The organism is Dokdonella sp., assembly GCF_019634775.1.
Taxonomy (GTDB): Bacteria; Pseudomonadota; Gammaproteobacteria; order Xanthomonadales; family Rhodanobacteraceae; genus Dokdonella.
In genome coordinates, this window is record NZ_JAHCAS010000001.1 from 172,045 (window position 1) to 287,387 (window position 115,343).

The window sequence follows — 115,343 nt, forward strand, 5'->3', positions numbered from 1 at the left end:
AGGCGCGGTGCGGCCACCTTCTGCTCGCCACGCTTGTACATCAGGCGACGGAAACTGAACTCGACGCCATCGAGCGGCGCCGCCACGGCATAGAGGTTTATCGCAGCGTCGGCACCACCGAGCTCCTTCCAGTTGTTGATGCGACCGAGGTAGATCTGGCGCAACTGTGCAAGCGTGAGGTTCGAAACCGGGTTGCGCGGGTGGGTGAGTGGCACGATCGCGTCGAGCGCCACCGGCTGGAACACGAGCTCCCGCTCCTCCTCGCGTTTCTCGTGCATCGGCCGCGCCACGCCGGCAATGTCCGCGGTGCCGGCACGCACGCCGTCGATGCCGGAGATCGTGCTGAACGTCTGTACGGTCAGCAGCCCTCTTTTCTCCTTGCGGAACTCGTTGACGAGGTCGTTGGTGAAACCGCGCGCCGAGACGATGTCGCCACGCCAGACGATCGTCGTCGCCGGCACGAAGGCCGTGGGCTTCTTCGCGACGGGCCTGGCAGCAGACCCCTGCGCCAAGGCGGAGCCCGCGATCACGAGCGTGGTTGCTACAAGGAACGTGAACAACGATTGCAAGCGGAAAACATGCATGGATGGATGGAAAAACCGGCTCGAAAACGAAGGCGCAACCTTACCACGCGGCCGGCGTGGCGCAGAGCAGCGGAGTCGGCAACACGAAGGCCCATACCCCTCTCGCCATTTTCGCAGAAGCCCCTTCAGGGGCGATGCTTTTCAGTACGAAAGCGGCAACGAGCATCGCCCGTGAACGGGCTCCTACAGGGGCTCACATTGCGTTCGCCGGGGCTACTGCAGCAGCAGATAGAACGCGCTCTGCCCGCGCACCACGGTCAGTAGAAGCTGGCGCGGACGACGCGCAAGCGCATCGGCGAGATTGTCCGTGTCCTCGACATCGCGCTGGTTGACGCCGACGATGATGTCGCCCGGGCGCAGGCCGCTGCTCCAGGCACGGCTGTCCTGGGCAACGTTCTTCACCGCGATGCCACCGGCCAGGCCACGCCGGCGCTGGTTGGCTGCGAGGTCGGCAAGCTGGACGCCGGCCAGGCGCGGATCGAGATCGGCGCCGCGTGCAGTGTTGACTTGCGCCGCCTTCAGCGCCACCGCCATCGTCAAAGGCTGGCCGTCACGACGCACGCCGAGGGTCAACACGCTGCCGATCGGGCTCAGCCCCTCGATATTGTGCAGGTCCTGGCGCGAGGCAATGGTCTTGCCGTTGACGCTGGTGACGACGTCGCCGGGCCGGAGGCCCGCCTCGGCTGCCGGCGAGCCGTTGCGTACCCGCGTCACCACCGCGCCACGCGCGGTGTCGAGCGCGAGCATGCGCAGCAGTTCCGGGGTGATGTCCTGGGTATCGATGCCGAGCGCGCCGCGCTTGACTTCACCGAAGGCGACCAGCTGGCGCATCACCTCGGCGGCAAGGTCACTCGGGATCGCAAAGCCGATGCCGACGTTGCCGCCCGACGGCGAGAAGATCATCGAGTTGATGCCGACCAGTTCGCCGCGCAGATTGACCAGTGCACCGCCGGAGTTGCCCGGGTTGATCGAGGCATCGGTCTGGATGAAGCTCTGGTAGCCACGGCCGACGCCAGTGCGCTCGAGTGCCGAAACGATGCCCGAAGTCACGGTCTGGCCAAGCCCGAACGGATTGCCGATGGCAACGACGAAGTCGCCGACGCGCAGGTTCCTCGATGCCGCCATGGGCACCGCCTCAAGGCGTTCGGCCGGGATCTGCAGCACGGTCAAGTCGGTGTCCGGATCCGAACCGATCACCTTCGCCTTCAGCGTGCGTTCGTCGTGCAGGGTCACGTCGATGTCGTCGGCCCCCTGCACCACGTGGTTGTTGGTCAGCACGTAGCCCTTGGCCGCATCGACGATGACGCCCGAACCCAGTGACTGCTGCACGCGTTCGCGCGGCACGTTCGGCATGTTGAAGAAATCGAAGAACGGGTCGCGCACCTGCACGCGCGTCTTCGTGTTGATGTTGACCACCGCCGGCGTCACCCGGTCGATCATCGGCGCCAGCGACGGCAGCGGCTGTCCCTCGACGGACTGCGGCAGGCTTGCCTGCACGCCGCTGGCGGCGAGCACAGCGACGGTGGCGACGATGAGCGAGACCAGGGACGGACGCATGCGGGACTCCGGCGGACGGACGGCGTTGTGACCACGGCGGGGCGCGGGGGTTCCGGTGGAGCGACCTCTCGTCCGGCTCCATCCCCCTCGACAGGGCAACTTTCCGTCGCATCCCTTTACAAGTCACCGGGCACCGGCGTACGGTACGGGTAGCCATGCCAGAACCACAAGATGTTGTGGTCCCGCAACAGGATGGAAACAAGAGTTTGGGGGCAGCAGTCGATCGACGGATCGGTATCCGCGTCCGCTCGGGGTGCTTGCATCCGTCCATGTGCGAGTGGCCAACGACATGGCTCAGCAACACGACACCGGGCGATCCGCCCGGAACAAGAACCAGCGGGAGGACACCCAGGCAATGAGTACGGTGCGTCTTGAAGGACTCGCGCGCGGCGCGGTCGCGATTCCACTGCAACCCGCCTCACACGACATCTGGGACAAGAAGTACCGGCTGAAGTCCAAGCAAGGGACCCCAGTCGACGCCAGCATCGACCACACCTACCAGCGCGTTGCACGAGCGCTGGCCGACGTCGAAGCCGATGCAGAAAAGCAGGCCTACTGGTACGAACGCTTCCTGTGGGCGTTGCGGCGCGGCGCGATCCCGGCCGGGCGCATCACCTCGAACGCGGGCGCCGCCGAGCACAAGCCGAAGACCTCGACGATCAATTGCACCGTGTCGGGCACGATCGAGGATTCGATGCACAACATCCTCGACAAGGTCCACGAGGCCGGGCTCACGCTGAAGGCCGGCTGCGGCATCGGCTATGAATTCTCCACGCTGCGCCCGCGCGGCGCGTACGTGTCCGGCGCCGGCGCCTACACCTCGGGCCCGCTGTCTTTCATGGACATCTACGACAAGATGTGTTTCACCGTGTCCTCCGCCGGCGGCCGCCGCGGCGCGCAGATGGGCACGTTCGACGTCTCGCACCCGGACGTGAAGGAATTCATCCGCGCCAAGCGCGAGGACGGGCGCCTGCGCCAGTTCAACCTCTCACTGCTGATCACCGACGGCTTCATGCAGGCGGTCAAGGACGATGCCGACTGGCCGCTGGTGTTCCCGGTGCACGTCAAGGAGCAGCACGAGATCGACTTCGCCGACGCCGGCAAGGTGACCTGGCGCGAATGGCCGACCACGAAGAACTACGTCGTGCGCGACGACGGCCTGGTCGCCTGCAAGATCTACGGCCACATTCGCGCACGCCACCTTTGGGACATGATCATGGTCTCGACGTACGACTACGCCGAGCCCGGTTTCATCCTGATCGACCGCGTCAACGAGATGAACAACAACTGGTGGTGCGAGCACATCCGCGCGACCAACCCCTGTGGCGAGCAGCCACTGCCACCCTATGGCTCCTGTCTGCTCGGTTCGGTCAACCTGACCACCTTCGTGCGCGATCCGTTCGGACCGAAGGCGCGCTTCGACTGGGAGGAATACAAGGAAGTCGTGCGCGTGTTCACGCGCATGCTCGACAACGTCGTCGAGATCAACGGCCTGCCGCTCGAGCAGCAGCGTGACGAAATCCTCGGCAAGCGCCGCCACGGCATGGGCTTCCTCGGCCTCGGCTCGACCCTGACGATGCTGAAGATGCGCTACGGTTCGAAGGAAGCCTGCGCGTTCACCGAGGATGTCGCCCGCGAAATGGCCGTGGCCGGCTGGGAGGTTGCCCTCGGCCTGGCCAAGGAGAAGGGCCCGGCGCCGATCCTCTCCCGCGAGTTCGCCGTAACCGGCGAGATGCTGCGCAAGCGTCCGGAGATGGCCGGCGATGGCTGGAAGGTCGGCGACATGATCCCCGGCCGCATCCTGCACGCGAAGTACAGCCGCTACATGCAGCGCGTGGCCGAGGTCGCCCCGGAACTGGTCGCCGAGCTGGCCGAGGTCGGCGCACGCTTCACCCACCATTCCTCGATCGCCCCGACCGGCACGATCAGCCTGTCCCTGGCCAACAACGCCTCCAACGGCATCGAGCCGAGCTTCGCCCACCACTACAGCCGCAACGTCATCCGCGAGGGCAAGAAGTCCAAGGAGAAGGTCGAGGTCTACAGCTACGAGCTGCTGGCCTATCGCGAGCTGATCAACGGCCGGGCGATGCCGTTCTCGGACAAGCCCGAGGAGAAGCTGCCGGATTACTTCGTCGCCGCCGACGACATCAGCCCGGTCGAGCACGTCGATATCCAGGCCGCAGCGCAGAAATGGGTCGATTCCTCGATTTCCAAGACCGCCAACGTCCCCACCTCGTACCCCTACGAGGACTTCAAGGACATCTATCGCTATGCCCACGAGCAGGGGCTGAAAGGGTGCACCACGTTCCGGTTCAACCCGGCGGCCTTCCAAGGAGTGCTCGTGAAGGAGCATGATCTGGAGAACACCCTCTACCGCTTCGAACTCGAAGACGGCACGACGGTGGAGGTCAAGGGCAACGAACAGATCGAGTACGACGGCGAAGTGCACACCGCGGCCAACCTGTTCGACGCCTTGAAGGAAGGCTATTACGGCAAGTTCTGAAGCGGCGGCAGACGTGGCGCACGCGCCGCGTCGCCACCGGAAACGTCGTCAAACCACGGGTACCAACCAGTAGCGGAGAGGGGAACATGAGCAACGAAAGCACCATCGACGAGATCAAGGAAGGCGCCAGCCAAATGGGCAGCGCGATCGCGGACGCGGCCAGCAGCGCAGCCGCTTTCGTCAGCAACGTCGCCAGCGACGCCAAGGATGCCGTCGTCGCCACCGGCAAGAAGGTCGCCACCGGCGTGCAGAAGGCGAAGAAGCAGGCGGCGCGCACGGTCAAGACCGTCGTCGCCAAGGTCAAGAAGACCGAGGAAAAGGCCGAGAAGAAGGTCGTCGCCGCTGCGAAGTCGGCGCAGAAGGCCGTGAAGAAGGCGGTCAAGAAGGTCAAGGCCAAGGTTGCCGCGAAGAAGGCCGCACCGAAGAAAGCCGCCAAGAAGGTCGCGAAGAAGGCCGCTCCGAAGAAGGCCACCAAGAAGGTCGCGAAGAAGGCCGCGCCGAAGAAGGCCGCCAAGAAGGTCGCGAAGAAGCCCGCACCGAAGAAGGCCGTCAAGAAGGTCGCGAAGAAGGCCGCACCGAAGAAGGCCGCCAAGAAGGTCGCGAAGAAGGCCGCACCAAAGAAGGCCACCAAAAAGGCCGGCAAGCGCAGGTAACTTCGCAGGCCGCGTACGCCATCGGCCGGCCCTGCGGCGCCGGCCGGTGACGTCCACGCCCCAGCCGCAACGGAGTCGTGCATGGCAACAAAACGCACCGTCCTGCGCAGCAGTGCAGGCAAGAAGCTCTATGCCGTCCGCAACGCCGACGGCACGTTCAAGGACATCCAGGACTACGCCCGCGCCCACCGCGCCGACCTTGCCCGCAAGAGCAAGGCCGAGAAGGAAGCCGACGCGAAGAAGGCAGCGAAGAAGGCCGCCAAGAAACCGGCTGCGAAAAAGGCTGCGAAGAAACCGGCCGCAAAGAAGGCCGCAAAGAAGGCCGTGAAGAAGACGGCCCGCAAGGTGGCGAAGAAAGCCGTGAAAAAGGCTGCGAAGAAGAAAGCCTGATCCTCATTTCCTTGCCCACCAGGGCGCCCACGTGGCGCCCTGGTTGTGGCATCCAACACACAGACACAGACACCACGATGAAGATCACCAAGAAGATCACGGGCTACAGCGTCGTCAAGCCGGACGAACCCGCCAAGGCCGCCCCGGCCTCCGACGAGAGCGCCACGCCGGTCACGCCGACCGCCGAAGTGATCCAGATGCACGAAAAGGTCGAGCGCCCCGAGACCCTGATCGGCGCCACCTACAAGATCAAATCGCCGCTGTTCGAGCACGCCCTCTACGTCACGATCAACGACATCGTGCTGAACCAGGGCACTGAACACGAACTGCGTCGCCCCTTCGAGGTATTCATCAACTCGAAGAACATGGACCACTTCCAGTGGATCGTGGCCCTCACCCGCATCATGTCCGCCGTGTTCCGCAAAGGCGGCGACGTCACCTTCCTCGTCGAGGAACTGAAGGCCGTGTTCGACCCACGCGGCGGCTACTTCAAGGCCGGCGGTGTGTACATGCCGAGCATCGTCGCCGAACTCGGAGCCGTCATCGAGCAGCACATGAAGATGATTGGCCTCCTGCACGACCCCGAACTCGACGAGGCGCAGAAGAAGCTCGTCGCCGAAAAGCGAGCCGCCTACGAAAACCGCACAAAAAAAAAACCTAGCGTGAGCGAGGGTGCCTCTGCGCCTTCAGCGGATGAAGCGTCAACCCGGCGCACGTCGGGGTCCAGGGTCTCGCCTTCCCCCGCGGAAGAAGGCTCCACCGCCTCGTTCCCCCCTGGCGCCACCCTCTGCCACAAATGCAACACCACGGCCATGATCATCATGGACGGCTGCGCGACCTGTCTTAACTGCGGGTACTCAAAGTGCGGGTAGGAACCCGCCGCACGCCTGAAGCGACTGGGGATGCTCTGGACAATCCCGCAATGGCGGCGCCGGAACCGGGACAGCGACACGCAGCACGGGTCCGCCGCACGCCTTGTGCCCCTCACTCCGGCGGCGGGAGGTCGAAGCCGTTGCGGTAGATGACGTCCCACGAGGGCACGCCGAACGGCGTGCCGAGATAGCCCGGACTGAGCGTGTCACCAGAGAGGTCGCGCAGTGGTACGGCGTTGTAGGCCGCGTCCTCATTGAAGACGATCACGCGGTGGTCGGCCGAACCGGTTGACGAGCTGCTGCTGACCATGATGCGGCGTTCGTACGGATCATGGCCGATGCCGATGAAGTAGTGGCCGGCTGGACGGTTGAGTTGGGTAAGCCCGCCGGCGATCGTGTAGAGCGGCACCGCATTGCCGCTGGCCGTGTCGGGGAATATGGCGACGCGACCGATCAGGCTGGAGTCGGCGAGCGTCGTTTTCGCGAGCACGTAGAGGAGATGGGTGCGTGGATCGTGGGCGATGCCGACGGCGCCGGCGACGCCGTTGCCGGTGATCGTGCGCGTCGGTGCCGTGTAGCCGCTGGCCGTTCGCGCGTGGAAGATGACGCGGCTCGCGTTGGTGCCGGGCTCGAAATCGATGACCACGTATTCGTCGCTGTCAGGCAGGTAGGTCAGTGAGGCGGGGCTGTTGAGTTGGGTGGTCTGATTCGAGCCACCGCCCCACAGGATCGTGCGGATAGGCGAAACCGTGTCGCCATTGCCGTGCAGCGGATACGTGGCGATGCAGCAGTTGGTGGTGATGACACCGAGTTCGTCGTGGGCGAATACCGGCGCGTTAGCACGCGTCTGCGAGAGCACCGGCGGATTGATGACGCGCAGCGGGGCGACGTTGCCGGTGGCGAACGCCGGATACACGCGGATCGCCCGACCGTAGAAGTCCGAAAGGTAGAGCAGGCGCTCGTTCGGCTCATAGGTTACCCATTGGGTGTCCTGGGCACCCATAGCCGGACCGCTCATCTCCCAGGACGCCGCACCCGTGCCGTTGACCTCGGGGCCGAAGATCCGCAGCGGCAGATTGACCTGCCCGGAACGCGCAATACCACCGATGCCCATGTCGGCACGAGCTGGCAGGGCGAACACGAGGGCGGCGAGTATCGCGGACAGAAGGCAGGCACGCACGGGAAAATCTCCGAATGTGGGTTACCTCACCCTACGCAATTCGGTGACCGCCCCCTTTAGGATGTTCTGATCAATCCCTCAACGGCGTCACCGTCCTGTGCGGGATTGATCAGAACATCCTCGAACGGAACCAGACCGATCGGCTTGTCGAAAGTGAACCTGACTCCGGGCTGGCCGCATGGAATCGGGCGGCCAAACCCGCATCGCCCGGCCGTCCAGCCCGCTATCCGGCCACTTCCGGAAAAAACGGATCGAGGTCGAAGATGCGTTCGCCGTCCGGGTCGGAACCCGCGATGATCGCGATACCAATACCATCGGCCTCGATGGCGTAGCGGCCATCAAAGCCTAGACGCACGTTGACGACGCCGGCCCTGCCGAGCGGGACATCGACGATCCTGAAATCCATCTCCTGGCCATCATCCCAGACCGAGAAACGCAGCCGGTCGACGCCGCCACCACGGTCGACGCGACCCTCGACCCGACCGCGGATCACGATCTCGACTCGCGAGTGCGCGCCGTCGGCGGTCCGCGTCTGGATGCCGGTGACGGTCCAACCGTCAGTGGCGGGGACTTGCACATGGTCGGGCATGGTCCTGGTCTCGCAAGGGAGGGCAGGCCCATTCTCCGCTCGAAACGCGCGCATGTCGCGCATGCGCTGGCCACGCATCGTCCGGGCCGTGGGCGGGCCATGGCGCCACAGGCAACACCGTCCTGCTGCGCCAGCGCTCCCTGCCAGTTCCGCAATGACGTGACGAGACGGACATTCAGGATGCTCGGATCCATTCCACAACGGCGTCACCGTCCCGTGCGGGCGCAGATCAAGGCGTGACGGCGATGGCAAACCGGCCATCTGTCGAGCCGGCGCAACGAACACCAGCCCGCACGCCGAGGCGCAAACGCCATACCCGCATCACGGGCGTAGAATCGCCAGCATGAAGGCGCTGGCGGTACCGGTGAAAACGGGGCGGCGCGCACGGGCGGGCGACCTCGCCGGCCTGCTCGCGGCAGTGCGTGCCTGTAGCGTCTGCGCTGCGCATCTCCCGCTCGGGCCACGCCCGGTCGTGCAGGCCGGTGCCGATGCCAGATTGCTCATCGTCGGCCAGGCGCCGGGCGCGAAAGTGCATGCGAGCGGGATACCGTGGAACGACGCCAGCGGCCTGCGCCTGCGCGAATGGCTCGGCCTCGATCTCGCGCGCTTCCACGATCCGGCACAGGTCGCGATCCTGCCGATGGGCTTCTGCTATCCGGGCCGCGGCGGCGGTGGCGACCTGCCGCCACGCCCCGAGTGCGCTCCGCTGTGGTTCGATGCCCTGCTGGCGCAACTGCCGAACATCGAACTCGTGCTGCTGATCGGCCAGTACGCGCAACGCCACTTCCTCGGAGCGCAACGCAAGTCGACGCTGGCCGAAACGGTCGCCGCTTTCGCCGACTACGGCCCGAAGTATTTCCCGCTGCCACATCCATCGCCACGTAACACCGCCTGGCGGCAGCGCCACCCGTGGTTCGAGCGCGACGTGCTGCCGCAACTGCGCGAACGCGTACGCACTGTGCTGTTTCCACCTCCCGGGAAATGACGATGACGAAGAAACCTGTGATTGCACTGCAACGCGCCTACGACGACCCGACCCCGCACGACGGCTATCGCGTACTGGTCGATCGGTTCTGGCCGCGCGGGCGCAGCAAGGACGTGCTCGCCCTCGATGCATGGGTGCGCGAGCTGGCGCCGAGTGCCGACCTGATCCGCTGGTACGGGCACATGCCGGAACGCTGGGACGAGTTTCGCAAGCGCTACCTTGCCGAACTCGCCACACCGCAGGCGCGCGCGCAGTTGCACGCCCTGCTCGACGCCGCCGGCCGGAAGCGCATTACCCTCGTCTATGGTGCGCGCTCGGCAACCGGCAACCAGGCGATCGTGCTGCGCGAGGCGCTCGAACACACCACTGGATGAATCCTCGACCGCTGCTACCCGGTGCATGCCGGCGCGCCTGTTGTGCTTGAATCACGCCTCTACCCGCCGCGGTCCGAGCGCCGATGTCGTCCAACGCCAGCCACCCGGTACGACTCCTGCCCGTCGCCGTCACCGTTTTCGTTGCCGTGTTCGTGGTGCAGGCACCGCTCGTCTTCAATCCTGGCTACTTCGCGGCGGACGAACTGCAATGGTGGGCGCGTGCCGATGTCACGCGCGCTGCTGACCTGCCATGGCTGGCCTGGGGTGACGTCTCGGCGTTCCAATATCGGCCCTTGACCTTCAATCTGTGGTTGCTGCTGGCGTGGGCGTTTGCGGCCACACCGTGGATCATGCACGCCGCGTTCGTCGCCCTCGGCGCCACGAATACCGCCCTGCTCGGTGCCGTCATGCTGCGATTCGGTGCATCGCAACGTGCAACGCTGGCCGCCTGTCTTGCCTTCGCTTCGAATCCCTATGTGGTCTACACGCACGGCTGGACGGCGACGCTTGCCGATCTGCTCGTCGTGCTGGCCGGCCTTGGCTCGGTGCTGCTGTCGCGAAGCATCGGACCGGATGCTTCGCCACGGCAATCGAACACTGCCCTGCTCGTGATCCTTGTCCTCGTCGCCCTGGCCTTGATGGCGAAGGAGTCGGCCGTCGTCCTGCCCGTGTTGCTCGCTGCCGCTGCATGGCGCACCCGCAATCCCCGATTCAGCGCGCTGGTCGTCGTCACCTCTGCAGTGCTCGTGCTCGCCTACCTCGGCCTACGTTGGCCGGTGCTCGCACAGGCGGGCAGCGCAGATCCAGCCTACGCCTGGTCGGCCGACCGCATGCCGCGACGTGTGCTTGAGTACCTGCTGTTTCCGGCGATGCCACCGCTGCTCGAAGCGGCGCCGGTGCTCGCCAAGAGCGCAGCCCGGATCGCTGCCGCGGGCGTCGTGTTGTGCGCCTTCCTCGCTGCGCTGGCCAGCGCAAATCGCTGGCTACCGGTGGCCTGGCTGGTGCTCCAGCTCGGCCTGCTCGCGCCGGTGCTCGTTCTCGGCATTGCGTACAACCACTATGCCTACATGGCCAGCACCGCTGCGATCGCCATTCCCGCACTCGCGTGGTCAAGCCTGCCTCGGCCGGCCCGCATCGTGGTTTGCGTCGCCGCTGCCATCACTGCCTTGCATGGCATGCAGGTGATGTTCGCGATGCACAGGGTCGGCGTCGCCGAGCAGGCATTCCACTCGGCACTCGCTGCGGCCGTACACGATGCGCAGGGCCAACCGCTGCGCATCACTGCCACCGATCCCTCCGCGGCATGGATGCTGCAACGCTTCGTCAACGCCGTTCCGGCCTGGCGCGGCACGTCCCTGCATGCCGTGTCCATCGCCGCGACGCCAGCACAGGCCACACACCGGATGGACGCCGACGGCCGCCTGCGGGCGGTGACGCCAGACGACGCCTTGTGACTCGCGCCGCAGCCCCGGTCACGTTTCCCCGCGACCACGGCCTGCGCTGTCCGCCCCCTGTCCGCGACAGCATTCGGACACTGTCCGCGGCACACGCCTCGAGAAAAACATCTTGGTCATCAATGTCTTGCGGATGGCACGCTAGTTGCTGAATCGAACCCGTGCGCCGCCGTCCGGCGCGGGAGAAACCGGATGATCCGCGATACCTCGGCACAAGACCGCGTGATGAAGGTCGAATCCCGGCGCGGCCGACGCTGGCTCGTGCCGGGCCTCGCCGCCGTCGGTGCGATCGCGGTGCTGGCCGTGCTCGTGCCGGTCGCGGCACGCCTGTTCTCGGCCGATTCGGCGGCGAGCATGAGCGGCCTGCGCATCGCCGAAGTCAAACGCGGCACGCTGGTGCGCGACGTCTCCGTCCAAGGTCGGGTCGTCGCTGCGGTCAGCCCGACCCTGTACGCGGCCAGCGCCGGCACAGTCACCCTTGCCGTACAGGCCGGCGACAAGGTCAAGAAGGGCGACGTGCTAGCCGAAATCGCCAGCCCCGAGCTGAGCAACCGCCTGCAGCAGGAGCAGGCGACGCGCGAAAGCCTCGAGATCGAAGTCCAGCGCGCCAGCCTGGATCATCGCAAGCAGCAGCTCGCAGCGAAGAAGCTGCTCGACCAGGCGCGGGTCGACCGCCAGACCGCGCAGCGCGAGGTCGAGCGCACCGAGAAGGCGTTCAAGGCCGGTGCGATGTCGGAGATCGAACTGCTGCGCCGGCAGGACGCCCTGGCCAAGGCCGAAATCGACGTCGCCAATGCCGAGGCCGACATGCAACTCGACATCGAGGCGCTCGCCTTCGAGCTGAAGAGCAAGCGCCTCGCCCTCGACCGCCAGCGCCTGCTCGCCGCCGATCTGGAGCGCCAGGTCGACGAACTGAAACTGCGTTCGCCGGTCGATGGCCAGGTTGGCCAGTTGATCGCGCAGCAACGCGCGGCGATCGCGCTCAACGCGCCGATCCTGACCGTGGTCGACCTGAGCGCGCTCGAGATCGAGGTGCAGGTGCCGGAAACCTTCGCCCACGACCTCGCGATCGGCATGCCGGCCGAGATCCAGGACAGTTCGGGCAAGTACCCAGGCGAGATCAGCGCGGTGTCGCCCGAAGTGATCGATGGCCAGGTCACCGGTCGCATCCGCCTTGGCGACAACAAGCCGGCCGGCCTGCGCCAGAACCAGCGCCTGACCACGCGCATCCTGATGGACGAACACCCCGACACCCTGATCGTCGAGCGTGGCCCGTTCGTCGATACGGGTGCCGGCCGCGTCGCCTATATCGTGCGCGGCGATGTCGCCGAGCGTACCCCGATCCAGATCGGCGCGACCAGCCTCAACGCCGTTGAGATCCTCGCCGGGGTCAAGGAAGGAGACCGCATCGTCATCTCCGGCACCGATCGCTTCAACGGGGTGCAGCGTGTCGCCCTGAACTGAACACCGGGAGTGAGTCCGGCATGCGGAGTGGGAACCGTAGCCGCACCGAAGCCCACCCGACTGCACATCGTGACTTTGCCGAACCCTGATCACCGTCTCCACCGATCCTCATCCCCAAATCCGAACTCCAGCGAGGCGCAGCCGATGCTCAAGATGACCCACCTGCAGAAGGTCTACCGCACCCATCTGATCGAGACGCATGCGTTGCGCGATTTCTCGATCCACGTGCGCGACGGCGAATTCGTTGCCGTCACCGGGCCGTCGGGTTCCGGCAAGACGACCTTCCTCAACATCGCCGGCCTGCTCGAGGAGTTCAGCGGTGGCGAATACACCCTCGACGGCGTCGACGTGCGCGGACTCGACGACAAGGCCCGCTCACGGCTGCGCAATGAGAAAATCGGCTTCATCTTCCAGAGCTTCAACCTGATTCCGGACCTCAACCTGTTCGACAACGTCGACGTGCCGTTGCGCTATCGCGGCTTCAGCGCCACCGACCGCCGGCGTCGCATCGAAGAGGCCCTGACCCACGTCGGCCTCGCCTCGCGCATGAAGCACTATCCGTCGGAGCTTTCCGGTGGCCAACAACAACGCGTGGCGATCGCGCGCGCGCTGGCCGGCTCGCCGCGCCTGCTCATGGCTGACGAGCCGACCGGAAATCTCGATTCGCTGATGGCGCGCGGCGTCATGGAACTGCTCGAGGAGGTCAACCGCCAGGGCACGACGATCGTCATGGTCACCCACGACCCCGAACTCGCCGCGCGCGCGCATCGCAACGTCCACGTCATCGACGGCCAGGTCACCGACTTCGAATCCGAACCGAGCCTGGTCGCGAGCGCCGAGGAACGGCGCGCGCGAACGCAGCAGCCGGCCCGCGCAACACTCGCCTGACTCGCGCGCATTCCGCACCCTCGCCCCTCACCTCCAATCCCTGGCCCGCATGTTCAACTACTACCTCCAGCTCGGCCTGCGCAGCCTGCGCAGGAATCCGGTCCTCACGGCGCTGATGGTCCTCGGTATCGCGCTCGGCATCGCCGCGAGCATGACCACACTGACCGTCATGCACCTCATGGGCAGCGATCCGATCCCTTGGAAGAGCGACAAGCTCCACTACGTCCAACTCGACAACTGGAGCGCGGATGAGCCGTTCGATGAGGACGGCAGCCCGCCCGACCAAGTGACCTATCGCGATGCGACCGCCCTGATGGAAGCCGGCAAGGCCGATCGCCAGGCGGCGATGTTCAAGCTGTCGCTGGCGGTGCAGCCGGAGAACCCCGAGGTCAAGCCATTCCAGTCGCTGGGCCGCGTGACCTGGTCCGATTTCTTCGCGATGTTCGAGCCGCCGTTCGCGTTCGGCGGACCGTGGGATCGCGGACAGGACGCCGAACACGCGCGTGTCGTCGTACTCGGCCGCGAACTCAACGAACGATTGTTCGGCGGCCAGAACAGCGTCGGTCGGACGGTGCGCATGGGCGCCAATGACTACACCGTGGTCGGCGTGCTCGGCGAATGGACGCTGCGTTCGAAGTACTACGACCTCACCAACGGCGCCTTCAACGAGCCGGACCAGTTCTTCATTCCCATGACCACCGGCATCGACCTCAAGCAACGCGCGAGCGGCAACAACCAGTGCTTCCGCTCACCCGGCGACGGCTGGGATTCGTACCTCGCCTCCGACTGCGTGTGGCTGCAGATGTGGGTGCAGCTCGATACCCCTGCCCGCCTCGCCGAATACAAGGATTTCCTCGACAGTTACGTCAACGAACAGAAGAAGCTCGGCCGCTTCGAGCGACCGCTCAACAACCGCCTGCCGAACGTGACCGAGTGGATGGCCAACCAGCGCGTCGTCCCCCGCGACGTCGAGGTGCAGACCGGCCTCGCCTTCGCCTTCCTCCTCGTCTGCCTGGTCAACACGATCGGCTTGCTGCTCGCCAAGTTCACGCGCAAGTCCGGAGAAATCGGCCTGCGCCGTGCGCTCGGCGCCAGCCGCCGCGACGTGTTCACCCAGTTCCTGGTCGAGTCCGGCGTGGTCGGCCTGAGCGGCGGCATCGTCGGCCTCGGCCTGACCGGACTCGGCCTGATCGCCGTGCGTGCGCTCTATCCGAACTACCGCACGGTCGCCCAGCTCGACTGGACGATGATCGCCGTGACCGTCGTTCTCGCCATCATCTCCGCGGTGCTCGCCGGTCTCTACCCGACCTGGCGCGCCTGTCGGGTGCAACCGGCGACGCAACTGAAGATGTGATTGAGCCGGGAATTGGGTATCGGGAACAGGGAATGGTTGAAGCAGTGGTTCGCTCTGCATTCCTGTTCCGACCATTCTCTATTCCCCATTCCCCGTTCTCCGACCTTGCCCATTCCCAAATCCCCATTCCCGGATACAGAGCCATGGAAATCCGCCCTATCCTCTCCGCGCTCATGCGCAGCAAGGTCGCGATGATCCTGATCGGCCTGCAAGTCGCGCTGACGCTGGCGATCACTTGCAATGCGCTGTTCATCATCAGCCAGCGCTTCGCACAGATGGATCGCCCAAGTGGCATGAACGAGGCCGACACGTTCTGGTTCAGCAGCAACGGCTTCACACCGGGTTTCGATGCGCGCGCGGTGCAGAAAGCCGACCTCGCCCTCCTGCGAAGCCTGCCCGGCGTCTTCGATGCGAGTACGACGAACTCGCTGCCGCTGACCGGCGGCGGCTGGAGCACGGGCGTGAACCTGGAACCGAACCAGCGCACCGGCACCACGATGATGGCGCTCTACATCGTGGACGACCACGGTCTCGATTCGTTCGGTGTAAACCTCGTCGCTGGACGCAACTTCAAGCCCGAGGAAGTCGATGAAGTCGCCTTCGGCGACCAGCTGCGTCCGAAGGTCGTCATCATCACGCGTGCATTGGCCGAGCGTGTGTTCCCCGAGGGTGACGCGATCGGCAAGCATCTCTACCTCACCGAAACCGAGCCAAGCACGATCATCGGCATCGTCGAGCGCCTGCAGCAGCCCTGGGCAGACAGCGACACGATCGAGTACTCGACCTTCGTGCCGGCGTACATGCCCTATGGCACGTTCTCGCCCTATGTCGTGCGCACCGAGCCGGGCCGTCGCGACGAAGTCATGAAGCTGGTCGAACACAAGCTCGCCGAGGCCAACACCGGCCGCATCATCGGCCGCATGCGATCGATGGGCGACATCCGCCGCGGCGCCTACGCGGGTGACCGTGCGATGGCGATCATCCTCGGCAGCGTCGTCGTCGCCCTGCTCGCGATCACCGCGCTCGGCATCGTCGGCATGGCCAGTTTCTGGGTCGCCCAGCGTACACGCCAGATCGGCACGCGACGCGCGCTCGGCGCAACGAAAGGGGATATCCTGCGCTACTTCCAGGCCGAAAACTTCATCATCACCACGTTTGGCCTCGTCCTCGGCGCAGTCCTCGCCTACGCCTTCAGCCTCTGGCTCATGCAGCAGTACCAGTCGCCTCGTCTGCCCTGGCACTACGTGCCGATCGGCTTCGCCTGCCTCTGGCTGCTCGGCCAGCTCGCGGTGCTCGGCCCCGCCCTGCGCGCCTCGCGCGTGCCACCGGCAGTGGCGACGAGGACGGTGTGATGAAGCCGGGATCCGTGCATGCGGCGTGGCCGGAACCCTGCCCTCGAAGTGACGCGGCGGGAACATGCCAGACCGCGCATTCTCCGTTCGCGCCACACGAAACCCTTCGCCGCCGGGCTGCATCCATGCAACCATGCGGCGAACCCAACGAAGCAATCCGGACATGCGCACCGTTCTGGTGATCGACGACAACCCTGCGGTCGGCACGGCACTCGATCTGCTGTTCGGTTTGCGCGACATCCGCACGCTGACGGCGACGACGCCGCGGCAGGGTCTCGACCTGTTGGCGCGCGAGCGCGTGGACCTGGTCGTGCAGGACATGAACTTCAGCGCCGACACGACCTCGGGCGAAGAAGGCGTCGCCCTGTACCGCGCGATCCGCGCCGACCATCCGGACCTGCCGATCATCCTGCTGACCGCGTGGACGCGCCTGGAAACGGCGGTCGAACTGGTCAAGGCCGGCGCAGCCGACTATCTCGGCAAGCCTTGGGACGACCACAAGCTGCTCGCCACGGTGGAAAACCTGCTGGAACTGTCCGAGGCGACGCGCGAAGTCGCACGCTTTCGCGATGAGCGCCGACGCCGGCGCCGTCAACTCGATGCCCGCTACGACCTGCGCGGCATCGTGTTCGCCTCGGGCGCAATGGAACGCGTGGTCGAGCTTGCCTGCCAGGTCGCACGCGCCGACGTACCGGTGCTCATCACCGGCCCGAACGGTGCCGGCAAGGAACGAATCGCAGAGATCGTGCAGGCCAACTCGTCGCGCGCGAAGGGGCCATTCGTCACGGTCAACTGTGGCGCCCTGCCTTCCGAGCTGATCGAGGCCGAACTGTTCGGTGCCGAGCCTGGCGCCTACACCGGCGCGCCGAACCGCGCACGTGAGGGTCGGTTCGAGGTTGCCGATGGCGGCACCCTGTTCCTCGACGAGATCGGCAACCTGCCGCTGGCCGGGCAGATGAAGCTGCTGCGCGTGCTCGAGACCGGCCAGTTCGAACGCCTTGGTTCGAGCCGCACACGCCACGCCGACGTTCGCGTCGTCAGCGCAACCAATGCCGACCTTGCCGCGGCGATCCGTGACGGACGTTTCCGCGAGGATCTGTACTACCGCCTCAACGTCATCGAACTGCGTCTGCCGCCACTGGCCGAGCGCAGCGACGACGTGCTGCCGCTGGCCGAGCATTTCCTGCAGGGACGCGCGACGCTCGATGCCTCGGCGCGCACCGCGCTGGCCACGCATGCCTGGCCCGGCAACGTGCGCGAGCTCAAGAACGCGATCGAACGTGCGAGCCTGCTGTGCAGCGACGGCGTGGTCACCGCACGCGACCTCGGCCTCTCCGGCGCACGTGCGCCCGGCACGCGCCTGCCGCTCGATGCCGAACCGGACCGTGCCTCGATCGAAGCCGCGATCCAGCGTACCCGCGGCGTCATCAGCCAGGCTGCCGCCGAGCTCGGCCTGTCGCGCCAGGCCCTGTACCGGCGCATGGAAAAGATGGGAATCGGAAGCTGAGGTGGCAGACACTCGGGCGGGGGAATCCTCGACCGCCCCCTTCGCGGCTGGAGCCGCCCCCACAGTTTCGTGCCTGTGTGGCCTTGGGATGTTCTGATCAGTCCCACAACGACGTCACCGTCCTGTACGGACGCAGATCAAGGCGCGACGGCGAAGGCAGGCTGGCCGTCCGTCGAGCCGGCTCAACGCCGAGCTGCGCACGCCGGGCTGCGGGCCTTGCGGATGTCATGACGCCATTGCGGGATTGATCAGAGCATCCCTTGAGATCCTGTCGGAGCGACATCAGCCGCAATCGACAGGAGCAAAGTCTCCCCAGGCACTCTGCGTCCTCTATCCTTCGCCCCCCATGCGCCCGTTCTCGCTCGAAGGTAAGCTCGCCGCCCTGCTGCTGCTGTGTTCCGCGCTGGCGATCGGCGTGGGAACACTGGCGGCACGGTGGTTGCCGCCGTGGTACGCGGTGGTCGCCACTCTCGCCGTGATGGTCCTGCCGTCGCTGTGGCTGGCACGGCGCTGCACCCGCCCCATCGGCGACCTCATGCGTACACTCGCCGGCAGCGTCAGCGCGTTTCGGGACGGCGACTTCAGTTTCTCGATCGCCAACCAACGCCGCGATGAACTCGGCGACCTCGTCGATGCGCACAACGAACTCGGCCGCGTGCTGCGCGAGCAGCGCCAGGGGCTGTTCCAACGCGAACTGCTGCTCGATTCGGTAGTGCAGAACACGCCCGATGCGCTGGTGCTGGTCGAGCCGGGTGGACATGTCGTCTACGCCAACCTCGCCGCGCGGGCCCTGCTCAACGGCGGCCGCGCGATGAACGGCGAGCGTCTCGAACGAATCGTCGATGATGCCGCGCCCGAATTCGCGCGCGCGCTCGAAACGGGCGGTGACGTGTTGTTCGGCGTGAGCCTGGGCGATGAGCACGAAACCTTCCATCTCTCGCAACGCCGCTTCAAACTGCAGGGGCGCACGCACCGCATGCTGCTGGTCAAGCGCCTGACCCGGGAACTGTCACGCCAGGAAGTGGCGACCTGGAAAAAGGTCATCCGCGTCATCAGCCACGAGCTCAACAACTCGCTCGCACCGATCCAGTCGCTGGCACATTCCGGGCGCGAACTGGCCCGACGCGGCGACCTCGCACGGCTCGGCGTCGTCTTCGACACGATCGGGGAGCGAACCCGCCACCTCGATGACTTCATCCAGGGCTATGCCGGCTTCGCGCGTCTGCCGCTGCCGCAGCCGGCGGCGGTCGAGTGGCAGTCCTTCCTCGACTCGCTCGCCCGCCATTCGGTCTTCCGCCTCGCCGGTGCGGTCCCGTCGACACCAGGTTGGTTCGACCCTGCGCAGGTCGAGCAGATGCTGATCAACCTCGTGAAGAACGCGCATGAATCCGGCAGCCCGCCCGGCGATGTCGAGCTCGCCGTGGAAAACCGCGGCCACGAACTGCGTATCGAGGTGCTCGACCGTGGCCCCGGCATGAGCGAAACCGTACTCGCCCACGCCCTGCTGCCGTTCTATTCGACCAAGCGCAGTGGCACCGGTCTCGGCCTCGCCCTCGCCCGCGAGATCAGCGAAGCCCACGGCGGCCGCGTCAGCCTGGCCAATCGAGCCGACGGCGGCCTCATCGTCGTGGTCAGCCTTCCGCAATAGACCGGGAATGGGGAACAGGGAATGGATCGACTGCGGTTGCTCGTCAGCCTGCTTCGAGCATTTCCCCTTCTCGATTCCCGGAACTTGCCCGCCCTGCTATCTTCAACCACCCGACAATCAGGGAGCGCCCAGTGGAACTCACCATCGCCATCATCATCGTCGGACTGGTCTTCCTCGCCCTGTCCAAGCTCGTGCGCATCGTGCCGCAGGGCTTTGAATGGACCGTGCAGCGCTGGGGCAAGTACACGCACACGCTGACGCCGGGCTTCCACCTGCTGGTGCCGTTCATCCAGAGCATCGGCCACAAGATGAACATGATGGAGCAGGTGCTCGACGTGCCCTCACAGGACGTCATCACCAAGGACAACGCGGTGGTACGTGTCGACGGCGTGGTGTTCTATCAGGTGCTCGATGCAGCCAAGGCGGCCTACGAGGTGGCCAACCTCGAGCAGGCCGCGCTCGCCCTGATCATGACCAACATCCGCACCGTGCTCGGCTCGATGGACCTCGACGAGAGCCTGTCCAAGCGCGACGAGATCAATGCCAAGCTGCTGGCGGTCGTCGACGAGGCGACCCATCCGTGGGGCGTCAAGGTCACCCGCATCGAGATCAAGGACATCTCGCCGCCGCGCGACCTGGTCGATTCGATGGCGCGGCAGATGAAGGCAGAGCGCGAGAAGCGCGCCAACGTGCTCGAAGCCGAAGGCCTGCGCCAGGCCGCGATCCTCAAGGCAGACGGCGAGAAGCAGGCCGCGATCCTCGAAGCCGAAGGCAAGCGCGAAGCCGCCTACCGCGAAGCCGAGGCGCGCGAGCGCCTGGCCGAGGCCGAAGCCAAGGCGACCACGATGGTGTCCGACGCGATCGCCGGTGGCGACATCAACGCGATCAACTATTTCGTCGCCAACAAATACGTCGAGGCGCTCAAGGCCATGGCCGATTCGCCTAACCAGAAGATGCTGCTGATGCCGTTCGAGGCAAGCGGCATCCTCGGCTCGTTGGCCGGCATCGCCGAGATCGCCAAGGCCTCGTTCGACGGCAAGTCCGGCACCTCGCCGCCCCCGCCGCCGCGCACACCGAACCTGCCGCCGGTATTGCGCTGACGCCGATGGAGAGCAACCTCATGGCCAACCTGCTGTCGAGTTATGGCTGGTGGATCCTCGCCCTGGTCCTGATCGGCGCCGAGCTGGTCGTTCCCGGCTACTTCCTGCTCTGGGTCGGCATTGCCGCCGGCATCATGGGGCTGGTCACGCTGTTCGTGCCCGACCTGCCCTTCATCGCCCAGGCGACCGCCTTCGGCGTGCTTTCCGTGATCGCCTGCATCATCTACTGGAAGTACATCCGCCCGGTGGCCGAGCAACGCGACGACCAGCCCCTGCTCAACCGCCGTGGTGATCGCATGCTTGGTCGCCGCGTGCTGGTCGCCGAGACCTTCGTCAACGGCCGTGGCAAGGTCCGCGTCGGCGACACCGTGTGGCTGGCTGAGGGCCCCGATGCCGCAGTTGGCGATGCCGTCGAAGTGGTCGGCGTGCATGGCGCAACGCTCAAGGTGACCCCGGTCGCCTGATTGCTTGGTTTGTCGTGCGTGGGCGCCGATAATCCCGTCCCTCCTTCCAGAGGGCTCCGCAATGACGAGCAAGACGATCCTCAACGAGACGCATCGCGCGCTCGGCGCGAAGATGGTCGATTTCGGCGGCTGGGACATGCCGATCAACTATGGATCGCAGATTGAGGAACATCATGCCGTGCGCCGCGACGCCGGCATGTTCGACGTCTCGCACATGACCGTGGTCGACCTGACCGGAGCGCGCACGCGCGAGTTCCTGCGCCACCTGCTCGCCAACAGCGTCGACAAGCTCAAGGTTCGCGGCAAGGCGTTGTACTCGTGCATGCTCGATGAGCGTGGCGGGGTGATCGACGACCTCATCGTCTACTACATGGATGAAAGCTTCTTCCGTCTCGTCGTCAACGCCGCCACGCGCACCAAGGATCTCGCCTGGATCGAACAGCAGACCCAGGCCTTCGACGTCAGCGTGCGCGAACGCCCTGAGTTGTCGATGATTGCAGTGCAGGGCCCGCAGTCGCGCGAGAAGGTCGCCCGCGTACTGACGCCGGACACCGCGGCGAAAGCGCTCGCACTCGGCAAGTTCGCCGCCTGCGAGGGCGATGGCCTGTTCATCGCACGCACCGGGTATACCGGTGAGGACGGTTTCGAAATCGTCGTGCCGGAAGGCGAGGCGATCGCCCTGTGGAACCGCCTGCTCGAAGCAGGCGTCGTCCCGGCCGGACTCGGCGCACGCGACACGCTGCGCCTCGAAGCCGGCATGAACCTCTACGGCCAGGACATGGACGAGTCGACCACGCCGTGGGAAGCGGGCTTGGCCTGGACCGTCTCGCTCGACGAGGGGCGGTGCTTCATCGGCCGCAGCGCCCTCGAGGCGCAGAAGTCGAACGGCGTGCCGCGCCGGCTGGTCGGCCTCGTCATGGACGAGAAGGGTGTATTGCGCCACGGCCAACGTGTCATCACCCCACTGGGTGACGGCGAGATCCTGTCGGGCACGTTCTCGCCGACGCTCGGCAAGTCGATTGCGTTCGCGCGCGTACCAGCCAGCGTCGAAGGCGATGTGCGTGTCGACATCCGCGGCCGCGAGGTACCGGTGCGCGTCGTCAGATACCCGTTCGTACGCGACAGCAAAGCCGCCCCCGGGGTGCTCTGATCCATCCCACAACGGCGTCAGCGTCCTGTGCGGGCGCAGTTCTGCGCCCGCACAGGACGGCCCCAACCTTCTGATTCCCAATGACGGGGTGACATCCGCGAGGCCCGCAGCGGGGCGGGCGCGGCTCGCCCCGGCAACCAGCCCGCACTTCGCCACGCCCACCCTGCTGCGAACCTTGCGGATGTCATGACGCCATTGCGGGAGGGATCAGAGCATCCCTAGAATCCACCGCGCACACTCTCCTACTTCACGACGCCACCTCAAGGCAGGGCTCCAGTCATGAAAGAAATCCCAGGCGATCTGCTGTTCCTGAAGTCCCATGAATGGGCCCGTGTCGAAGACAACGGCACGGTGACGGTCGGCATATCCGACCACGCGCAGGGCCTGCTCGGCGACCTCGTCTACGTCGAGCTGCCGAACGTCGGCGACACCGTGCAGGCTGGCAACGCCGCGGCCGTGGTCGAATCGGTGAAAGCCGCGTCCGACGTCTACTCGCCTGTCAGCGGCAGCATCGTCGCGGTCAACGAGTCGCTGCCGGACAAGCCCGAGACGATCAACGAGGATGCCTACGGCGACGGCTGGATCTTCGTGGTCAAGCTCGACAGCCGCGAAGAACTCGACGACCTGCTCGACCCGGATGCCTATGCCGAGCTCCTCGAGAACGAGGACGATTGATCCGGTGCGACGGAACGCGCATGGACACAAACGACGGGCCGGACTTCCGGCCCGTTTTTTTTGCCTCGCCGACACGCAACGCAGAACTGCCGATGTCACGCAGCGTCGATACCGCCGCCGCATTCGTGGACTTCACCGCACACCCATCGTGGGTCGACGCCAACGTCATCACGAACACCGTGATGCATGCACCCTGTTGACCACGACGGAGGCCGGGGGCCGACACCCACGCGACTGCGCCGAGCGACCTCGCGACCTCCGCGGAAGGCCTCCCGGACAAAATTTTTTTCTTCGCCGAACGGATCGAGCCCAACCCAGAAAGCCACATCCACCGCCGTGATGATGGCAGAGGACGCACCATCAGCCTCAAGTATCACGATCACGAGGAAGCAGGAAATGGAGATGCGCATGCTGCGCAAAATGGCTATTTTCAAGTGGTTTTCTGCATTCCAGTGCAGTTCTGAGTATGAACTTGTTTGGCCGTCCATACGTCCATTCCGTTCGTCATCAAACATGCACAGAATGCTCGCGGAGCAGCGATCTCAGGGCCTCGGAAGGGGTTTTGGAACTGCTTGTTTCCTATCAGAAATTTGTTGACACGCGCACGTGACAGGAATAATTTCCGCGACGGCGACACGAGGAAAACAAAAGGAATCATGGCTGCACCAAGATTCGTCGAACCGTATGTCGAACATGGCCGCAAATCGGGAGCGGTCAGGAAGATCACGGTTTCGATCCCACTTCACATCCTCAGACTCTTGTCCGATGAGCGGACACGGCGACAGGTCGCCAACCTGCGCCACGCCACAAACAGCAATCTGCTGTGCGAAGCATTCCTTCACGCTTTTACTGGGCAACCACTGCCAACTGACGAGGAGTTAAGACGCGATATGGCTACCAAGAAAGCACCTGCAAAGAAAGCTGCGAAGAAGCCCGCCGCCAAGAAGGCTGCGAAGAAGGCCGTGAAGAAGGCTGCCAAGAAGCCAGCCGCCAAGAAGGCCGCCAAGAAGCCGGCCGCCAAGAAGGCCGCCAAGAAGGCTGTCAAGAAGGCCGCCAAGAAGAAGTAAGTCAGCGACACCGGCCGGTCACCACGCGTGACCGGCCTTCGTCCCGCGTCCAGTGCTTCCTGCATTGACCACCGGGATATTGAAACGATCGCAACACCTGCTTCACCGTTCCAGCATCAGAAAAAGCTTCACTGGATCCAGCAAACGGACTGCTCTCCCTGCGGAATGCCCAGCGCAGGGAGAGATTTCCGCCAATGGATCTCAGGCGCGGACCTGGCAAGTCCGCGCGGAAGCGGCCCCCGCGATATCCGCGCTTCGACGCGCCCCCACCCTTCCGTGACATTCACCGCGCCGGCGATGGCGTGCGCCCTGCTCCGCCCATGGTCGCTGCCACGCGCAACCGTCGCGATCACACCACCGCCTGGTTATCCCGCCTGCCCGTGACTCAAGCGTCGCGTCGACGTCCGGACCATGCACGCATCGCCATCGCACCCATCGGCGAACGCGCAAGCGACGCAGCAGTGGCAACGATCGACAGACCTGTACGACGCCAGGCTCTGAGAGGCGTGTGGGCGAGGACGAAGCCGCCGATGAACCCGCCGGCGACGGCAAACACGCCGCGATGCACGTCCAACGAATCGCGCAGCCATCGCGTTTGCGTCCGATGCTGCAGGCGCAGGTGACCAAGACTCGCGGCGGCCGCGGCGACGGCGCGACGGACTCATGCGGATCTCCTCGAAGGTTGCGGGTGGGATTGCGCCCTGCGCGACGTTCAGGCTCGCATTCCATTCCCGAAGCCCGCACGGATGATCACAGCGAGGTATGACATGCCATGGACAAATGGGTTATCGTTCGGCCATCCGTGCGCAGAATGACATGGGGCGGTCCGGGGGCCGGTCATTTTCCACAGGGAATCCGTCAGGCTGGAAGCCGGGACACGATGCAGCGGCGCTGCCACTCCGGCAAGCGCCTCCTGCAGCCCACCGTATCCGTCGACGCGGCCGTCGGCCACGTCCAGTCATGCCTTTCCGTCGCATTCCGTCGTACCCGATGAGCGAGTGAAAGCAATGATGGCTTCGAAGGCAAACCCGGCAAACCAACGTGGCTCCGCGGCACCCAAGGTGGTCGCCGCAATCGTAGTCATTGCTCTCATCGCGGCTGCCATCGTGTGGTTCGCCACGCGCAGCGACGACACCACTCCATCCGTCGCCCGGCCGGCGGCACCAGGTTCAGCCGCGCCGACCGGACCAGCCGAACCAGCTCCGCTCATTTCGCCGGCGATCGAGGAACTGAGCATCGACCAGCTCTATCGCGAGGCACGCAAGGCCCTCGCCGAGCAGCGCATGGTTGCTCCCAGCGGCAACAACGCACTTGAGTATTACCTCGCCATTCTCGCCAAGGATCCCGGCAACAGCGGCGCGCAGGACGCGCTGCGTGAGCTGTTCCCGTTTGCCAGCGGCACCGCCGAGCAAGCCATCAATGTCGGCGAACTCGACGAAGCCACTCGCATCATTGAGCAACTTGCCAAGGCCGACCCCGACAACTACACGCTGACGATCCTGCGCAGCAAGCTCGACGCACGACGCAAGCTGGTCGAACGCGAACAGGCTGCTGCCGCAGCAGCCGCGGCAGCCGCGGCAGCGGCAGCCACGCGGCCAGTCCCCGAGCCCGCGACCACACCCGTGACATCCACGCCGGCGACCGCACCGGCAGCGACGCCGACTCCGGCCAGCGCCGAAGCAACGCCTGCCGCGCCTGCGGAGGAAACTCGACCGGCGCCAGTGGTGCCGGCAACGCCGCCGGCAGCACCGCCCACCGCACCGGTCGCAAGCGGCGAAACGCGCGACGCCGGCGTGATCGAAGCCGCCGCACCAACGTACCCGGCGCAGGCGGCGCGCTCGCGCACCGAAGGCTGGGTCGAAGTCGAGTTCACCGTCACCGCAGAAGGCCAAGTCGCCAATGCGCGCGTCGTGCGCTCCGATCCACCGCGCCTGTTCGATCGCGAGGCGATCCGCTCGATCGAACGCTCAACCTACCGGCCACGCCTCGAGAACGGCACACCGGTCAGCACTACGTTGCGCCGTCGCATCGAGTTCAAGCTCAACTGATATCGGCGCCGCAGGTGGTGTCTGCCACCTGCGGCGAAGACTTCCGCACATCAATCGAGCAATGCGCGCCGCATGGCACTGAGCAAGCGCGTATCGGCGCTGTCACCTCCGTACGTGCCCATCAGCATGTCGAGTCTCCGCATGGCGGCCTCGTGATGGCTGGCGTCGAGCAAGGTCGCGAGCCGGCCGGCGAGATCGACGAGCATGAGCAGACCGGTGCCGCGCAAGCTCGGACTCTCAGCCTCGGCAGCCTCGCGCACGTGAGCAATGACCTCGTTGCGCGCCTGCAGCGAACGCAATGGATAGCGACGCCCCGAGCCCGGCAACCAGGAAACGCGCACACGATGCAGGACGTCGCGGCGAAACAGGCTATCGAGCAGAGCGCCGCCAATCGGTGACAGCCGCGACACCAGCAGCTCGATGGCGGCATCGATGCGCATCGGGTGCCCGGTCAGTGCCTGCGATGCTGCCGTGAGCTGGGCGTGACTGGACGGCAGGTTCGTCTCGATGGCCACGTAGCCGGCGTTGAAGCGCAGTCGCTTCTGCTCGGCGAGATCGAGCAGCAGCGCCGCCGCCGCCAGCGTGTCGACATCGAGGTGGCTGCGCGAGCTCTCGAACACGCCCTTCACCGGTTCGATGCTGACCAGCATGAGTTGTTCGGCAATCAGCATGCCGGTCATCCCGCCCAGGGTTGCAGGTCGCCCGCCAATGGACAGGCATGCTACGTCATCGCCCCTGCCATGGGCAGGGGGCGATCACCCACCGGTACTGGCTCCGGCCTCGTCGCCCTGGTCGAGACCCGCCCAGTCGACGCGTGGCAGGCCAAGGTAGCGATCGAACAGCATCGGCAGCAGTCCATTCGGTGTCGCCGCCTCGCAGTTCCACAGCATCACCATGCCGAAGCGGTGCTTTGGAAGGAAGGCGATCACCGCTCGATAACCCTTGACCGCACCCGCGTGGAACACCATCGGCTCGCCGGCGTAGTCGAATACCCGCCAGCCGAGTGCATACCTGGCATCGAGCAGGCGCTCGCGCCGCCACGGCGTCAGGCTGGCGTCCTTCGGCGTCGCCACCTGCGGTGCATGCAGCTCGTCGAGCAGCTCCTGGGCCAGCACGTCGGTGCGCCCCCCCATCTGCGCAATGAGCCATTGCTCCATGTCGCGCAGACTGGCATTGGCGCCGGCAGCCGGCGGCAGGTGGTAGTAGTTCTGGTTCGGCTCGAACGCGACCCAGGTCTTGCGACTCCGCTTGTGCGGGCGCGCCCAAGAGGTCGAGGATCGCAACGCATCGAGACCGTAGGTCGCGGTTGTCATGCCTAGCGGATGGAACAGGCGCTTCTCGACAAGGTGGTAGAAGAAGTCTCCGGTGACGGCATAGGTGACGTCGCCGATCAGGCTGAAGGCGATGTTCTGGTAGCCGTAGCACTCACCAACAGCACAGGCCAGCGGCACCTCGCGCAACCGATCGACCAGCAACGGATACGGTTCGGCCTGCTCGAGCAGGCGATCGTAGGTGTTGTTGGGGAGGCCGACGCGATGGCTGAGGATATCGCGCACGGTCAACCGGCTGCTGCCCTCGAGATCGGCCAGGGCGAAGGTCGGCAGCACCCCTGCGACACGCGTGTCCCAGCTCATCACGCCATCGTCGACGACCAGTCCGGTCAGGGCCGCGGCGAAACCCTTCGACAGCGAGGCCAGGCGGAACACCGTGGTCGGCGTCACCGGTGTACGCGTCGACCAGTCGGCATGGCCGAGCGTGCGTTCGTAGATGACATCCGTGTCCTTGACCACGGCGACGGCGAGACCGGCCACCGCATCGCCTTGGGCGAGCTGCTCGACCCAGCGCGCGAAGTCGCCAGTGACCGGGACAAGGTCGGTCGCGACCGCGGCGGCATCGACACGCGCCAGAGGAGGGCGCGGCGTGCTTGCCGCGGGCCGCAATGGATCCAGCTTCTTCTTGCGCGTGGCAGCATCACTGTCGCCGGCAGCCGCCGCGACGAGGACGAGAAAAACCGTGGAAACGAGATGAAAAAGGTGTTTCGACATGGGATCCGTTGGCGTCCTGCGACGCATGCTATGCTCGAAATCATACGTCGTGCCGACGTCTTTCGGCACCATTGCGGAGGGGTGAAATGGGTCTGCTGATCGTCCTTGCCATCCTCGTCGTCGTCGCCTTCGTGGCGATCGGCATCTACAACGGCCTCGTCACCGCGCGCAACGGCTACAAGAACGCCTTCGCCCAGATCGACGTCCAGTTGACCCGGCGCTACGACCTCATCCCCAATCTGGTCGAGACGGCCAAGGCCTACATGAAACACGAGAGCGAAACGCTCGAGGCGGTCATCCAGGCACGCAACTCGGCCGTGTCCGGCCTGTCTGCGGCCAAGGCAAACCCGGGTGACGCTTCCGCTATGCAGAAGCTCGGCGGCGCCGAGAACATGCTGACGCAGACGCTCGGCCGCCTGTTCGCGCTGTCCGAGGCCTATCCGGACCTCAAGGCCAACCAGAACATGATGCAGCTCAGCGAGGAGCTGACCTCGACCGAGAACAAGGTTGCCTTCGCGCGCCAGGCCTACAACGATGCCGTCATGGGCTTCAACAATCGGCGCGAAGTCTTCCCGAACTCGATCATCGCCAACATGTTCAACTTCCAGCCCGCACAGCTCCTTGAGATCGATGCGCCGGAGAAGCGCGAGGCAGTGAAGGTCTCGTTCAGCTGAACACAATGGCGCAGCGACGCTGCCCTGCATCGTGGCGCCACCCTCCGCGGAGCCGTCGGCGATGAACTTCTTCGCCCATCAGGAGCTTGCGCGCCGACAAACACGGCGCATGCTCGTGCTGTTCACGATCGCGGTGATTGCCATCGTCACCGCGGTCGATGCCGTCGTCTTCCTCGCGCTCGGCCTTACCGGCGATATCGAAACCGGCTACCGGCTGCCGCACACCGCCGCGATCGTCGTCACCAGCCTCGTCGTCCTCGCCGTGATCGGCCTGTCCACGCTGTACCGCATTTCCTCGTTGCGCGGCGGCGGCAGCGCGGTGGCAACCGGCCTCGGCGCGACACCCGTGGCACCAGACACCACGAACCTTGCCTACCGGCGCCTGCGCAACATCGTCGAGGAGATCGCGATCGCCTCCGGCGTACCGATGCCCGAGGTGTTCGTGCTCGAGCAGGAAGCCGCGATCAATGCCTTCGCCTCCGGCTACACGCCAGCCGACGCTGCGATCACGGTCACGCGCGGTTGTCTGGACAAGCTCACCCGTGACGAGTTGCAAGGCGTCATCGCGCATGAGTTCAGCCACGTGCTCAATGGCGACATGCGCCTGAACATCCGCCTGCTCGGCGTCGCCTTCGGCATCCTCGTGATCGCCATGGTCGGACGCAAGATTGCCGAGAACATCGGCGGTCGGAGCCGCGGGGGTGCGGCGATCGCCGCGCTCGGCGTCGCCCTGGTCATCGTGGGCTACATCGGCGTGTTCTTCGCACGCCTCATCAAGGCCTCGATCTCGCGCCAGCGCGAGTACCTGGCCGATGCCTCGGCCGTGCAGTTCACCCGCCAGACCGATGGCATCGCCGGTGCGCTCAAGAAGATCGGCAGTCTCAGCGAGGGATCGAAGCTCGTCTCGACCGACGGCGAGGAAGTCGCCCACATGCTGTTCGGAGACGGCATGGGGTATTCCGCGCTGTTCGCCACCCACCCTGCCCTCGTCGATCGCATCCGGCGCCTGCAGCCACGCTTCGACGAGACCGAGTTCGCCGCCATCGCCGCAGACTGGACGCAACCGCGCCGTGTAGGGCCGAGCGACGATGCCGGAGTTTCGCTGAGTGGTTTCGCTCCGGCCCATGCGCACGCTCGCGCCATGCCGGCCGAGGTGGCCGCCCCCTTGCCTTCCGCACGCGCGGAAATCGCGATCACACCGAATCAGGTCGCCGCTCAGGTCGGCCAGCCCGACACCGCCGACTACGTCGCCGCCGCCGCGCTCCACATGACGATCCCGCCGGACCTCGCCGCGGCCGCGGCCTCGCACGAGCAGGCCATGGCGCTCGTGTTCGCCCTCGTGCTCGCCCGCGACGGCATCGTGCTCGAGCGCCAGCGTGCCGTGGTCCTGCACTACCACGACGCCGGCACGCTGACCATGGTAGACAACCTCGCCGCGCGCACGGCCCACCTGCATCCGATGCAGCGCCTGCCGCTGGCTGCGCTGGCGTTCCCGGCCCTGCGCCGGCGCCCGCGCCCGCAACTCGAGGTGTTCATCATCGTGCTGCGCCAGCTCATCGATGCCGATGGCCGGGTCAGCCTCGATGAATACTGCCTGGCCCGTCTCGTCAGCACCCAGGTCATCGATGCGTTGAATCCGGCGAAGACGCGCGCGATCGGCCGGGGCAAGCTCACCGAGGTCGAGGCCGAACTGCACGACCTGTTCGCGACCGTCGCCCGCCACGGCCACGACGGCGACGAAACGGCGCGACGTGCGTATGTGCTCGGCCTGCACGAAGTGTTGCCAGGCGCGCGCCCGGACTACGCACCACCGCAGGACTGGACGCGTGCGCTCGACCGCGCCCTGCCGCGCCTCGACCTGCTCGTGCCCGCCGGCAAGGAAAGCCTGGTGCGCGGCCTGACCCTGGCGATCAGCGCCGACGGTCGGGTCAGCGTCGCCGAGGCGGAACTGCTGCGCACGATCTGCGCCTCGCTGCACTGCCCGTTGCCGCCCCTGCTGACCACTTGATTGCCAAGCTGGCCGCGGTCGGGGAGCATAGCGCCCCCGTTGCTCCCTCCCCCCACATGACCGGACCCCATGACAGCGTCGATGCGCGCCTCGCCCAGGTGCTGCGCGAGTTCGGCAATCGCCTCGGCGCCCTGCTGCAGGGCTATCGGCTCGACCGCCATGGCATCGACCCGGCCGACATCGAGCAGGAGGTCCGCATCCGCCTGTGGCGGGCGATCGAGCGTGACCGGTCCGGGGCCTTCCATGCGTCTTACGTGCAGAAGGTGGTCGCGACCACCGTGATCGACGCGTTGCGCCGGGCCGAGGTCCGGGCAGCCGAGCCGCTTCCCGAGGACGACGACGAACCCGGCCAGTTGCCGGAGGAAGGCGCCGGACCCGAACAGCTCGCCAGCGACGGTGAACGCATGGGCGGCCTGCAACGCTGCCTCGGCGAGATCCCGGAACGGCGCCGCCTGCCGATCACGCTCCATCTGCAGGGCTTTTCCCTGCAGGAAATCGCCGATGTGGTCGGAACCTCGGCCGAAGCGGCACGAAAGCTCGTCTCGCGCGGCCTCGATGAACTGAAGTCGCGGTTGCGCGAACTGGGATACGGTGAATTCGATGACTGATCGCAGCCTTTCCAGCCTCTACCGTCGTCTCGCCGCGCAGTCGCGCGACGGCCTCGGTGACCTGCTCGACGCCGATACCCTCGTCGCCGCCGCCGCCGGCTCGCTGCGTGGCGATCGTCGCGACGAAGTCGCCATGCGCCTGGCCCGTTCCGAGGTCCAGACCGATCTCGTGCGCCTGCTGCGCGAACTGGCGCCGGCGGCACAGGCCCTCGCCGGCGAAGTGTCCGGCCGCAACGTCGCCGCCCATGCGCGTGAGGGACGCGGCCTGCGCCACGCCATCCGCCCGCGCCGGCACAACGGCCTGCGCTGGGCCGGCCTTGCGGCCTGCCTTGCTGTCACCCTGGGGGCCATCGGCTTGCACCAGCAGCGTGAACGCGCGCGTGAAGCCGAGATCGCGACGAAGCTGGAGGCCGCTGCACGCCCTGACCGCATCTTCACCAGTGTCGATCGCATCTTCAGCGCGCGAATCGATGCCGCGCAGGCGGTCGGAGACGGCCTGTTCCGCTCGGACTTCAACGGCAGCTGACCTCTGAGCGCCGCCGTCGGACCACCCTGACGCCCGGCCCTGACCGGGCGTTTTCATTGCGGCGCGCCCGATCAGGCTTCGACCGCACTCGCGTGTTCGCGCGTCGCAGCGAACACGATGTCAGGCCAGCGTTCGGTGGTGAGCTCCAGGTTTACCCGCGAAGGCGCGAGGTAGACCAGCTCACCAGCCGCGTCGACGGCGAGGTTCTGCGCGGCTTTCTCGCGGAATTCGTCGAGCTTCTTGGCATTCGAGCCGCCGACCCAGCGCGCGGTGCTGACCCCGACGTTCTCGAACACGCACTCGACGCCATACTCGTCCTTCAGACGATAGGCGACCACATCGAACTGCAGCACACCGACCGCACCGAGGATGAGGTCGTTCGACATGAGCGGACGGAAGAACTGGGTCGCCCCCTCTTCCGAGAGCTGGGCGAGGCCCTTCTGCAACTGCTTGATCTTGAGGGGGTCCTTCAAGCGCGCGCGGCGGAACAGTTCGGGAGCGAAGTTCGGAATGCCGGTGAAGGCGAGCACTTCGCCCTCGCTGAAGGTATCGCCGATGGAGATCGTGCCGTGGTTGTGGATGCCAATGACGTCGCCGGCGAAGGCCTGCTCGACGATCTCGCGATCCGAAGCCATGAAGGTCAGCGCATTGGCCAGCTTCATCTCCTTGCCACTGCGCACGTGGAAGGCCTTCATGCCGCCGTTGAACGTGCCCGAGCACACGCGCATGAAGGCGACGCGGTCGCGGTGCATCGGATCCATGTTCGCCTGGATCTTGAACACGAAGCCGGTCATGCGCGGCTCGTCGGCGGCCACCGTGCGTGTGGTCGTCGCATGCGCCTTCGGCGCGGGCGCGTGCTCGACGAAGAAGTCGAGCAACAACTGCACGCCGAAGTTGTTGACCGCCGAGCCGAAGAACACCGGCGTCTGCTTGCCGGCGAGATAGGCCTCGAGGTCGAACGGGTTCGACGCACCCTGCACGAGCTCGAGCTCGTCGCGCAGATCCTTCCAGGCTTCGTCGCCGATGCGCTCGCGCAGAGCCGGATCGTCGAGGCCCTTGAAGATCGTCGAGTCCTGGCGCGTGAAGTTGCGCCCCGGCTCGAAGATGTGCACCTCGTCGAGCAGCAGGTGGTAGACGCCCTTCAAGCGCGAGCCCATGCCGATCGGCCAGGTCACCGGCGCGCAGGCGATGCCGAGCACCGACTCGACCTCGTCGAGCAGTTCGATCGGCGAGCGGCCCTCGCGGTCGAGCTTGTTGATGAAGGTCATGATCGGCGTGTCGCGCAGGCGGCACACCTCCATCAGCTTGATCGTGCGCTCCTCGACGCCCTTCGCGCAGTCAATGACCATCAATGCCGAATCGACCGCGGTCAGTACCCGGTAGGTGTCTTCCGAGAAGTCGGCGTGGCCCGGCGTGTCGAGCAGGTTGACGATGCGTTCCTCGTACGGGAACTGCATGACCGAACTGGTCACCGAAATGCCGCGTTCCTTCTCCAGCGCCATCCAGTCCGAAGTCGCATGGCGCGCCGACTTGCGCGACTTCACCGAGCCGGCCATCTGGATCGCCCCACCGAACAGCAGCAGCTTCTCGGTCAGCGTGGTCTTGCCGGCGTCGGGATGGGAAATGATCGCGAACGTGCGCCGGCGGCGCATCTCGCGGACGTGGTCGCTCATGGTCGGTCGGGCTTCGTCGCGGCACGAGCGCGCCGCGGGGCGCGCATTGTACGCGAAGGCAACCGAAGACGATGCGCCGAAATGCGCTGAGCCACACACCGAAGCTGACGGTGCCCATCCGCTGCAAACCGCATTGGACGGGCACCCGGCATCAGTGACCCGATCACCCGCCGCCGACATTGATCTCGTCGAGCACGGGGACGCCGGCACGGTCCGCGTCGATTCCCGCCCCACCCTTCGGTGAGGCGAATTTCACCGGCACAATGACTTCACTCTCGACGGCCTTGCCGTCCTGCATCGAGGGCTGGAACTTCCACTTCAAAACAGCGGCGCTGCTCGCTTCCACCAGCTTCGCGAAATCACCCGAAACCGGCTCCGCCGATTCGGTCCGCACGTGCGAGACATTCAGCACGCTGCCGTCCGTACCGACGCGCACGCGCAGGAGGACCATGCCCTCGAGCGGGTTGCCGGATGCATCGACCGGATGCTGTGGCGGGCTGAGACGCGCGTACCCGGCAGGGCTCGCGCTCGATGCGGCCGGCTGCGCCGGTTGCGCGGCCCAGGCGACGCAGGCCGCGACACCGGCGAACACGGTAATGGCCAATACGCCGGCACGTTGCAGCGCTCGACTCGGCAGGGGGTGCTTGAGCATGGCGATTCTCTCCTTCAGGACATGGGTGCCGGTCCAGTGGCAGCCGGCCGGTGGGGTGGGAAATGCATTCGGCACGGCGGCGAGCTGGGTCTTCAGCATCGCCTCCGCATAGCGCCGCCGCGCCTGTGGAAATCGCGCGAGCACGGCCGCGTCGCAGGCGAGTTCCTGGTCGATGCGCATGCGGCCGGCGGCATAGTGGATCAGCGGGTTGAACCAGTTCAGGGCGCGCAAGAAGGTAGCGACCGCATTGACGCGAGTGTCGCCGCGTTCGAGATGCACCTGCTCGTGGGCGAGGACCAGTTCACGTTCGGCCGGCGACCAGCGCGCCTCGAAGTCGCGGGGCAAAACGATGCGCGGTTGCCAGAAACCGATCACGGCCGGTCCGCTCATGTCTGCTTCGCCGCGCAGAATGCCGGCCTTCGCATCAATGCACCGCGGCGGGCGCCCGAGGCGCCGTCCGTAGCGGAGCTGCTGGATGACGAAGAACGCGAGCACGCCGAGCACGCCGAGCAGCCAGACCGGAATCAGCACGAGACGCACGTCGAAGGCCTCGGCCGGAACGCCGGCAGCCGCCGCTGCACCCGCGTGCAGGGCCGCGACCGACACGGGCGGCGCGGCAGGCCCCGGCAGCAGCAGCGCCAGCGCGGCGAACGGTACGACCTGCCAGGCCAGGTAGGCGATGCGTGCGCCGAAACTCCGGCGCAGCGGCAGGCGCACGAGCAACAGGAGCGCAGCCAACGCACTGGTCGCCAATGACATTCCGAGCAACGCATCCCAGGCTTCAGCGATCATCGTCGAGTTCCTCGATCAGGGCGCGCAGTTCGGCGATGTCTTTCTTCGTCAGCTTGCGACGCTCGGAGAAGTGCGCCACGAGCGGCGCCACGCGGCCGTCGAACAAGCGGTCGAGCAGGCTCTTGCTGGTCGCATGCACGTAGTCGCCACGCCTGAGCAGCGGCCGGTAGAGGTAGCGCCGCCCGTCGCGCTCGGCGGCGATCGCCTTCTTCCCCAGCAGGCGGTTGAGCAGGGTCTTGACCGTGGCTTCCTGCCAGCCCTGCGCTTCTGCGGTGGCCGCCACTATGTCCTCGGCGGCGAGCGGGCTCGAGCGCCACAGGACATCCATCACGACACTTTCGGCTTCGCTGATCGGCATTTTCGTTTACGTCCGTAATCGATGGTTGATGATTACGCGTGTAAACGATGATGTCAAGGAGAGGGCGGATTGGGGATACGAACAATCAATAGAAACGTCCCTCGCGCCGACGCGCTCCGGACCTTAGGAAATCCCGATCCCGCTTCAACGCTCCACGAAGGCGCGCTCGATGACGTAATCGCCCGGCGTGCCGATGCGCGGCGAGACGGCGAACCCGCGTTCGTCCAGCAGGGAGCTCAGCGAGGCAAGCATGGCGGGGCTGCCGCAGATCATCGCGCGGTCGTGGGCCGGGTCGAGCGGCGGCAGGCCGATGTCGGCGTTGAGCTTGCCGCTGGCGAGCAACTGGTCGAGGCGGCCGCTGTTGCGGAAGGCCTCGCGCGTGACGGTCGGGTAGTAGACGAGCTTCTCGCGCACGGCCTCGCCGAAATATTCGTGGTTCGGCAATTCCTTTTCGAAAAAGTCGCGATAGGCGAGATCGGCGACTTCACGCACGCCGTGGGTGACGATGACCTTGTCGAATCGTTCCCAGGTTTCCGGATCGCGCGCAATCGACAGGAAAGGGGCAAGTCCCGTACCGGTCGAAAGCAGGTACAGATGCCTGCCGGGCTTGAGGTCCTGCAGCAGCAGCGTGCCCGTCGGCTTGGAGCCGATCAGGATCTCGTCGCCGACCTGAACGTGCTGGAGGCGCGAGGTCAACGGACCGTTCTGCACCTTGATGCTGAAGAACTCGAGGTGTTCCTCGTAGTTCGCGCTGGCGATGCTGTAGGCGCGCAGCAGCGGACGCCCGTCGACGAGGAGGCCGATCATGATGAACTGGCCGTTCTCGAAGCGCAGGCCGGCGTCGCGCGTGGTGATGAAACTGAAGAGGTGCGCGTTCCAGTGACGGATGGCGATCACTCGTTCGGTGTTGAAGGCAGCCACGGATTCACCTGTACACGGATTCAACGGCGCTCGGGCGCGTCAGCCCATTGTCGACGGCCGCGATCCGCGCGGTTTGGCGAGGATCAAGCCGGCGCCGCGCGAGCCGCGGCGCAAAGTCGCAGCACCGAGTCAACGCAACGCAAGGGCCGCGTCGGCGACCTGTTCGGCGGTAATGCCGAAATGGCGGTAGAGCGCATCGGCCGGCGCGGACGCACCGAACGAGTCGATGCCGATGATCGCGCCGTCGAGGCCGACGTACTTGCGCCAGAAATCGGTGATGCCGGCCTCGACGGCGACACGCTTGCGGCACCACGATGGCAATACGCCCTCGCGGTACTCGACCGGTTGTGCATCAAACACATTGGTCGAGGGCATCGAGACGACGCGTGCGGCGACGCCGCGATCGGCAAGGATGCGCATGGCCTGCATGGCGACTTCGACCTCGGAGCCGGTCGCCATCAGGATCACTTCGAACGTCGCACCGGGTGGATCGGACAGCACGTAGCCGCCGCGCGCGATGGTGGCGACCTGGTCGGCGTCGCGCGCCTGATGGACGAGATTCTGCCGCGAGAACACCAGGCACGATGGCCCGGTCGAGCGCTCGATCGCGGCCTTCCAGGCAACCGCCGATTCAACCGCGTCGCAGGGACGCCAGACGATGTTGTTCGGGATGTAGCGCAGGCTGGCTATGTGTTCGACCGGCTGGTGGGTTGGACCGTCCTCGCCGAGGCCGATCGAATCGTGGGTGTAGACGTGAATGGCGCGCGTCGGGATCAGCGCGCTCATGCGCACCGCGTTGCGCGCATAGTCGGAGAACACGAGGAAGGTCGCATCGTACGGGATGAAGCCGCCATGCAGGGCGAGGCCGTTGGCGATCGCGCTCATGCCGAACTCGCGCACGCCGTAGTAGACGTAGTTGGCCGAGGCGTCGCCGGAATTGACGTCCTTCGAGCCCTTCCAGATCGTCAGGTTCGAGCCGGCGAGATCAGCCGAGCCGCCGATCAGCTCGGGCAGCAGCGGTGCGTATGCATCGAGCGCCATCTGCGAGGCCTTGCGCGAGGCCACGACCGGGCCCTCGGCTTGCAACCTCGCGATCCATGCCTCGGCGGCGGCGGCGAAACCGGCCGGCAGTTCGCCACGCTGGCGACGCTCGAACTCATCGGCGAGTTCCGGATGCGCTGCGCGGTAGCGCTCAAACAACCCATTCCATGCCGCCTCTCGCGCGGCACCCTGCGCACGCGCGTTCCAGCCCGCGTAGATCTGCTCGGGCACCACGAAGGGCGCGTGCGCCCAGCCAAGGCGTTCGCGCGCACCGGCGATCTCGTCCTTGCCGAGCGGTGCGCCGTGGCAGGCTTCCTTGCCGGCCTTGGTTGGCGCACCGAAGCCGATCACGGTACGCGCACAAATCAGGGAGGGCTTGCCGCTGACGGCCTGCGCCTCGCGCAGCGCGGCCGCGATTGCCGCCGGATCGTGGCCATCGACGCCGCGCACGACATGCCAGCCATAGGCCTCGAAACGTGCCGGCGTGTCGTCGGTGAACCAGCCATGCACTTCGCCGTCGATCGAGATGCCGTTGTCGTCCCAGATCGCGGTGAGCTTGCCGAGGCCGAGCGTGCCGGCCAGCGAGGCAGCCTCGTGCGAAATGCCTTCCATCAGGCAGCCGTCACCCATGAACACGATGGTGTTGTGGTCGACGACAGCGAAGCCTTCACGGTTGAAGCGTGCAGCCAGCACCTTTTCCGCCAACGCCATGCCGACCGCGTTGGCGAGGCCCTGGCCGAGTGGACCGGTGGTCGTTTCCACTCCCGGCGTTTCGCTGGCTTCCGGATGACCGGCGGTCTTCGAGTGCAACTGACGGAAGCGCTTGAGCTCGTCGATCGACAGGTCGTAGCCGGACAGATGCAGCAACGCGTAGAGCAGCATCGACCCATGCCCGTTGGACAGCACGAAGCGGTCGCGATTCGCCCATTTCGGATTGGCCGGGTTGTGGCGCAGGAAGTCGTTCCAGACCACCTCGGCAATGTCGGCCATGCCCATCGGCATGCCCGGATGGCCTGATTTCGCGGCCTCGACCGCATCCATGGCCAGCGCGCGGATGGCGTTGGCGAGTTCTTGACGGCTCGTCATGGGCAGCACTCGACGGCAGGAGGGGATGCGGTCGGCCGGCGGGCGCCGCGGGGCGCGCATTGTCGCCGATACGCGCCGGCTTGTCTGCGCGCCCGTCCGGCTGCGGTGTTCTGCCCTATCGGGATGCCAGCCACCCCCGCGAGCCCCGCAGCCTCGCAAGCGGCCAGGCCACGCAGACGAAGACGCAGACGCCGAGCATCAGCGTGCCCGGCGACGGCCCCGCCGGCTCGACGACGAGTGTCGGCGCATTCGACAAGGCATGGATCGCCACCGCGATCAGCAGGTTGCGCGTGGCCGCATAGACCAGCGCGAGCACGATGCCGCTGGCGAACAGCATCAGCAGCATGCCGCCGAGGTCGGCGAAGACCGCGCCCTGGTAGACGCGGATCGGGATATGCATCAGCGCGAAGATCGCCTGCGAAGCGAACAGGGCGAGGATGGTCGCGCGGCGCGGCGGCATCACTGCGGCGAAGCGCAGACGCAGCTGCGGCCACAGGAAGGCCCGGTACAGGGTTTCCTCCATCAGCGCAGTACCGCCGAGTTGGGCGAGGACGGGGCCGAACACACGCCCCCAGCGTCCGTCCGCGACCGCCGTCGTCGGCACGGGTGGACCGCCGTGAGCCGAGATCGCGATGATCTGAAGCAGCAACCAGGCACCGACCAGGACGACCAGCGCCGGGGCGAGGTCGCGTACGCGCCAGCCGAGCGAGGCGAAATCCTGTCCGCCATGGCGCAGGGCGATCCAGACGCCGATGCCGCCGAATGTCGCCGATGCGAGCAGGGTGATCGCGATCCAGCCGCCGGTCGCCTGCTGGAGTGCGCCGAGCGCCTGCATCGGAAACCACGGCGAAACGAACAGGATCGTCAGCGCGAACTCGCAGACGAGGATGAAGGCAATGACGCCCGCGGCGGCGCGTGGTGGGCTTGTCAGATCGTGCACACATGCGCTCCCCGCGGCCGGATGCCGCATGCATGAGGACGAAGGAATGGCGCCAAACCGCTCACGGCGCCGTATCGACCACGCGTTCAGGCACCTGAGCATTAACTGAACCAATTGGTATTGAAAATATCCGGCTGAACCCCAGCTTGAGGGCCGTGCCGCAACGCGGGAACGACTTCCTTCGCGACGGCATCGAAACCCGGCGTCGGCCCCCTGACGTCGACCCACTACCCCGAAAGCTGGAGCAATTTCCCATCATGAAAACCGCAATCATCGCGCTCGCCCTCGCCACCGCCGGCCTCGTCGCCGTGCCGCTCTCCGCGCATGCACAAGGTCCGGACAAGGGCGGCTTCTTCCTCAACGGTTCGGTCGGCCAGGCCAATGTCGACGATGGTCTCTACGACGACGACGACACCGCCTTCGGCGCCAATTTCGGCTACCGCTGGTCGGTCGGCCCCGGCGCTGCCTTCGGCATCGAGGGTGGCTACCAGAACCTCGGCGAGTGGTCACCGAAGGCAAGCCGCGTCCCGTCCGGCACGCTGGCCGGCAAGGCCGAAGTGAAGGGCTGGACGGCCGGCGTGAACGGCCATTTCAATGTCAGCGACAACTGGTACATCAGCGGCCGCGCGGGCCTGTTCCGCGCCGACGTCACCGGTGACTACCTCGCCGCCGGCGTGCCTGCATACGTCAACGACACCAGCAACAAGTGGTACGCAGGCGCCGGCTTCGGCTACGACTTCAGCAACAACCTGAGCGTCGGCCTCGCCTGGGACCACTACGAAGTCGACCGGAAGAACCTCGACCTCAATACCGACGTGATCTCCGTCACCGGCGAAGTCCGCTTCTAAGCTTCATCCCTCCGTCCACCACAGGGCATGGAACGCCTTGCCACGCCGGCCCGGAAACGGGCCGGCTTTTTGTTGCGCGTCGCCTGGACGCCTGAACACGCTCACCGTAGCGGGCTCCTACCGCGAGATTCGTCAGCGCCAGGTGTCGAGCCTGCTGCGCAAGGGAGCGCCCTCGACGAAGGCGGCATCGGCGATCGGGCGGAGTTGCGCCACGAGTTCACGCGCCTCGTCGGCTTCGCCGCTGCGCGCGAGCGCGGTCGCGTAAAGCACGCCGGCTTCGACGATCAGCGGATGCGACTCGCCCCATTGCGCGCGGGAAAGCTCCCAAGCCTCGCGCGCCGCGTTGCGTGCGGCTGCGGTATCGCTGCGGGCCAGGGCCAGGCGCGCATCGGTGCGTGCCAGCAACAGGCGCCAGGTCCGGTGCTCCGAAGCCGGTTCGGCCATCGCCGCGCGCAATGCCTGCGCTTCACCGAGGCGTTGGCGTCCAAGCAGGCCTTCGATCGCTACCGCCTCGGCCTTGGCGGTCTGGAAGTTCGCCTCGCCGAAGCGGCGCCGATACTCCGCCAGCACGTGTTCAAGCGGACCGGCAGCCTCGTCGTGGCGGCCGGCCTTCGTCGCCGCGCGCGCGAGGTTGTACTCGGCACGCAGCACGATGGAACTGTCGGGATCCTGGGTGCGTAGACGCAGTGCGAGCGACTCGCGGAACAGCGGCAGGGCCGCGACCAGATCACCCATGTCCTCGTACGCGGAGGCGAGGTTGTTGAGCGGCAACGCGCGGCTTGCGTTGCGCTGGCCATCCCCCTCCATGCGCCCGTGCACGGCGAGCGCCTCGCGGTACTCGACCGCTGCATCGGCAAAACGGCCGAGGTCGTGCAGCTGCGAGCCAAGCTCGTTGTAACCGACCGCAAGATGTTCGCTCGCATCGCCATACAGCTCATGCGCAAGGGTGACGTTCTCACGCAGGATCGCAAGGGCTTCATCGTGTCGGCCGACCTGACCAAGCGCATTGGCGTAGTTGTCGAGCGAGCTCTGGTACTCGGGATGATGCTCGCCGACGCGCGCACGCTTGATCGCCAGCGCCTGTCGGTAAAGTTCGACCGCGCCGGCATTGTCACCCCGGGAAGAGGCGACGAGACCGAGATTGTGCAGCGTCGAGGCGACATTCAGGCTGTCCGCGCCGAGTTCGCGCGTGCGAATCGCCAACGAACGGCGCAGCAACGGCTCGGCCTGGTCGGCATGGCCACCCTGCTCGAGGATGATGCCCAGCGTGTTCAGCGCATCGGCCATGTCGAGCGAATCAGGCGCGGCATGCGCCTCGCGCAGGCGCAGTGACTCGCGCGCCGCAGCCTCGGCCTCGCTGGCCGGAAACTTGTTGTTCGAATAGACGACGGCGAGTTGGCTGAGCGTCGCCGCCGCCGCAAGCGGATCGTCCACGCGCGGATCGAGGTGCAGCGCGATTGCCTGGCGGAACAGCTCGACCGTGCGTGCAGGCTCGCCGATCGAGCGGTAGGCATTGCCGAGCACGTCGAGCAGGTGTGCCTTGACGCGTGGCGCGTCACCGAGTTCGTTCTCGATGCGTTTGGCACCCTCGTCGAGCACGTCGCGCGCACTGAGGTCGCGCCGCTGACGCAACTTGGGATTCGATACATTGAACACCGACACCAGGAACTCGCTGACCTGTGCCGCCGTGTTCGCCTGCACGGTCGCCTCGCGCTCGGCAACGAGCGCGCGGTCGCGTTCGGCGGCGAGCCGCCAGGTAAACATGCCGGCCAGGGCGATGAGCAGCATGGCCACCGCAGCCACGGGCCAGCGACGGCGCAGCAGGCGCGAAGCGCGGTAGGAAACGGTCTGCGGTCGTGCCAACACCGGGCGATGTGCGCGATGACGTTCGATGTCGTCGGCCAAGGCCCGTGCCGACACGTAACGAGCCTCTGCCGCATGTGCGGTCGCGCGCTGCACGATCGCATCGAGATCGCCGCGTAGCCGGCCTGCCCATGGCACATCGCGGGCGAGCGCACTCGGCCGCGCGATCGCCTGGCCGAGCAGGGTGATGGTGTGGTCGTCGGCATCGAGCCGTGCACGCCGGCAGGCAATCAGTTCGAACAGGATGAGGCCGAGCGAATAGACGTCGCTCGCAGTCGATACCGTCTCGCGGCGCAACTGCTCGGGACTCGCGTAGCGCGGCGTGACCCAGGCGCTCGCTGCACGCTGTTCCTCGACCGTGGCTCCGGCATCGAGGGCACGGGCAACCCCGAAGTCGAGGAGGATCGGAACGCCGTCCGCGCGCACGAGCACGTTCGACGGTTTCAGGTCACAATGCACGATGAAGCGCGAATGGGCGAACTCGACAGCCTTGCAGACATCGATGAACAGGGCCAGGCGCGCAGCGAGACCGAGTGCCTGCTCGCGGCAGTAACGGTCGATCGGCACGCCGTCGACGTGTTCCATGACGAAATAAGGCTGCCCACCGGGTGTCGCGCCACCATCGAGCAAGCGTGCGATGTTCGGATGCTGCAAGGTGGCGAGGATCTGCCGCTCGCGCGCGAAGTGCACGAACGTCTCCGGCGACGGGATGCCACGGATCAACTTGATCGCCGCGCGCTGGTCAAAGTGGCCGTCGGCACGTTCGGCGAGATAGACCGCACCCATGCCGCCGACGCCGAGCTCGTCGACGAGGCGCCAGGCGCCGAGCACGTCGCCGACACCGAGTTCGGACGACCCGATCCCGGCTCCCGGTACCGGCGACCCGAGCGCCGAGGTCGCTGCATCGGCGGCCAGCCAGGCATCGACCTCGGCGATCAGCAGCGGATCGGCGCCGAGTTCGAGCAGGCGCGCGTGGCGTGCCGTGGCCGGCAGGTCACGCACCGCGCCGAACAAGCGGCGCACGGTCGCCGCATGCGTGTCACGGCTCATTGCCAATGATGTCCCCTTCGAAACCATCCGCAAGCAGATGATCGGCCAGCACGGCTCGCAGCGTCCATGCCGATTCGCTCGACATCGCTGCGGTCGACGTCGGCAACGGCGCGATCTCGAACACCAGCGCACGCGGCGAGCTATCGGCATCGAGCAGGATTTCCTGTTCCTGCCAGCGTCGCAACGGGTTCGCCGCGACCGGCGGGAACACACCGACGACTTTTCCGTCGAGGCGCACCTCGGCAGCCGGCGCGCCGGCGATCTCGCCAGGCAAGCCTTCGCCGACGTCGATGCGGCGACGCAGGCGCAGCGGCCCCTCGTAGCCGCGCCCGAGATCGAAGCGGAAACGGCTGCTGCCACTCGCGTAGCGGCAGACATCGGCCGCAAGCACCGTCGGCGGTTCGTCGGCGAAACTCGCATCGAGCATCGCGCAGCTCGCACCAACCGGAAGTTCATAGTCATGGCCGGCAGCCGCGCCGGTATCGCCGACTTCGAAGCTGTCGACTTCGGCAACCAGCGGCTGTCCGCGCCGATAGGAAAAGGCGACGTGGCGCGTGCAGGCCGAGGTCGCCATGTTTGGCAAAGAACCGGCTTCCTGCTCGATGCGCACCGCGCTCGTCCAGGTCGGCGCGTCGCCAAGGAAGACGCGATACACCGCGGTCACGCCGGTCGGCATGGTCGCCACGCGCGGCGCCCCGGTCAGCGCCGCCACCCACGCGCCCTGGTCGAAATAGAAACCGCCATCGAAGAAATCCTCGACACCGGTGCCGTACCATGCCGGCGCCATCGCACCATCGATGACGATGCGTTCGTCGCCTTCGAGGACGTCGAGGCCGTTCAGCGCGTCACCCGCGTAGCGGGCGGACAGCGCGACGAGCTTGCCGGCTCCCACGTCGGCATGCACGAGGCGATCGCCGGCACCGCAGGCATCGCTCGCCCGCGCGTGGAAGCGCGCGGCGCCCGGTGCGGTCGCCAGGTCGAACGCGAGGCTGCCGGTCACGTCGAAAGGACCGGTTGCAGAGGCGTCGACGACGAGCTCGACTTTCGCCGCCTGCGCGAACGGCATCGGCCACCAGGCATACAGCACACCATCCGTACCGAGCCCCGCCAGGACGCCGCGCGCCGAGCCAGCCGCATCGGCTGCGAAGAAGTCGGCAACTGCCAGATCGACTGCGGTCTCGCCGTCAAAGTCGAAGCGGAGACGCAGATGCGGCCAGGCTGCCATCGGCACGCCGAGGCGCAGGCTACGCAGCCAGCCGCCACCGCCACGCTCGGCGAGTACCAACGTGGCCGGGCCGGTCACGCCGGTGTAGGCGAACGGTTCCGGCGCGAGAAACCCATGCCAGGGATCCTGACCGGGCGGCGTGTCGAGGAAACTGCGCAGACCACTTTCGTCGAACACAGGAAAGGCCACGACAGGCGCAGCGGATGGCAGACGCTGGAACTGCGCCTGGTACCACAGCAGGCCCCAGCCGCTCGGATCGCAGGCGAGGTTGCCCGCTTCGGCACCGGCAAGGCCGAGGCGCAGGGATTGCGTATAGGCGATCGGCACACGATGGACGTAACCACCACTCGCGGCAACGCGATCGGCCGCCAGCGGCGGCGTGAACGGCGCCAGCGAGCCATCGAACCATTGCGCCAGCGGCACGTCCATCACCAGCGCAGTGTCGATGCGCAAGCGGGCACGCACGGCCGGGTCGAAGCAGCGCGAGACGCCATCGCCCGTGGTCATCCACAGGCGCGTCATGGCACCGGCACCACGCTCGTCGAACAGCACCACCTCGTCGCCATCGCGGTACAGCCAGCGCAGCGGATACGGATTCGCCGCGGGCGGTTCTGGCCCGGCGTTGCTGCGGTCGTAGCGGCAGCCGTCGAGGCAGGTGCTGGAATGCGCAACAACGAGCTGACCGGCATCGACCTCGGCGAAGCGTGCCGGAGAACGCCAGCCTTCCCACGGCAGTTCCGCTCCGTCAGCATCAACATGCACGGAAACGACAACGAGGGCGGCGACGAAGCGCACGAGCAGCGGCATCGGCGCCATCGCATTCATCCTGACGCCGGATCTGCGCGGTCCTCGACACCGTTCGACACGACCACGGCGGCGGCGAGATCACCGGTGACGTTGAGCGTCGTACGGCACATGTCGAGGAAGCGGTCGACGCCGAGGATCAGGCCGATGCCTTCCGGCGGCACGCCGACCATGCCGCAGATCAGGGCGATGACCGGCAGCGAACCGGCCGGCACACCAGCCGTGCCGATGCCGCCGAGGATGCACACGAGCATGACCACGACCTGCTGGGTCAGGCTGAGCGGGATATCGAACAGCTGGGCGAGGAACAGCACGGTCACGCCCTCGAACAGGGCCGTGCCGTTCTGGTTCGCGGTTGCGCCGATGGTCAGCACGAAGCGCGAAACCTTGCGCGGCAGCTTGAGGTTCTCCTCGGCGACCTTGAGCGCGGTCGGCAGGGTGGCATTGCTCGACGCCGTCGAGAACGCCATGACGATCGCTTCCTGCGAGTTGCGGAAGAACGCCAGCGGCGACATGCCGCCGAACAGGCGCACGCTCAGCGAATAGACGACGAAGAAATGGATCGCCATGGCCAGCACGGCGACGCCGACATAGCCGGCGAGACGGAGCAGCAATGCCCAGCCAAACAGCGCGGCGAGGTTGAACACGAGGCAGGCGACCGCGTACGGGGCGAAGCGGATGACCAAGTGGATCAGGGTCATCGAAATCTCGAACACGCCCTCGATGACGTCCTTCGTGCGCTGCGCCAGCGGCGACTTCGTCAGCACGATGCCGACGCCGAACATCAGGGCGAAGAACATCACGGCAAGGATGTCGTTGTCGGCGGCGGCCTTGATGACGTTGGTCGGCACGATGTTGAGCAGCAGGGTCATCGCATTGCCCTGGGTTGCGCTGCCCGCAACGATGGCCTGCGCGCGCGAACCGGCGTCGGCGATCATCGAATCGGCCAGGGCCCTATCGAAGCCTTCGCCGGGCCGGAACAGGTTGACGAGGAGGATGCCGATGACGACTGCGATCGTCGACACGACCACGGTATAGCCGAGCGTCTTCCAGCCGACCCGCCCGAGCGAACGGATGTCACCCATCTCGGCCACGCCGATGACGAGGGCCGAGAACAGCAGCGGGATGACCAGCATGAACAGCAGGCGCAGGAACACCTGGCCAACCGGCTGGGTGATCCACGTGGTCAACCAGCGTACCCACTCGGCGTCACCACCGGCACCGACGTGAACGACGAGACCGGCGACGAGGCCGGTCACGAAACCGATGGCCATCTTCGTGTGCAGGGCCATGCCGGTGTGCGTGTTCATGCACAGGGCTCCGAGGCGAAGGCGATGCTCATGCGCGCACGGCGCATGGAATCACGGTGACTGTCTCGCTCGTTGCAACGAACTCCCGGCATCGACGACCCCCTTTGGGTGGCTGGAAAAGCCGGGGCTTTGGAATAGGAAATCGCATGAGGCAACGCCTTGGCTTCTTCCATTCCCTATTCCCCATTCCCCGCCCCCAAGTGTGCCGCATGCGCGCTGGCAACGGTATCGTGGCCCGGATCATGGCTCCGGATACAGCGGCGGCAATGCAGGGGCACTCTTTGCAACCACCGCATCCGGCTTCCAGCGAAATCCACCGCGGAATCCCGTGGCGAGGCGCGTGGCAAGGCCCTGACTGTCGGCACCGGCATAGCGCGCACGCTCGAGATCGGCAAGCACGGCGCATTGGTCGACATCGGCGAGCCGTTGCGCGACTTCGCCGAGATTGCGCACCTCGGCGCGTTCGCTGCGCGCCCAAGCCAGCAGGCCCTGGCCCGCGGTGACGAGATCGCCGATGGCGCAGGCACGCATGAAGCTGGCCCGCCCGGGTGGCTCGCTGGGCGGGCGCATGCCTCCAGCTGGGGCGACCCGCGGGCGTCGCCAATGCCACCACGCGACCAGGGTGACGAGCCAGAGCGCTGCAAACGCCAGTGCGGCAACGCGCCAGCGCCGGGCCTCGGCACCGGCATCGGCATCGGGCCATTGGATCGTCGACGTGGCAGCGGGTGCGGCGGCTGTCGCGACTGTCGCCGCGGCGCCGGTCACTTCGATCGCGTGCGCCGGCAGGATCGCACTCACACGCCGCTGCTGTGCGGTGTCCCACCAGTCGACGCGCAGCTCGGGCAGCACGAGGGTGCCCGGTCGAGAGGGAACGACCGCAAACTTGCGCGTGCGCTCGCCGAACAGCCAGGTGCCGTCGTCGCGCGTCTGCGTTTCGGTCTTGTCCGGATAGAGTTCTGCACCGGCGGGGGCCTCGAACATCAATTCGGGCAATTGTTCATAGCCCAGACCCTGGGCACGGATACGCAGCGTGCGCGTGACCGGCTCACCGACCGCGATACGGTCCGGCAACGTGCTTTCGTCGCTCAGTGCAAGCGATGCTGCCGGCAGCCAGGGCGCCGTACCCCAGTCCGCCGGCTTGGGCTGCACGTCGAGCGAGATCGCCTCGGACTGCGCCGATACGGCCCGTCCGCGCCGGAAGAAACCGGTCGGATCGGAACGGTCGAGCACGCTGCCACGGAAGGCGATCGGCGGAATCACTTGTGTGCCGCTGCGCTCGGGAATCAATGCGTAGTGGCGTTCGAGCACGTTGTAGCGGCGTCCGCCGACCGTCGCACCATACGGCCGGTCGCGACCGAGTTTCTGCACGACGATGCCATCGGCCACCGGTTCGCCGAGCGCGCCCTCGGTGAGATCTACCGCGTAGTACAACTTGACCACGAGCCGCACCTGCTGCTGCACCCAGGGCGCGGCGGGCTCTGCACTCGCCTCGACGAAAACCTCGTCGCCTGGACGACCTAGTGCACCAGCCGGCGCGGCGGCGACGACGAGCCTGAGCGGCTGGGTCTCCAGCGCACCGACCTTGATCGACGGGATCGTGAACGTGCCGGTGCGTTTCGGTTCGAGTCCGATCGCCCACAGGTTCTTCGTGGTGGAACGCCCATTGACGAGGCTGAACTGCTTGCTCGACTGCGTGCCGAGCAGGCCGAAGTCTCCACCAAGCGGCGTGAAATCCGGTTCACCGCCGGCATCACCCTCGACTTCGACGTTCAGCGTGACCGTTTCGCCCAGCTGCATCGCATCACGATCGAGCCAGGCGTGCGCGCCCGCAGCCAGAACCGGCGGCGACGCCAACACGATCACCAGCAGCACATACGCGATCCGTATCCATCGCCTCGCCATCATCCACCACCTCCGCGCTGCCGTCGTTCGTACTCGAGCTGGAACTTCCGCCGCAGAAGACCACCCGGATCGTCTGGCACGCGTTGCAACCATTGCTCGATCGCCTGCTTCTGCTCGCGCGCAGCCTCCTCCTCGCGCGACACGGCGAGCGGCGTTTCGCCTTGGTCGTGCGATTCCTCACCGAGCGCCTGATCGATCGCCTGCGACAAGGCCTGCCGGTCCTGCTCACGCTGCTCGGCCGGCTTTTCCGCGTCGACTTTTGCATCGCCCTGCGTATCGTTCTTGTCCTGGCCTTCGCGCGGGTCGCCCTCATTCTGCTGACCATCCTTCTGCTGGTCGCCCTTTTGTTGGCTGTCCTGCTGCTGGCCATCCTGCTCCTGACCATCCTGCGATTCGCCGCCCTGCGCCTGCTCGCCTTGCTGTTGATCGTCCTGCTGCCCACCGCCCTGCTGTTGGTCATCCTGCCGCTGGCCATCCTGTTGCTGGCCGTCCTGCTGCCGATCGCCGGACTGCTGCGAATCCTGATCCTTCTGCTGGCGCTCGAGCCATTCCTTGACCGCCGCATGATTCGCCTTGGCGTCGTCCATGTCGGGTGCCGCGGACAGCGCACGCTCGTAGGCGGCCAGCGCCTCCTCGTAGCGGCCGAGCCGGGCCAGCGCGTTGCCGCGGTTGTAGTCGGCATCGGCGCCCTGTGCGGCGGCGAAGGCTTCCTCCGCCGCGGCATGGTCGCCCTCGCGATAGGCGGCGCTGCCACGCAGGGCCGGATCGCTTGCGAGTTCGCGTGCGCGTGCGTTGTCGCCTTCGGCGAGTGCGGCGGCGGCCTGCTGGTCGCGGCGCAGCCACAGGTCGGCGAACTCGAAGGCCTCGGCATGCGGCAGCGGCAACACGACCAGCGCGAGCACGACCAGCCAGCCGCGACGGAATGCGAGCAAGGCCAGCGGCAACAGGGCCAGCGCGAACCATGGGCCACGATCGCGGAAACGTGCGCTGGCCGCTTCACTTTCGCCGCCGGAGGAGGCCGAACCGCGCAGGTCGCCAAGCAAGACCGCAAGATCGCCACGATCGGCAGCGAGCGTCGCGTAGCGTCCGCCGCCGGCATCGGCCAATGCGCGCAAACCGGCCTCGTCGAGTTTCGGCAGGACGATGTTGCCGGCCGAGTCCTGCAGGAATCCGCCTTGCGACAAGGGCACCGGCGCCCCCGCAATGCTGCCAATGCCCAGCACCGACACGGAGAAGCCGCGCGCGTGCGCGGCGCGCGCCGCCTCGATGCCGCCGCGGCCGGACGCATCGGCGATCACGATGATCTCGCCGCGGCTGAGCCCAGCCTGTTCGATGAGGCGCTGCGCCTGCGTGATCGCGCGCCCGGTGGCATTGCCGGTGACCGGCATGACGCCGGGATCGAGAGCAGCAACCAGGTTGCGTACCGTCTCGATGTCATCGGTCAATGGTGCTGCAACGAAGGCATCGCCGGCATAGCCGATCAAGGCCGTCTGCAGGTCACGGCTCGCATCGAGGATGTCGTTGATCTTGTATCGGGCTCGGGCGAGCCGGGTCGGCTTGACGTCGGCGGCAAGCATGGTCGGTGCGAGTTCGAGGGCGATGACGCGCGCGGCATCGTTGCGGTAGAGCGGCAGGTTCTCGCGCTCCCAGGCCGGGCCGGCGAGCGCGATGCAGGCCAGGGGCCACAGCACCGTCGCCAGCCATGGCGCGGTCGAGCGCGCCTGCATCGGTGCCGCTTCGAGCAGGTATGGCAGCAGATGCGCGTCGACCACGTGCCGCCACGCGCCGGCCTGGCCGCGCGCGCGCCGCACGAAGACCCAAGCCAGAGGCAGGGCGAGCAAGGCAAGCAGCCACCATGGCCGCAGGAAATGGAAATCGGCCAGCGCATTCATCGTGCCGGCTCCGCCACGCCGCGAATGCGCCGCCAGTCCGGCAGCAGTGCGGCCAACACCGTGAGCACGAGAGCCAGGCTCAATGGCCAGGTGTAGATCTCGGCGACTGGGCGCAAAGCTTCGGCCGCACCGAGCACCGGCTCCAGGCGATCGATGTCGTGGTAGATGCCCGCCAGTTCGGCCGTGTCACGGGCGCGGTAGAAACGTCCACCCGTTCGCTCGGCCATCTCGGTCAGCATGGACACATCGAGCTCTGCCGACGGGTTGTAGCGTTGCGTGCCGAACAGGGAATCGACCGCCATCGATTCGGCGCCGATACCGACTGTGTACACGCGCACCTTGCTGGCGACGGCGAGTTCTGTCGCCTTGCGCGGATCGAGTTCGCCGGCATTGCTGACGCCATCGGTCAGCAGGATCACCACACGCTGATTTTCCGGGCGGTCGAGCAAGCGCTTGACGGCGAGGCCCAGGGCGTCGCCGATCGCGGTCTCGCGCCCGGCCAGGCCAATCGTCGCCTCGTCGAGCTGACGCGCAACGGTAGCAAGGTCGAAGGTCAACGGCGTCAGCAGATAGGCGCGTGAGCCAAACAGGATGAGGCCGACGCGGTCGCCGTGACGGCGCTCGATGAAGTCGGTGGCGATCGCCTGTACGGTGGAGAAGCGATCGGCGGCTCGATTGCCGAGCTGCATGTCCTGGATGCCCATGCTGCCCGAGGTGTCGACGGCGAGCAGCAGATCGCGACCGCTGCGCGGCACGTCCTCGATTTCACCAAGCCATTGCGGGCGCGCGGCCGCGGCGACCAGACTGGTCCATGCCAACACAGCAAGCAGGCGACGCAAGCGCGGCACACTGTTTGCCGATGCCGTACCCGGCAGGACGAATCCGGCATGTGGCAGGCGCAATGCACTGGCTGCGGATGCACGGGCACGCGGCAGCAGCCACGCGGCGAGCAATGGCAACGGCAAGGCGGCGAAGGCGAGTGGCCAGGCGAACTCAAGCATGCACGGGCTCCCGCTCCACCACGCGTACGAGCCAGCGCCGTACCAGCGCGAGTACCGCATCGGTATCGAATGCAGCCGCACGCTGCCACGGAGCATCGGCAAGCACGTGCCCCGCTCCGCGCGTGAAGGCGTCGGTATCGAGCTGCGCATCGAGGAAGGCCAGCCAATCGTCGCCCTGCAGTGTTGTCGCGCGGGCATCGACGAGACGCGCCGCACGCCGCAGCAAGATCGAGAGCTCTGCGGCGAGGCGCGCCGCGTCACCGCCTTCGGCATGGCGGCGCGCGATGGCGTCGAGTTCGCCGATCACGGCATTGCGCCAACGCCGCCGACGTGTCGCGTGCACGATACGCCAAATGCCGAAGGCAATCACGGCCAGGCCGATCGCGGCCAACAGCCACCAGCCAGGTGCCGGCGGCCACCACGATGGATCGGCTGGCAGGTGGATGTCGCGCAGGACCGGACCGTTGGCATTCATGCCTGGCTGTCCTTCGGTGCGCCAGTGCGTGCCGTGAACGGCAGGATCGCGCGCCGCAGGTCGCCATCGGTGGCAAGTTCGACGACGCGCGCGCCAATGCGCGTGAGGCCCGCCCTCATTTCGTCACGCAAGGCACCGAAATGACGACTCCAGGCAGCGCGCAGTCCGCGGTCGGTGAAGTCGAGCACCTGACGACTGCCGCCGAAGCTCAGCGCATAGCGTCCTGGCGGCGGTGGCGCATACTCGATTGCATCGCCAACCATCAGGCAACCGAGTTCGTGGCGCGCGGCGAATCGCCCAAGCATCGGCCAGGCCGCCGCGTCCGCGCTGAAGCCATCGCTGACGATCACGAGGCGCATTCCAGGACGCAACAGGCGGCGTGCGCGCTCAAGCGCAGACGACAACGATTCTGTCTGCGCGATTGCCGCGGCATCCCAATCGCGCAACGCGCGCAGCACGCGCAGGCAGCCGCGGCGTCCACCCGCCGGCTTGACCTCGTCACGAATTCCTCCGCCGAAACCGAGTACACCGACGCGGTCGCCGCTGTCGGTCACGATCCACGCGAGCAGGGCCGCGGCACGCGCGGCCTGCACACTCTTGAAGCGCTCGCGTGTGCCGAAACGCATGCCTGGATTGAAATCGAGCATGAGCAGCAAGCCGTGCTCGCGCTCCTCTTCGAACAGTTTGGTGTGCGGGGTGCCGCTGCGCGCGGTAACGCGCCAGTCCATGTGGCGGATGTCGTCGCCAACCTGGTACACCCGCGACTCACGAAAATCGACGCCACGCCCACGCCAACGCGAAGCATGCCCGCCACCGCGCGCCGCCGCACTGCGACGCACCTCGGCCAACGCCGCACCACGTGCCAGCGGCGCGACGGCGAGCAGTTCCTCGAGGGTCACTTGGATGGCAGGGTTGGATGGCATGAAAAGGGACTGGAGTCTGGGGAGCGGGGCCCGGGGCAGGCCAAGCGTGCTCGGTCACATCCGCGAACACCGTACAGGCAAAAACCGTCGCAACATCGCATGCCTGTCTCGATCATCGATTCCTGCGCCTGGGCATCTGGCCAAAAACCCGACCACGCTTATCCGTTGCTACGGCAGCGGAACGCGCTCAAGCAGGAGCGCAACCGCCCGCCCGCTATCAATCCCCTCCGCCTCGGCCTCGTAGCTCATCAGCACGCGATGGCGCAGCACGTCGGCGGCGATGGCGTGTACGTCTTCCGGGGTGACGTAGTCGCGGCCGGCAAGCCAGGCATGCGCGCGGGCGCAGCGGTCGAGGGCGATGGTGCCGCGCGGGCTCGCGCCCCAGCTGATCCAGCGCGCGAGTTCATCGCCATAGCGGGCCGGTTCGCGCGTGGCGAGGACGAGCTGGACGAGGTAGTTCTCGAGGGCCGGGGCGAGATGCAGGTCAAGCACCTCGGCGCGAGCGGCGAACACGTCGGCCTGGCTGAGGATGCGTTGCGGCGGCGGCGCTGCGGTGGCGACTGCACCGCGCGCGCGATCGCGGGCGAGGCGCAGAATCTCGGCCTCGGCGCCGGCCTGCGGATAGTCGATGCGCACGTGCAGCAGGAAGCGGTCGAGTTGCGCTTCCGGCAGCGGATAGGTGCCTTCCTGTTCGATCGGGTTCTGCGTCGCCATGACGAGGAACAGCGGCGGCAATGCGAACGTCGCACGCCCGACCGTGACCTGCCGCTCGCCCATCGCTTCGAGCAGGGCCGACTGCACCTTGGCCGGGGCACGGTTGACCTCGTCGGCGAGGATCAGGTTGTGGAACAGCGGACCGCGCTGGAACTCGAACTGCGCTGTCTGCGGCCGGTAGATCTCAGTGCCGGTGAGGTCGGCAGGCAACAGGTCCGGGGTGAATTGCACGCGATGGAAGTCGGCCTCGATGCGTGCGGCGAGTTCCTTGATCGCGGTGGTCTTGGCCAGACCGGGCGCGCCTTCGACGAGCAGGTGGCCGTCGGCGAGCAGGGCGATCAGCAGGCGCTCGACGAGGGCCTGCTGGCCGATGATGCAGCGAGAGAGTTCGTCGTGCAGGCGGGCGAACGCGCCGGCGGCGGCGCTCTGGGTGGATTCGGGCATGTCCATGGAATCGTTGCGGTCGGTTCGGCCAATGATGTCACGTCGGAACACGTGCGCGCTTGGACAACAGACGGAGCCCCGGGTTTCCCCAACCTATGGCATGGGTGCAACCACACTCACGACCGCAACACATCCTCGAGTGTGACCGGGCGCCCGGTCAGCCAGCCTTGTGCGTAGTCGCAGCCCATCTCGCCGAGCATGCGCAACTGGTCCGTGGTCTCGACGCCTTCGGCGATCATTTCGCAGCCGAGCGCCTCGGTCATCGCCAGCACGGCCTTGACCAGGGCGACGCCGCGTGGCCGGTCGAGGGCACGAACGAAACTCTGATCGAGCTTGATGCGGTCGAAGTCGAGCGACAGCAAGGGGCCGAGGTTCGAATATCCGGTGCCGAAGTCATCGAGCGCGACCTCCATGCCGGCCTCGTGGCAGCACGTGATCAGCGCGGCGATCTCGGGGCGATCGAGGACCAGGCTTTCGGTGATCTCGACTTCGAGGCAGGCCGGCGGCAGTCCACGCGACCGCAAATGGGCGAGCATGCGCTCGACCAGAGCCGGATCCTCGATCTGGCGCGCCGACACGTTCAAGGCGATGAACGGCAACGGCTTGCGGCCACGCCGTTGCAGTTCGGCGAGCATGTCACATACACGTTCGAGTACGTATTCACCAACCGGTACGATCAGCGAGGTTTCTTCGGCCAGGCGGATGAACTCACCGGGAGAGACCGCTCCGCGCTCAGGGTGCTGCCAGCGGATCAATGCTTCGTAGCCAGCGACGACACCATGCTCGATGTGCAGGATCGGCTGCAGGCACACGTCGAGCGCGGCATTTTCGAGCGCCATGCGCAACTCGCTCTCGAGACGGATCTTGTCCATCGCACCAGCGTCGCTCTCACTTGCCGAGTGCAATCCGTCAACTTCACCGGTGAGTCTTGCCAGTGCCGAACGATAACGCTTGAGCTGACTCATCAACAGGGCGCGCACCACCGGGTCGGCTGCGGCAAGCCGCTCCGCGAACTGACTGCGATCGACCGGTGTGAGCACGCAGTCCGTCAGAGCAAGCGCCGTGGCCGAGCGTGGCGCATCATCGAGCACGGCCATCTCGCCGAGCAGGGCGCCCGGCCCGAGTTCCGCAAGCAGGCACTCCTCGCCGTGCTGGAGAGTGCTCACGGCAATCCGCCCGGACTCTATGAGGAAGGCGGTCGTCGGCGCATCGCCTTCACGGAAGACGATGTTGCCTGCACCGACACGCTGTCGCTGTGCCTGGTCCATATCGCGTCCCCTGCCTTGGCTCTGCGAGATGCCCATGGTGCCATCGCGACTCGATGAATGTCAGTGCTCGCCCGCTGGCGTGTCCATGAAAGCGAAGGGGCCGCTTGCGCAGCCCCTTCGATCACATGGTTGATGCAAGCACCTCAGTCACAGGGACTGAAGTCACATGCAGCTCCCACCGGTCCGAGCCTGACCGTCGCAGAAAGCCCCTGCGGCGTCGTGTAGACGCAGACACCCGTCGCCAGCGTTTTCGGTGGCGTGGCGGTGTCGGCGAAGCCCTGGGCAGTGATCGTGTGATGGGTCGTGCCACTGGTACCGGTCACGCCCGAGAACGTCGACGGCACGATCGAGGCGCCACTGCTGGATCCCGACGCGGTGACCGTACACGTGCCGTTGACCTGCACCCCGGAAACCGGGTTGCCGGCGGTGTCGCGGGCAGTCAGCGTGATCGTGCGGGTCACGGGCGCATTGCCAACCTGTACGAAGCCGGGCGAGGCCTGCAGGGTCGCCAGATTGACGATGATGTCGACGCTCGCCGCTGCGCCGCCGAAGAAGAAGCGCAGCACGCCGCTCGGAGCCGAGTCGGTGCTCGCACCGAGACCCGAGGTGACCACGGTCGCCGTCGCGCAGCCGTTCGCTCCCGTGCTCGAAGCGAGCACGCCGGAACCGAGCACGCCGTCGACACGCCCGGTACCTTGCGGCAGCTGGAACGAGAAGCCGATGCGCGCACGCTGGATCGGTGCCAGCATCGCATCGGTCAGGCAGACGATGACCTGTTGAGTGGTGTTGCCAAGGATCGGCGACGGCGCGGCTGTCAGGGTCGCCGGCGCGAGGCCCGGATACGAACCGATCTCGGCATCCGTTACACGCTTGGCACCGCCCGTCACCGAGTCGACGCTCTCACCCTGCGCCCAGATGACATTGAGGTATCCAAGGGTGGAGATCGTGTAGTTCAACGTCGCCGAGGCACGGCCGATGTCGTTGGTGACGCCGGTGGCCGTGATGTTGCCGTGCTGGGCACGCGCCACGACATACGGCAGAACCGGTCCATAGTTGACGCTGCTGCCGGTCGTGTTGTTGAGGTTGAAATTCGAACTCGTATTGAGGCTGGTCTGCGAATTGATGTTGGCAACGGTCAGCGCGCTCTCGAGGTCGCTGTTGCCCTGCACGTCCTTGCCGAACACGACGAGCACGTCACCCGGGCCCGCTCCGCCGCCACCGGTGACGAACTGGCCGCTCACCGAGGTGAACAGGCTGCCACCCTCCTGCGCATCGCCGTCGATGCCCGACATCGAGAAACGGTCGGCGGGTACGTTGTACGGTTCGTCGATGACGCCGAAGCGGATCACCGTGCCGGGAACGACAGGATTGCCCTGGCGGTCATTGGCCAGCGCGCTGATGGTCAGACTGTAGGTCGCATCGGGATCGGGCGGAATGCCGTCGTCACCGGGCGGATCGAGGTCTTCCGGCGGAACCACGCCATCGGAGACGCGGTTAACGCGCAGCGCATTGATGATCGGCGAGGTCAGGGTCAGGCTGAACAGCTTGCCGTCGGAAACGACCACGGTCGTGGTCGCCGAGATCGGGTCGCCGATGCCGTTGCTGGTGTTGTTGTCGGCACGGTCGACGGTCGCACGTACCTGAATCGGCCCCTGGGTCGAGCCGGCCTGGAACGAAGCCGTGGCGATGCCGTTGACCGTGCGCGTTTGAACCGTGGTCCCGGTGACGGGGCCGCCCGACGAGGTTGCCGAGAGGATCGCACCACCGGCGGCGCCGACGATCTCGAGGCGCACGTTGTCGGCCGAGCCCGGATCGGGCACCGGCTGGTTGGCGCCGTCGCGGACGCGGACGGTGATGATGGAACTGGTATTGCCACCCGCACCCGGGACGTACACGCTGGTCGGCGAGGGCGCGATGTCAAGCGCGGCCGGCAGCGGGGTCGCGCCGGCGACGGTGAAGTTGAGCGTGCTGGTGACGGTGCGGCTGGTCAGCGGATCGACCGCCGAGACCGTCAGCGTAGCCGTGCCGGCGACGTCATAGGACGTCACGAACACCGAGTTCGAGCCGTTGTTGAGCACGATCGGCAAGGTCACGTTGCGTGTTGCAAATTCGTTGATATCCGTCGACGGATCGTCCGGGGGCGACAGACTGGCGACCGTCACCGGGCTGATCGTCGCGGTTGCCGGCCCGTTCGGTGCGGTCAGGGTTCCGCTGGAATTGCGAAACGCGATCGCAACCTCGGCCACGAAGGGCGAGCCAGGATAGGGCAGCACATTGTTCGAGTTGAGCGGCAGGCTGGTCCGTGTCGCGGTCAGCGTGATCGTGCCGTTGGCCGGCGGCGAAGCGGCACCGCCGCCATCACCACCGCCGCCGCCGCAGCTCGAAAGGACCAGGCTGGCGAGCAGCAGTCCAAGGGTCTTGAAGGGGAATCTCATGGGGGTTCTCCAGGCTCGCAATGGGGTAGTCACGGTCACGTCTCGAAGGCGCGCGGTTCAGCGCGCCCTGCCCCTGGACGTCTATCTAAGGCTTTCGCTGAGGATGCGCGGGGTGACGAAGATCAGCAGTTCGGCCTTCGTGTCCGTGCGTCCATTCCTCTTGAACAGGTTGCCGAGCACCGGCAGGTCACCAAGGAACGGAACCTTGGTCAGGTCGTCACGCTTCTCAACTTCGTACACGCCACCGAGGACGACGGTCTGGCCATTGTCGACCAGCACCGAGGTATTGATCTCACGCTTGTCGAGCTGCGGGACCTGGCCACCACCCGGGTTGTCGATGAAGCCGGCGATCGCGTCCTTCTTGACCGCGAGGTTCAGCACGACGCGGTCGTCGGCAGTAATCGTCGGTGTGACCTTGAGTTCGAGCACGGCTTCCTTGAACTGCACGGTCGCGGTGCCCTGGCCAGCACCACCACCAGAGTTCTGGAAGGTCACATAGCCGATTTCCTGGCCCTGCTTGATCACTGCTTCCTTCTGGTTGGCGGTGACCACACGCGGGCTCGAAACCACCTCGCCACGCCCTTCGGTCTGCGCTGCCGAGAGCTCGAGGTCGAGCAGGTAGTCGGCACCGAGGATGGCAAGGCCGAAGCTGCCGGCCGGATTCGTTGCCGGCAGGTTGACGTTCAAGCGGTCGCCACCGGGCACGAGTACACCGCCACCGGTCGTGGTCGACGGACTGATGACCGGCAGACCATTGCCGCCGGCAAAGCGGTTGCGCAGGGCGAGATTGGTCATGCGGTCGACTGCTGCGGAGTTGCCCGAGGTCGAAATGACGTTGCCGTGGCGATCCTCGTAGCCACCGCTGATGCCGAAGCGGACGCCCAGCTCGCGTGCGAACGAGTCGGTCGCGATGACGATGCGCGATTCGATCAGGACCTGCTGGACCGGACGGTCGAGCACGGCGATGAGCTGGCGAATCTCCAGCACCTTGGCCGGCGTGTCGCTGACCAGCAGGGTGTTGGTGCGGTCGTCGTAGCTGACCGTGCCGCGCTGCGAGAGAAAGCCGCGCGCCTGGTTCTGTTGACTGGCGCCACCGCTCCCCTGATTACCCTTCGACTCCTGGGTCAACAGTGCAGCGATGTCCCGGGCGTTGCCGTAGCTGATCGGGATGTAGTCGGAAACGAGCTCGACCTTGTCTTCCATTTGCAGCCGTGCGTCAGCCAAGGCCTGTTCACGGTCGGCGATTTCCTTCTGCGGCGCGACCCAGATTACGTTGCCCTGCTTGCGCTGGTCGAGACCCTTGGCCTGCAGGACGATGTGCAAGGCCTGGTCCCAAGGCACATTGATCAGACGCAGGGTAACGTTGCCCTGCACGCTGTCCGCGACAACGATGTTGAGATCGGAGACATCGGCGATCAGCTGCAGGACCGAACGTGTCGGAATGTCCTGGAAGTTGAAGGTGACACGGCTGCCGCTGAAGGTCGGTTCGGCATTCTTGCCCTTGGCCTTGTCGTCTTCGCGCTTCGGCGCGATCTCGACGACGTATTCATTGCCCGCCTGGTAGGCCAGCTGCTCGAATGGCGGCTGCACGGCGATGTCCAGGCGCACGCCGGCACCGCGCGAGCGCGTCTCGATCGACTGCACGGGAGTGGCGAAGTCCAGCACGTCAAGGCGCCGGGCAAGGTTCGGCGGCAGCTTGACATTCGGCACGTCGAGGATCACGCGATCGCCTTCTCGACGCAGGTCGGCGGCGGCACCTGGAGCCGAGAAGTTGACGATGATGCGGCCTTCGCCAGCCTTGCCGCGGCGGAAGTCGACATTGGTCAGTTCGACACCATGGGCGGCAACCGACTTGGTCGGATTCGCCGCGGCCGCCGAGGCGGCGGCGGGTGTAGCACCGCTCGCATTGGACGCGACACTCAACACGAGTTCGCGACCATTGATGCGGGTCTCGTACGCGGCGGGGCGGAACAGGTCGACGACGACTCGTGTGCGTCCGGCCGCCTCAACCGCAGAAGCCCCTGCTGTGGCGCCAGCACCGATCTCGATACGTCGCTGACTGAGTCCATTGCGCGTGTCCGGCAGGTCGAGCGCAATGCGTGGCGGCGAGTCGGTGGTGAAGGCCTGCGGCTCACCGACCGCCTCGGCGAAGCGCAAGGTGATCTCGACACGCCCACCCGGCTGCGCCGTGTAGCTCATGTCTTCGAGCACGTTGTCGGCCTGGGCGGTGCCCGCAATTGCGAGCCCGAACAGGGCGAACAGACCCGCAAGGCGGTTCTTCTTCCTGACTGCGCCGGGCGCCTGCCCGAGGATGTGCTTGGCTGTCGTGGTCATCTCATCACCCCCAAACGGGTCGGTCATTTCTTGTCGTCGGACAACGCGATCGAGGCCTGCCGTTCGACCCAGCCGCCCGTATCGTTTGCAACGAGTTCCACCAGCTGGATCTCGTTCTCGTTGATGGCGGTGATCCGCCCGTAGTTCTGGCCAACATAGTTACCTGGCCTGACGCGCCGGATCACACCTTCGGGATCCTTGAGCAATCCCTCCGGTGCAGCGGCGGCCCCCAGCGTTCCAACCATCTTCAGGCCGTCGAGCGGATAAGCCTCGAGCGGTTCGGGGGTCCGGTTCTTGTCGGGGCGCGGTCCGGCCGTGCTTTCCTCGGCCTCGGACTTGTCGAAGGGCACGTTGAACGGATCACGATCGTCGGGTGCCTTCAGCGTGTACTGGAACGTCTCGAACGTCTTTATGACGGGCGGCGGTTGCAGCGGCGGTCCCTTCTTCGCCTTTTCCGCGGCGACCCACTGCCTGACCTCGTCGAGGCCCGACGTGCAGGCCGACGTCCCGATGACCAGGGCGGCGACCAGGCATGCACGCAATGCGTTAAAGATGATGGGGGACATCATTTGCCTCCCGCGGGCTTATTCGCGCCTGCAGGCGCATTGGCCGCCTCGAACGCAGCGATTTCTTCGTCATCGAGGTAACGGTAGGTCTTCACCGTGCCCTCGAGCGTCAGCACGCCACCGACAGGTGGAGCAGCGTTGCCGGGCCGATTCGTGGCAGTTCCGGCCCCGGGGCGCAGAGAAACATCGTGCATGGTCAGGATGACCACGCGCGGCAGCGAAGCCACGGCGCTGATGAAAGCGCCGAACTGATGATAAGTGCCGGTCATGCGCAGCTGGATCGGTTTCTCGGCATAGAACCCCTTCATCACCTCAGGGCCCGGCTGGAACAGATCGTTGGTGATGCCAGCTCCGAGCGCCGCCTGCGAGATCGCCAGGATCAGCTTCGGCATCTCGGTCCTGCCGGGCAACTGGCTGATGAGTTGGCGCAGCTCTTCCTTCATGTCCTCGAGCTGCTTCTCGTAGGCCTCGAGATTGACCACCTGGGCCTGCTTCTTGGAGAAGTCGCCTTTCAGCGTCTGCTCCTTTCGCTCGAGACCTTCGAGCTCATCCTGCTGGTCACGGATCTTGAGATACCAGCCAAGGAACAGGATCAAGCCAACCAGAAGGATGGCGAAGAACGCCTTGATCGACTTCGGCCAGCCGCCGACGTTGTTGCGGTCGAGGTTACGCAGATCGTCGAAGAAACTCACGGCTTCTTCTCCTCGGTGTTCGCCGCAGGCGTCGCCGGCGGCGGCGTGTTGGCGGGGGCAGGCTTCGCCGTCAGCTTGCTGGCCGCGTCCTCGAGCTGGGCGCCGAGGTCGACGGCCGGCTTCGGCGCCTCGGTCGCGGCATCCGTCGCGCCCGGCACGGGCATCTCGTCGGCCTTGGCCTCTTCGGCCTTCTTGGTCTTGACCGACAGCGCGAAGATGTTAGGCATCTTCTTGTCCATGTTCGGTTTGCCTTCCTGGTTCTCGATCTTGCCCAGGTCGGCACGGCCGAACTGCGGCGAGTTCTCCATGTTGCGCATGTAGGTGGCCACGCGCGTACTGGATTCGGCGAGCCCTTCCAGCGTGAGGACATCGTTGGCCTGCTTGAGCGACGTCAGGCGTGTGCCGTTCGGGATTGTCTTGGCGAGTTGGTCGAACAGGTGAACCATCTGCGATCGATTGGATTGCAGGTCTTCGATGATCTGCTTGCGCGCGAGCAGTTGTGCGCGCGTCTTCTCCAGGTCCTTGATCTTTTCGATCTTGCCGTCGAGCTCCTTGATCTCGCGCTCGAGGTAGGCGTTGCGCTCGTTCTGGTTGTCGATGCGAAGTCCCATCCAGTACGAAGCCAAGAGAAACACGAGCACGGCGCCCAACGCGGACGCGCCGAGCATCATGTAGAACTCGCGTTCGCGCTGCTTGCGCCGTTCAGCGCGCCACGGCAGGAGGTTTATTCTGGCCATCAGTCGAAACTCCTCATCGCCAGTCCGCACGCGATCATCAGGGCCGGAGCATCCTGGGCGAGCGTCTGCACCTGCACGCGACTCGCCATCGACATGTTGGCGAGCGGATTGGCGACCACGCAAGGCACGCCGAGCTGCTCCTCGACCATGTCGGCGACACCGGGAATCGACGCGCAGCCGCCGGCGAGGACGACCTGGTCGACGCGGCTGTACTCGCTGCCGGCAAAGAAGAACTGCAGCAGGCGACTGATCTGCTGGACCATCGCCTCCTTGAACGGCTCAAGCACTTCGATCTCGTAGGATTCGGGCAGACCGCCCTGGCGCTTGGCGAGACCGGCTTCTTCGTAGCTGAGGCCATAGCGACGCATGACCTCGTCGGTCAGCTGTTTGCCACCGAAGACCTGTTCACGCGAATAGATCGTGCGCTGGTTGCGCAGCACGATCAGCGTGGTCATCGTCGCGCCGACATCGATGACCGCGACCACCGCGTCTTTCGGCACGGAAAGCTGATCGGCGATCAGGCGGAACGCGTTCTCCATCGCGAAGGCCTCAACGTCGATGGTCTTCGCGCTCAGCCCACCCAGGTCCAGCGCGGCTACACGCAGGTCGACGTTCTCGGTACGCGAGGCGGCGAGCAGCACATTGACCATGTCAGGGTTGTCCTTGACCGGCCCCAGCACCTCGAAATCGAGGCTGACCTCCTCGATCGGATAGGGGATGTACTGGTTCGCCTCGATCTGGATCTGCGCCTCCATGTCCTCCTCGGACAGGTCGGCGGGCATCGGCACGATCTTGGTGATGACCGCGGAGCCAGCCACGGCCGCGGAAGCGAACTTGGTCTTGGCGCCCGAGCGGGCCAGGCCGCGACGGATCGCCTCACCCACCGCCTCGACCTCGACAATGTTCTTTTCGACCACGGCATTGGGCGGCAGGGGCTCGACCGCGTAGTGCTCCACGCGGTAGCGGCCGCCGTTCTGCGCGAGTTGCAGCAGCTTCACGGCGGTCGAACTGATGTCGACGCCAATCAGCGCCGGTGCCTTCGGAGTGAAGAGTCCCACACTTTTTCCCCTTCCCACGCGCTCTTACGAGCGAAAGATGCGCTTTCACATTAAATCGGAACTTTAACCGTTTATCAACACCGGCCACACGAACCGTCGACCGTGTCGCAAAAAGTCCCCGAAACGGCCCCGCCGGACCCATCGGCGGGCGGCCCGGCCACCCTGCCGGCGACCACAATGGCTCTATACTCCGCGGCTTGCGTCACCAACCTTGACTGTCATCACAAGTCCCGCCCGAGGCATGAGAATCTTCTTCCGCTTGGCCCGCTGGGCGATCTATCTGGGTTTCGCGGGTGTCGTCCTCGGCGCCGCCGGTATCGGCATCGCGTACTGGCTGATCGCGCCGCGCCTGCCGTCGGTCGACAGCCTGAAGGACGTCCGCCTGCAGGTGCCGCTCAGGGTGCACTCGGCCGATGGCAAGCTGATGGCGACCTTTGGCGAAACACGTCGCATTCCGATCCGCATCGCCGATGTGCCGGACCCTCTGCGACAGGCGGTGATTTCGGCCGAAGACGCCGATTTCTACACGCACAGCGGCATCGACATCGGCGGCATCCTGCGCGCAGTCTGGCTGGTCGCCACGACCGGCAGCAAGCACGTGCCCGGCGGCAGCACCATCACCCAGCAGGTCGCGCGCCAGTTCTTCCTCAGTCCGGAAGTCACCTATACGCGCAAGCTGTCGGAGATGTTCCTGGCTTTCCGCATCGAGAGTGCACTCAGCAAGGACGAGATCCTCGAGCTGTACCTCAACAAGAGCTTTTTCGGCAATCGCGCCTACGGCGTCGCCGCAGCGGCCGAGTTCTACTACGGCAAGACGCTCGACCAGCTGAGCCTGGCCGAGTGCGCCATGCTGGCCTCGATCCCGAAGTTCCCGTCCACCGGCAATCCGCTCAACAACCCATCGCGCGCCCTGCTGCGTCGCACTTACGTGCTCGGCCGCATGCGCGAGCTTGGCTACATCGACCAGGCCGGATACGAGCAGGCCAATGGCGAACCCGACCAGGCCTTCGCTCACGAGCCGCCGATCGAGATCGAGGCGTCCTGGCTGGCCGAGATGGTGCGCCAGCAGGCGATCGAGCGGCTCGGCAACGATGCGCTCAACGACGGCTACGTGATCCGCACGACGATCGATTCGCGCGCACAAGAGGCCGCCAACAAGGCCTTGCGCGATGCCTTGCTCGCCTACGACGCGCGCCACGGTTACCGCGGTGCGGAAGCGCAGGTCGAAATCCCTGTCGATGCGCGCCCCGAGGAACTCGTGCGCCTGCTCGATGCCTATCGCAATGTGTCCGGACTGGCTCCGGGCTTGGTCGTCGAGGCCGATGCCGGACATGCCGCCGTGCAGCTCGCCGACGGCCAGACCGTGGAGCTGCCGCTCGCCTCCGTGGCCTGGGCCCGCACCTACCTTGACGAAAGCCGCCGCGGCCCGGCGCCGAAGCGCGTCGACGAAGTGCTCAAGGTCGGCGACGTCGTGCGCGTCGTGCGCGACGCCGAGGACCAGTGGCAGCTCTCCCAGATTCCGGCCGTGCAAGGTGCCCTGGTTGGCCTCGACCCCGAGGACGGTGCGATCGTCTCGCTCGTCGGCGGCTTCAATTTCGGCCGCAGCAAGTTCAATCGCGCGACCCAGTCAAACCGCAACCCGGGCTCGAGCTTCAAGCCGTTCCTCTACTCGGCCGCCTTCGAGCATGGCTATACGCCAGCCTCGGTCATCAACGACGCACCGCTGGTGTTCCCGGATCCGTCGCGCCCGAGCGGACTGTGGACACCATCCAACGAAGACGACAAGTTCGATGGACCGACGCGCCTGCGCGAAGCCCTGGTGCGCTCGCGCAACCTTGTCTCGGTACGCTTGCTGGACGCACTCGGCGTGCAGTATGTGCACGAATTTGTCACGCGCTTCGGCTTCACCCCGCAGCAGGTGCCGCAGAACCTGTCGATGGCGCTCGGCACCGCAGCCGCCGCGCCGTTGACGATGGCGCGCGCGTATGCCGTTTTCGCCAACGGCGGCTTCCTCGTCGATCCGTACTTCATCAGCGAGATCGCCGATCGCGATGGCCGGGTGGTCTACCGTGCCGAGCCGTTGCGAGCATGCCGCGAGTGCCCGCAGCGCCTCGTCGAAGACGGTATCGCAGCAACGCCTCCGCTCGACTCGGCGGCCTCGGGCGGCATCCCGCTGATCGCCAGCGCGCAGGCTGCGTCGACGCCGCCGACGGGCGGCGAACCCCGCCTCGCCCCGCGAGTCATCGACCCCCGCAACGCCTATCTCGTCACCTCGCTGATGCGCGACGTCATCCGGCGTGGCACCGGCAGCGCAGCCCTCGTGCTCAAGCGCGGCGACCTTGCCGGCAAGACCGGCACGACCAACGAACATCGTGACACCTGGTTCTCCGGCTTCAACGCGCGCCTCGTCGCCACGACCTGGGTCGGTTTCGACGACTTCACCCCGCTCGGGCGCGGCGAATACGGCGCCAAGGCGGCCTTGCCAGCATGGATCGACTTCATGCGCGAAGGTCTGCGCGATGTCCCCGAGCAGTCGTTCGACATGCCGCCCGGCATCAGCACGGCACGCATCGACCGCGCCAGCGGCCTGCTTGCTCCGGCCGGCGACCAGGATTCGATGATCGAATACTTCAAGACCGAAGACGTGGCTCGCCTGGCCACTCGCCCTGCGCAAGGCGAGGACGACCAGAACGAGGCCTACGACGTGTTCTGATGGTCCGTCGGCGTCACCAGACTCACGCTGACGAAATACGGCGGCACATCGCCACCGAGGCGGCGCGCCTGATCGCCGAGAGCGGCCTGCGTGACTACCACGAGGCCAAACGCAAGGCGGCACTGCGTCTCGGGGTATTCGACGAGGCCACACTGCCGCGCAACCTCGAGGTCGAGGATGCCCTGCGCGAGCACCAACGCCTGTTCCAGGCGGATACGCAACCGCGCGCACTGCGCCGCCTGCGCGAGGCCGCGGTCGAGGCGATGCGCTTCCTTGCCCGCTTCCAGCCACGTCTCGTCGGTGCGGTCCTCGAAGGCACGGCCGATGCGCATTCGGCGGTCCGCCTGCATCTGTTTGCCGACGATGTCCGCGACGTGCTGGCCCTGCTCGACGACCACGGCATTCCGTACGAGGAGGACACGCACCTGCTCGCGACCGCGGTCGGACACGAGGTCGAAGTACCGTCCTTGCGGTTGTCGGCGGATGGTGTTGCCGTCGAGCTCATGCTGTTCGCATGCGACGGCCTGCACCATGCCCCGCTCGACCGGGTGACGCGCAAGCCAATGCGCCGCGCCAGCCTGACTGCGGTCGAGGCGCTCGTTGCCGCAGACTGACAGCACCCGACCAGGTCGGGTAGCTGCGGTCAGCGCTTGGCCATCTCGACGTAGTCGCGTGCCACGGCTCCCGTGTAGATCTGGCGCGGGCGACCGATCTTCGCATCCGGGGTAAGGTGCTGCTCCAGCCAATGCGCGACCCAGCCCGCGGTGCGCGCGATCGCGAACATCACCGTGAACATCTCGGTCGGGATCTTCAGCGCCTTGTAGATGATGCCCGAGTAGAAATCGACATTCGGATACAGCTTGCGCTCGATGAAGTACGGATCCTTGAGCGCGACTTCCTCGAGCGCAACGGCGACGTCGAGCAGCGGATCGCTGACGTTGAGGTCGGCCAACACCTTGTGGGTCATCTCACGGATGATCGTCGCGCGCGGGTCAAAGTTCTTGTAGACGCGATGGCCAAAGCCCATCAGGCGGAAGCCCGAGTTCTTGTCCTTGGCCTTGGCCACCGCGCTGGCGACGTTCTTCGCGTCACCGATGTCCGTCAGCATCTCGAGCACAGCCTCGTTGGCACCGCCGTGGGCCGGCCCCCACAGGGCGGCGATGCCGGCGGCGACGCAGGCATACGGATTGGCACCGGTCGAGCCGACCAGACGCACCGTCGAGGTCGAGGCATTCTGCTCGTGGTCGGCGTGCAGGATGAACAGCAGGTCGAGCGCCTTGGCCACGACCGGGTTCAATTCCAGCGGCTCGCTCGGCACCTCGAACATCATGTGCAGGAAGCGCGTGACGTACTCGAGGTTGTTGCGCGGATAACGGATCGGCCAGCCGATCGATGAACGATACGCTGCAGCGGCGATCGTCGGCATCTTGGCGATGAGGCGAATCGCGGCCAGGCGACGCTGCTCGGGATCGTTGATGTCCAGCGTGTCGTGGTAGAAAGCGGACAACGAGGCGATCGAGGCCGACAGCACGGCCATCGGATGGGCGTCGTAGTGGAAGCCGCTCAGGAAGTTCTTCTGCGCCTCGTGCATCATCGTGTGATGCGTGACTTCGTGTTCAAAGTGCGCGAATTGCGCCTTGTCCGGCAGTTCGCCGTTGATCAGCAGATAGGCGACCTCGAGAAAACTCGACTGCTTGGCGAGTTGTTCGATTGGGTAGCCGCGATAGAGCAGGACGCCCTTGTCACCGTCGATGAAGGTAATCGAGCTGCGCGTGCTCGCGGTGGACACGAAGCCCGGATCGTAGGTGAAGTAACCGGTGTCCTTGTTGAGCTTGGCGATGTCGATGGCTGGATCGCCGAGCGTGCCGGTGACGATCGGCAACGTGGTGCTGCGGTCGTTGGCTGCATCGATGATCTGGACGGATTTCTCGGACACGGCGGACTCCTCGGGGAAACGTGGCCGCGCGTCCTACGCGCGGAACCGACGGCAATCGGGAAAGCGCGGCGAAGAAGCCGCAGGCCCATCGCCCGCGGCGGGCAATGCGATGGGCCGAGTCCGCGGATTATTGCATAGCACCACGCATCCGTCCGATGGCGCCGGTCATGGACGACGGCGACACCCAAACGCGAACGCCGGCGCGGGGCCGGCGTCGGGGAAACGAATCGAAGAGGAGCCGAAGATCGGGAATGAGGCGGCTGATCAGGCTTGCGCCCTCGCACCCCGTCCCTGGCCCCTGCTCTTCACTAGTCCCTGTTCATCAATGGAGCCCGGCTCATCGAACTTTGATGCACTGGCCGGGATGGTTACATCCTGCACTCACTTCGCGTAGCGACGGCGGAACTTGTCGACGCGGCCGCCGGAATCAACGATCTTCTGCTTGCCCGTGTAGAACGGGTGCGACTGGCTTGAGATGTCGAGCTTGATCAGCGGGTACTCGTTGCCGTCTTCCCACTTGATCGTTTCCTTCGAAGCCATCGTCGAACGGGTCAGGATGGCGAATTCGCTGGAGAGGTCCTGGAAGACCACGTCGCGGTAATTCGGATGGATGTCGGACTTCATGGCGTCGTACCGGATGCTTGGACCAAAGGTTCTGGCCGGGGGAAAAGAGCGCGAGTATAGCCGGATGCGTGGAGTCCACGCAAGCGAACTCAGGCACCGAGGGATGCCGCGACCAGGGCCTCGAAGCGTACCGGATCGACCGCGCCGATGATGCGCGCATTCGGGCGCTGACCGAGGCGCCCATCCCAGTCAACGACCGTTGCTCCGCGCGTCAGGGCCCCATTCAGTTCGATCGCCGCGCTGCGTTCGACGACCGCAGTGGCGATGCCCGGCTCGAGTGCCACCGCCATCGCCAGCGCGTCGGCGGCCATCAGCGCCGGGCGGCCGTGTCCCCGCGTCCATTCACGCGTACGCCGCGAGATTGCCGCGAAGAAGCGTGCGCGCGCATCGTCGACCGCCAGCCAGCGTTCGACCTTGGCGAAATCAAGCCCGTGGCGCAGGGTCGCCTCCCAATCGACCAGGTCGAACATCGGCCACTCGGAGAACACGACATGGGCGGCCTCGGGATCGAAGCCGATGTTGAACTCAGCCGGCACCCGATGCGTGTTGCCGCGCCCGGTGACGGCGCCGCCCATGACCACGAGGCGAGCGACCAGCGTCGGCAGGGCCGGTTCGAGCCGCAGGGCCAGGGCGAGATTGGTCAGCGGCCCCAATGCGACGAGGGTCAGTTCGCCGCGATGTTCACGGGCGAGGCGCACGAGCGCCAGCGCGGCGTGCTCGGCTTCCGGCTGGCGTCTCGTTGCCATGTAACCGGTATCGCCGAAGCCGTCGGCACCGTGCACGAAGGCCGCATCGTCGGCCGGCAGCACCAGCGGTCGCGCACACCCGGGAAACACCGGCGTGTCGGCGGCGACGACATCGACCAGCTTGAGCGCGTTGCGCACCGTATGCGCGAGACCGACGTTGCCGGCGGTGACGCACAAGCCAGCCACGCGTGCGTGATGATGCGCCATCAGGATGGCGAGGGCGTCGTCGACGCCCGGATCGGTATCGATGAGCAACGCTGCTTTCGTCACGGAAGCCTCGAACTGTCTCGGGGCGGCGATGATCGCACGAGCCCATCGGTCTCCGCTGTCTGCAAGCGGCAGCCGTACACCTCGGCCAGTCGCTCACGCGCATGCCGTTCGGGATCGTCCAGCACAATCGCATTGGCCTCAACATGCAGGCCGAGTGCGGACAGCAGACGGCGCCACATGGATCCGAGCCGACGCCGGGTAGCGCCATGCAGGTGGATCACGCGGTCCGCCATGCCGGGCAGCTCGACGAACACGTGCCCGCGTCTCTTCAGCTCGGCATGCACGAGGGCGCCGGTATCGAAGTCGGTGACACAGGGCCTGACCGGTCGATGGCGCGGGTCGGCAGCCAGGCCGAACAGGCGCCGCAGCGGCAGGCGCCAGCGCAGCGCGAACAGGCGCGACAACCATGACGACCATGGCAGTTCGTCGTGCTGGCGTCGCTGGCGGAACGAGATGCCCGACTCGACCACCTCGACCACGACATCGCGTCGCAACAAGACCAGTGGAATCCACATGCGTTCGCTGTACCGCGCAACACCCCTCGAGAACCCGTGCTCGTGGCCGAGTTCGGCCGGTCCATGTAGCAGTCCGCCGCCATACGCCGTCGGCGTGCCGAGCACGGCCGTCTCGAGCTCGCTCGGAAGCCGCATGTCGAGGAGTTCGAGGTCGGAATCGACCAGCAGGACCAGCGGCGCGCGCAGCTCGGCGAGCAGGCGATCGAGGGTTGCGCCATGCGGGCGCAGGGGCATGCGCAGATGGAAGAATCGCAGCTCCCAGGCTGCGGCGACACGACGAAAGTGCAGCGTCGATGCATCGCCTGGCGCACAGTCGACGACGAGAACCGGATAGTCACCGGCGCGCAAGACCGAGACGAGTGCGAGGGTCGACACCCACGGCGTGCCGCAATCGATGATGACCGCGATCCTCGCCAGCGGCCCCAGTGCGGCGGGCGATTCGATGCTTTCCATCATGCAGAGACGTGTTTCGACACCGGACACACCGGCCGTCCAATCTGCCCGTCGCCGCCCCTGCGTTCAAGCATCGGCATAGCGCTCCGCGCCGCCAATCCAGCGCATGACCAGCCGGTCCACGAGCGCGGGATGCTCTTCGAGCATGACCGCAGCGATACGCTGCACCGGCGCGAGCAGGTCGGCATCGCGCGCGAGATCGGCCATGCGGAAGACGAGACGGCCGGTCTGGCGCGTGCCCAGCATCTCGCCGGGCCCGCGCAGGGCAAGATCCTTCTCGGCAATGATGAAGCCATCGTTGGTCTCACGCATTGTCTCCAGGCGTTCGCGCGCAAGTGCCGACAATGGTGCCTGATACATCAGCACACAGGTCGAAGCACGCGCACCGCGGCCGACCCGGCCGCGCAACTGATGCAACTGGGCAAGACCCAGACGCTCGGCGTTCTCGATCACCATCAGGCTCGCGTTCGGCACGTCGACACCGACTTCGATCACGGTGGTGGCGACCAACACGGCGATTTCACCGCGACGAAACGCTTCCATCATCGCCTGTTTCGCGTCCGGCCTGAGCCGTCCATGGACGAGGCCCACGGACAAGCCGGGCAGGGCTGCGACGAGATCCGCATGTGCGACTTCAGCTGCCTGCGCCGCGCTGTCGCCGGACTCCTCGATGAGGGTGCAGACCCAGTACACCTGGCGACCGTCTGCACAAGCCTCGCGGATGCGCTCGACAATCTCGTTGCGACGAGCCGACGACACGACCACGGTCTTCACCGGCGTGCGACCCGGCGGCAGTTCATCGACCACCGAGACATCGAGATCCGCGTAGGCTGCCATCGCCAGTGTGCGTGGGATGGGCGTGGCGGTGAGCACGAGTTGGTGCGGAACCAACCAATCGGCGCAAGCATCGTGATCGGCATCCATGCCTCGCCCTCGCGGCGCTTGAGGCGCGATCGCCGGTTCCACCGAACCTTCCGTGGTGCGCTGCCGCTCGGCATCCATGCCTCGCCCTCGCGGCGCTTGAAGCGCCGCTCGACCCTTGTCTCTGAGTGCCAGGCGCTGATGCACACCGAAGCGGTGCTGTTCGTCGATGACGACAAGGCCGAGGCGGGCGAACACGACGTCCGGCTGCATCAGTGCATGCGTACCGACCACGATCGGCGCACCTTCGGCCACAGCGGCGAGCGCCGCTCGACGCGCCCGCCCCTGCACCTTGCCGGCCAGCCAGACCGGCTCGATGCCGAGCGGAGCGAACCATGCCGTCAGGCTGCGCAGGTGTTGCTCGGCGAGCAACTCGGTGGGTGCCATCAGGGCAACCTGCGCTCCGCTCTCGATCGCTGCCGATGCAGCAAGCGCAGCAAGGACGGTCTTGCCGGAGCCGACATCACCCTGCACGAGACGCAGCATCGGCTCGGCACGGGAGAGATCGTCGAGAATCTCGCTGCCGACCTTGCGTTGCGCGCCGGTCAGCGCGAACGGGAGCGAAGCCAGCAGGCGCTCGCGCAAACGGCCATCGCCGACCAGCACCGGCGCGGCCTGTTCGCGCACCTGGGCGCGCAAGCGCTTGAGACTCAGGTGATGGGTCAGCAGTTCTTCGAAGGCGAGCCGCCGCTGGGCTGGATGTGTACCGGCAGCCAATGCGGCAACATCGGCGTCGGCGGGTGGTCGATGCACGAAACGCAAGGCTTCACACAACGAATGCAAGCCGAGCGGCACGCGCAGCGGCGCCGGGACCAGTTCGAGCACATCCCCCGCGGGCAGGCGTTCGAGGGCCGACGCGACGAGGCCAGCGAGGCGACGCTGACCGAGCCCTTCGGTGACCGGATAGACCGGCGTCAGGCGCTCCTCGACGGCGACCGGGCCACCGATACGCTGGTACTGCGGATGCACGATCTCCGGCCCATGCGCGCCGATGCGCACCTCGCCGTAGCAGCGCAGTCGTGTCCCGGGGATGAACTGGTCGGCCTGCGCCTTGCGAAAATGGAAGAAGCGCAGGGTCAGCGTTGCTCGGCTGTCGTCGTCGATGGCGACACGCAGCTGCGGACGAAAGCGAAACCCACGTTCGACCGCGCGCACGACCCCTTCGACCTGTGCCGACCGACCGGCCACCAGTTCACGGATAGGCGTTACGCGCGTGCGGTCCTCGTAACGCAATGGCAGGTGGAACCAGAGATCCTGCACGCGTTCGATGCCGAGACGGGCCAGCGCCAGCGCGACCTGCGGACCGACCCCCGGCAGGGTTTCCACGGAAGCGAGCCCCGGATCGCCCGCGGGCTCTGCCGATACACCCCCCGCACATGGCATGGGCCGTTGTCCGGCGCGCGTCAGGAGAACGCCACGATCATGTCGATCTCGACTTGCGCGCCACGCGGCAGCGACGCCACGCCGATCGTCGAGCGTGCCGGATACGGCTCGCGGAAATAACGCTTCATGACCTCGTTGACCGCAGCGAAATTGCCGAGGTCGGTGAGATAGATGCCGACGCGGGCGACGTCGTCGAAGCTCGCGCCTGCTGCGCCCAGCACGGCAGCGAGGTTCTCGAACACCCGCGTGGCCTGCGCCGAGATGTCGCCGGCAACCAGTTCACCCGTGGCTGGGTCGAGCGGTGTCTGGCCGGAAAGGTAAAGGGTGTCTCCGACGCGCACGGCCTGCGAATACGGGCCGATCGCAGCCGGTGCCTGGTCGGAGTGGATGATGGTTCGCTGACTCATGCGGAAGGCCTTCGGGGATCAGACGGGATGGCGGAAGACGGCGTTGACGACACCGAGGCGGCGCACGCCGCGCATGACGTCGGCAAGGTGCTTGCGGTTGACCACTTCGATCGTGAACAGCAAGGTTGCGGTCATCAGGTCGCGCTCCTTGTATTCGACGTTCTCGATGTTCGAGCGCGCCTCGGCCACCGCGGCGGCGACCTGGGCGAGCACGCCAGGCTTGTTGGCCACGATGATGCGCAACTCGACGCGATAGTCACCACTGACTTCCGCGTCCCAGGCGATCTCGACGCAACGTTCGGGTGACTTGAGGAGTTCGGCCAGGTTCGGACATTCGATTCGATGCACGACGATGCCCTTGCCGGCCGACACATGACCCATGATCTCGTCGCCCGGCACCGGATGGCAGCAATTGCCAAAACTCAGCACACCACGCTCCGCACCGGTGATGAGGATCTTCTCGGCGGCATGCGGCGCGACGCTCTCGGCGCTTCCATCCTGCACGTGGAGCAGCGCACGTGCGACTTGATCGGCAGTGCGGTTGCCCAGTGCGATGTCGGCGAGCAGATCCTCGAGCGCACGCAGCTTCTGCTCCTCGAGATAGTGGCCCAACGTATCCGGTGGCAACGCCTCGAGCGATGCGCCGAGCGCATCCATCGCGCGATCGAGCATGCGATGGCCGAGGTCGATTGCGTCCTCGTGCTGAAGGCGCTTGAGGAAATGGCGGATCGCCGTACGCGCCTTCGCGCTGACCACCCATTCGAGCCATTGCGTGCTCGGCACGGCCGATGGTGCGGTGATGATCTCGACGGTCTGGCCGCTGCTCAAGCGCGTGCGCAACGGCGCGAACTTCTTGTCTACACGCGCGGCGACCGCATGGCTGCCCACGTCGGTATGCACGGCATAGGCAAAATCGAGCGCGGTCGAGTTGCGCGGCAGGGCAAGGATGCGACCTTTCGGCGTGAACAGGTAGACCTCGTCCGGGAACAGGTCGACCTTGACGTTTTCGATGAACTCCAGCGACGACGCGGTGCGCGTCTGTGAATCGACCAGCGCCGAAAGCCATTCGCGCGCCCGGTGCTGCGCGCTGTTGGCCGGGCTGGAACCTTCCTTGTAGCTCCAATGCGCGGCGACGCCACGGTCGGCCACGGCATCCATGTCCTCGGTACGGATCTGAATCTCGATCGGCGCGCCAAACGAGCCGAACAGCACGGTATGCAGCGACTGGTAGCCGTTCGCCTTCGGGATCGCGATGAAATCGCGGAAGCGCCCATCGAGCGGTCGGTACAGGGCATGCACGGCGCCGAGCGCGTGATAGCAGTGCATGACCGAGTCGACGACCACGCGAAAGCCGTACACGTCCATGACCTGGGCGAACGACTTCTGCTCGGTGCGCATCTTCGTGTAGATGCTGTACGGCGACTTGATGCGACTGACTATGCGGTGCGGAATGTTCTCGGCCGCGAGCCGCGCCTCGAGCGCGGCCTCGATCTTGCCCATCGCCTCGCGGCGATTGCCGAGCACCGTGCGGATGCGGGCGGCGATGACGCGGTGGCGGTCCGGGTAGAGGGCGCGAAAACCGAGGTCCTGCAACTCGGCCTTGAAGCGGTTCATGCCGAGGCGCTGCGCGATCGGTGCGTAGATCTCGAGCGTCTCCAGGGCGATGCGCCGGCGCGCGCCGGCCTCCATCGAGCCGAGCGTGCGCATGTTGTGCAGGCGGTCGGCAAGCTTGATCAGGATCACGCGCAGATCGCGCGCCATCGCCAGCAACATCTTGCGGAAACTTTCGGCTGCCGCTTCCTGGCGACTCCTGAAATGCAGCTTGTCGAGCTTGGTGACGCCGTCGACAAGTTCGGTGACGGTGGCGCCGAACTCGGCGGTCAGCGTTTCGGGCTTGAGCGGCGTGTCCTCGAGGGTGTCGTGCAGGATCGCTGCAATGATCGTGTCCGGATCCATGCCGAGGTCGGCGAGGATGCCGGCAACGGCAACCGGATGGGTGATGTAGGGCTCGCCGCTCTTGCGCGTCTGCCCTTGGTGGGCCTCGGCGCCGACCTCATAGGCGCGGCGGATGCGCGCAATCTGGTCGGGTTCGAGATAGGTGGCCAGACGGTCTTCGAGGGCGAGCATGAAGGCAGGCGTCTTCGCCCTGCCCTTCCTTGCCCTGCCCGCATCGACCGCTGCCTTCATCGCCTCGCCTCGACAGGGGCCGGCTCAAGCCTTGCCCGGCCCGTACGGAACCGGAATGGACGAATCTCCGGTCAGAGATCGTCGCCTCCCTTGGAGAGATCGTCATCCACCTCGGCAGCTGCCCACTCGAGCGCCTCACGCTCGGCCTTCTCGCGCGAGAGGCGGTCGATCTCGTCGATCATGGCCTGGTCGACCTTGCGGCCGGCGATCTCGCGCAGCGACACCACGGTCGGCTTGTCGTTGTGCGCGTCGACGGTAGGGTCGGCACCCTTGGCCAGTTGGCGCGCGCGCCTGGTCGCCATGAGCACGAGCTCGAAGCGGTTGTCCACGACCTTGAGGCAATCCTCCACGGTGATGCGCGCCATCGCCAACCCTCTGATGTGATTCGATTCATTGACCGGAGTCCGGCCGGCCATTCTAGCGGTCACGCCTTGTGCGGTGCAAACAGGCCACGTGGACGATGTACGGCACCCCGGATTTCGCATAGGCTTTCGCCCCCGCATTCCGCGCTCCGTACACGACGACCGCAATGCCCCGGACCCTGCCGCATCGCGGCACATGGACATCCCGAATGCCGCGATCCGCTCCCCTGCCCCTTCTCGCCCGGTCCCTTGCCGCCCTGCTCGTCGTCGCCCTGGCTGGCTGCGCCGTAAAGCAACCGCGCACGGACGATCCCTGGGAACCCTTCAACCGGCGCATGTACGCCTTCAACGACAAGATGGACAAGGCCGTGATCCGGCCGGTCGCGGTTGGCTACCGCAAGATGACCACGCCGAACATGCGTCGCGTGATCAGCAATTTCTTCGCCAACGTCCGCATGCCGATCACGATCGGCAACGACATCCTGCAGGGCGAGGGCAAGGATGCGCTCAAGGGCACTGGCCGCTTCATCATCAACACCACGGTCGGCTTCCTCGGCTTCTTCGACCCGGCCAGCAAGCTGCACCTGCCGCCGCAGGAAACCGATTTCGGCGTGACCCTGGCCCGCTGGGGCATCGGCGAGGGGCCCTACCTGGTCCTGCCGTTCATCGGTTCGACGAGCGCGCGGGATGTCTGGCGCATGCCCGTTGACAGTTGGTTCTTCGATCCCATGTCGCGCTATGCGCGCCGCCACGACCATCCGTACAAGCAGCAGCACTGGCCGAACCTGGCCTTCCTCGTCACCCTGCGAGCCGGTGGCATCGATGCCGAATCATTGCTCGAGGGGACGTATGATCCCTATGTGTTCTACCGTGATGCCTACCGTCAGCGCCGGCTGTACCTGATCTACGACGGCGAGCCGCCACTTGAGGCGATCCAGTTGATGCAGGGTATCGACGACGAGGATATCGACGCCCTGCTGGAGCAACAGCGCGAATACGAGCGCGGACGCAAGGACAGGCCTTGAGGGATGCCGGGATTCGGGATTGGGAATGCGCAAGATCAAGAGCGGCGACTTTCGAGCCGACGCTCCTGCTTTTCGCATCGCGCCGGATCAACAAGGAAGGCCTGATCAAGTCCTTTCGCGGCTGCAGCCGCTCCACAAGGCCTTGATTCCGCGGGAGCGATTTCCGCCGTGAAGGGCAAAGGTTGGGGTCGTCCTGTGCGGGCGCAGCTCGGCGTTGCGCCGGCTCGACAGACGGCCAGTCTGGCTGCGCCGTCGCGCCTTGATCTGCGTCCGCACGGGACGGTGACGCCGTTGTGGGATTGATCAGAACAACCCTAATCCCCAATCCCTGCCACAAGAAACGGCTCGACGGCGTACAAATGAGCCACCGCGCGCAGACGCTCGCCGATATTGGTGAAGCGCAGGGTCCGGCCCGCGCGTGCAGCGTGGCTGCTCCAGGCAACCAGGACGGCAAGGGTCATGCCGTCGGCGCTCTCCAGTGCCGCCAGGTCGACGCTGACCGGCTCCACCGCAAGCAGTTGACGGCGTCCCTCGGCAAGCGCTTGCGCGGCATTCGCAGCATCAATGCTGCCGCGTGCTGCAAAGCGACCATGGCCGACTGTTTCGAGGGTGAAGTCCGCGCTCACGCGCCGCCCTGCTGCTTCTGCTCCATCGCCTCCAGCGCTTTCTCGCCCTGAGTCTCGAGGCGCACGATCAACGCGTCGAGACCGGTCGCCTTGATCTCGGCGGCAACCTGGTTGCGGTAGTTGGTGATGTAGGAAATGCCCTCGATGATGACGTCGTAGGCCTTCCAGTCGCCGCCCGAGCTCTTGCGGAACGCATAGTCGACGGCCACCGTCTTGCCGTCGTCGAGCACGACTTCGGTGCGCACGATCGTGCGCTTGTCGTTGAGTTCGCCCTTGAACGGCAACACGCGCACGTTGCCGCGCGTGTAGTTGAGCAGGCCTTCGGCATAACGGTGCGCGATCGAGCTGTAGAACGCCTTGGCGAAGCGCGAGCGCTGCTCCGGGCTTGAAGCGCGCGCGCTCTGGCCGAGCACGAGAATCGAGGCGTAGTCGATGTCGAAGTGCGGAAGCAGGATGCCGTCGATCTCGCGGACCAGCTTCTCGCGGTCGTTCTTCAGCTCGTCACGGCGCGCGCCGATCGTGGTGGCGAGGTCGTCGGCGATCTTCTGCACAACCTCGACCGGGGCGAGCGTCGCAGCGCGCGCAGGGGCGGCGACGGCGGCAGTGAGCACGAGGGCGGCGAAGCAGCCGATCAGGCAGCGCATGGACGGGACTCCGGAATCAGGGTGTCGGCGATGGCGCGGCGGACGGGGAATCGGATTTCTGCTTCGCCGTATCGCCACCACCGACGAGGAACTTGCCGATGAGGTCTTCGAGCTGCATCGAGGACTGCGTGAGGACGACCTCGTCGCCGTCCTTGAACATGTCCGGCGAACCGCCCGGGGTGATGCCAACGTACTGGTCGCCGAGTAAACCGCTGGTGAATATCGCCGCGGCGGAATCGTCCGGAAGCTCGCGGTAGCGCGTATCGATGGCCAGTTCAACGACCGCCTCGAGCGTCGTCGGGTCGAGCCGGATCGCACGCACCGACCCGATGCGCACACCGGCGATCTTGATCGGCGCACGCAGCTTGAGCTGGCCGATGTTGCTGAAGCGCGCCTTCAGCACGTAGCTGTCGCCCTCGCGGTAGTTGGCCACCGAGGTGGTCTGGGTGGCGAGATACGCAAGCGCAGCGAATCCGAGCGCGATGAAGAGGCCGGAGCCGATCTGGAACGAGCGTCTGGGTTGGGTCATGGATCGGGTTCCGTCACATCAGGAAGGCGGTCATCACGAAATCGAGCGCGAGCACGACGATCGAAGACGACACCACAGTGCGCGTCGTCGCATAGGCCACGCCCTCGCTGGTCGGCGGCGTGGTGTAGCCCTGGAACGTGGCGATCAGGGCGATCACCGCGCCGAAGGCCATGCTCTTCCACACACCGTTGACGACGTCGGTCCAGACGTCGACGCTGGAGGTCATGTTGCCCCAGAACGTGCCATTGTCGAGGCCGAGCCAGCTCACGCCGACCAGGTGCGCACCGAGGATGCCGAGTGCATTGAAGACGCAGGCGAGCAGCGGCATAGCGACGACCCCTGCGAGGAAACGCGGGGCGACGACATAGGCAAGCGGATCGACCGCCATCATTTCCATTGCCGACAACTGGTCGGTCGCGCGCATCAGGCCGATCTCGGCGGTGACCGAAGTACCGGCGCGGCCGGCGAACAGCAAGGCCGTCACCACCGGCCCGAGTTCGCGGAACAGCGACAGCGCGACGACCGTGCCGAGCGCGGCGGTACCGCCGAAGATCGACAGCGTGTAGTAGAGCTGCAGGGCCAGCACCATGCCGACGAACAGGCCGCAGGTCATGATGATGACGAGGCTCATCGCGCCGACGAACCAGACCTGGCGCACGGTTTCGCGGAAATGGCGCAGGCTGCGCGGCACCGCGCCGAGGATCGAGAACAGGAACAGCCCGGCCGCGCCGAGTTGGGCCAGCGAATCGCCGATCAACGAAGGACGCAGGCGCGCGTTCATGCGCGTGCCTCGGTGAAACCGAGCTCGGCCGCGTAGTCGCGCGCCGGATACTCGAACGGCACAGGGCCGTCGGCTTCGCCACCGAAGAACTGGCGCGTCCACGGTGAGTCGCGCTGGGCGAGTTCCTCGGGATGTCCCTGGGCGACCACCTTGCCGCCGGCGATCAGGTAGACGTGATCGGCAATGCGCCTCACCGCAGAGAATTCATGGGCGACGAGAATGCTGGTGATGCCGAGCGAATCGTTGAGCGTGCGGATGATCTTCACCACCTGGTTGAGGGCGATCGGGTCGAGGCCGACGAAAGGTTCATCGTAGATGACCAGACTTGGGTCGCGCACGATCGCGCGCGCCAGGGCCACGCGCCGCATCATGCCGCCCGACAGCTCCGCCGGCATCAGCCCGGCGGCCCCGCGCAGGCCGACCGCCTGCAGGCGCATCAGCACGATGTTGCGCACAAGCTCCTCGGGCAGGTGCAGGTGCTGGCGCAGCGGGAAGGCGACGTTCTCGAACACGCTGAAATCGGTCAGCAGGGCCGAGTTCTGGAACAGGTAGCCGATCTTCTCGCGCAACGCGAACAACACGGCGCGGCCAAGTGACGGCACGTTCTGGCCGTCGACGCGGATCTCGCCGGCGTCAGGCGCGAGTTGGCCGGTGATGTGGCGCATCAACGTCGTCTTGCCGGTGCCGCTCGGCCCCATCACCGCGGTGATGCGTCCGCGCACCATGTCCAGATCGACGCCGTCGAAGATGACCTTGCCGCCCAGCACGGTGCGCAGGCCACGCACTTCGACATGGTTCGGGCCGGCCACGGGGGATGGGATTTCGGCGGCGGCGTTCAAGACGGCTTCAACAGGTCGTCGAGGAGGGCGGCATGGCGCACGAGCTGGGCCTCGCGGCGCAGCCGGCGTGAGGCGAAGATCGACTGCAGGTCGAGCACGGCCTGGGCGAAATCGTCGTTGATGACGACGTAGTCGAACTCCCGCGCGCGAGCGATCTCGGTGCGCGAGTCGGCGATGCGGCGCGTGATCTGCTCGGCGCTGTCGGAGGCCCGCTGGCGCAGGCGGCGCTCCAGCTCGCGGCGCGACGGCGGCAGGATGAAGATGCTGACCACGTCCGGCCACTGCGCGCGCACCTGCTGCGCGCCCTGCCAGTCGATCTCGAGCAGCACGTCGCGGTCGGCGGCCAGCAGCGGCTCGACTGCCGTACGCGCCGTGCCCTTGTAGTCGCCATGCACGTTGGCGTGCTCGAAGAACGCACCGGTCGCGGCCATGTGCTCGAACACCTCGCGCGAGACGAAATGGTAGTGCTGGCCGTCGACCTCGCCGGGCCGCGGCGGCCGCGAGGTATACGACACCGACAGCGCAATGCCCTGCTCGCGCTCGAGCAGGGCCTTGACCAAGCTGGTCTTTCCCGCACCGGACGGTGCCGCGATGATGTAGAGCGTACCGGACACGGTCACTCCAGGTTCTGCACTTGTTCGCGCATCTGCTCGATCAGCACCTTGAGCTCGACGGCGGCCTTGGTCGTGCGCGGATCGGCCGCCTTCGAGCCGAGCGTGTTCGCTTCGCGGTTGAACTCCTGCATGAGGAAATCGAGGCGCCGACCGACGGCCTCCTTGAGGCCGAAGATGCGTCGTGCCTCGGCGATGTGCGAGGTCAGACGGTCGAGTTCCTCGTCGACGTCCATGCGTTGGAGTTGCAGGACGATCTCCTGCTCGATGCGGCCCGGATCGGCCGGCTGCTTGATTTCGGCCAGGCGCTGATCAAGGCGCGCGCGTGCGGCGACACGCACCTCGGGCAGGTGCTCGCGCACGCCGGCGACGAGGGCGACGATGCCGTCGAGGCGGTCGCGCAGGAACCCGGCCAGACGCTCACCCTCGCGCTCGCGCGTGGCGATGAAGTCTGCGAGCACGCGTTCGAGCAGCTCGGCCGCGGCAGCGCGCAGGCCTTCGGGATCGGCGGCCTGGTCGCGCAGCACGCCCGGCCAGTCGAGCAGGCTGGCGAAATCCACCCGCAGCGCCGGGAACTTCGCCGACAGCGCCTGCGCGGTCTCGGCCAGTCGATTCAACAGATCATCGTCCACGACCAGGGCCGAAGCGCGCGTAACCGCCTGCTTCAGGCGGATGGTCACGTCGACCTTGCCGCGCGCGAGGCGCGCATTGAGGGTGTCGCGCACGACCGGCTCGAAGCTGCGCAGTTCGTCGGGCAGGCGCAGGCCAAGCTCGAGGTAGCGGTGGTTGACCGAGCGCAGCTCGATGCCGAGCGTGCCCCAGGCGGTCTCGCTCTCGCCGCTGGCGAAGGCGGTCATGCTGCGGATCATCACGCCGGTCCACGGGAACAAGGGCCGGCAATGGTAAACTGTGCGGCCGCTTTGCCATAGCACCTCCCGCATGACCAACCATCCTCGCCCGAGCGGGCGCGCATCCGACCAGTTGCGCCCGGTGTCGTTCGTCCGCCGTTTCACCCGCCACGCCGAGGGCTCGGTGCTGGTGTCATTCGGCGACACGCGCGTGCTGTGCACGGCCACGATCGAGGACAAGGTGCCGCCGTTCCTGCGTGGCAAGGGCGAAGGCTGGCTGACCGCCGAGTACGGCATGCTGCCGCGCGCCACCCACGACCGCACTCAGCGCGAGGCCGCGCGTGGTGGCCAGGGTGGACGCACGATGGAAATCCAGCGCCTGATCGGACGCAGCCTGCGCGCCTGCGTCGATCGCGGCGCGCTCGGCGAGCGCACGATCACCTTCGACTGCGACGTCCTGCAGGCCGACGGCGGCACGCGCACCGCGGCGATCACCGGCGCCTGGGTCGCCCTGGTCGACGCGATCGCCCCGCTCAAGGCGAAGGGTGCGTTCAAGCGCGACCCGATCGTAGGCGCCGTCGCCGCAGTCTCGGTCGGCCTGTGGAACGGCATGCCCGTGCTCGACCTCGACTACGCCGAGGATTCGAGCTGCGACACCGACATGAACGTCGTCATGAACGACGGTGGCGGTTTCATCGAATTGCAGGGTACGGCCGAAGGCCACGCCATGCGCCGCGAGGAGATCGACGTCCTGCTTGCCCTGGCCAGCAAGGGCACCGCCGAACTCTGCGCGCTGCAACGCGCCGCGCTCGAGGCCTGAGCCGCACACCGCACCGGCATGAAACTCGTCCTCGCCAGCGGCAACCGCGGCAAGCTGGCCGAACTGCGCGACCTGCTCGCCGACCTCGACATCGAACTCGTCGCCCAGTCCCAACTCGGCATCGGCGATGCCGAGGAAACCGGCGCGACCTTCATCGAGAACGCGATACTCAAGGCACGCCATGCCGCGCGCTGCTCGGGCCTGCCGGCGCTCGCCGACGACTCGGGCCTGTGCGTCGACGCACTCGACGGCGCACCGGGCCTGATCTCGGCACGCTACGCCGGAGTTCACGGCGACAGTGCCGCCAACATCGCCAAGCTGCTGGACGCGCTCACCGGCATCGAATCGGCACGGCGCGGCGCGCATTTCCACTGCACGCTGGCCCTGCTGCGTCATGCCGACGACCCCGCGCCGCTGCTCGCCGAAGGCCGCTGGCACGGCCACATCCTCGAAGCACCGCGCGGCAGCGGCGGCCACGGCTACGATCCGGTCTTCCTCGACCCGGCCAGCGGTTTGAGCGCCGCCGAACTAGACCCGGCCGCGAAGAACGCGATCAGCCATCGAGGCCAGGCCTTGGCGCGGTTGCGCGAGCTGTTGCGTTCCTGACTTCACGGTGATCCACCCGAGCCGCCTCGGCTGACATCGGCGTCTGCGCGGATCTGGTTTCGGATTTCATGCACGCGCAACGGTTCACCAACACCCGCACAGGACGGTCCCCGTCATTGGGAATCAGAAGGCTGGGGCCGTTGTGGGATTGATCCGAGCATCCCTAGACTTGCCCGATGCCGTTGGCCGCACCACCACTGAGTCTGTACATCCACATCCCGTGGTGCGTGAAGAAGTGCCCGTACTGCGACTTCAATTCGCATGCGCTGCGTGAGGGCATCCCGCTGGGGACCTATGTCGATGCCCTGCTCGCCGATCTCGACGGTGATCTCGCCGACTTCGGCGAAGCGGCGCGACGGCCACTCGCCAGCGTGTTCTTCGGCGGCGGCACGCCGAGCCTGTTCACGCCGGCTGCAATCGGCCGCATCCTCGACGGCGTCGCCGCACGGCTCGCGTTCGCGCCGGGCGCCGAAGTCACGCTCGAGGCGAATCCCGGCACGATCGAGCATGGCCGCTTCGACGGCTATCGCACAGCCGGCGTCAATCGCGTGAGTTTCGGCGTACAGAGTTTCGACGACGCCATGCTCGCGCGGCTCGGGCGCATCCATTCCTCCGACGAAGCGACGCGCGCCATCGATGAGGCCCGGGCAGCCGGCTTCGACAACATCAACCTCGACTTGATGTACGCGCTGCCGCACCAGGACCTCGCCGGCGCGCTGGCCGACCTCGAACGTGCCGTCGCGCTCGCGCCCGAGCACCTCTCGCACTACCAGCTCACGCTGGAACCGAACACGCTGTTCGCGGCCAAGCCGCCGCCGCTGCCCGACAGCGACAGCGCCTGGGACATGCAGGAGCACGGCCAGGCCCTGCTCGCCGCGCACGGCTACCTGCAGTACGAAGTCTCGGCCTACGCACGCGGCGGCCGGCGCTCGGCGCACAACCTCAACTACTGGACCTTCGGCGATTACCTCGGCGTCGGCGCCGGTGCACACGCCAAGCTGACCGACACCACGACCGGCACGATCCGCCGTCGCGCCAAGCAGCGCACGCCGCGCGCCTACCTCGAGCACGCCGCCGGGCCGCGCCGGATCGCCACGGACACCGTGGTCGCCGCCGCCGACCTGCCGTTCGAGTTCATGATGAACGCGCTGCGCCTCGTCGATGGAGTGCCGATGGCGCTGTTCGCGCAACGCACCGGCCTGTCCGTCGATGCGATCGGCGACGCGCTTGCCGAGGGCGTGCGTCGCGATTGGCTGGCCGATGACGGTGAGCAGTTGCGTGCAACCGCTGATGGCCAGCGTTTCCTCAATGACGTCATCGGCCTGTTCCTGCCCGCATGATCGAGTTCGTCGTCATCCATTGCCCGTATTGCGGCGAGGCCTGCGAAATTTCGGTGGACGTTTCCGCCGGTGCCCAGACCTACATCGAGGATTGCGCGGTCTGTTGCCGGCCGATCGAGGTCCGCGTGCGTGTCGACGACGAAGGCAATCTGTCCGATGTGGACGCGCGCAGCGATCGCGACTGAAGCCCGCGGCACGCGCAGCTTGCTTGCGACGACATCTCCCCCCTCCTACACTGCGCGCCCACAGGTGCCTGACTTTGGTCAGGTGAAACGGGAAGTTGGTCCAAAGCCAACGCTGCCCCCGCAACGGTAGGCAAGCCAAAGCCGCGTCGAAACGCCACTGTGCATGCACGGGAAGGCGACGCGGCCGATGCATCCGCATCGCTTGCAAGCCCGGAGACCGGCCTGTGGAGAGCGCCTCATGGCGTTCATGGCTCCAGCGTTGCGGCGGGCAACGGGCGGATCACGGGCGCCCACGCCTCCGTAATTCGTTCTTCCGTGCGCGCGACTGGCTTCGCGGGTGTGCGTACCGGAGAACCTTCCCATGATCAGAACCCAGCTCTTGCGCGCGGGCATCCTCGCCGCGCTCGTGTCGCCTGTCCTCGCCGACGAGGCCAACCTGCAACCCGAGGTCGTCGTCACCGCCTCGCGCGCGCCAACGACCACCAGCGACACGCTCGCCGACGTCAGCGTCATCACCCGCGAGGACATCGACGCCAGCGGCACACACGATCTCAGCGACCTGCTGCGCCTGCAGGCCGGCGTCGACATTGCGCGCACCGGCGGCCCAGGCAGCCAAACCTCGCTGTTCCTGCGCGGCACCAACAACAACCACGTGCTCGTACTGGTCGATGGCGTGCGCGTCGCCGCACTCGGCACTGGTGCGTTCACCTGGGAGACGCTGCCGCTCGACACCGTGGAGCGCATCGAGATCGTGCGTGGCCCACGCGCAAGCTACTGGGGTTCGGATGCGATCGGCGGCGTCGTGCAGATCTTCACGCGCAAGCTGGGCGGCCCGCGCGTCGCACTCGGCTTCGGCACCTATGGTGATCGTTCCGGCAGCGTCGGCTACGGCCATCGCACCGAGCGTGGCGGCTTCAGCGTGCAGTTCGGCACGCGTGACGTCGACGGCTTCCCCAGCCAGAACGAGAACGGCTTCGGTTACGAGCCGAAGGACCACGGTTTCGACAATCGCCATCTGTCGGCCCAGGCTGACACACGCCTCGGCGCGCAGACGCTGTCCGCCAATTTTGTGCGCAGCGAGGGCACCACGGAGTTCTCCGGTGGCGAATCGGACTTCACCCAACAGGCCATCGGCACCACGCTCGAGGGTCCGCTCGGCGAGCACTGGAAACATCGCCTGAGCCTGGGCCAGGCGCGCGAGGACTACGCCACGCCGGTGTACTTCTCGGCCTATGCCTCGCGCCGGACCACCCTTGGCTGGCAGCACGACATCACCCTTGCCGAACGCCAGCGGCTCACGCTCGGCATCGACCATGTGCGCGAGCGCGGCGAGAACCGCGACACCTTCGGCAACGTGCCGGTCTACCGCGAGCATCGCGACAACACCGGCCTCTACGCCGGTTGGCAAGGCGGCTTCGGCGCACTCGACGCCGAACTCGCTGCGCGCCACGACGACAACAGCGAATGGGACGGCCACGCCACCGGCTCGGCCGCACTCGGCTGGCGCTTCGCCGAGGCGTTCCGCGCCTGGGCCAGCCACGGCCAAGGATTCCGCGGACCGACCCTCAACGAGCAGTACTCGCCGGGCTTCGGCGGACTGTTCGCCGGCAACCCAGACCTGCAACCGGAAGAATCGCGCAGCAACGAGATCGGCCTCGAGTTCACGCCGGCCGATGGCCATCGCCTCGCCGTCAATGCGTGGCGGACCCACGTGCGCAACCTGATCAGCTTCAGCGGCGTCGACTTCCAGGCCGAGAACGTCGCACGCGCGAAGATCCGCGGCAGCGCGATCGAGTACGACGGTCGCTACGGCGCCTGGCAGGTCGGCGCCAGCTTCACCTGGCAGGATCCGCGCAACGCCGACACCGACGCACTGCTGCTGCGACGCGCCAAACATAAGGCAACCGCCATCGTCGAGCGCCGCTTCGGTGACGAGTTCAGCATCGGCGCCGAGATGCTGCGCTCGGGCAGGCGCGCCGACGTCGGCGGTATCGAACTGTCCGGATACACCTTGTTTAACATTCGCGCATCGTGGTGGTTGAGCGATGCATGGCGCGCGGTCGCGCGCGTCGAAAACGCTACCGATCGCGGCTACGAGCTGGCCCGCGGCTACAACACGCCGGGACGCGCCGGTCATCTCGAGGTGATCTGGTCACCGCGCTGACCGCTCTGGCGCCGGGCGGGCGCAACCTCCTCCCTGTCCCGGCAGCGTTCCGACATGCGAGAATGCCAGACGGCCCGGGGAGGAGGGGTTCCGTGAACCAGTTCATGAAAAGCCCAAGTGATCCGTCGCGCACGGAAGGGCGCAGCATGCGTCTTGCCGAGCGCGAACTGCCGCCGCGCGTGCGCCGCCTGCTCGATGGCCTGGTCGAGCGTACGGCGTGGTTCGAAGCGCCACTCGGGCAACTGCTCGACGAGGTCGAGCAGTCCCTGTTCAAACAAGCCGATCGAGCGCGCAGCAACGAGCAGCAGACGCGCATGATGGAAGCGATCCGCGAGCTGAAGCGCCGGCGTGGCGATGTCGTTCCGCGCTTCCTCGCCCACCTCGAATCGGTCATCGCGCGTTTCGACCATTCCGACGCGAATGCGAAGCCCGAGACGCGCGTCGGCGGGCCGCGCGGCGGCATGAAGCTCGAACTCGTCGAATCCGCCGACCTCGAACTTTCGCTCGCCATCCAGGACATCGCCAGCAAGGCCGAGATTCGCCACAGCCAGGCCTTGCACGAGCTCGGCCACCGCTTCGGAGTGATTGCCGGCAAGCCGGCCTTCGAACTCGAACAGGTGCCGCTCGGTCCGCTCTCGCTGGCCGAGGCCGTGCGTCACGCCCAGGTGGAGTTCGACCTCGGCACCAACGAGCGCGTGCTGATCTTCCAGGTCTTCGACCGAACGGTGATGACCGCGATTGGCACCTTCTACGACATTGTCAACGGCTATCTCGCCGAGCAGCGCGTGTTGCCGCACCTGCAATACCGCGTGCGCCGCGGTGGCAGCGGCAGTGACGGCGGCGCGGACAATGCGGACGACACGCCCGAGTCCGAAGGTGCAGGCCCGACCGAACCGACGCCGGAGCAGGCCGCCAATGCCGCCGCCGCTGCTGCACGTGGCGCAGCCCCACCCACTGGCGCAGGCATGTCACGCGCGGCAATGCCCATGCCCGGCATGCCCGGAGCAGCACAAACCGGGATGCCGATGCCCCCCGGCATGCCCGCCCAGGCCGGCATGCGCGCCGCAGCCGCCGCACCGCCGGCCATGGCCGGTGCGGACAGCGCCGACTCGAACCTGTTCTCGTCGCTGCGCAGCCTCCTTGCCGACCGCCGCAACGCGCTCGGCATGACCGAACCGCCGCCCGGTTCGACCTACCTGGCCACGCGCGACGACCTGCAGTCGGTGCTGAGCAGCCTGCAGGCGCATCCTGCCGGTCCGGCTGGCGGCAAGTCCGCGCCACCGCGTGACATCGGCCACCTCAAGCAGGATCTGCTCAAGCGCCTGCGCGAACGCAGCCCGCAGGGCCAGACAGCCTCGCTCGCGCTCGAGGATTCGGACACGATCGACCTGGTCGGCATGCTGTTCGACTACATCGGCCAGAACCTGTCCGGACGCAGCGCCACGCGCGATCTCATGTCCAAGCTTCAAGTCCCCGTGCTGCGCACCGCGCTCGGCGACAAGAACTTCTTCTCCCAGCGCAACCATCCGGCCCGCCTGCTGCTGAACAGCATTGCCGAAGCCAGCGTGTTGTGGCTGGACGACGACGACCCGGACCGCGGCTTCGTCGACAAGATGACCGCCCTGGTCGATCGCGTATCGCATGAGTTCGATGGCAACCTGTCGCTGATCGAGGACATGCTCGGCGACCTCAGTCGCCACATGGCCCAACTCGGCAAGCGCGCCGAGATGGCCGAGCGCCGCCACGTCGATGCCGCCAAAGGCCGCGAGAAACTCGAACTCGCGCGCGAGCGCGCTACCATGGCCGTGTCGCGCCTGCTCAAGCGGCGCACGCCCGCGCCGGCCGTACGCACGGTGCTCGAGCGGGCCTGGGCGGATGTTCTCGCGCTGACCATCTTGCGCCAGGGCGAAGACAGCCCGAACTATCGCCGCCGCCTCGCCGTCGCCGACCAGCTCATGCGCATCGGCGACGAGGACGCTGCGACCGGCAAGCCAGCGCCAATCAATGCGACGCTGCGCGACGAAGTGCGCACCGGCCTGACCCAGGTCGGCCTGCACACTGACGAAGTCGAGAACATCGTCGGCGAGCTGTTCGAGCCGCAGAAGGAAACTGCCGAAGCGAGCGAGGCGGAGGTCGCGCAAGCGCTGAAGAGCAAGCCGCGCCTTGGCGGCGAGACGGGCGCCAGCGATGAACCCGCCAAGCCGACCTCGCCGCTGAACGCAGAAGAGCAACGCATGCTCGAGCACATCCGCACGCTGCCGTTCGGCACCTGGTTCGATTTCGTCACCAACCAGCAAGGTGCATCCGTTCGTCGCAAGCTGGCGTGGTTCTCGACCGTCACCGGCCGCTGCCTGTTCGTCAACCAGCGCGGAGCGCGCACCGACGAACGCTCGATGGAGCAACTGGCGAAGGACCTGGTGAGCGGCCAGGTGCGCCTGCACAAGCCCGAACCGACCAACTTCATCGACCGTGCCTGGCAGGCGATCATGGCCAAGCTGCGCGGGCTGACCGGTGATTCGCATGCGCCGGCTGCGGCGACGACCTGAGGAACCCGCGATGAGCAAGCACCGCCGCCGCTCGCCACGCAAGACAGCGCATGTGGCAATCAACGTGACCAACGCGATGACCGGGGAACCGATGGGCCGGATCGGCAACCTGTCGGCCGACGGCATGCTGCTGGTCTGCAATCGCAAGGTGGCCGACAACGCCCTGTTCCAGCTCAGCTTCGAACTGGTCGACGCCGACGGCGTGCCGCGCATGATCGAGGTCGGCGTGCACGAACAGTGGAGCGAACCGGCCAATATGCCGGGTCACTTCTGGGTCGGTTTCCAGTTCATCGACGTTGCCCCTGAGGACGTCGCCACGATTTCCTCGTGGCTCGGCGACAACAACGAGTGACGCCATGCTCCCGCGACGGGAGCGGCGTAGGAAACGGCCGTAGGAAACGGCTTCTGCCGTGATGCCTTGGCCGTACAACCCCGCAACGAAGAAGCATCACGCCTGAAGGCGTTTCCTACAGGCAGATGCCCTGCCCTGTGCGCGAATCCTTGCTTCAAACCGCACGCCCGTAGGCGCGCATGAACAGGTCGACCGTCGCCTCGAGGTGGGCATCGATGTCGGCTTCACTGGTCGCGGCAACACAGCATCCGCACAGCAGGCGCGCATGTAACTCGCCCTTGAGCAGGCAGAAGAACTGCGACGCCGCGCGCGTCACGTCATCGATATGGAGGCGACCGCGTTCCACTTCTCCGTTCAGGAAACCGGCCAGTCCGGCCTGCAGCGTCTGCGGCCCGGCCTCCCAGAACATCTGGGCCAGCTTGGTCGAACTGCCCGTACCAGCCGTGAGCAGGCGATGCAGGGCAATCGATTCATCGCTGGTAATGAGGGTGAAGAACGCATGCGCGATCGCCATGAGCTGATCGCGCGTTGAGCCGCGCAGCGGCATCTCGAACAGCTCGGGCGGCATCAACTCCAGGCATTTCGCCCGCACGGCCTCGACGAACAGGCTTTCCTTGTCACGGAAGTGGCTGTAGACGGTCAGCTTGGAAACGCCGGCCGCCGCCGCGATCGCATCCATGCTGGTGCCCTCGAAGCCGTTCTCGGGGAACAGGCGCTTGGCCGCATCGACGATGGCGGCGCGCTTTTCGAGGTCTTTCGGTCGGCCTGGGCCGCTGGACCTGGGCAATGGGCTGCTCATCGAAATATAGTGAACTGTCCGGTTTTATTTAATTACTATACCACATAGTTCATCAACGTCGCGGTCAGGGAATTGTAACCATGCCCCGGACACCCGTCCCGCTACACACCGTCGCAGCCTTGCTGGCCGCGCTGCTCGCCACCGGCTGCGCCAGCCAGGCAGAAGCGCCGCAGCCACGGCTGGCACGAGTCGCGCACCCGACAGCCAGCGCCGATGCCACCGTCGCGGTCTTCCCTGGCGAAGTTCGCGCGCGCTACGAGAGCACGCTGGGCTTCCGTGTTCCCGGCAAGATCAGCACGCGCAAGGTCGATACCGGCAGCCACGTGCACAAGGGCGACCTGCTTGCCGAACTCGACCCACGCGATCTCGAACTCAGCGTCGCCAGTGCGCGCGCCGCGCTCGTTTCCGCCGAAGCGAACCTCAAACTGGCCGACAGCGAGCACGAACGCTACGTCGCGCTCTACGCAAAGCGCTTCGTCAGCCAGTTCGAGCGCGACGCCAAGGCCAATGCACTGGAAGCGGCGCGTGCTGTCGCCGCCGAGGCGCGGGCACAGCTCGACACGGCACGCAACCAAGCCGGGTATACGAGCCTGCGCGCCGACGCCGATGGCGTGATCACCGCCGTCGCAGCAGAGCTCGGTCAGGTCGTCGCCGCCGGGCAGCCGGTGTTCACGCTCGCTCACGACGGCGCCATCGAAGTCGAGATCCATATTCCGGAGAACCAGGTTGCGCTGAATGCGCCCGGACGCGACGCGCTGGTCGAACTGTGGGCCGAGGCAGGCCGGCGCGCACCGGCCCGAATCCGCGAAGTGGCACCGGGTGCCGACGCGGTCACGCGCACCTATCGCGTGCGCGTGGCCTTCGCCGACGACAGCCTGGCGCCGCGCCTGGGCCAAACCGCGCGCGTCTACTTCGGCGATACCGGCGGTGCCGAGCGCTGGCGCCTTCCGCTGAGTGCGCTGCACGAGAAAGACGGCAAGCCTGCACTGTGGCGCCTCGATCCGGCGACACGCCAGGTGCATCTGGTCGATGTCGGCGTGTTGCGCTACGAGGACGACGGTGTGCTGATCGACCGGGGCATCGATGCCCAGGCCTGGATCGTCACCGCCGGCGTGCATCGCCTGCGCGAGGGCGAGGCGGTCGTGCCGATCGACGCCGACAACCGCCCGATCACCTTCTGATCGACCACCCGACCCTTCATCGGCTCCCCGCGTGCCGCCGGCGTCCTCCCTCCCCGCCGGCGGCACGATGAGGAGCCACCTGCCTCCGAGCGGACCCATGCACGCCTTCAACCTTTCCGCCTGGGCCCTGCGCAACAAGCCCCTGGTGCTCTATGCGATCGTGCTGCTCGGCGCGATCGGGCTGTGGTCCTACCGCAGCCTCGGCCAGGCCGAGGACCCGCCGTTCACCTTCAAGGTCATGGTCGTGCAGACGCTGTGGCCGGGCGCCACCGCGCTGGAGATCTCGCAGCAGGTCACCGAGGCCATCGAGAAGAAGCTGCAGGAACTGCCTGAACTGGACTACCTGCGCAGCTATTCGCGGCCCGGCGAATCGCAGGTGTTTTTCATCGTCAAGGATTCGATCGCGTCCGCGCGGGTGCCGGATGTCTGGTACCAGGTGCGCAAGAAGGTCGGCGACATCCGCACGCAGTTGCCGGCGGGCATCCACGGTCCGTTCTTCAACGACGAGTTCGGCGAGACCTTCGGCAACATCTACGCCCTGACCGGCGACGGCTTCGACTATGCCGACCTGCGCGAGTATGCCGAGCGCATCAAGCTCGAGCTGCTGCGCGTGCCGAACGTGGCGAGGATCGAGTTGATCGGACGCCAGGACGAGAAGATCTTCCTCGAGGCCTCGAACGCGAAACTGACCATGCTCGGCATCGGCTACGCCGATCTGAAGCGCACCCTCGAGACGCAGAACGCGATCGCGCCGGCCGGCAGCTTCGAAACCGCGAGTGATCGCATCTACCTGCGCACCAGCGGCGCACTCGACTCGCCGGACGCAATCCGGGAACTGTCGATCCGTGGCGCCAACGGCCGCCTGGTGCGCATCGGCGACATCGCTGAAGTCCGCCGTGCCTACGCCGACCCGCCGCAGCCACGCATGCGCCATGCGGGCAAGGAGGCGATCGGCATCGCCGTGTCGATGCGCAGCGGCGGCGACATCATCGCGCTCGGCCACGACCTCGAAGCCGCCACAACCCGTATCGGCCGCACACTCCCGGTCGGCCTGGACCTGCACAAGGTCTCCGATCAGCCCGCCGCGGTGAGCCGTTCGGTCGGCGAGTTCGTGCGCACGCTCGCGGAAGCTGTTCTGATCGTTCTCGTCGTCAGCTTCTTCTCGCTCGGCCTGCGCAGCGGCTTCGTCGTTGCCGTTTCGATTCCGCTGGTGCTGGCGACGACCTTCGCCGCCATGCACTACTTCGGCATCGGCCTGCACAAGATCTCGCTCGGCGCACTCGTGCTCGCCCTCGGCCTGCTCGTCGATGACGCCATCATCGCCGTCGAAATGATGGCGATAAAGATGGAACAGGGCATGGACCGCGTGAACGCAGCGGCATTCGCCTATACCTCGACGGCGTTCCCGATGCTGACAGGCACCCTGGTCACCGCCGCAGGCTTCCTGCCCATCGCAACCGCGAAATCGGGTACCGGTGAATACACCCGGGCAATCTTCGAGGTGGTGACGATCGCCTTGCTGCTGTCGTGGATCGTCGCCGTCGTGTTCATTCCTTATCTCGGCTACAGGTTGCTGCCGGACCCGCACGCCACGAAGCCCCCAGCGCGCAGTCGCTTCGGCCTCCGCCTGGCGGCGGCACGCTCGCGCCTGCCGGCATGGTTCGGCGGTGCGGCGCCGCAGTCGACGCAGGGTCACGACCCCTACGCCACACCGTTCTACCGACGCTTCCGCGCACTCGTCGACTGGTGCGTCGACCGGCGCAAGTTGGTCATCACGACCACCCTGCTGGCATTTGCGGTGTCGGTGTTCTGTTTCCGCTTCGTCCAGCAGCAATTCTTCCCGGATTCGACACGCCCGGAACTGCTGGTCGACCTCAAGCTGGCCGAGGGTTCCTCGCTCGATGCAACCGAAGCACAGGTGCGCAAGCTCGAAGGCTGGCTGGGCAAACGCGACGAACTCGAGAACTACGTGAGCTATATAGGCACCGGCTCGCCGCGCTTCTATCTGCCGCTCGACCAGCAACTGCCGCAGGCGAGCTTCGCCCAGTTCGTCCTGCTCACCCGAGGCATCGATGAACGCGAACGCCTGCGCCACGACCTGCTGCGCCTGTTCGAGCAGGATTTCCCCGAAACGCGAGCGCGCGTGGTGCGCCTCGAAAACGGCCCACCGGTCGGCTATCCGCTGCAGTTTCGCGTGTCCGGCGAGGACTTCGGCCGCGTGCGCGCGCTGGCGCGCGAGGTCGCCGATGTCATGCGCACACATGCGCACGTGCGCAACGTCAATCTCGACTGGGAGGAACCGAACAAGGTCGTGCGCCTGATCATCGACCAGGAACGTGCACGCGTGCTTGGCGTGAGTTCCGAGGACGTCTCCGGCTTCCTGCAGGCTTCTCTCAACGGCGTGCCGGTCACGACCTACCGCGAGCGAGACCAGCTCATCGGCGTGCTCCTGCGCGGCACCGCGGAGGAGCGCGCCCGCCTGAGCCTGCTGCCGAGCCTGTCGGTGCCGACTGCCTCCGGCCAGGGCGTGCCGCTCGCCCACATTGCCACGCTCGAATACGGTTTCGAGGAGGGCATCATCTGGCGACGCAACCGTCTGCCGACCGTGACCGTGCGCGCCGACACCGACGGCAGCCTGCAGCCGGCCACGATCACCGCACGGATCCTTCCCGACCTTGAGCCCCTGCGCGCGAAACTGCCGGAAGGCTACCTGCTGGAAACAGGCGGCGCGGTTGAGGAATCGGCCAAGGGCCAGCGCTCGGTCAACGCCGGCCTTCCGTTGTTCCTTGTCGTCGTACTCACCCTGCTGATGCTCCAGCTGCGCAGCTTCCAGCGCGTGCTGATCGTCGTGCTGACCGCGCCGCTCGGTCTGATCGGCGTGGTCCTGTTCCTGCTCGTGCTGCGCGTGCCATTCGGCTTCGTGGCGATGCTTGGCACGATCGCGATGTTCGGCATGATCATGCGCAACTCGGTGATCCTGGTCGACCAGATCGAGCACGACATCGGCGCCGGCAGTCATCCGCGGGACGCAATCGTCGACGCCACCGTGCGCCGCTTCAGGCCGATCGTGCTCACCGCGCTGGCTGCGATCCTGGCAATGATTCCGCTCTCGCGCAGCGCGTTCTTTGGGCCGATGGCGGTCGCCATCATGGGCGGCCTCAGTGTCGCCACCGTGCTGACCCTGCTGTTCCTGCCAGCGCTGTACGCGGCCTGGTTCCGTGTGCACCGCGAACCAGCCGTGACCACGCCCAATTGAAGGTTTGCCTGCCGGATTGCGTCTTGGAAGTCACCACCACGAGGAAAGGTCGCCATGGGTGATGCCGCACTGGAACTGGTCGGTCACCACGAAGCGCCGGACTGGAACCTGCGCCTCGCGCAGCAGGCATTCGCCGAGCTGCTCGAACAGCGCCGACGACACAGCAGCTTCCGTGTCACCGCACAGCGGCGGTCCGCGCGCCGTGGACTGTCAGCGCTGTCCGCGGACGACCGCGGACGGCTCGAGCGCTGGTTGGCCCTGCAAGTGGTGACTGCAGCGTCCGGGGAATCCGGGGAGGGTCTCGACCTGCTGGCCACGGTCGACCCCACGCTCGTCGCCGGCGTGCGCGCGCAATTGCCGCGCCTGCGCATGCCCTGATCGAGCCATGGCCATGCGATTCGCCACGCTGCGGTGCTGCGGTGACTTCCGGCACTTCGACCAGATCGCGTACATGGCGATCGTAGATTGCCGGCGCGGCCGCGAAACCCTATGCTTTTCGCCCCATTTTTTCGCGTGACGGACCCTCCCATGACGACCTCCAATCTCGAACTGGCGCGCACCAACATGGTCGAGAACCAGGTCCGCACTTGGGACGTGCTCGACCCGCGCGTGCTCGACGTGCTCGCCCGCGTGCCGCGCGAGGACTTCGTGCCGGAACGCCACCGCGCGCTCGCCTTCACCGACGTCGAGCTGCCGCTCGGCCACGGCGAGGTCATGCTCAAACCGGTCATCGAGGGCCGCATCCTGCAGGCGCTGGCGCTCGAATCCGGACAGCGGGTGCTCGAAATCGGCACCGGGTCGGGCTTCCTCACCGCCTGCATGGCCAGTCTCGCCAGCCACGTGACCAGCCTCGAACGGCATGCCGACCTCGCCGAGACCGCGCGCGCGAAGCTGGCCCGTGGCGGATTCGGCAACACACGCGTCGAGACCGCCGAAGCCTTCGCCGGCTTCGACAGCCGCGAGCGTTTCGACGTCGTCGTGCTGACTGGCGCGGTGTATGCATTGCCCGAACGTGCACGCCAGTGGGTCCAGACCGGCGGTCGCCTGTTCGCGATCACCGGCGCCTCGCCGGCGATGCAGGCGCTGCTGCACACGCGCGTCGACGAGACCCACTGGCACACCGACAGCCTGTTCGAAACCGATATTCCCTACCTGGCCAACGCCACGCCACCGAAGCGTTTCACGCTTTGAGGTGAGCCGCGGCCTGCAACGATTCCCCTGCGAGAGACGATCACGATGATGCTTTCCCGTTCGCTGTCCGCGGCCCTGACCGCCGCCCTGGCCTTGGGTACTCCGTGCGCTCACGCCGAAGACCTCGTGCAGATCTACCACGAGGCGCGCGCCTCCGATCCGCAACTCGCCGGAGCCGAGGCAACCAATCTCGCCACCGGCGAATTCGTCGACCAGGCGCGCTCGGCACTGCTGCCGCAGATCGGTGCGACCCTCGGCTACCAGCGCGTACGCGGCCACAGCAGCGTGCCCGACCTGGTGACGAACCCTGACGGCTCGGTCAGCGTGGTCGACGTCACCACGACGAGCACGACGTATGGCCGCAGCGCGGGGGGGCGCCTCGACCAGAGCATCCTCGACCTGTCGAAGTGGACCGCGGTGAAGTCGGCGCGGGCGAGCGCGAAGGCTGGTGACGCCACTCTCGAAGCCGCACAGCAGGACCTCCTCGTGCGCGTGGCCAGCGCCTATTTCGCCGTGCTGACCGCCGAGGATGCGCTCAAGTTCACGCAATCGAACGAACGCGCACTCAACCGCCAGATGGAACAGGCGCAGCAGCGCTTCGAGGTGGGCCTGTCGGCGATCACCGACGTCAACGATGCCAAGGCCCAGCACGACACTGCGGTAGCCAACGTGATCAGTGCGCAGAACACTCTCGATGACGCGCGCGAGGCACTGCGCCAGCTCACCAACAAGCCACCCGGCGAATTGCGCAAGCTGCGCGAGAAGCTGCCGCTCGACAAGCCAGTGCCGGAAGATCCGGAACAGTGGGTCGACGTCGCCGTGAAGGAGAACCCGGCGCTCGCGTCCTATGCCTACCAGCTCGACGCCGCCAATGCCGACATCAACACGGCACGTGCCGGCCACCTGCCCACACTCAGCGGTTCAGTCGTCTATTCGAAGTCACCGACCTGGGGCGACACGCGCACCCGGCCCGACCCGAGCGAGCATTTCAACAAGGACGGCTGGACCACGACGGTCGGCGTCACCCTCAATGTGCCGATCTTCGCCGGCGGCTATACCCAGTCGCGCGTGCGCCAGACGATCCACAACCGCGATGCCGCACAGGAGCAGTTCGAATTGCAGCGCCGCCTCGTCGAACGCAGCACGCGCAACAGCTACCGCGCGGTGATCGCCGGTGCGAGCCAGGTCGAGGCGACCGGCCAGGCCGTGGTTTCCGCGCAAAGCTCGCTCGACGCGACCCAGGCCGGCTACGAGGTCGGCACACGCACGATCGTCGACGTGCTGATCAGCCAGCAGCAACTCCTGCAGGCGCAGTCGAACCATTCGCAGGCCCGCCATGCCTTCGTCATGAACGGACTTTTGCTCAAGCAGGCTGCCGGCGTGATCGAGGTCGGCGACCTGGAAGCGGTCAACGCCCTGCTTGAATGATCCGTGGGAGCCCGTTCACGGGCGATGCTTCTCGGCGATGCATTCACCAATCGCCCGTGAACGGACTCCCACAAACGCCCCCGACCGCCCTCTAGGAGCGCCGTCAGGCGCGATGCTCCCCGCGGCGATGCGTTGTTCTTTTCCTCGCGCAACCAATCGCCCGTGAACGGGTTCCTGCGGCCTTCGGCTGCTCAGGCCCACGGCTCCACCGCCACCGTCTTTCCGCCAAGCACCTGCGCGACGATGCGCAGGGTGCGCTCGACCGCGCCGCGCTCACGCTCGAGCACGGCCTTGGCGGCGCGTCCCATGGCCAGACGCTCGTCATCGCGCGTCATCAGGCGGATCACCCTCGCGCCGAGCGCATCGGCATCGGCGACGCGGGTCGCCGCATCGGCCTCGATCAGGCTGTCGGTCACTTCCTCGGTATTGAACGTATGCGGACCGACGATGATCGGCAGGCCGAGAGCGGCGGGCTCGAGCAGATTGTGACCTCCGATCGGTTCGAGGCTGCCGCCGACGAAGGCAAGGTCGGCCGCCGCGTAGAACTGCATCAGTTCACCGAGCGTATCGACCACGAAACACTGGCAGCGCGCGTCGGCGCCGACGTCCTCGCTGCGCGTGCGCGTGTTGAAACCGAGCGAACGGCAGGCCGCGGCCACGGCGCGGAAGCGTTCCGGATGGCGCGGCACGATGATGAGCAAGGCATCGGGAAAGCGCTGCAGTACCGCCGTATGCGCCTTCAGCACCGGCATCTCCTCGCCCTCGTGCGTGCTCGCCGCGATCCACACCGGGCGACGCACGCCCCAGGAATCACGCAGCGCAGCGCCGGCATCGACCAGGCTCTCTGGCACCTGCAAGTCGAACTTGAGATTGCCGACCACGGCCAGGCGCGTGACATCCGCGCCAAGCGCCCGCAGGCGCTCGGCATCGCTCGGTGACTGCGCGGCAACGAAGTCTGCACAGCGGATCGCACGCCGTGCCAGCGGGCGCACCGGGCCATAGCCCTTGAGGCTGCGGTCGGACAGGCGCGCATTGGTCACCACGATCGGGATGCCCCGCTCGCGGCAGGCAATGAACAGGTTCGGCCAGATCTCGGTTTCCATGATCACCGCCAAGCGCGGCCGGATGCGCGCGAAGAAGCGCTCCACCGAGGCCGGCAGGTCGTACGGCAGATAGACGTGGAAGACGCGGTCGCCGAACAGCTTCAGCACGCGCTCGGAACCGGTCGGCGTCACTGTGGTGACCACGAACGGCGAATCCGGATAGGCGCGCATCAGCGCCTCGATCAGCGGCACCGCGGCATTGACCTCGCCGAGCGAAACCGCATGCACCCAGATGCTGTCGGCGATGCCCGGATCGGGAAAGAAGCCGAAACGCTCGCGCCAGCGCGCGAAATAGCGCGGGTACTTGAGACCGCGCGCGGCGAGCCGGTACAGGATCACCGGCGTCAACAGGTACATCGTCAGGGTGTACAGGAAGCGCAGCACGCGGCGGATTCCGGCGGGGGTCGCGCAGTATAGGCCGTACGCGGCGGCAGCCCCGCACACATAGGCAGGCCGCGCACCTGCCCGCATAATCACTGCGATGTCCGACGCCCTGCCCACCTTCCATGCCGCCCTGCTCGCTCCGCGCCATTGGCCCGCCTGGCTCGGCCTCGGCCTGATCCGCCTGCTTGCGGCCATGCCGTACCGCGCGCTGCTGCGCATCGGCGACGGGCTCGGCGCGCTGGCCGCGCGCCTGCTGCGTTCGCGCCGACGCATCGCCGCGCGCAACCTGGAACTGTGCTTCCCGCAACTGCCGGCCGCCGAACGCGCGCGCCTGCTCGAGGCGAACCTGCGCGACAGCGGGCGCATGCTGGTCGAGTTTGCGCTCGGCTGGTTCGGCACGCCGCAAGCAATCCGCCGCGTGCCGGTGACGATCGAGGGCCTGGAGCATCTCGAACGCGCACGCGCCGACGGGCGCGGCGTACTGCTCACCGGGGCGCACTTCTCGCACCTCGAACTGGCCGGGCGCCTGCTCGTCGAGCAGGGCGGCCAACGTGTTGCCGGCATGTATCGCGCGCACGGCGACGCCGCCTTCGAATGGGCAATCCGCCACGCCCGCGCCCGCTATGCCGAACAGATGTTCCGCAAGGATGAACTGCGTGCCGCGGTGCGCTACCTGCGCGAGGGCGGGTGCCTGTGGTACGCGCCGGACCAGGACATGCGCGGCAAGGACGCGGTATTCGTGCCGTTCTTCGGCGTGCCGGCGGCGACGATCACGGCGACGCATCACCTCGCGCGCTTGTCCGGCGCGCTGGTCGTGCCGTTCTTCCATCGCCGCCTCGACGGCGGCGGCTACGTGCTGCGCCTCGAAGCGCCGCTCGCCGATTTCCCCGGCAACGACGTCGCAGCCGATACCGCGCGCGTCAATGCCGCGATCGAACGCATGGTCGGCGAAGCACCGACGCAGTACCTTTGGATGCACCAGCGCTTCAAGTCGCGGCCACCGGGGGAGCCGCGGGTTTATTGATACCGTGTACGTCGTACCACCCCGATCGCGGCTGAAGCCGCTCCTACGGAAGGCCGACTCGTAGGAGCGGCTTCAGCCGCGATCAAGCGAATCAGAGCGTCCCTACCGAAAGGAACTTGTGCATGACCATCGTGTGGGCTTTGGGTGGCGCGTTCATCGGCTTCATCATCGGCGGCATGTTCGGTGGTGACAGCGGCATGTTGCCCGGCCTCCTGACCGGCGCCGTCGGTGGCAGCCTGTGGGCGCGCGTGAATGCGCTGAAGGCCCGGGTCGAACAGGCCGAAGGGCTTCTCGCCGACCTGCGGGTCAGCCGCACTGTCCCCCGTGCCGAACCGGACTGGCGGCCTGCCGAGACACTCAGCGAAGCCTCGCAAGCCGTGCCGGATACAGCTCGGCAACCGGAAGCGGCGCTGTTCGATTTCTCCGTCGGCGCGATGGCGCCGTTACCACCGCCACCACCTCCCGTCCGCACGCCACAGTCGGCCGACGTCAGTGCGACGCTCGACCTGCGCACCGCGACGACACCTCCTTCTGCCGTCGCTCCCGGGCCGTTGCGGCCCGATCCGGCCGGCCCCGGTACGCCTCAGCGCTTCTTCGAGACCATCAAGCGCTGGTTCACCGAGGGCAACGTGCCGGTCAAGGTCGGCATGCTGGTGTTGTTCGCCGGCGTCGCCGCCCTGCTCAAGTACGCCGCCGACGAGGGCTGGCTGACCCTGCCGATCGAGCTGCGCCTCGCCGGCGTCGGCCTCGCCGCAGTCGCCGCGCTCGCCTTCGGCTGGCGCCAGCGCAACGAGCGGCGCGCCTTCGCGCTGAGCCTGCAGGGCGGTGCCATCGGCGTGCTGCTGCTGGTCGTGTTTGCCGCATTCCGGCTTTACTCGCTGCTGCCGGCCGGCGTCGCCTTCGCCTTGATGCTCGTGCTGGTCGTCGGCATCGGCGTGCTCGCCGTGCTGCAGGATGCACTCGCATTGGCCGTGCTCGGCCTGCTTGCCGGTTTCGCCGCGCCGATCCTGCTCTCGACCGGCGAGGGCAACCATGTCGTACTGTTCGCGTACTACGCCCTGCTCAACCTGGCGATCCTCGCCGTGGCCTGGCTGCGGCCATGGCGCGTGCTGAACCTGCTCGGCTTCTTCTTCACCTTCGCGATCGCCACGGTGTGGGGCGTACTGCGCTATCGCCCTGATCTGTTCGCCAGCACCGAGCCGTTCCTCGTCTTCTACTTCGCCCTGTACCTGGCCATTCCGATCCTCTATGCGTTGCGCAGCGGTGCCGAGCCATCCAAGGCGATCGATGGCCCGCTCGTGTTCGGCACTCCTCTGATCAGCTTCGTCCTGCAAGCCGGCCTGCTCGACGGCGAGCGCCTGCCGATCGCGCTGTCGGCGTTGGGCACGGCCATGATCTATCTCGTGCTCGCCTTCGCCCTGCGCAAGCGCGTGCGCCTGCTCGGCGAGAGTTTCGCCGTGCTCGCGATCGGCTTCGCCACACTGGCCATCCCGCTGGCGTTCTCGGCGCGCGTGACCGGCTGCGTGTTTGCCCTCGAAGGTGCGGCCCTCATCTGGCTCGGCTTGCGCCAGGGTCGTCGCCTGCCGCAGATCAGCGGCCTGCTGCTGCAACTCGCCGCCGCCGGCGCGATGGTGATCGGTTTCTTCGGCTATCACGAGACGGCGCCGATCTTCGCCAATGCGCGCTTCATCGCCGCCCTGCTGATCGCCGGTGCGGCCTTCATCAGTGCGTGGCTGTACCTGCGCGCCGGACGCCTGACATGGCTGGCCGGCGTGCTTTACCTCTGGGGCCTGCTCTGGTGGTTCGGTGCACTCGTTGCCGAGATCGAACGCGGCGTGCCGACACGCTGGATGCCGGCGGCCCTGCTTGCCGCGACCGCGCTGACCAGCTGGCTCGCCGCCGAAGCCGAGCGCCGCTGGAAACAACCTCTGCTCGCACTGACGACCACGATCGGCCTGTGGGCCGGCATTCCGCTCTGCGCGGCCATCACCTCGTACGGCCAGCCATTGGCCAGCTGGGCGCTCGCCGCGCACGTCGCCTATGCGGTGTTCGGCCTGCGCGCGCTGGCCTGCCTGCGCGAAAGCGGCATGGTCGGCGCCGCACACGCCGGCTGGGTGTGGACCTGGATCGTGGTGTTCGCGCTGGCGCTCGAAGCGCTGGCGCGCAGCCTCGGCCTCGGCGGGGGCTGGCGTCACGCCGCCGTGGCGCTGCCGCTCATCGTCATCCATGTGCTGACCCTGCGCGCGCCGCAACTCGTCGCCGTGCCGGTCGGTGAACGCTTCGAGGCCACGCGGCAACCGCTGCTGCTGTCGCAGGGCGCGCTGCTCGCGCTGATCTTCATCATTGGCCTGGCCAGCTCGGGCGACAGCATGCCGTTGCCGTTCATGCCGCTGCTCAACCCGCTTGAAATCACTGGCATCGGTATCCTGCTGGTGCTGGCGATGGCCTTGCGCGACACCGGCCTGCTCGCCACGCAAAGGCCGCTGATCGTCTCCGCTGCCGGCTTCGCCTTGATCACCATGGCAACGCTGCGCGCCGTGCATCATCTCGGCGGCGTGGCGTGGAACGATGCACTGCTCGACGCCTCGCTCGCGCAGACCAGCCTCGCCGTGGTCTGGAGCGTGCTCGGCGTGGCCGGCTGGGTGATCGGTTCGCGGCGTAGCCAGCGTGGCCTGTGGCTGGCCGGCGCGGTGCTGATGGCAATCGTCCTGCTCAAGCTGCTGCTGGTCGACCGCCAGCACCTCGGCAACCTGTTCGGCATTGCTTCGTTCATCGCCTACGGCCTGTTGTGCACGCTGATCGGCTACCTCGCACCGGCACCACCCCGTGAAGCCGCACGCACCGAAGGAGCCACACCATGAACCAGCGCTGGCTCGCCCTGCTCGCCTTCGCAGCCGGCTTCGCGCAGGCGACGGGACCGGACGATTACGCAATCGTCATGCCGATCGCCACACCCGGCGACAGTGCGGCCTGGCGCATCGAACTGCCGCTCGACGTGTACGCCTGGTCGCAGGACGAGGCGCTGCGCGACGTCGCCGTGTTCGATGCCGACGGTCGTGCGGTGCCGCTCGCCGAGTGGACGCCGTCCACCACCACACCGTCCGGCGGCCGGCAGGCGCGCATCCTGCCGCTGGCCCTGCCGACGCAGGGCACGGCTGCGCGTGACGACCTGCGCCTGCTGGTCGAGCGCGACGGCGAAGGACGCCTGCGCCTCGGCACGACGCGCGAGACGCCTGCGTCAGCGCCGACACGCGCGTGGCTGCTCGATGTCGAAGCCTTCGCTGACGGCATCGATCGGCTGCGTCTGGAGTGGACCGAGCCGCACGACGGCGTGTTCGCGCGCTTCGCCATCGATGCCAGCGACGACCTGCAAGGCTGGCGAACGCTGCGCGCCGACGCCGCGATCGCCCTGCTGCAACAGGCCGACGCGCGCATCGAACGGCGCACGATCGCACTCGACGGCCAGCGTGCGCGCTACCTGCGCCTGCGCCGCCTCGACGACGGTCCCGTGCTGGAGGATCTCGCAGTCGATGTCGAACGCCTCGCGCGCAACACGAAACAGCGCGAACCGCTGCAATGGCAGGCCGCCGAAATCATCGTCAAGGACGCAACGAACGCCGCCTTCGACTACCGCCTGCCGGCACGCCTGTCGATCGAGGCGCTGCGCGTCGAACTCGTCGGCGACAACAGTGCGGCCGAACTCGCGCTGTCGGCGCACCTCGGCACACACGATGGACGTCCGCTGAGGGAGCCGCTGCTGCGCTTGACTGCCTACCGCCTGCGCACCGGTGACGACGTCATCGACCAGGGCGACATCGCGCTCGCGCGCTCGCGCCGGCTCGACCAGTTGCATCTCGCCTCGACGCGCCCGCTCGCCGCAGCACCGAAACTCCAGGTCGGCTGGCGACCGCCCTCGCTGGTCTTCCTCGCCGAAGGCCGCGCGCCCTACGTGCTGGCCGCCGGCCATGCCGAAGCCCGCCGCGAAGCGGCCTCGCTGGCGACACCACTGGCGGTATTGCGCGCACGCTTCGGCAACGACTGGCAACCGCCGCTGGCCACTCCCGGCGCCGCACGCGAAGCCGCCGGACAAGCCGCGCTCACGCCGCCACCGCCACCCACTTCGTGGCGAAGCGGCCTGCTCTGGGGCGTGCTCATCGCCGGCGCCGTGCTGGTCGCGGGAATTGCGCTGTCGCTGCTGCGCGGGCAGCGTTGATCGTGCGCAAGCCTGCCGTGATTCGCGGCAGGAAGGATCATGCGTAGGCAGCAATGGATGTCGCGGGGTCTGATCGGATGCCTCGCCGTTGGATCAGGTTGCGCTGCGGTTCACGCGGAGACCTGCGGAATCGACTCGATCTTCGCGCATGGCTTCGAAGTGCCCACTCCTGCCGGCGGCATCGATGCCACTCCGGGCGCGCTGCAGTCGCCGGGCCAGCTCTCTTGTCTTCCCTTTCCCTCCGGGAGAGGGACCGAGGGTGAGGGCTCGGGCGGAGAGCAAGGGATGCTCTGATCAATCCCACAACGGCGTCACCGTCCTGTGCGGGCGCAGATCAAGGCGCGACGGCGAAGGCAGACTGGCCATCACCCAACCACATCCGCATCATGCTGGTGTCAAACAATCGTGCAAGCCAGGGTTGCCCCCAGCCAGCGACAGCTTTCCGCGGATCACTCGGGTGTTTCCAAACATGGCCCTGGCTACGCGGGCAGCGGGCGGACCGAAGGCTCGCGCGGCGCAGCCAGCGCCGCGCAGTACAGCGCGAGCAGCCACCAGAAGAACAGGCCCCACCACGCCGAGTAGAAGGCGAGGTGGGTGTTGAGCGGAAAGCACATCGCGACCAGGGCCAACGCCGGCGCGTAAGCGCGCGCGCGCGCGGCGCGGTCGGCGCGTCGCCAGGCGCGCACGGCGGCGACGGCGCCGACGATCCAGCCGAGCAAGCCGACGATGCCGGTTTCGCTCAGTACTTCGAGCACGATCTGGTGAGCGTGCGATGCCCCTTCCCTGGAACCCTCGACGACGAAGCGGTCGCCCGGCGCGGCATGCTCGGGGTAGTCGTAACGGAAGCCGCGTGCGCCGACACCGGTCAGCGGATGCGCGCGGATCATGTCGATGGCTGTGCGCCAGATGCTCAAGCGCCCCGCGGCGGCCTCGTCGAGCGCCTGCGGCGTGCCCTCCACGGCAAGCAGGCTGCGTTCGATGCGCGACTGGAATCCACTGGAATCGAAACGCATTCCCGCTGCGGCCATGACGAAGGCGAGGCCGACGCCGACCAGCAGCGGCGCGAAGCGACGCAGGCTGCCGCCGGTCTCGTGCCAGGCGACGACGACGCTGACCAGCGCATAGGACAGCCAGGCCGCCCGCGACCCCGACAGCAGCACCGGCACCAGCACGAGCAGGAAGGCTAGCAGCAGGCCGCTGCGACCGAAGCGCGCACGCGCGGCGAGCAGCACGAACGGCGACAGCGCGGCGAGCACCGGACCGAGCTTGATGTTGTCGGCACCAAAGATGCCGGACAGGCGTTCCGCCTCGGGCGCACCGCCGATGCTGTGGCCGGTCAGGTATTGCACCCAGGCATCGAGGATCCACAACAAGGTGACCGCGGCGACCGCAGGCACCACCGCCGCCTGGGCCTGCGGCCGGCGCAGCACGTGGACAGCGAACAGCGCGAAGCCGAGATGACGCAGGCTCGCCAGCGCGGTCGACCAGGTCTTGTCCGCTGCAACCGATGCGAAACCGGACAGTGCGATCGGCACCGCATAGGCGAGGAACAACAGCACGACGAGGCGCTGCGCATCGTCGCCTGGCGCCCACAGGCGCCCCCGCACGGCAAGCACGAGCGTGACGAGCACGCCGATCGCCACCGGCAGCTCGGCAAGCCGGCCGAATGGCAGCAGTACGAGCACGCCGAGCACGATGGCGACGCCGGCGCGCGTGGCCGTCGTGCGTTCCACTTCAATCGGCCGCCGCACGGCCTTCCGCCGCGAGTTCCTGGTACAGCGCCAGCGTCGCCGCCTGCATGTCGGCAAGCCGGTAGCGCGTCAGCGGCTGGATCGCCGGCGCCCTGCGCATCAGTTCGGCCGCACGCTCGGCGAGGCGGTTGCGGTCGCCCATCGCCACACGCCCGGCCGGATAGAGTTCGGTCAGCAACTCGTCGACGCCACCATGTGCATAGCCGAGCACCGGGCGACACAGTGCCAGTGCCTCGATCACGGTGCGCCCGAACGATTCCGGCGAGGTGCTCATCTGCAGAACCAAGGTCGAGATCGCCATGATGTCGCGCACATCGGCGCGCGGTGGCGTGATGACCACGCGCCGCGAAATGCCGAAGCGGATCGCCAGCTTCTCGAGTTCGTCAACGTAGTCCTCACGCCCTGGCTCTCGGGCACCGAGCAGGAGCAGACGCGCATCGACACCACGTGCCTGCAAGTCGGCGAGCAGCTCGATCGCGTGCGCATGCCCCTTCAGGCGCGTGCCGCGCGCCGGCAGGGTCAGCAGCGGAGCACCGGCCAATTGCGGGAACTCGGCGAAGAATCGCTGGCGCCAATCGTCGTCGGGCTGATAGCCGAACGGGAACTCGTCCGTGTCGACGCCGCGCGGGATCAGCACGAGGCGCGATGGATCGGTGCGTGGATAGTGGCGCAACACGTGGTCGCGCACATTGTTCGACACGCAGATCACGCGCTCGCCGCGCGCCATGATGCCGCTGTACCAGCCCGGCGAATTGAGACCGTGAACGGTGGTCACGAAATGTGGCCGCGGCACCGGCAGGCCACGCAAGGCACGCCAGCCGAGCCAGGCCGGCAGGCGCGAACGGGCATGCACGATATCGGCGCCGAATTCCTTCAACAGACCCCGCAGGCGCGACACCAGGGCCAGTGTGCCGAGCTTCTTCTCGCCGATCGGCATTTCGACATGCTCGCTGCCCGCTGCCCGGAGGCGCTCGACCAGGCGACCGCCACCTGAGACGACGATCGAGAAATGCCCGGCCGCGACCAGCGCCTGCGCAACCTCCAGCGTCGAGCGCTCCGCACCGCCCGACTGCAGAGCGGGAACGAGTTGGACGACGGTGAGGCGCCGGGTTGTCACATTCGAACCTTCAGCGAAACAGGGAACCGCGGATGCCGCGCAGGTGGGCCGGCTTCAATCCTCAAGCGTGTACTCCGCGCCGCAATAAGGGCACTTCGCATGACCGCCCTGCTCGGCAATCGGCAGATACACCTTCGGATGCGAGTTCCACAGCGACATCGACGGCATCGGGCAACTCAGCGGCAGGTCGGCGCGACCCACGCGATAGCGATTTTCGGCGTTCGCCTGAACCAGCGGTTCGGCGGCTGGATGGCGTGATGGCATGCGCAAATCTCCGAAACAGGACAGTCGTCAAGTCTAGAGCATGGAATATGCCAACTTCATCACTGACGGCGCGAGGACCGTGTCACCCGCACAAGCCACGTAGGGATGCTCTGATCAATCCCACAACGGCGTCACCATCCTGTGCGGGCGCAGATCAAGGCGCGACGGCGAAGCCAGACTGGCCGTCTGTCGAGCCGGCACAACGCCGAGCTGCGAGCCTTGCGGATGTCATATCGCCATTGCGGGATTGATCAGAGCATCCCTAGAATGCGGCGGTTCGATCATCCCTGCCCGTCCACCCGCCCCTGGAGATCCCCATGGACTTCGCCAAGCTGATCGCCCGCGTGCAGGCCATCCTCCTTTCACCAAAGACCGAATGGCCGGTCATCGCCGCCGAGCCGGAGACCGTCGCCGGCCTGTACAAGAAATACATCCTGATCCTTGCTGCGATTCCCGCCGTCATCGGCTTCGTCAAGGGCAGCCTGATCGGGGTCTCCGTGCCGTTCCTGGGCACCGTGCGCACGCCGATCGGCATGGGCATCACCGGCATGATCGTCAGCTATGCGCTGACCGTCGGCCTGGTGTACGTGCTCGCCCTCATCATCAATGCGCTCGCACCGAACTTCGGCGGCGAGAAGAACCCGATCCAGGCGCTCAAGGTCGCGGCGTACTCGTATACGGCCGGCTGGGTCGCCAGCATCGCCAACATCGTGCCGTGGATCGGCTGGATGGTCGCGCTGGCCGGTTCCATCTACGGCATCTACCTGCTCTACCTCGGCCTGACGCCGACGATGCGCAACCCGGAAGACAAATCGGTCGTCTACACCGTCGTCATCGTCATCATCGGCTTCCTGCTGAGCCTCGTCATCGGCGCGATCGTCGGCGGCATCACGGCAGCCGGCACGATCGCGGGCGGCGCCGCATCCCTCGGCAGCGCAAGCAGCAACATCAGCATCGACAAGGACAGCCCCCTGGGCAAGCTGGCCGCGATCGGCGAGCAGGTCGAGAAGCAGAGCCGCAAGCTCGAAGCCGCACAGCGAAGCGGTGATGCCCAGGCCCAGGCCGAGGCGGCGAGCCAGATGCTCGGCGCCGTGCTCGGCGGCGGCGACAGTGTCGAGGCGCTGGCGCCGGAAGCACTCAAGCAGTTCCTGCCGGAACGGCTCGGCGACTTCAAGCGCGAGTCGATGTCGGTCGAACGCAGCGGTGCGATGGGCGTGCAGGTCAGCACCGGCCGTGCCAGGTACGTCGACGCCAACGACACCCGCCTCGATCTGGAGATCACCGACATGGGCGGCGCCAAGGGCATCATGGCGCTGGCCGGCTTCGCCGGAGTCGAGCAGGACCGCCAGACCGAGTACGGCTACGAGAAGACCTACAAGCAGGGCGGCCGCCTGGTCCATGAACAATGGGACAATTCGAGCCGCAGCGGTGAGTTCGGCATCATCCTCGGCGACCGCTTTTCGGTAAAGCTGAGCGGCCACGGTGAAGGACTCGACGCCAACATCCTCAAGACCACGCTCGGCAAACTCGACCTGGCCGGCATCGAGGCTCTGCGTGACAAGGGGGTCAAGCGCGGCTGAAGCAAGGCGCCGGCGCTTCAGCCTGCGCGCAACGCAAGCAGCAACGCTTCCGCATCGCCATCAGGCGCGGCGAACGCGATCCGCGCCTCGTTCTGCACTACCGCCGCATCGCCGGCAACGAGGCGCACTCCATTGACCTCGAACACGCCGCGCGTGACCTGCAACCACAGGCGCTGTCCTGGGCGGCAAGCGTGTCCCTGACGGGCTCCCGCGCGCAGGCGCAGCGCATGCGCCTCGATGCCGCGCCGCAGCGGCAATCCATGATCGTTCGCGGCAAGCAGGATGCCGTGATCCGCAGCGATCTCCGCCCGACCATGCCACGGAGTCGCATTCAGGCGCTCGGGCAGTAACCAGACCTCGAGCACGCGTGCAGATTCGTGCGCGGACACATTCGCCAGCGCCACTTCGATGCCGCGACCGGCACCGACCAGATGGCGGTCGCCGCGCACGAGATCACAGGTGGCGTCGCCCAATGTGTAGCGCACCGCACCCTCGACGACCCAGGTGAAGATGTCGATGTTGGCGCGCCGTTCCGCGGCCATCCCGATGCCCGGCGGCAGCGCGATCTCGTTGATCGCGCGCACCGGGCCGAAACCCATGTGCGCGGGATCGTGGTAGTCGCCGCAGGAGAACTCGTGCCGGATGACGGCGTCGCCGCGACGCGTGCAGCCGCGCGCACCGGCGGAGCGTAGGGCGAGCATGTCAGCAGCCGGGATCGATATCGCCCCCGCCGGACGATTACTTCGCTTCGGCCGGCTTCGGCCCCATGGCTTCGAGGGTGATGCGAATCGTCACTTCGTCGCTGACATTCGGTGCGTACTTGCCCATGCCGAAGTCGCTGCGCTTGATCGCGAGCGCGCCGTCGAACCCGATTGCCGGCACCTTCTTCATCGGATGCTCGTTGCGCGCGTTGAGCTTGGCGTCGATCGTCACCGATTTCGTCACGCCGTGGATGGTGAGATCGCCGGTGACCTTGTAGCTGCCGTCGGTCGCGCCCTTCTCGACCCTGGTGCTCTTGAAGGTCGCGGTCGGGAACTGGGCGACATCGAAGAAATCGTCGCTCTTGAGATGGTCATCGAATTTCTTGACGTGGCTGTTGATGCTGTCGACCGCGATGGTGACATCAACCGACGATTTCGTCGGATCGGCATCGTCATAGGTCAGCGTGCCCTCGATGCTGTCGAAGTTCGCACTCGGATTCGAGTAGCCGAAGTGGTTCCACGAAAAGATCGTCTGCGTGTGGCCCGGATCGATCGTGTAGGTGACCGGGGCGGCGAACGCAACCGACGAGACGAGAGCGAAGGCACTGGCGAGCGCGGTACGGCGAAACATGAAAGTTCTCCTTGGTGAAAGGGTCAGACGATGCGGCAGGCTTCGTCGAAAGCGAAGCGCTGGTCGCGCGGACGCAGCACGGCCGGATTGCCGTAACCGATATTGACGAGGAAGTTGGAGCGAACCTCGGTGCCGGCGAAGAATGCGGCGTCCAGCTTCGCCGAGTTGAAACCGGACATCGGTCCGCAGTCGAGGCCGAGCGCACGCAGGGCGATGATGAGGTAGGCACCCTGCAGGCTCGAGTTGCGGAAGGCCGTGGCCTCGATCGCGGCGGGTTTGCCGGCGAACCACGGCACCGCATCGGTCTCGCTGTACAGGCGCGGCAGGTGCTCGAAAAAGGCGTGGTCTGCAGCGACGATCGCAGTGACCGGCGCGGCCATGGTCTGTTCGACGTTGTCCGGCGACAGGGCTTCGCGCAATGTCGCCTTGGCCTCTGGCGAACGCACGAAAACGACGCGCATCGGCTGACAGTTCGCGCTGGTCGGCCCAAGCTTGGCCAGATCGTAGGCCTGGCGCAGAAGGGCATCGTCAACCGGACGGTCGAGCCAGGCCTGTGCCGAGCCCCGATAGGTGCGTGCGGCACGGAAGATCAAGTCGAGTGCGGCGTCGTTCAGCGGTGCATTCATCGGATTTCCTCATGCGGCGGACGAATCATGCTGCGGATGGAGCGGGGCTGCGCGAGCCTGGCCCGGCAGTCTCGTGGTCGCGCCACGGCGGATCAACGGGCGCAGACACAACTTATTGCTGCCGGTTGGTGGACAATGCAGCGCAACCGGCGGCTTACGAAGGGCCCCAGAGTACACGCATGAAGGCTGAGGACACGACCGCCTGGGCGATCAGCGACGGCGCTGCCGGCAATGAACGGCAGGCGCTCGCGCTCGCCGGGGCACTGTGCTCCGATCCATGCAATGTGCACATCGACATCGACGCACCTTGGCGCTGGCTGGCGCCCCGCCTCGTCGCCGGCAGCCGGCGCGCCGTGCATGGCCAAGGCTTTGCCGAACCCTGGCCCGCGCTGGCCGTAGGTTGCGGTCGCCTCGCCGCACTGGCCACGCGCGGCCTCGCGGGCTGGGCTGGCGGGCGCTGCTTGCGCGTGCAGATCCTCGATCCGCGCATCCACCCACGCCACTATGATCTCGTCGTCGCGCCCCGTCACGACGATCTGGTCGGCCCCAACGTCATCGTCACCACAGGCGCACTCAACCCGATCGACGATGCCTGGCTTGCTGCCGCGCGCACGCGCTTTACGGCATTCGGCGCACTCCCCGCGCCGCGAACGGCCGTGCTGGTCGGCGCCTCGACCGACGCGCAGGCGATCGACACCGGCTACGTCGATGCGCTGCAGGCCGAACTGTCACGGCTGCATGCGCGAGACGGCGGCAGCTTCCTCGTAACCACTTCGCGACGGACGCCGGCAGCGCTCGCCGCAGGACTGCGCAACACGTTCGCACGTTGGCCGGGACTGTTCTGGGCAGGCGATGCGGACGGCGTGAACCCGTATGCCGGACTGCTCGCCTGGGCCGACCGCATCGTGGTCACACCCGATTCGGTCAACATGCTCTCGGAAGCCTGTGCGACCGGCGTACCAGTACACAGCCTCGTACGCACGCCGTTGCACGGCAAGCTCGCACGCTTTCACGCCGAGCTCGCCGGACTCGGTCACCTCGTCGCCTTCGGCGAACCTTCGCGCGCCACCGCGGCGCTGCGCGAGTTGCCCGGCGTGGCTGCGATCGTGCGCGAACACTGGACCGCATGATTTTCCTTCTCCCGGTTGTCAGGGAGAAAGAGCTTCGCCTCGGAAATCCAGACCGAGCGCATCGGCGACACCAAGCACGGCCTGCGTCGCCGCATCCAGTTCGGCGTCGCGCGGCGCGGTGCGCGGGCGTGCATCGAGTGTCGCTGCGAGCGCACGCGCGAGCAGGGTCTCGTGCGCGGCGGACAGCGCTTGCGCCTGGACTTCGTCGAGCAAGCCTTCCCGTGCGGCAATTCCGACCAGATCCGCCGTGCAGGTACTCGACAACAGGCGCGGACAGCGCGCCGCGTGGCCGAGGACCAACGCCTGCAGCAGGAACTCGATGTCGACGAGGGCGCCAGGGCCCTGCTTGAGGTCGAGCATGCGGGGGGTGGAACGGTCGCGTTCGGCACGCCAGCGCTGGCGCATCTCGACGATGCGCGCTCGCAGGGAGTCCACGCCTTCGGCGCGGCGCAGCGTGTCGGCGCGCGCCTCGGCGAAGCGCCGGCCAAGGGTGACGTCACCGGCAACGGCGCGCGCACGCACCAGGGCCTGGTGCTCCCAGGTCCAGGCGCGTTCCTGCTGATAGGCGACATAGCCCTCGAGGCTGGTCACCAGCAAGCCCTTGCCACCGTCTGGACGCAGGCGAACGTCCACTTCGTACAGGCGCCCCGAGCGTGTCAGCGTGGTCAGAAGATGCACGAAACGCTGCGCAAGGCGGGCGTGGTAGCGTGTGCCGTCGAGCGGCTTGGCGCCGTCGGATTCGCGCTGCGCCAGCGCACCGTCGTAGACGAACACGAGATCGAGGTCGGAGCCGAAACCGAGCTCGATGCCGCCGAGGCTGCCGTAGCCGATCACGACCAGGCCATTGCCGCCACCGGCATCGGTGGCGATGCGGCCGTGCGCAGCGACCAGGCCACGCGCGGCGACTTCGAGCACGGCGGCGATCACCGCCTCGGCGACATCGGCGAGCGCGCGCGCACATTGCACGGCACTGCTGCGCCCGCCGAGGAAGGCAAGTCCGATACGGAACTGGCAGGCCAGCCGCTGTTCCTGGATGCGCTCGATCGCGGACTCGGTGTCGCCTTCGGCGATGTCGGCGAGTTGGCGTGCGATCTCCGCCTCGACCGCTGCACGCGTCGGAAGACTACCGTCACTGCGCTCGTCGAACAGCTCGTCGAGCAGCAGCGGATGTGCGATGACGCGCTCGGCGAGCAAGGCGCTTGCGGCGAACACGGCTGTCAGGCGCCGCAGCGCGACAGGCTGCTCATCGAGCAGGGCGAGATAGGCGGAACGGCGTGCGACCGCATGCACGAGACCGATCAGGCGCACGAGGCAGGCCGATGGCGCCGGACTCGCCGCAGCGGCGGCGAACAACGCCGGCAGCACACGGTCGAGGCGCTCGCGCGCGCGCACCGAGGCCGCGCGCAGGATCGGACTGCCGAGCAGGCCTTCGAGCGCAGCGAGCACTGGCTCGACCGGCTCGAAGCCGGCGGCCACCAGTGGTTCGCGCTCGACGCCCGACTCGACGAAGCGGCGCCACACCTCATCCCACTCGGCATGCTGCGCGCTGCCACGCGCTTCGCGTGCCGGTGCCATCAGCGCATCGAACTCCTCGCTGACCTCGGCGCGGTGGCGATCGAGCTCACCGACCAGAGCCGGCCAGTCGCGATGACCGAGCGCCAGGGCGATGCGTTCGCGCACGAGCGGATCGGTCGGCAGGTCGTGCGTCTGCTGGTCGGCGAACATCTGCACGCGGTTTTCCAGTCGACGCAGGAAGCGGTAGGCATCGGCCAGCCGCCGCGCACGCGCCGCCGGTACGTAGCCGAGGCGCTCGGCCGCAGCCAGCGCATCGAGCAGGCCGCGCACGCGCAGGGCCGGTTCGCGCCCGCCGCGGATGAGCTGGATCAACTGCACGATGAACTCGATCTCGCGAATGCCACCGGGGCCGAGCTTGAGGTGGTCGGCGAGATCCTTGCGCGCGACCTCGGCGTCGATCAGCGCCTTCATCTCGCGCAGCCCGGCGAAGGCGGTGTAGTCGAAATAGCGGCGGAACACGAACGGCCGCAGCGTCTCCAGCAGGCGCAGTCCGGCGGCCTTGTCGCCGGCGACCGGGCGCGCCTTGATCCAGGCATAGCGTTCCCAGTCGCGCCCTTCGCGCTGGTAGTACTGCTCCATCGCCTGGAACGACAACGCGACCCGACCGACGCTGCCAAACGGACGCAGGCGCAGGTCGACCCGATAAGCGAAACCGTCCGCGGTATGTTCGGCGAGCAGGGCGATGAAGGCCTGGGCGATGCGTGAATAGCCCGTTTCGGCGTCGACCGGACGCGTGCCGTCACTGCTGGCGGGTTCCGCAAAAGCCAGCACGAGATCGACATCGGAGGAGAAGTTGAGCTCACCGCCGCCGAGCTTGCCCAGCGCGAGCACGACCAGTCGCTGCACCTGGCCGTCGGCCGTGCGCAGCACGCCGTGGCGCGCAGCGAACTCGCGCTCGGCCTGGCGCAGGGCCGCCTCAAGACAGACCTCGGCAAGCACACTGGTACCGGTCAGGGTCGTCTCGATGGCATCGATGCCGTTGACATCGCGCCAGATCAAGCGCAGCGATTCCTCGCGCCGAAAGCGGCGCAGATCAGCCCGGAAATCGCCACTCTCGCCACCACCCAGCACGGCCGCAGCACGCGCATCGGCGTGGCGCGGATCGTTCATCAGGCGCACCAGCTCCGGGCCCAGCAACTGCGGATCGCGCAGCCAGCTGTCGAAGGCGTAGTCACTGGCCAGCAGCACGCGGTCGATGTGACTGTCGACCCCGGCGTCATCATAGAACGGCACGCCCACCGCCCGCGAAGCGGCTTCGAGGCGTGACAGGCGCTGGTCGAGCAGGCTCGCGACCGGGCGCGGCCACGTGGAGAACGGCATGCGGGGATTCTGGCAGCGTGGCGGCGCAAGGGCTAGGAGTCTGATCAATCCCACAACGGCATCACCGTCCTGTGCGGGATCAGTCGGGGCATCCCTGGGCTCCGGTGCGACCGGGAGTTGCCTGGCGGCATTGCCCGACTGGAGACGGAGCTCCGTCACCGGACCAGTTCCATTAACCCACCACTCAGCCGCCCATGCGATAGTGCGCGACTCGATTGGGGGGTTCGATCCACGGATGAGCACGACGCGCTCGACACGACCGCTGCACGCCGCAATCTGGCTGGTGCTCGTCACTGCCGGGTTTGCCCTGCTCGCGTGCTGGCTCGATCCGGCACTGGCCTGGCCGCTGTCCGGTGACGGCGGCTTCGACGCGTTCGTCGTTGCCCTCAACATCGTCCCCTTCCTGCTCGTCGTCGCGCTGATGTTCGCGCTGACACGGCGGCCGATCCTGTCCGCCTGGATCGGCGGCCTCCTGCTCGTCGGCGTCTATCTTGCCAACAAGGCAAAGTTCGAGCAGTTGCAGATGCCGCTGCTGCCGGCCGATTTCCGCTTCCTGCTCGACCCGGCCGCGGCGGTGTCGCTGTTCGCGCACTACGCGAGCGGCCATGGCGCGATCATCGCGACTACCCTCGTCCTGCTCGGCGTCAGCATCGCGCTCGCCTTCGAGGCACCGGTGCGCGCGTTGCACGCCTGGCCGCGCGCCGCGCTTGGCGTCGCCACACTTGCCTTGACGGTCATGCTCGGTGCCGGCACCACGCCGTGGCGCACGCTCTACGACGCCGAGCGCGTCGGTTTCGAGCCGTGGTCGGTGGTCGACAGCGCGGAACGCGCCGGCGTGGTCGGCAACCTCGTGCTCTACCACTGGGAACTGGCCAGCCGCACCGAGCTCGCGCCGGACCGGCGCGCGGCCGAA

Annotated in this window: 99 protein-coding genes and 1 riboswitch (2 of these 100 only partly in view); of the genes, 46 read left to right on the forward strand and 53 right to left on the reverse strand. The window is 66.7% G+C overall.

Going from position 1 to position 115,343, the window contains the following annotated elements:
* On the reverse strand, nt 1–530 hold the 5' end (the start) of the coding sequence (locus KF907_RS00740) for a substrate-binding domain-containing protein (RefSeq protein WP_291217094.1). It extends 559 nt beyond the left edge of the window; only the first 530 of its 1,089 coding nucleotides appear in the window; it begins with the start codon at nt 528–530; its stop codon lies beyond the left edge, outside the window.
* A gap of 267 nt (nt 531–797) precedes the next feature.
* Nucleotides 798–2,141, reverse strand: coding sequence for a Do family serine endopeptidase (locus tag KF907_RS00745; protein ID WP_291217096.1), 1,344 nt, complete (start codon nt 2,139–2,141; stop codon nt 798–800).
* 355 nt (nt 2,142–2,496) lie between these two features.
* On the opposite strand from KF907_RS00745, the gene KF907_RS00750 reads away from it, so the two are divergent.
* The 4 genes from KF907_RS00750 to KF907_RS00765 all read left to right on the forward strand — a co-directional run bounded on the left by KF907_RS00750 (nt 2,497) and on the right by KF907_RS00765 (nt 6,559).
* Nucleotides 2,497–4,644, forward strand: a complete 2,148-nt coding sequence (locus tag KF907_RS00750) for an adenosylcobalamin-dependent ribonucleoside-diphosphate reductase (protein WP_291217099.1) — start codon at nt 2,497–2,499, stop codon at nt 4,642–4,644.
* An 86-nt stretch (nt 4,645–4,730) separates the two neighbouring features.
* Complete coding sequence (locus tag KF907_RS00755; RefSeq protein WP_291217102.1) at nt 4,731–5,297, forward strand: hypothetical protein; 567 nt, start codon at nt 4,731–4,733, stop codon at nt 5,295–5,297.
* A gap of 81 nt (nt 5,298–5,378) precedes the next feature.
* On the forward strand, nt 5,379–5,687 hold the full coding sequence (locus tag KF907_RS00760; protein ID WP_291217105.1) for a hypothetical protein: 309 nt from the start codon (nt 5,379–5,381) through the stop codon (nt 5,685–5,687).
* A 77-nt stretch (nt 5,688–5,764) separates the two neighbouring features.
* Nucleotides 5,765–6,559: a TSCPD domain-containing protein gene (locus KF907_RS00765; RefSeq protein WP_291217108.1), complete on the forward strand. Its 795-nt coding sequence runs from the start codon at nt 5,765–5,767 to the stop codon at nt 6,557–6,559.
* 112 nt (nt 6,560–6,671) lie between these two features.
* Here KF907_RS00765 and KF907_RS00770 read toward each other — a convergent pair whose 3' ends face one another.
* Complete coding sequence (locus KF907_RS00770; protein WP_291217110.1) at nt 6,672–7,739, reverse strand: hypothetical protein; 1,068 nt, start codon at nt 7,737–7,739, stop codon at nt 6,672–6,674.
* A 223-nt stretch (nt 7,740–7,962) separates the two neighbouring features.
* Nucleotides 7,963–8,391, reverse strand: a complete 429-nt coding sequence (locus KF907_RS00775; RefSeq protein WP_291217112.1) for a hypothetical protein — start codon at nt 8,389–8,391, stop codon at nt 7,963–7,965.
* A gap of 280 nt (nt 8,392–8,671) precedes the next feature.
* On the opposite strand from KF907_RS00775, the gene KF907_RS00780 reads away from it, so the two are divergent.
* From KF907_RS00780 to gcvH, 13 genes are all read left to right on the forward strand, one after another.
* On the forward strand, nt 8,672–9,313 hold the full coding sequence (locus tag KF907_RS00780) for a uracil-DNA glycosylase family protein (protein ID WP_291217115.1): 642 nt from the start codon (nt 8,672–8,674) through the stop codon (nt 9,311–9,313).
* Between the two features lie 2 nt (nt 9,314–9,315).
* Nucleotides 9,316–9,687, forward strand: a complete 372-nt coding sequence (locus tag KF907_RS00785) for a DUF488 domain-containing protein (RefSeq protein WP_291217118.1) — start codon at nt 9,316–9,318, stop codon at nt 9,685–9,687.
* Nucleotides 9,688–9,770: 83 nt separating this feature from the next.
* Complete coding sequence (locus KF907_RS00790) at nt 9,771–11,141, forward strand: hypothetical protein (protein ID WP_291217121.1); 1,371 nt, start codon at nt 9,771–9,773, stop codon at nt 11,139–11,141.
* Between the two features lie 192 nt (nt 11,142–11,333).
* On the forward strand, nt 11,334–12,605 hold the full coding sequence (locus tag KF907_RS00795; protein ID WP_291217124.1) for an efflux RND transporter periplasmic adaptor subunit: 1,272 nt from the start codon (nt 11,334–11,336) through the stop codon (nt 12,603–12,605).
* A 144-nt stretch (nt 12,606–12,749) separates the two neighbouring features.
* Nucleotides 12,750–13,493: an ABC transporter ATP-binding protein gene (locus tag KF907_RS00800; protein ID WP_291217126.1), complete on the forward strand. Its 744-nt coding sequence runs from the start codon at nt 12,750–12,752 to the stop codon at nt 13,491–13,493.
* Nucleotides 13,494–13,542: 49 nt separating this feature from the next.
* Complete coding sequence (locus tag KF907_RS00805; protein ID WP_291217128.1) at nt 13,543–14,847, forward strand: ABC transporter permease; 1,305 nt, start codon at nt 13,543–13,545, stop codon at nt 14,845–14,847.
* Between the two features lie 143 nt (nt 14,848–14,990).
* The gene (locus KF907_RS00810; RefSeq protein ID WP_291217130.1) at nt 14,991–16,199 is read left to right on the forward strand and encodes an ABC transporter permease; all 1,209 of its coding nucleotides are present in this window, start codon (nt 14,991–14,993) and stop codon (nt 16,197–16,199) included.
* Nucleotides 16,200–16,362: 163 nt separating this feature from the next.
* Nucleotides 16,363–17,706 carry a sigma-54-dependent transcriptional regulator gene (locus tag KF907_RS00815; RefSeq protein ID WP_291217133.1) on the forward strand — a complete coding sequence of 448 codons (1,344 nt, stop codon included), beginning with the start codon at nt 16,363–16,365 and terminating at the stop codon, nt 17,704–17,706.
* 346 nt (nt 17,707–18,052) lie between these two features.
* On the forward strand, nt 18,053–19,354 hold the full coding sequence (locus KF907_RS00820) for a sensor histidine kinase (protein ID WP_291217136.1): 1,302 nt from the start codon (nt 18,053–18,055) through the stop codon (nt 19,352–19,354).
* 131 nt (nt 19,355–19,485) lie between these two features.
* Nucleotides 19,486–20,454, forward strand: coding sequence for an SPFH domain-containing protein (locus KF907_RS00825; RefSeq protein WP_291217138.1), 969 nt, complete (start codon nt 19,486–19,488; stop codon nt 20,452–20,454).
* A gap of 20 nt (nt 20,455–20,474) precedes the next feature.
* Nucleotides 20,475–20,918: an NfeD family protein gene (locus tag KF907_RS00830; RefSeq protein WP_291217140.1), complete on the forward strand. Its 444-nt coding sequence runs from the start codon at nt 20,475–20,477 to the stop codon at nt 20,916–20,918.
* A gap of 61 nt (nt 20,919–20,979) precedes the next feature.
* A complete protein-coding gene (gcvT, locus tag KF907_RS00835; RefSeq protein WP_291217143.1) occupies nt 20,980–22,068 on the forward strand; it encodes a glycine cleavage system aminomethyltransferase GcvT in 1,089 nt (362 codons plus the stop codon).
* A 279-nt stretch (nt 22,069–22,347) separates the two neighbouring features.
* The gene (gene gcvH / locus KF907_RS00840; RefSeq protein ID WP_291217146.1) at nt 22,348–22,743 is read left to right on the forward strand and encodes a glycine cleavage system protein GcvH; all 396 of its coding nucleotides are present in this window, start codon (nt 22,348–22,350) and stop codon (nt 22,741–22,743) included.
* A 95-nt stretch (nt 22,744–22,838) separates the two neighbouring features.
* Here gcvH and KF907_RS00845 read toward each other — a convergent pair whose 3' ends face one another.
* Nucleotides 22,839–23,258, reverse strand: coding sequence for a hypothetical protein (locus KF907_RS00845; protein WP_291217149.1), 420 nt, complete (start codon nt 23,256–23,258; stop codon nt 22,839–22,841).
* A 141-nt stretch (nt 23,259–23,399) separates the two neighbouring features.
* Between KF907_RS00845 and metJ the strand changes: the two genes are divergently transcribed.
* Together metJ and KF907_RS00855 are read left to right on the forward strand one after the other, a co-directional pair.
* Complete coding sequence (gene metJ / locus KF907_RS00850) at nt 23,400–23,810, forward strand: met regulon transcriptional regulator MetJ (RefSeq protein ID WP_291217151.1); 411 nt, start codon at nt 23,400–23,402, stop codon at nt 23,808–23,810.
* 1,010 nt (nt 23,811–24,820) lie between these two features.
* Nucleotides 24,821–25,858 carry an energy transducer TonB gene (locus tag KF907_RS00855; protein ID WP_291217154.1) on the forward strand — a complete coding sequence of 346 codons (1,038 nt, stop codon included), beginning with the start codon at nt 24,821–24,823 and terminating at the stop codon, nt 25,856–25,858.
* A gap of 50 nt (nt 25,859–25,908) precedes the next feature.
* On the opposite strand, the gene KF907_RS00860 is transcribed toward KF907_RS00855, so the two are convergent.
* Together KF907_RS00860 and KF907_RS00865 are read right to left on the reverse strand one after the other, a co-directional pair.
* Nucleotides 25,909–26,529 carry a GPP34 family phosphoprotein gene (locus KF907_RS00860; protein WP_291217157.1) on the reverse strand — a complete coding sequence of 207 codons (621 nt, stop codon included), beginning with the start codon at nt 26,527–26,529 and terminating at the stop codon, nt 25,909–25,911.
* Between the two features lie 84 nt (nt 26,530–26,613).
* A complete protein-coding gene (locus KF907_RS00865; protein ID WP_291217159.1) occupies nt 26,614–27,903 on the reverse strand; it encodes a serine hydrolase domain-containing protein in 1,290 nt (429 codons plus the stop codon).
* Nucleotides 27,904–27,989: 86 nt separating this feature from the next.
* Between KF907_RS00865 and KF907_RS00870 the strand changes: the two genes are divergently transcribed.
* The 4 genes from KF907_RS00870 to KF907_RS00885 all read left to right on the forward strand — a co-directional run bounded on the left by KF907_RS00870 (nt 27,990) and on the right by KF907_RS00885 (nt 31,719).
* Complete coding sequence (locus KF907_RS00870; protein WP_291217162.1) at nt 27,990–28,577, forward strand: LemA family protein; 588 nt, start codon at nt 27,990–27,992, stop codon at nt 28,575–28,577.
* 61 nt (nt 28,578–28,638) lie between these two features.
* Complete coding sequence (locus tag KF907_RS00875; RefSeq protein WP_291217165.1) at nt 28,639–30,585, forward strand: M48 family metallopeptidase; 1,947 nt, start codon at nt 28,639–28,641, stop codon at nt 30,583–30,585.
* On the forward strand, nt 30,582–31,193 hold the full coding sequence (locus KF907_RS00880) for an RNA polymerase sigma factor (protein WP_291217168.1): 612 nt from the start codon (nt 30,582–30,584) through the stop codon (nt 31,191–31,193). Before KF907_RS00875 ends, KF907_RS00880 begins: the two co-directional genes overlap by 4 nt.
* Nucleotides 31,186–31,719, forward strand: a complete 534-nt coding sequence (locus KF907_RS00885; RefSeq protein WP_291217170.1) for a hypothetical protein — start codon at nt 31,186–31,188, stop codon at nt 31,717–31,719. The genes KF907_RS00880 and KF907_RS00885 overlap by 8 nt, the downstream gene beginning before the upstream one ends.
* A 71-nt stretch (nt 31,720–31,790) precedes the next feature.
* Here KF907_RS00885 and KF907_RS00890 read toward each other — a convergent pair whose 3' ends face one another.
* The 6 genes from KF907_RS00890 to KF907_RS00915 all read right to left on the reverse strand — a co-directional run bounded on the left by KF907_RS00890 (nt 31,791) and on the right by KF907_RS00915 (nt 39,182).
* Nucleotides 31,791–33,392, reverse strand: a complete 1,602-nt coding sequence (locus tag KF907_RS00890; protein WP_291217172.1) for a peptide chain release factor 3 — start codon at nt 33,390–33,392, stop codon at nt 31,791–31,793.
* Nucleotides 33,393–33,555: 163 nt separating this feature from the next.
* The gene (locus tag KF907_RS00895; RefSeq protein WP_291217175.1) at nt 33,556–34,836 is read right to left on the reverse strand and encodes a M56 family metallopeptidase; all 1,281 of its coding nucleotides are present in this window, start codon (nt 34,834–34,836) and stop codon (nt 33,556–33,558) included.
* Nucleotides 34,826–35,194, reverse strand: a complete 369-nt coding sequence (locus tag KF907_RS00900; RefSeq protein ID WP_291217178.1) for a BlaI/MecI/CopY family transcriptional regulator — start codon at nt 35,192–35,194, stop codon at nt 34,826–34,828. The genes KF907_RS00895 and KF907_RS00900 overlap by 11 nt, the downstream gene beginning before the upstream one ends.
* Nucleotides 35,195–35,338: 144 nt before the next feature.
* Nucleotides 35,339–36,115, reverse strand: coding sequence for a ferredoxin--NADP reductase (locus tag KF907_RS00905; protein ID WP_291217181.1), 777 nt, complete (start codon nt 36,113–36,115; stop codon nt 35,339–35,341).
* Nucleotides 36,116–36,244: 129 nt separating this feature from the next.
* Nucleotides 36,245–38,242, reverse strand: coding sequence for a transketolase (gene tkt, locus KF907_RS00910; RefSeq protein ID WP_291217184.1), 1,998 nt, complete (start codon nt 38,240–38,242; stop codon nt 36,245–36,247).
* 115 nt (nt 38,243–38,357) lie between these two features.
* A complete protein-coding gene (locus KF907_RS00915; protein WP_291217186.1) occupies nt 38,358–39,182 on the reverse strand; it encodes a CPBP family intramembrane glutamic endopeptidase in 825 nt (274 codons plus the stop codon).
* Between the two features lie 257 nt (nt 39,183–39,439).
* Here KF907_RS00915 and KF907_RS00920 point away from each other — a divergent pair, with 257 nt between their 5' ends.
* On the forward strand, nt 39,440–40,030 hold the full coding sequence (locus KF907_RS00920) for an outer membrane protein (RefSeq protein ID WP_291217189.1): 591 nt from the start codon (nt 39,440–39,442) through the stop codon (nt 40,028–40,030).
* A 132-nt stretch (nt 40,031–40,162) separates the two neighbouring features.
* Here the strand turns inward: KF907_RS00920 and KF907_RS00925 are convergent, their stop codons facing one another.
* From KF907_RS00925 to KF907_RS01000, 16 genes are all read right to left on the reverse strand, one after another.
* Nucleotides 40,163–42,943: a serine/threonine-protein kinase gene (locus KF907_RS00925; RefSeq protein WP_291217192.1), complete on the reverse strand. Its 2,781-nt coding sequence runs from the start codon at nt 42,941–42,943 to the stop codon at nt 40,163–40,165.
* Complete coding sequence (locus KF907_RS00930; protein ID WP_291217195.1) at nt 42,933–44,984, reverse strand: DUF2961 domain-containing protein; 2,052 nt, start codon at nt 44,982–44,984, stop codon at nt 42,933–42,935. The genes KF907_RS00925 and KF907_RS00930 overlap by 11 nt, the downstream gene beginning before the upstream one ends.
* 5 nt (nt 44,985–44,989) lie before the next feature.
* The gene (locus tag KF907_RS00935) at nt 44,990–46,282 is read right to left on the reverse strand and encodes a dicarboxylate/amino acid:cation symporter (protein WP_291217198.1); all 1,293 of its coding nucleotides are present in this window, start codon (nt 46,280–46,282) and stop codon (nt 44,990–44,992) included.
* A 240-nt stretch (nt 46,283–46,522) separates the two neighbouring features.
* The gene (locus KF907_RS00940; RefSeq protein WP_291217201.1) at nt 46,523–48,154 is read right to left on the reverse strand and encodes a BatD family protein; all 1,632 of its coding nucleotides are present in this window, start codon (nt 48,152–48,154) and stop codon (nt 46,523–46,525) included.
* 29 nt (nt 48,155–48,183) lie between these two features.
* A complete protein-coding gene (locus KF907_RS00945; protein WP_291217204.1) occupies nt 48,184–50,076 on the reverse strand; it encodes a VWA domain-containing protein in 1,893 nt (630 codons plus the stop codon).
* Entirely contained in the window at nt 50,073–51,077 is a 1,005-nt protein-coding gene (locus tag KF907_RS00950) for a VWA domain-containing protein (protein WP_291217206.1), read from the reverse strand. The genes KF907_RS00945 and KF907_RS00950 overlap by 4 nt, the downstream gene beginning before the upstream one ends.
* Nucleotides 51,070–51,552, reverse strand: a complete 483-nt coding sequence (locus KF907_RS00955) for a DUF4381 domain-containing protein (protein WP_291217208.1) — start codon at nt 51,550–51,552, stop codon at nt 51,070–51,072. The genes KF907_RS00950 and KF907_RS00955 overlap by 8 nt, the downstream gene beginning before the upstream one ends.
* Nucleotides 51,549–52,475: a DUF58 domain-containing protein gene (locus KF907_RS00960; RefSeq protein ID WP_291217211.1), complete on the reverse strand. Its 927-nt coding sequence runs from the start codon at nt 52,473–52,475 to the stop codon at nt 51,549–51,551. The genes KF907_RS00955 and KF907_RS00960 overlap by 4 nt, the downstream gene beginning before the upstream one ends.
* A gap of 168 nt (nt 52,476–52,643) precedes the next feature.
* The gene (locus KF907_RS00965) at nt 52,644–53,639 is read right to left on the reverse strand and encodes an AAA family ATPase (RefSeq protein WP_291217213.1); all 996 of its coding nucleotides are present in this window, start codon (nt 53,637–53,639) and stop codon (nt 52,644–52,646) included.
* 110 nt (nt 53,640–53,749) lie between these two features.
* A complete protein-coding gene (locus KF907_RS00970; protein WP_291217216.1) occupies nt 53,750–54,937 on the reverse strand; it encodes an EAL domain-containing protein in 1,188 nt (395 codons plus the stop codon).
* Nucleotides 54,938–55,044: 107 nt separating this feature from the next.
* A complete protein-coding gene (locus KF907_RS00975; protein WP_291217219.1) occupies nt 55,045–57,336 on the reverse strand; it encodes a hypothetical protein in 2,292 nt (763 codons plus the stop codon).
* An 81-nt stretch (nt 57,337–57,417) separates the two neighbouring features.
* Entirely contained in the window at nt 57,418–59,670 is a 2,253-nt protein-coding gene (pilQ, locus tag KF907_RS00980) for a type IV pilus secretin PilQ (RefSeq protein ID WP_291217221.1), read from the reverse strand.
* A gap of 23 nt (nt 59,671–59,693) precedes the next feature.
* Nucleotides 59,694–60,236, reverse strand: a complete 543-nt coding sequence (locus KF907_RS00985; protein WP_291217224.1) for a pilus assembly protein PilP — start codon at nt 60,234–60,236, stop codon at nt 59,694–59,696.
* On the reverse strand, nt 60,236–60,928 hold the full coding sequence (locus KF907_RS00990) for a type IV pilus inner membrane component PilO (protein WP_291217227.1): 693 nt from the start codon (nt 60,926–60,928) through the stop codon (nt 60,236–60,238). Before KF907_RS00990 ends, KF907_RS00985 begins: the two co-directional genes overlap by 1 nt.
* Nucleotides 60,925–61,665, reverse strand: coding sequence for a PilN domain-containing protein (locus tag KF907_RS00995; protein ID WP_291217230.1), 741 nt, complete (start codon nt 61,663–61,665; stop codon nt 60,925–60,927). Before KF907_RS00995 ends, KF907_RS00990 begins: the two co-directional genes overlap by 4 nt.
* Nucleotides 61,665–62,723 (reverse strand): pilus assembly protein PilM, encoded by a 1,059-nt coding sequence (locus tag KF907_RS01000; protein ID WP_291217232.1) that lies wholly within the window; start codon nt 62,721–62,723, stop codon nt 61,665–61,667. The genes KF907_RS00995 and KF907_RS01000 overlap by 1 nt, the downstream gene beginning before the upstream one ends.
* Before the next feature lie 241 nt (nt 62,724–62,964).
* Here KF907_RS01000 and KF907_RS01005 point away from each other — a divergent pair, with 241 nt between their 5' ends.
* A complete protein-coding gene (locus KF907_RS01005; protein WP_291217234.1) occupies nt 62,965–65,436 on the forward strand; it encodes a penicillin-binding protein 1A in 2,472 nt (823 codons plus the stop codon).
* On the forward strand, nt 65,436–66,050 hold the full coding sequence (locus KF907_RS01010) for a hypothetical protein (RefSeq protein WP_291217236.1): 615 nt from the start codon (nt 65,436–65,438) through the stop codon (nt 66,048–66,050). Before KF907_RS01005 ends, KF907_RS01010 begins: the two co-directional genes overlap by 1 nt.
* A 29-nt stretch (nt 66,051–66,079) precedes the next feature.
* Here KF907_RS01010 and KF907_RS01015 read toward each other — a convergent pair whose 3' ends face one another.
* The 8 genes from KF907_RS01015 to rpoZ form a co-directional block, all read right to left on the reverse strand.
* Nucleotides 66,080–67,372: a citrate synthase gene (locus KF907_RS01015; protein ID WP_291217238.1), complete on the reverse strand. Its 1,293-nt coding sequence runs from the start codon at nt 67,370–67,372 to the stop codon at nt 66,080–66,082.
* A gap of 381 nt (nt 67,373–67,753) precedes the next feature.
* A complete protein-coding gene (locus tag KF907_RS01020) occupies nt 67,754–67,996 on the reverse strand; it encodes a type B 50S ribosomal protein L31 (RefSeq protein ID WP_291217240.1) in 243 nt (80 codons plus the stop codon).
* A gap of 89 nt (nt 67,997–68,085) precedes the next feature.
* Entirely contained in the window at nt 68,086–69,012 is a 927-nt protein-coding gene (locus tag KF907_RS01025) for a nucleoside hydrolase (RefSeq protein WP_291217242.1), read from the reverse strand.
* The gene (locus KF907_RS01030) at nt 69,009–69,983 is read right to left on the reverse strand and encodes a hypothetical protein (RefSeq protein ID WP_291217244.1); all 975 of its coding nucleotides are present in this window, start codon (nt 69,981–69,983) and stop codon (nt 69,009–69,011) included. The genes KF907_RS01025 and KF907_RS01030 overlap by 4 nt, the downstream gene beginning before the upstream one ends.
* A 63-nt stretch (nt 69,984–70,046) precedes the next feature.
* Nucleotides 70,047–72,284: an ATP-dependent DNA helicase RecG gene (recG, locus tag KF907_RS01035; RefSeq protein ID WP_291217246.1), complete on the reverse strand. Its 2,238-nt coding sequence runs from the start codon at nt 72,282–72,284 to the stop codon at nt 70,047–70,049.
* A 20-nt stretch (nt 72,285–72,304) separates the two neighbouring features.
* The gene (locus KF907_RS01040; protein ID WP_291217248.1) at nt 72,305–72,691 is read right to left on the reverse strand and encodes a RidA family protein; all 387 of its coding nucleotides are present in this window, start codon (nt 72,689–72,691) and stop codon (nt 72,305–72,307) included.
* An 18-nt stretch (nt 72,692–72,709) separates the two neighbouring features.
* A complete protein-coding gene (locus KF907_RS01045; RefSeq protein ID WP_291217249.1) occupies nt 72,710–74,878 on the reverse strand; it encodes a RelA/SpoT family protein in 2,169 nt (722 codons plus the stop codon).
* Between the two features lie 71 nt (nt 74,879–74,949).
* Complete coding sequence (gene rpoZ / locus KF907_RS01050) at nt 74,950–75,243, reverse strand: DNA-directed RNA polymerase subunit omega (RefSeq protein ID WP_291217251.1); 294 nt, start codon at nt 75,241–75,243, stop codon at nt 74,950–74,952.
* Between the two features lie 206 nt (nt 75,244–75,449).
* Between rpoZ and KF907_RS01055 the strand changes: the two genes are divergently transcribed.
* Nucleotides 75,450–76,265: an MlaA family lipoprotein gene (locus tag KF907_RS01055; RefSeq protein WP_291217253.1), complete on the forward strand. Its 816-nt coding sequence runs from the start codon at nt 75,450–75,452 to the stop codon at nt 76,263–76,265.
* Between the two features lie 25 nt (nt 76,266–76,290).
* Nucleotides 76,291–76,437, forward strand: coding sequence for a hypothetical protein (locus tag KF907_RS01060; protein WP_291217255.1), 147 nt, complete (start codon nt 76,291–76,293; stop codon nt 76,435–76,437).
* Between the two features lie 142 nt (nt 76,438–76,579).
* On the opposite strand, the gene KF907_RS01065 is transcribed toward KF907_RS01060, so the two are convergent.
* From KF907_RS01065 to KF907_RS01095, 7 genes are read right to left on the reverse strand one after another with little or no spacing between them, the layout of a single operon-like run.
* The gene (locus KF907_RS01065; RefSeq protein ID WP_291217257.1) at nt 76,580–76,891 is read right to left on the reverse strand and encodes an STAS domain-containing protein; all 312 of its coding nucleotides are present in this window, start codon (nt 76,889–76,891) and stop codon (nt 76,580–76,582) included.
* Nucleotides 76,888–77,535, reverse strand: a complete 648-nt coding sequence (locus KF907_RS01070; RefSeq protein ID WP_291217259.1) for an MlaC/ttg2D family ABC transporter substrate-binding protein — start codon at nt 77,533–77,535, stop codon at nt 76,888–76,890. The genes KF907_RS01065 and KF907_RS01070 overlap by 4 nt, the downstream gene beginning before the upstream one ends.
* Nucleotides 77,536–77,551: 16 nt before the next feature.
* On the reverse strand, nt 77,552–78,064 hold the full coding sequence (gene mlaD, locus KF907_RS01075; RefSeq protein WP_291217261.1) for an outer membrane lipid asymmetry maintenance protein MlaD: 513 nt from the start codon (nt 78,062–78,064) through the stop codon (nt 77,552–77,554).
* 13 nt (nt 78,065–78,077) lie between these two features.
* Nucleotides 78,078–78,845, reverse strand: coding sequence for a lipid asymmetry maintenance ABC transporter permease subunit MlaE (mlaE, locus tag KF907_RS01080; protein WP_291217263.1), 768 nt, complete (start codon nt 78,843–78,845; stop codon nt 78,078–78,080).
* The gene (locus KF907_RS01085) at nt 78,842–79,684 is read right to left on the reverse strand and encodes an ABC transporter ATP-binding protein (protein WP_291217266.1); all 843 of its coding nucleotides are present in this window, start codon (nt 79,682–79,684) and stop codon (nt 78,842–78,844) included. Before KF907_RS01085 ends, mlaE begins: the two co-directional genes overlap by 4 nt.
* Nucleotides 79,681–80,298 carry a guanylate kinase gene (gene gmk, locus KF907_RS01090; RefSeq protein ID WP_291217268.1) on the reverse strand — a complete coding sequence of 206 codons (618 nt, stop codon included), beginning with the start codon at nt 80,296–80,298 and terminating at the stop codon, nt 79,681–79,683. The genes KF907_RS01085 and gmk overlap by 4 nt, the downstream gene beginning before the upstream one ends.
* Nucleotides 80,299–80,300: 2 nt before the next feature.
* Nucleotides 80,301–81,164 (reverse strand): YicC/YloC family endoribonuclease, encoded by an 864-nt coding sequence (locus KF907_RS01095; RefSeq protein WP_291217270.1) that lies wholly within the window; start codon nt 81,162–81,164, stop codon nt 80,301–80,303.
* A 70-nt stretch (nt 81,165–81,234) separates the two neighbouring features.
* Between KF907_RS01095 and rph the strand changes: the two genes are divergently transcribed.
* The 7 genes from rph (at nt 81,235) to KF907_RS01130 (ending at nt 89,156) form a co-directional block, all read left to right on the forward strand.
* Nucleotides 81,235–81,963: a ribonuclease PH gene (rph, locus tag KF907_RS01100; protein ID WP_291217273.1), complete on the forward strand. Its 729-nt coding sequence runs from the start codon at nt 81,235–81,237 to the stop codon at nt 81,961–81,963.
* Between the two features lie 18 nt (nt 81,964–81,981).
* Nucleotides 81,982–82,569, forward strand: a complete 588-nt coding sequence (rdgB, locus tag KF907_RS01105; protein WP_291217276.1) for an RdgB/HAM1 family non-canonical purine NTP pyrophosphatase — start codon at nt 81,982–81,984, stop codon at nt 82,567–82,569.
* Between the two features lie 176 nt (nt 82,570–82,745).
* The gene (gene hemW, locus KF907_RS01110) at nt 82,746–83,909 is read left to right on the forward strand and encodes a radical SAM family heme chaperone HemW (protein ID WP_291217278.1); all 1,164 of its coding nucleotides are present in this window, start codon (nt 82,746–82,748) and stop codon (nt 83,907–83,909) included.
* Nucleotides 83,906–84,094, forward strand: coding sequence for a CPXCG motif-containing cysteine-rich protein (locus KF907_RS01115; protein ID WP_291217281.1), 189 nt, complete (start codon nt 83,906–83,908; stop codon nt 84,092–84,094). Before hemW ends, KF907_RS01115 begins: the two co-directional genes overlap by 4 nt.
* 46 nt (nt 84,095–84,140) lie before the next feature.
* A riboswitch (cobalamin riboswitch) is annotated at nt 84,141–84,334 on the forward strand.
* A 121-nt stretch (nt 84,335–84,455) separates the two neighbouring features.
* Nucleotides 84,456–86,258, forward strand: coding sequence for a TonB-dependent receptor domain-containing protein (locus tag KF907_RS01120; RefSeq protein ID WP_291217283.1), 1,803 nt, complete (start codon nt 84,456–84,458; stop codon nt 86,256–86,258).
* A gap of 92 nt (nt 86,259–86,350) precedes the next feature.
* Entirely contained in the window at nt 86,351–88,804 is a 2,454-nt protein-coding gene (locus KF907_RS01125; RefSeq protein WP_291217285.1) for a DUF1631 domain-containing protein, read from the forward strand.
* Nucleotides 88,805–88,814: 10 nt separating this feature from the next.
* Complete coding sequence (locus KF907_RS01130) at nt 88,815–89,156, forward strand: PilZ domain-containing protein (RefSeq protein WP_291217288.1); 342 nt, start codon at nt 88,815–88,817, stop codon at nt 89,154–89,156.
* A gap of 154 nt (nt 89,157–89,310) precedes the next feature.
* Here KF907_RS01130 and KF907_RS01135 read toward each other — a convergent pair whose 3' ends face one another.
* Nucleotides 89,311–89,955, reverse strand: a complete 645-nt coding sequence (locus tag KF907_RS01135; protein ID WP_291217291.1) for a TetR/AcrR family transcriptional regulator — start codon at nt 89,953–89,955, stop codon at nt 89,311–89,313.
* An 80-nt stretch (nt 89,956–90,035) separates the two neighbouring features.
* Between KF907_RS01135 and KF907_RS01140 the strand changes: the two genes are divergently transcribed.
* The 5 genes from KF907_RS01140 (at nt 90,036) to KF907_RS01160 (ending at nt 97,011) form a co-directional block, all read left to right on the forward strand.
* Complete coding sequence (locus tag KF907_RS01140; protein WP_291217293.1) at nt 90,036–91,136, forward strand: efflux RND transporter periplasmic adaptor subunit; 1,101 nt, start codon at nt 90,036–90,038, stop codon at nt 91,134–91,136.
* Between the two features lie 97 nt (nt 91,137–91,233).
* A complete protein-coding gene (locus KF907_RS01145) occupies nt 91,234–94,392 on the forward strand; it encodes an efflux RND transporter permease subunit (RefSeq protein ID WP_291217296.1) in 3,159 nt (1,052 codons plus the stop codon).
* A gap of 54 nt (nt 94,393–94,446) precedes the next feature.
* Nucleotides 94,447–94,770, forward strand: coding sequence for a hypothetical protein (locus KF907_RS01150; RefSeq protein ID WP_291217298.1), 324 nt, complete (start codon nt 94,447–94,449; stop codon nt 94,768–94,770).
* Nucleotides 94,771–94,920: 150 nt separating this feature from the next.
* Nucleotides 94,921–95,583, forward strand: coding sequence for a protein-L-isoaspartate O-methyltransferase family protein (locus tag KF907_RS01155; protein WP_291217300.1), 663 nt, complete (start codon nt 94,921–94,923; stop codon nt 95,581–95,583).
* 48 nt (nt 95,584–95,631) lie between these two features.
* The gene (locus KF907_RS01160; RefSeq protein WP_291217302.1) at nt 95,632–97,011 is read left to right on the forward strand and encodes a TolC family outer membrane protein; all 1,380 of its coding nucleotides are present in this window, start codon (nt 95,632–95,634) and stop codon (nt 97,009–97,011) included.
* 191 nt (nt 97,012–97,202) lie between these two features.
* Here the strand turns inward: KF907_RS01160 and waaA are convergent, their stop codons facing one another.
* Nucleotides 97,203–98,498: a lipid IV(A) 3-deoxy-D-manno-octulosonic acid transferase gene (gene waaA, locus KF907_RS01165; protein WP_343214748.1), complete on the reverse strand. Its 1,296-nt coding sequence runs from the start codon at nt 98,496–98,498 to the stop codon at nt 97,203–97,205.
* Between the two features lie 97 nt (nt 98,499–98,595).
* On the opposite strand from waaA, the gene lpxL reads away from it, so the two are divergent.
* The 3 genes from lpxL (at nt 98,596) to KF907_RS01180 (ending at nt 103,735) form a co-directional block, all read left to right on the forward strand.
* Entirely contained in the window at nt 98,596–99,522 is a 927-nt protein-coding gene (gene lpxL, locus KF907_RS01170; protein WP_291217305.1) for an LpxL/LpxP family Kdo(2)-lipid IV(A) lauroyl/palmitoleoyl acyltransferase, read from the forward strand.
* 122 nt (nt 99,523–99,644) lie between these two features.
* Nucleotides 99,645–102,383 carry a DUF2339 domain-containing protein gene (locus KF907_RS01175; protein ID WP_291217306.1) on the forward strand — a complete coding sequence of 913 codons (2,739 nt, stop codon included), beginning with the start codon at nt 99,645–99,647 and terminating at the stop codon, nt 102,381–102,383.
* On the forward strand, nt 102,380–103,735 hold the full coding sequence (locus KF907_RS01180; protein ID WP_291217308.1) for a DUF3999 family protein: 1,356 nt from the start codon (nt 102,380–102,382) through the stop codon (nt 103,733–103,735). The genes KF907_RS01175 and KF907_RS01180 overlap by 4 nt, the downstream gene beginning before the upstream one ends.
* Nucleotides 103,736–104,214: 479 nt before the next feature.
* Here the strand turns inward: KF907_RS01180 and KF907_RS01185 are convergent, their stop codons facing one another.
* Genes KF907_RS01185 through KF907_RS01195 form a run of 3 tightly spaced genes read right to left on the reverse strand, consistent with a single transcriptional unit; the run spans nt 104,215 to nt 106,867 of the window.
* Complete coding sequence (locus tag KF907_RS01185) at nt 104,215–105,468, reverse strand: O-antigen ligase family protein (protein WP_291217310.1); 1,254 nt, start codon at nt 105,466–105,468, stop codon at nt 104,215–104,217.
* A gap of 1 nt (nt 105,469) precedes the next feature.
* On the reverse strand, nt 105,470–106,603 hold the full coding sequence (locus KF907_RS01190) for a glycosyltransferase (protein ID WP_291217312.1): 1,134 nt from the start codon (nt 106,601–106,603) through the stop codon (nt 105,470–105,472).
* A 54-nt stretch (nt 106,604–106,657) separates the two neighbouring features.
* Nucleotides 106,658–106,867, reverse strand: a complete 210-nt coding sequence (locus tag KF907_RS01195) for a zinc-finger domain-containing protein (protein ID WP_291217315.1) — start codon at nt 106,865–106,867, stop codon at nt 106,658–106,660.
* A 317-nt stretch (nt 106,868–107,184) separates the two neighbouring features.
* On the opposite strand from KF907_RS01195, the gene KF907_RS01200 reads away from it, so the two are divergent.
* Entirely contained in the window at nt 107,185–108,447 is a 1,263-nt protein-coding gene (locus KF907_RS01200) for a Yip1 family protein (protein WP_291217317.1), read from the forward strand.
* Nucleotides 108,448–108,464: 17 nt separating this feature from the next.
* Here the strand turns inward: KF907_RS01200 and KF907_RS01205 are convergent, their stop codons facing one another.
* Genes KF907_RS01205 through KF907_RS01215 form a run of 3 tightly spaced genes read right to left on the reverse strand, consistent with a single transcriptional unit; the run spans nt 108,465 to nt 110,405 of the window.
* The gene (locus tag KF907_RS01205) at nt 108,465–109,148 is read right to left on the reverse strand and encodes a pirin family protein (protein ID WP_291217319.1); all 684 of its coding nucleotides are present in this window, start codon (nt 109,146–109,148) and stop codon (nt 108,465–108,467) included.
* 37 nt (nt 109,149–109,185) lie between these two features.
* Nucleotides 109,186–109,779 carry a YceI family protein gene (locus KF907_RS01210; RefSeq protein WP_291217321.1) on the reverse strand — a complete coding sequence of 198 codons (594 nt, stop codon included), beginning with the start codon at nt 109,777–109,779 and terminating at the stop codon, nt 109,186–109,188.
* A gap of 23 nt (nt 109,780–109,802) precedes the next feature.
* Nucleotides 109,803–110,405, reverse strand: coding sequence for a malonic semialdehyde reductase (locus KF907_RS01215; RefSeq protein WP_291217323.1), 603 nt, complete (start codon nt 110,403–110,405; stop codon nt 109,803–109,805).
* 179 nt (nt 110,406–110,584) lie between these two features.
* Here KF907_RS01215 and KF907_RS01220 point away from each other — a divergent pair, with 179 nt between their 5' ends.
* Entirely contained in the window at nt 110,585–111,535 is a 951-nt protein-coding gene (locus KF907_RS01220; protein ID WP_291217325.1) for a mitochondrial fission ELM1 family protein, read from the forward strand.
* Between the two features lie 18 nt (nt 111,536–111,553).
* Here KF907_RS01220 and glnE read toward each other — a convergent pair whose 3' ends face one another.
* Nucleotides 111,554–114,430 carry a bifunctional [glutamate--ammonia ligase]-adenylyl-L-tyrosine phosphorylase/[glutamate--ammonia-ligase] adenylyltransferase gene (gene glnE, locus KF907_RS01225; protein WP_291217328.1) on the reverse strand — a complete coding sequence of 959 codons (2,877 nt, stop codon included), beginning with the start codon at nt 114,428–114,430 and terminating at the stop codon, nt 111,554–111,556.
* A 235-nt stretch (nt 114,431–114,665) separates the two neighbouring features.
* Between glnE and KF907_RS01230 the strand changes: the two genes are divergently transcribed.
* Nucleotides 114,666–115,343, forward strand: the beginning of a protein-coding gene (locus KF907_RS01230) for an LTA synthase family protein (protein ID WP_291217330.1). It continues 1,155 nt past the right edge of the window; only the first 678 of its 1,833 coding nucleotides appear in the window; the start codon lies at nt 114,666–114,668; its stop codon lies off the right edge, out of view.

Bases quoted from the DNA above. Each gene is read 5' to 3' on its own strand.
- KF907_RS00745 (WP_291217096.1), bottom strand. From the start codon at position 2,141: ATGCGTCCGTCCCTGGTCTCGCTCATCGTCGCCACCGTCGCTGTGCTC.
- KF907_RS00750 (WP_291217099.1), top strand. From the start codon at position 2,497: ATGAGTACGGTGCGTCTTGAAGGACTCGCGCGCGGCGCGGTCGCGATT.
- KF907_RS00755 (WP_291217102.1), top strand. From the start codon at position 4,731: ATGAGCAACGAAAGCACCATCGACGAGATCAAGGAAGGCGCCAGCCAA.
- KF907_RS00760 (WP_291217105.1), top strand. From the start codon at position 5,379: ATGGCAACAAAACGCACCGTCCTGCGCAGCAGTGCAGGCAAGAAGCTC.
- KF907_RS00765 (WP_291217108.1), top strand. From the start codon at position 5,765: ATGAAGATCACCAAGAAGATCACGGGCTACAGCGTCGTCAAGCCGGAC.
- KF907_RS00775 (WP_291217112.1), bottom strand. From the start codon at position 8,391: ATGCGCGACATGCGCGCGTTTCGAGCGGAGAATGGGCCTGCCCTCCCT.
- KF907_RS00780 (WP_291217115.1), top strand. From the start codon at position 8,672: ATGAAGGCGCTGGCGGTACCGGTGAAAACGGGGCGGCGCGCACGGGCG.
- KF907_RS00785 (WP_291217118.1), top strand. From the start codon at position 9,316: ATGACGAAGAAACCTGTGATTGCACTGCAACGCGCCTACGACGACCCG.
- KF907_RS00790 (WP_291217121.1), top strand. From the start codon at position 9,771: ATGTCGTCCAACGCCAGCCACCCGGTACGACTCCTGCCCGTCGCCGTC.
- KF907_RS00795 (WP_291217124.1), top strand. From the start codon at position 11,334: ATGATCCGCGATACCTCGGCACAAGACCGCGTGATGAAGGTCGAATCC.
- KF907_RS00800 (WP_291217126.1), top strand. From the start codon at position 12,750: ATGCTCAAGATGACCCACCTGCAGAAGGTCTACCGCACCCATCTGATC.
- KF907_RS00805 (WP_291217128.1), top strand. From the start codon at position 13,543: ATGTTCAACTACTACCTCCAGCTCGGCCTGCGCAGCCTGCGCAGGAAT.
- KF907_RS00810 (WP_291217130.1), top strand. From the start codon at position 14,991: ATGGAAATCCGCCCTATCCTCTCCGCGCTCATGCGCAGCAAGGTCGCG.
- KF907_RS00815 (WP_291217133.1), top strand. From the start codon at position 16,363: ATGCGCACCGTTCTGGTGATCGACGACAACCCTGCGGTCGGCACGGCA.
- KF907_RS00820 (WP_291217136.1), top strand. From the start codon at position 18,053: ATGCGCCCGTTCTCGCTCGAAGGTAAGCTCGCCGCCCTGCTGCTGCTG.
- KF907_RS00830 (WP_291217140.1), top strand. From the start codon at position 20,475: ATGGCCAACCTGCTGTCGAGTTATGGCTGGTGGATCCTCGCCCTGGTC.
- gcvT (WP_291217143.1), top strand. From the start codon at position 20,980: ATGACGAGCAAGACGATCCTCAACGAGACGCATCGCGCGCTCGGCGCG.
- gcvH (WP_291217146.1), top strand. From the start codon at position 22,348: ATGAAAGAAATCCCAGGCGATCTGCTGTTCCTGAAGTCCCATGAATGG.
- KF907_RS00845 (WP_291217149.1), bottom strand. From the start codon at position 23,258: ATGTTTGATGACGAACGGAATGGACGTATGGACGGCCAAACAAGTTCA.
- metJ (WP_291217151.1), top strand. From the start codon at position 23,400: ATGGCTGCACCAAGATTCGTCGAACCGTATGTCGAACATGGCCGCAAA.
- KF907_RS00855 (WP_291217154.1), top strand. From the start codon at position 24,821: ATGGCTTCGAAGGCAAACCCGGCAAACCAACGTGGCTCCGCGGCACCC.
- KF907_RS00860 (WP_291217157.1), bottom strand. From the start codon at position 26,529: ATGCTGATTGCCGAACAACTCATGCTGGTCAGCATCGAACCGGTGAAG.
- KF907_RS00865 (WP_291217159.1), bottom strand. From the start codon at position 27,903: ATGTCGAAACACCTTTTTCATCTCGTTTCCACGGTTTTTCTCGTCCTC.
- KF907_RS00870 (WP_291217162.1), top strand. From the start codon at position 27,990: ATGGGTCTGCTGATCGTCCTTGCCATCCTCGTCGTCGTCGCCTTCGTG.
- KF907_RS00875 (WP_291217165.1), top strand. From the start codon at position 28,639: ATGAACTTCTTCGCCCATCAGGAGCTTGCGCGCCGACAAACACGGCGC.
- KF907_RS00885 (WP_291217170.1), top strand. From the start codon at position 31,186: ATGACTGATCGCAGCCTTTCCAGCCTCTACCGTCGTCTCGCCGCGCAG.
- KF907_RS00890 (WP_291217172.1), bottom strand. From the start codon at position 33,392: ATGAGCGACCACGTCCGCGAGATGCGCCGCCGGCGCACGTTCGCGATC.
- KF907_RS00895 (WP_291217175.1), bottom strand. From the start codon at position 34,836: ATGATCGCTGAAGCCTGGGATGCGTTGCTCGGAATGTCATTGGCGACC.
- KF907_RS00900 (WP_291217178.1), bottom strand. From the start codon at position 35,194: ATGCCGATCAGCGAAGCCGAAAGTGTCGTGATGGATGTCCTGTGGCGC.
- tkt (WP_291217184.1), bottom strand. From the start codon at position 38,242: ATGACGAGCCGTCAAGAACTCGCCAACGCCATCCGCGCGCTGGCCATG.
- KF907_RS00920 (WP_291217189.1), top strand. From the start codon at position 39,440: ATGAAAACCGCAATCATCGCGCTCGCCCTCGCCACCGCCGGCCTCGTC.
- KF907_RS00925 (WP_291217192.1), bottom strand. From the start codon at position 42,943: ATGAGCCGTGACACGCATGCGGCGACCGTGCGCCGCTTGTTCGGCGCG.
- KF907_RS00930 (WP_291217195.1), bottom strand. From the start codon at position 44,984: ATGGCGCCGATGCCGCTGCTCGTGCGCTTCGTCGCCGCCCTCGTTGTC.
- KF907_RS00935 (WP_291217198.1), bottom strand. From the start codon at position 46,282: ATGAACACGCACACCGGCATGGCCCTGCACACGAAGATGGCCATCGGT.
- KF907_RS00945 (WP_291217204.1), bottom strand. From the start codon at position 50,076: ATGAATGCGCTGGCCGATTTCCATTTCCTGCGGCCATGGTGGCTGCTT.
- KF907_RS00950 (WP_291217206.1), bottom strand. From the start codon at position 51,077: ATGCTTGAGTTCGCCTGGCCACTCGCCTTCGCCGCCTTGCCGTTGCCA.
- KF907_RS00955 (WP_291217208.1), bottom strand. From the start codon at position 51,552: ATGAATGCCAACGGTCCGGTCCTGCGCGACATCCACCTGCCAGCCGAT.
- KF907_RS00960 (WP_291217211.1), bottom strand. From the start codon at position 52,475: ATGCCATCCAACCCTGCCATCCAAGTGACCCTCGAGGAACTGCTCGCC.
- KF907_RS00965 (WP_291217213.1), bottom strand. From the start codon at position 53,639: ATGGACATGCCCGAATCCACCCAGAGCGCCGCCGCCGGCGCGTTCGCC.
- KF907_RS00970 (WP_291217216.1), bottom strand. From the start codon at position 54,937: ATGGGCATCTCGCAGAGCCAAGGCAGGGGACGCGATATGGACCAGGCA.
- KF907_RS00975 (WP_291217219.1), bottom strand. From the start codon at position 57,336: ATGAGATTCCCCTTCAAGACCCTTGGACTGCTGCTCGCCAGCCTGGTC.
- pilQ (WP_291217221.1), bottom strand. From the start codon at position 59,670: ATGACCACGACAGCCAAGCACATCCTCGGGCAGGCGCCCGGCGCAGTC.
- KF907_RS00985 (WP_291217224.1), bottom strand. From the start codon at position 60,236: ATGTCCCCCATCATCTTTAACGCATTGCGTGCATGCCTGGTCGCCGCC.
- KF907_RS00995 (WP_291217230.1), bottom strand. From the start codon at position 61,665: ATGGCCAGAATAAACCTCCTGCCGTGGCGCGCTGAACGGCGCAAGCAG.
- KF907_RS01005 (WP_291217234.1), top strand. From the start codon at position 62,965: ATGAGAATCTTCTTCCGCTTGGCCCGCTGGGCGATCTATCTGGGTTTC.
- KF907_RS01010 (WP_291217236.1), top strand. From the start codon at position 65,436: ATGGTCCGTCGGCGTCACCAGACTCACGCTGACGAAATACGGCGGCAC.
- KF907_RS01020 (WP_291217240.1), bottom strand. From the start codon at position 67,996: ATGAAGTCCGACATCCATCCGAATTACCGCGACGTGGTCTTCCAGGAC.
- KF907_RS01030 (WP_291217244.1), bottom strand. From the start codon at position 69,983: ATGATGGAAAGCATCGAATCGCCCGCCGCACTGGGGCCGCTGGCGAGG.
- recG (WP_291217246.1), bottom strand. From the start codon at position 72,284: ATGCCATGTGCGGGGGGTGTATCGGCAGAGCCCGCGGGCGATCCGGGG.
- KF907_RS01040 (WP_291217248.1), bottom strand. From the start codon at position 72,691: ATGAGTCAGCGAACCATCATCCACTCCGACCAGGCACCGGCTGCGATC.
- KF907_RS01045 (WP_291217249.1), bottom strand. From the start codon at position 74,878: ATGAAGGCAGCGGTCGATGCGGGCAGGGCAAGGAAGGGCAGGGCGAAG.
- rpoZ (WP_291217251.1), bottom strand. From the start codon at position 75,243: ATGGCGCGCATCACCGTGGAGGATTGCCTCAAGGTCGTGGACAACCGC.
- KF907_RS01055 (WP_291217253.1), top strand. From the start codon at position 75,450: ATGCCGCGATCCGCTCCCCTGCCCCTTCTCGCCCGGTCCCTTGCCGCC.
- KF907_RS01060 (WP_291217255.1), top strand. From the start codon at position 76,291: ATGCGCAAGATCAAGAGCGGCGACTTTCGAGCCGACGCTCCTGCTTTT.
- KF907_RS01070 (WP_291217259.1), bottom strand. From the start codon at position 77,535: ATGCGCTGCCTGATCGGCTGCTTCGCCGCCCTCGTGCTCACTGCCGCC.
- mlaD (WP_291217261.1), bottom strand. From the start codon at position 78,064: ATGACCCAACCCAGACGCTCGTTCCAGATCGGCTCCGGCCTCTTCATC.
- mlaE (WP_291217263.1), bottom strand. From the start codon at position 78,845: ATGAACGCGCGCCTGCGTCCTTCGTTGATCGGCGATTCGCTGGCCCAA.
- KF907_RS01095 (WP_291217270.1), bottom strand. From the start codon at position 81,164: ATGATCCGCAGCATGACCGCCTTCGCCAGCGGCGAGAGCGAGACCGCC.
- rph (WP_291217273.1), top strand. From the start codon at position 81,235: ATGACCAACCATCCTCGCCCGAGCGGGCGCGCATCCGACCAGTTGCGC.
- rdgB (WP_291217276.1), top strand. From the start codon at position 81,982: ATGAAACTCGTCCTCGCCAGCGGCAACCGCGGCAAGCTGGCCGAACTG.
- hemW (WP_291217278.1), top strand. From the start codon at position 82,746: ATGCCGTTGGCCGCACCACCACTGAGTCTGTACATCCACATCCCGTGG.
- KF907_RS01115 (WP_291217281.1), top strand. From the start codon at position 83,906: ATGATCGAGTTCGTCGTCATCCATTGCCCGTATTGCGGCGAGGCCTGC.
- KF907_RS01120 (WP_291217283.1), top strand. From the start codon at position 84,456: ATGATCAGAACCCAGCTCTTGCGCGCGGGCATCCTCGCCGCGCTCGTG.
- KF907_RS01130 (WP_291217288.1), top strand. From the start codon at position 88,815: ATGAGCAAGCACCGCCGCCGCTCGCCACGCAAGACAGCGCATGTGGCA.
- KF907_RS01135 (WP_291217291.1), bottom strand. From the start codon at position 89,955: ATGAGCAGCCCATTGCCCAGGTCCAGCGGCCCAGGCCGACCGAAAGAC.
- KF907_RS01140 (WP_291217293.1), top strand. From the start codon at position 90,036: ATGCCCCGGACACCCGTCCCGCTACACACCGTCGCAGCCTTGCTGGCC.
- KF907_RS01145 (WP_291217296.1), top strand. From the start codon at position 91,234: ATGCACGCCTTCAACCTTTCCGCCTGGGCCCTGCGCAACAAGCCCCTG.
- KF907_RS01150 (WP_291217298.1), top strand. From the start codon at position 94,447: ATGGGTGATGCCGCACTGGAACTGGTCGGTCACCACGAAGCGCCGGAC.
- KF907_RS01155 (WP_291217300.1), top strand. From the start codon at position 94,921: ATGACGACCTCCAATCTCGAACTGGCGCGCACCAACATGGTCGAGAAC.
- KF907_RS01160 (WP_291217302.1), top strand. From the start codon at position 95,632: ATGCTTTCCCGTTCGCTGTCCGCGGCCCTGACCGCCGCCCTGGCCTTG.
- lpxL (WP_291217305.1), top strand. From the start codon at position 98,596: ATGTCCGACGCCCTGCCCACCTTCCATGCCGCCCTGCTCGCTCCGCGC.
- KF907_RS01175 (WP_291217306.1), top strand. From the start codon at position 99,645: ATGACCATCGTGTGGGCTTTGGGTGGCGCGTTCATCGGCTTCATCATC.
- KF907_RS01180 (WP_291217308.1), top strand. From the start codon at position 102,380: ATGAACCAGCGCTGGCTCGCCCTGCTCGCCTTCGCAGCCGGCTTCGCG.
- KF907_RS01195 (WP_291217315.1), bottom strand. From the start codon at position 106,867: ATGCCATCACGCCATCCAGCCGCCGAACCGCTGGTTCAGGCGAACGCC.
- KF907_RS01200 (WP_291217317.1), top strand. From the start codon at position 107,185: ATGGACTTCGCCAAGCTGATCGCCCGCGTGCAGGCCATCCTCCTTTCA.
- KF907_RS01205 (WP_291217319.1), bottom strand. From the start codon at position 109,148: ATGCTCGCCCTACGCTCCGCCGGTGCGCGCGGCTGCACGCGTCGCGGC.
- KF907_RS01210 (WP_291217321.1), bottom strand. From the start codon at position 109,779: ATGTTTCGCCGTACCGCGCTCGCCAGTGCCTTCGCTCTCGTCTCGTCG.
- KF907_RS01215 (WP_291217323.1), bottom strand. From the start codon at position 110,405: ATGAATGCACCGCTGAACGACGCCGCACTCGACTTGATCTTCCGTGCC.
- KF907_RS01220 (WP_291217325.1), top strand. From the start codon at position 110,585: ATGAAGGCTGAGGACACGACCGCCTGGGCGATCAGCGACGGCGCTGCC.
- glnE (WP_291217328.1), bottom strand. From the start codon at position 114,430: ATGCCGTTCTCCACGTGGCCGCGCCCGGTCGCGAGCCTGCTCGACCAG.